The organism is Pelagicoccus albus (assembly GCF_014230145.1).
Taxonomy (GTDB): Bacteria; Verrucomicrobiota; Verrucomicrobiia; order Opitutales; family Opitutaceae; genus Pelagicoccus; species Pelagicoccus albus.
The window spans coordinates 518,718-634,060 of sequence record NZ_JACHVC010000006.1; the positions used below are offsets into that span (position 1 = coordinate 518,718).

The window sequence follows — 115,343 nt, forward strand, 5'->3', positions numbered from 1 at the left end:
GATGGGCTTTGGCAAAAGAAACGAGGTCATCATTCCCGAAATACTTAAATGGGCAACCGAACCAGATGAAGTTGCGAGGCTCGCCTTCCTAAAAGAAGAGACTTATCGGAGCATTGTTAAGAAATCAGGACTGCAGCCTCTCCCCGGGGTGGCCGCCTTTCTTAAGAGCCTTATCGATAACGGCCAAAGAAGAGTCGTCGGCTCGTCCACACCACGGGCTAATATCGAAGCTGTTACCGATATAATTGGCCTAGCAGGTTGTTTCGAGGGTGTCGTGGCGGCGGAGGACGTTTCGCGCGGCAAACCCGACCCGGAGGTTTTTCTCAAAGCTGCCGACCTGATCTCGATGAAGCCAGAGCGCTGCGTCGTATTTGAGGATTCGTTTTCGGGGATCGAGGCGGGGCTCGCCGCGGGTATGACCGTTGTGGGAATTGCTACTACAAATCCACTGGCATCACTCGTTGAAGCTGGCGTCGCTCTTGCTGTAGAAAGCTTCGAAGAACTTAATTTGGAGCGAGTTGCCTCTTTGATCGTCAATCAATAGAATTCAGCCGCTCAGCCCCGCAATATCTGACCTATGGACATCTCTAATTCAAAGTTAACGCGTAACATCCTCGTCGCCATGGTGGCTGGTTTCGTTCTTGGCATCGGGCTCAATCTTCTGGGACTGCAAGAGCAAGCCTTCGTCCGAGATCAGATTCTAAATGGAGCGCTCGGGGTGGTTGGCGATATCTTTATCCGCTCCTTGAAATTGCTAGTGGTTCCTCTGGTTTTTGTCTCGCTCGTTTGCGGAACAGCCGCAATGGACGATGTTCGAAAGCTGGGGAAAATCGGGGTGAAGACGGTCGCTCTTTATCTGCTTACCACCTGTATCGCTATTTCGATAGCGATGATCCTCGCCTTCGTATTCAAACCCGGTGTCGGGGTTGAGACGAGTGGAGCAGAAGATTACGTCGCGACTGAAGCTCCCACGATTTGGCAGGTCATAACGGATATGTTCCCGACCAATCCGGTGGAAGCGATGGCGGCGGGCAATATGCTGCAGATTATCGTGTTTTCTGTCTTATTTGGTTTAGCGATGGTTGTATCCGGCGAGCCAGGACAGCGTATTTTGCGCGTGTTTGAAGATCTGAACGAAATTGTCCTCAAGCTGGTTTCCATTTTGATGTTGATCGCTCCCTTCGGTGTATTCGCCAAGATTACGATCGTTTTCGCCAAAGAAGGTGGAGGAGCGATTGTAGAGCTCGGTAAGTATTTCCTTTTGGTTATCTTGGTTCTGATTGTCCATGCGGTGGTCGTATATCCGACTCTTTTGAAGCTGCTTAGCGGTCTTAGCCCTATCCAGTTTCTGAAGAATTTCTACAAGGTGCAGATATTCGCTTTCAGTACTGCGAGTAGTAATGCGACCTTGCCAATCACTCTCGAAACCATGGAGAAAAAGATGGGCGTGGATAATTCGGTCGCTTCGTTTACCATTCCTTTGGGAGCGACCATCAACATGGATGGAACCGCGATTATGCAAGGGGTTGCCACTGTTTTTATCGCTCAGATATCCGGGGTGGACTTGACGATTAGTCAGTTGCTGATGGTTGTTGTGACAGCGACTTTGGCTTCTATCGGTACGGCTGGGGTCCCTGGGGTGGGGCTTGTTATGCTCGCTATGGTCCTGAATCAAGTGGGATTGCCAGTGGAAAAGATAAGCCTGATCGTCGGGATTGACCGGATCCTGGATATGGTTCGCACGGCAGTTAACGTGACAGGCGACGCGGCAGTAACCTGTATTGTGGCGAAAAGCGAAAATCAGATGGATGTTGCAAGTTATGATGCCGATCCGAATTCGGTCGGCTGATTAGCGCTCAGCTAACATATGGGACTTTTCAAGCTCAACGCGGACTATCAGCCTACGGGGGATCAACCAGCCGCGATCGAGACGCTTGTCGAATCGATCAAGGATGGGAACAAATTTCAGACTTTGTTGGGAGTTACCGGTTCCGGGAAGACTTTTTCCATGGCAAATATAATCGCCGAGCTGGACCGGCCGGCCTTGATTATATCTCACAATAAAACGCTAGCTGCTCAGCTGTATTCGGAATTTAAGCGCTTTTTCCCTGAGAACGCGGTCGAATACTTTGTTAGCTATTACGACTATTATCAGCCGGAAGCCTATGTCCCGTCCTCTGATACTTTTATCGAAAAAGACTCGTCGATAAACGATGAGATAGACCGTCTTCGTATATCAACTACAAGTAGCTTGATCAGTCGTCGGGACGTTATCGTAGTCGCGAGTGTCTCCTGTATTTATGGCCTCGGTTCGCCGGAGGACTTCCAGGAGTTGATGATACCATTGAGGATCGGCGAGGAGCTGGGACGTGAGAATCTCTTGAATGGGCTCATTGAAATCCTTTACGAGCGTAATGATATCAGTCTGGAGCGAGGCCGTTTTAGGGTCCGCGGAGATGTCGTCGATGTGATGCCGGCTTATCTGGAGAAAGGACTGCGTATTGAGTTTTGGGGAGACGAAGTGGAGCGCTTATCCGAGTTTGACCCGCTTACTGGCAAAGTGATTCAGGAGTTGGATCAGTTTAATTTGTATCCAGCTAATCAATTCGTGACGACCCGTGAGAAAATGGAAGGGGCCGTCGAGCGAGTGAAGCAAGAGCTTAAGGAGCGTGTAGCGAAATTCGAATCCAAGGGGCAGCTTCTTGAGGCGCAGCGCATCAGCATGCGGACGAACTACGACCTGGAGATGATGCGGGAGGTTGGGTTTTGTAATGGCATTGAAAACTATTCGATGCACCTCTCTGGCCGCACCCCGGGGGAACGGCCATTTTGCCTGATAGATTTCTTCCAAAAGGACTTTCTCCTTTTTGTGGACGAAAGCCATGTGACCATTCCGCAAATCGGGGCTATGTACGCGGGAGATAGGTCTAGAAAGACGACTTTGGTGGAATATGGGTTCCGGTTACCCTCCGCCTTGGAAAACAGACCTATGAACTTTCAGGAGTTTATGGAGGTGACAGGGCAAACTGTTTACGTAACCGCGACGCCGGCTAAATTCGAAAAGGAGAAGAGTGCGGTGGTGGCGGAACAAATTATCCGACCCACCGGCTTACTCGATCCTGTTATTACCATTCGTCCCACGAAGGGTCAGGTCGAAGATCTCATCTCGGAAATCCGATTAGCCATCGAGGCGGGAGAGCGAGTTTTGGTGACCACTTTAACGAAGAGACTCAGCGAAGACATTACGGCCTTCTTGCGTGAGAAGGATATCAGCGTGGAATACCTGCATTCGGACATCGATGCGTTGGAGCGAGTCGAGATCCTTCGGCGTCTGAGAGCTGGGAAATTCGATGTATTGGTCGGGATCAATTTGCTGCGCGAGGGTTTGGATTTGCCCGAGGTCGCGTTGGTCGCGATTTTGGACGCCGACAAGGAAGGTTTCCTCCGTAGCGAAACCAGTCTGGTACAAACCGCTGGTCGGGCGGCGAGGCACGAGAAAGGCCGCGTCATCTTTTACGCCGATGTGGAAACTGATTCCATCAGGCGAACCATGGAGATCGCTGAGTACCGACGATCGAAGCAGATCGAGTACAACGAGGCTCATGGAATTATTCCAAGAAGCGTTAATCGTGGCGACCAGCAGAGCTTGCGAGAGCTCATGGAGGAAGAGGAAAAGGATATCGCCTCCATGGTGGGAGAGGATGACGATGTACAGGCCGTCATCGATGAACTGACCGTCGAAATGGATGAAGCTGCTGCGAAACTGGAATTTGAAAAGGCGGCTTTGTTGCGGGACCAGATCGAGTCCTTGAAATCTGGCGACGCGAGCGGTCCCTCGGGCAAGAAATCAGGCTACGGTCGTAAAGGCAGAAGACGCTAGGTTCTCTCGCTACGACACAAAAAAAGCGGAGGCCGAAGCCTCCGCTGAAATATTGACTAAGAACAAATTGATTTGGACCGACTAGAGTCCGAGCGATGCGATGTGGACCTTGCGAACCTGCTCGAGGTAGCGGCCAATGTGATCTTGTGGATCGATGACCTGTACGCGCTCGAGGAGTGGGATCGCCTTGTCGAAACGCTCGCGAGCAACGTAGGAACGTGCCCAAGAGATAAGAGCTCGGGTTTCGTACTTACGAACCTTGGTAGCTCTTTCGAAGTAAAGATCGGCACGAGAGTATCCGTCTACGTCGCCCTTGTTGGAGTTGAACTCGGCTAGGAGGAGCAGAGCCTGTCCATCCATAGGGTCGCGTTCGATAAGCTCTTCCAAGATCGGCATAACGCTGTCTCCTGCACCAGTCGCGAGAGCGATCTGAGCTTCGAGGCGAAGGATGGAGAGCTTATTGTCGTCATCCAGTTTGCTGTCGAAGTTGGAGCGGATGTCTTTGATGAACGAAGAAGCCTGATCGTAAGTACCACGAGCAGTCATTGTTTCTGCTACGTTGACGTAGACCTGTGGGTCTTGGTCGGCATCCATCTTGATCGCGCGCTCGAAGTAGGTGAGAGCGAGCTCGTTCAAGCTGCGGGACATGTAGATGTTGCCCATGAAAACGAGGGACTCTGGAGTGGACTTGCCGAGGCGGTCCACGATTTCCTGAATCGCAACAGCGGTTTCCGCATCTTCGAGACCGAGGTAAGCGTTTGCGGCGCTTGACCAGAGAATGTCATTTTCTGGATCGTCAACGAGGATTTGCTCGAGAACGGCGATACCTTCTTCGTATTTGCGCTGTTGGAGAAGGGACTTCGCTAGACCGACTTGCCAGTCCTTTACGGATGGATCCAGTAGGATCGCTTCGCGGTAAGCGGATTCTGCGGAGAAGTACTTTTCAGTATTCACGTAGCAAAGACCGAGTAGACCCATGGTAGTGGTGTCCTTGGCTCCGAGCTCGATTGCCTTAGTGAAGTCTGTGAGAGCTGCTTCGTAGCGGCCTTCTCTTACCTTCATGATTCCGGCATTGCGGAAGGCGCGAAGGAAGGAGTCGTACTTAGCGGTAGCCTTGTCGTAGTACTTGATTGCTTCCTTCATTTCGCCCTTTTCGGCGTAGAAGCCACCGGCAATGAAGTCGAGGGCTGCACTGGAAGAATCGGTAATGGCTTTCTCGATCATGGCCAAAGCCTGATCCTTGTCGCCGTTTTCTTTGAGAAGCTCGAGAACCTGCTTCACGATTACCTGTTCCTCTTCACTTAGCTCTGGCTCGGTATCGGCTAGGGGAACGTAGGAGTTTATGAAAGCCTTCTGGATCACAGGCTGGTTCCAGAATTCGGTATCTGTCTTGAATTGCGCTGACAGAGATGCAACCCCAGCTAGGGCGATTACGCCTGTCGCGGCTGCTTTGATTGTTTTGCTGCTAATCATTTTAACTGCTTTTCTTTGAAAGTTTAAGATGGGTCTATTCGGTTACTGTTTTCATGGTCACCTGCGGGGCTCCGCCGGATTCGCATTCGTCGATGACAGCGACAACGAGTCGCATTTGAGCCTCAGGCTCTACATTTACCGTGATAGGGTGCTCTTCCTGGCGCATGGCTGGAGCCACGATTCCACGAACTGCACCAATACCAACGTCGCGATCCTTGTACATCACCTGTCCGTTGCGTCGGACGAGGAAGCTTACTAGCTCCTTTTCCTCATCCTGGTTTTGCGGGTTGCTGGTCGGGTCTGGCGTATTGGCCGCCAAGCCGGACTCTTCAACGAAGACGGTGGTTACAATGAAGAAGATCAGGAGAATGAAGACCATGTCGATCAACGGGGAGATGTTGATGTCTGTAGTCTCGTCGTCCGAATTTAAGTTTTTACGGTTTCTCATGTCTTGCGGGTTAGTTCAGTGTTGAGACGTATATCTGGTTGGCTTTGGCCAACTTGCATTCGTCAACGAGACGTACGACCGTCCCGGCTTGTGCGTTCTGATCCGCTTGGATAATTACTGGGTAATTTTCGTTTCCGGCTAGAACTCGGCGTACTTGGGAGCGAATCCCTCCGAGTCCGTAGTCTCTTCCTCCGTAGAAGATGTTATTCTGGTCGGTGACCGCTATGAGAATAACGTTCTTGGGGAGGTCGAGTGAGTTGACGGCGCTAGGCTTTTGAATTTCCACGCCGGGCTCTTTCACGAAGACAGTAGTTACGATAAAGAAGATCAGAAGAATGAACACCATATCGATCAACGGGGAAATGTTGATGTCCCCGGCCGCTTCGCTGGAGGAAGCGGATTTCTTATTTTTCATCATGGTCGTTTAATTCCTTCTGTTTGGGGTTCTGCTTCATTGGGGCGGCAGCTAAGAGGCATGCCGCCCAAAGTTACGCAGGCCGTGTGATCTTCTATTTCTTGCCGTTCAGTCCGTTTACGAACGCTACGGATGCTTGCTCCATTTCGCCGAGCTTACCCTTAGCGATACGGCTGAGGAGAGCTTGGCAAAGGAGACATGGGATCGCGACGATCAAACCGTACTCGGTCGTGATAAGCGCTACAGAGATACCGTCGGAAAGAGTAGCTGGGTCACCAGTACCGAAAACGGTGATAGCCTTGAAGGTATCGATCATACCGGTAACCGTACCGAGTAGTCCCAAGAGTGGGGAAGCGGCAGCTGTCAAAGCGATGAAGGCGATGAAGCGTTCGAGCTTTGGCTGAGCAGCGAGCAAGCGCTCGTAGAGAACTTCTTCGAGGAGTTCCTTGTCTTGGTCCGCGTGTTCAACACCAGCGACGAGGAGATCTCCGAAAGGTCCGTCAACTGAGTTCGCAGCTTCCAGAGCTTGTTGCTTGTTGCCGGAATTGAGGCTGTCGAGGATGCGTTGAAGCGTACCTGCCTTCGGGCTCTTGACGGACTTGATTTCGAAGAACTTCAAGACAGAGAGAAGGATCGCTACGAAGAACATGCCGAGCAGAGGAACCATTACGATACCACCCTTTTTGATGTGCTCGATGAGTGATTCGCTAACCAAAGCGATCTTCAGTGCGTCACCTTCAGTTGGGTCGACTGGGAGGAAACCTTCTCCGTTAGCGGTGAGGCTAGAGATTGTTGCCACTACTGGCTCTGGAACGCCTCGGCTAACTACGAGCGGGAAACCGATGTTGGTGTGGTCACCTTCAGCGAAACCGATGTTTTCGCCACCGTCGCCGAAGTAGGCGAATGGGCCTGCGAGCACGAAAGTACCGGAAACCTGTAGACCGTTCTTTCCAAGAGCGTCGCCTTGGATGGTGGTGCCGCCCATGACGTTGCGGATGCGGCCAAGAGAAGCCTTGATGACTGCGAGCTGAGCGGTGAACTTTTCAGAGTCGCTTGCGGTCTCGTTTTCAGCGAGGTGTTCCGCTGTGTCTGCGATTTCCTTGTAGTCCTGCAGTTCCGCCGCGTGGATGCGGGTGGAGAATTGCTTAACGTAAGCCCCCATTGTGTTGCGGAGGTAGATATTTTCATCGCTACGAAGTTTAACCTTCTTGCGGAGGTCATCGAGGCGAAGGTCGCTGCTGTCGCGAGTAGATTTCATCTCGTCGCGTTCCTTACGGAATTCGAGCACCTGGCTTTCCAAACGAGTCAGTTCGTTGGAGAGTGGAATCTTTTCGTTGGCGATAGTTTCGCGTAGGTCAGCGAGTTCTTGCTCGGCCGCTACCAAGTCGGCCTTGGCCTCTTCAGCAACCTGGGCGAAAGTCTTCTGGGCGTTCGCGGTGCCGACTGCGAGTAGAGCGGCGAGGGCGATTGTGGTGAACTTTAAAGTCTTCATCTAAAATTGATCCTTTCGAATTGGGTCTCGAGTGGGTTATTCGACGTCGGTGATGGTGATTGGCAGGTCGACGAAGCGAACTGTTTCCTCACGCTTCTGCATAGCGACCGCGTCAGCGATGTCGTTGGCGAGCGTGTTGTCCTCGAATCGTGTCCATCCGTCCTTTGCTGGGATCATGTAGCCAGCTTCGCTACGGGTTCCGTCTACGTAGTAGGCAACTGCCAAACCGACGTAGAGGGTGTCGACGCGTACGCGCTCGCCCTTGATGTCGCGGATTTCGTTTACGACAGTGAGCTGGCTGTTGAACTTCTCAATTTCTGTGAGAACACCGATGATGTTCATGATGCGAACTGAAAGGGTCGAAGCGTCGATTTCGCGCTTAGTCTTTGGGATACGCTGGGTGATGATGGAAAGCTTTTCCTGAAGGTTAGTAGGAAGATACTTTACCAAATCCAAGGTTGTCGCTTCGAGGTCGACGATTTCGGATTTGATGATGGCGGAAGCTTGCTTGAGCTCCTCTTCCTCGTTCACGAGCTCGTCGCGGACTTTGTCAGCGTCGGTCGCTTCAGCTTCGTAGGATTCGATCGCCGCTTCGATTTTTTCGATTTCGTCTTCGAGGAGGTCGATTGATTCCTGGAGAGTCTGCTGTTCAACTGCCCACTTGTTTTTCTCTTCGGAGATAATCTTTTTGAGCTCTACCCATTCTTTCAAGGTGGAGCGAGTTTCCGAGAGGTGTGGAGCTGCATTGAGCACAGCAGCGCCTGCCAGGGCGAAGCCTGCGGCGATTAACATTACTACTTTGTTCTTAGTCATAGTACGGTCTACGTTTAGTCGTAAGGATTTTCTATAGCTATAGTCTTAAAACTTAGGTGGTGGGTTTGCCTTCAGAAACCAGCTTTTCGGGGCTGAGGATCGTGATTTTGGCAGGGATACTTGGGAAATTCTTATAACGAATAGATAATGGTCAGCATTGGGTTTATTGCCTGCTGGCCGTGGGGGATGGGTTCCGGTCGGTGACCTAGGGTTAAATCACCTAGTTGGCGACGGGGGATTTTTTTTCTGGGTTTTGTTTCTGGGAGCTTTTTGGGACGGTATTGGGGTTCAGATCTGGGAGAAGACGAAAAAGGGGATGCAGAGGGGGTACTGCAAGTCTTTAGCGCTCTCGTAAATCCTTCACTTGTAGGAGATGGTTGGGTTTGTCAATAAAGAGCTGATTATGTTGCGTAAGAATCGTTAATTTGTGTCGGATAAGGAGATTTGGCGGTTCCAGTTGTTGTCGGGCCTTCGCCTTTTGATCCTATCGGCGGGAGTTAAGATCTTGTTATGCTCTCTTCGAGCGGCAAGCAGGTCTACTTATGGCGCAAAACCGATGGTGAGGAGTGAACGCTCTACTTCAACTCGACGATGAGGCGAGTTTCGACCGCTGCATTCAAGGGTAGGCCATTTGAAGACAAAGCGACCCGTGTGTGTCTGCCGGATTCGCCGAATAGTTCCACAGCGAGGTCTGAGGCACCGTTTATGATTTTCGGGGCGTCTGTGAAACCGTCCACTCCGTTCACGAAGCCATCTATGTGGAGCAAGCGTCCGAAATCGTAGAAGTCGTTGGTAGCGACACGAATATGGGCCAAAGCGTTCAGCAAGCACCATCTCGCGGCGTCGTAACCCTGCTCTAAGCTCAAATCTCCGCCTACGCGTCCAGCGATTAGTTTTCCGTCTTGTATCGGGAGACTTCCCGAAACGGAGAGAAGCTTTCCGCTAATCGCGTACGGCAAGTAGTTGCCTTTGGCTTCGCCTGCGGGAGGCAGCGATAGGCCGAGGGCTTCAAGTTTCGAAAGGATTTGATCGATCATATTTGGGGAAGAAGCGGCTCGGCCGTAAATTTGCTAAATCAGATCTCAGCTTGCCTCTGCCCTGAGCTTGTCGACTCCAGTGAAGTGCGAGGACTGTTCGTCGGCGTGGTAGGATGAGCGGACAAGGGGGCCGGACTCTACCTTTGTGAACCCGATAGATTCACCGTAGGTTTTGAAGTCGGCGAACTCTTCGGGAGTGACCCAACGCTCTACGGGTAGGTGCTTGCTGGTGGGTTGAAGGTATTGTCCTAGAGTGAGAATCTTTACGTCGATCTCTCGCAGGTCACGCATCGCTTGTTGGACCTCTTCCTTTTCTTCGCCAAGTCCAAGCATCAAGCCTGATTTGGCGACAAAACCACGCTTCGCGGCATGGGCGAGGATTTTGAGGGAACGCTCGTAGCGAGCTTGTACGCGGACGGGCTTCTGGAGTCGCTCAACGGTCTCGACGTTATGGTTGAAGATGTCTGGCTCGGCATCGAGCACGATATCGAGTTGCTCAGTTTTTCCGCGGAAGTCGGGAGTGAGCACTTCGATCGCGGTGGAGGGGCATCTGTGGCGGATGGCACGTATAGTAGCAGCCCAGACGCTGGCTCCTCCGTCCTTCAACTCGTCACGTGTCACCGAAGTGATTACGCAGTGCTTCAAATTCATAGTCGCTACGGCCTCCGCAACTCGTGCCGGCTCGCCGATGTCGTATTCTGTGGGACGTCCGGTTTGGATCGCGCAAAAGTTGCACGACCGCGTGCAGACGTTTCCCAAAATCATGACTGTAGCGGTTCCTCGGGACCAGCATTCGCCCATGTTTGGGCACTGGGCGCTTTGGCAGACGGTGTGAAGTCCTTTATCATCTACGAGCTTGCGGACATCTCCGTATCCCTTGCCGCTTGGAAGTTTGGCTCTGAGCCAATCTGGCTTTCGCATAGTCATAAGCGATCATGAGAGTAGTCTAAGTGGGAAAAACTCAACCCTCAAATGTGGAGGGAAGGTACAATACTGCCCCTTATGCGCGGCCTGCAGGAGAAAGGCTTTGATCTTTTCCGATCCTGTTGCGTAATCCCTGCCTTTCCGATTATGAGTTCGAAACTTTCCGACATCTCCCACGACCAGTTCGCGGTGCGCCGCCAAAAGCTTGCCGATTTGCGCGACAAGGGCGTGGACCCATTTCGTACCGATTTCCAGCCCACCCATTTTTCCTCGGAGGCGGTAGCCGCTTTTGTGGAGGGAGCAGAACCGGAGGAGCAGCCGACCGTTAGCGTGGCGGGTCGTTTGATCGTCATCCGCAAGATGGGCAAAGCGCAGTTTGTCAAAATCCAAGACCAGGCTGGGATCATCCAGCTCTACGTTCGTTTGGATGGGATCGGAGCCGACGAGTACGCCGACTTCAAGAAGCTCGACCTTGGCGATATCATTGGAGTCGAGGGACAGCTCTTTCAGACCAAAACAGGCGAAATCAGCATTCGCGCTTCGAAGTACGCTCTCGTTTCAAAATCGCTCCGACCGCTTCCTGAGAAGTTCCATGGTTTGACCGATGCGGAGCAGAAGTATCGCCAGCGTCATTTGGATCTGATCATGAACAAGGAATCCCGCGAGCGCTTCTTTAACAGAAGCCGCATCGTGAGCGGAATCCGTCGATACCTCGAAGACCGGTCATTTCTAGAGGTTGAGACCCCCGTGTTTCAAAACATCGCCGGGGGTGCGGCGGCCAAGCCTTTCGTGACCCACCACAACACTTTGGATCGCGACTTCTTCATGCGAATCTCGCTTGAGCTTTACCTCAAGCGTCTGCTGGTAGGCGGATTCGACCGAGTTTTCGAGATTGGCCGCAATTTCCGCAACGAAGGCATTTCCCGTCGCCACAACCCGGAGTTCACCATGCTCGAAGTGTATCAGGCCTATTCTGATTACCGAGGTATGATGGAGCTTATCCAAGGACTGATTCGCCACCTCGTGACGGATGTGCTGGGCGGTAAGGAGATCAAAATGCCTGATGGCGAGGTGATCGACTTCATGGGCGAGTGGCGCGAAGCCAAGTACAAGGATCTCGTTTGCGAAAAGGTGGGCGATCCGGATTGGTTCTCCAAGAGCAAGGAAGAGAAGCTCGCGAAGGCCAAGGAGCTCGGCTTGGACTGCCAGGAAGACTGGGAAGACTACGAAGTTTCCAATGAAGTTTTTGGAAAGCTCATCGAGCCTAAGCTCATCCAGCCGACTTTCGTGACCCACTTGCCGAAGGAGCTTTGCCCCTTGGCCAAGATCACCAAGGACGACGATTCGACAATCGACGTTTTCGAACTCTGCATCGGTGGTATGGAAATCGCCCCGGCGTACTCGGAGCAAAATGATCCGGACGTTCAGCGTGAGATGTTCGAGAAGCAGGCCGGTGAGGAGACGCAAGATGTGGACGAGGACTTCCTCGAAACCCTTGAATACGGGATGCCGCCGGCCGGTGGTCTCGGTATGGGTATCGACCGAATCGTCATCCTTCTGACTGAAGCGGAGAACATTCGAGATGTCATTCTCTACCCTCAGCTGAGGTCGTAAGGGACAACCGAATACAGAGCCTTGATGTTATTTACGAGGACGGCACCTGCGGGAGCCGTCCTTTGTCTTTTCAGCGCTTAAACTGGCTTGCTTCCGTAGCCCGCTTACCAATCCTATCGGCCAGATGCCTTGGTACCTCTATATCGCGATTCGCCATACCTTTCCGAAAGGAAAGCGTTTGCCGTTTTTCACGATCATGTCGGTAACAGGCGTCGTCCTCGGAACCATGGCCCTGGTGGTCGTATTGAGCGTCTTCAACGGTTTTGGTCATGCTATTCGTGAGGTGGTGGCGGATACGACCGGCGACCTAAAGGTAATGAACGGCCGTATTTTCGACGATTACGACGAAAAGATCGATCTCCTGGAGTCATCAGAACTGGTGGAAGCTGCAGCGCCATCGGCCTTTGGGGTTGTCATGTTGCAGGCGGGTAATCGGCCCATTTTTCCGCAAGTGCAAGGTGTCGATATCGACAAGGAACGGCAGATTGTACCCCTTGATGATTACGTGAAGTACGGTTCGCTTGAGGAGTTGGACGACGACTCGATTTTGATTAGCTCAGGGATCGCAAACACCTTGAGGCTAAGAGTCGGCGAGGAGGTCGATGTCTATACGCCACTGATGATTGAGCGGCTGAAGCAAAACGAGGTTCTTTTGCCGCGCTTGATGAGGGTGGCTGGCATTTTCGAGACTGGCTTCGCCAAAATCGACGAAAATACGATTATCACCACTCTGCGAACAATGCAGGATCTCTATGGGCTCGAGGATGGTGTGCACGCCCTGAAGGTTAAGCTGAAAGCGGGCGTTGATGCGACTTATGCGGCCCAAGAATTGCAAACGCTTGTGGAACCGCCCTTCCGAGTATCCACTTGGCTCGAAAGCAACGCGGAGTATCTGGCTATTATCCAATTTGAGAAGCGTATGATGTTCTTTCTGCTGCTAATAATCGTAGTGGTAGCCTCGTTCTCGATCGCGACTTCACTCTTCACATCGGTAGTCAAGAAGACGCGTGAGATTGGGTTGTTTGCGTCCATGGGAGCTACGAGTCGACAGATCGTTGCTTGCTTTGTACTTCAAGGTTTCTCGGTCGGGCTGGTGGGAACAGTGATCGGCTTTGGCCTGAGCTTTGCGATCCTTAGTATGCGCGAAACCATTACAGATACTATTTTCGGAATGCTCGGTGGTAAGGAACAGACTATGCAGTTCTACTTTTTCTCCGAATTGCCGGTGCACTATGTTCCGTCTGACTTAGCTTTGATAGCGGTGCTGACTATTTCGATCGCCACGCTCGCTGGCCTGGTACCTGCGGTAAAAGCGGGGCGTCTCAAACCTGTGGAGGCTTTACGCAGTGAGTGAGTTCGCCATCAAAGCCGAAGGCGTCGCCAAGTCCTATCAAACAGGCGAAACCACACTGGAAGTTCTCAGAGAGGTTTCTTTGTCCGTGAAAAAAGGCGAGTTTATCAGCATCCAGGGCGAATCTGGATGCGGGAAAACGACCTTGTTAAATGTGCTGGCTGGCATCGAGTCACCCGGCAACGGTTTTGTAGAGTGGGGTGGTGAGCGAATTGATGCCTTCGGGCGTAATGCCCTTGCCGTTAAACGAGGGAGATACCTCGGAATCGTATTCCAATCCTATTACCTAGTGCCGGAAATCGACTCTCTTCAAAACGTCCTTATGAGCCGCAGAATTCTGGGTGGGCGAATCGGCAAGTCGGAAATCGATGAAGCTCGGAGAATGTTGGAAAAGGTGGGCCTTGGCGATAGATGTCACCAAATGCCAAATACGCTTTCGGGAGGAGAGCGACAGCGTGTCGCGATAGCGAGAGCATTGCTTGTTAATCCAAATGTCGTTCTGGCTGATGAGCCAACTGGAAATTTAGACGAGGGAACCGGAAACCGCGTAATGTCCCAGCTTCGCGAGCTTTGCGAAGAGTTGGGCACGGCACTGGTTCTCGTAACGCATAACGCTGAACACGCTGCACTCGCGGATCGCCAGCTTACTTTATCCCAGGGATCTATTTCCTGAATTATTCTGATGTCCCATCCCAACGACCCTGATTTCTCCTTCGCTAGCCCAAACACGCAAACCGTGGATGTCTTGGTTGTGGCAGGAGAGCACTCTGGCGACGAGCATGCCGCCCGCATGATTACAGCGGCAAAGGACAAGTCCCCAGAGCTGAATGTTTGCGCAGTGGGAGGTAGGCACTTGGAGGCGGCTGGCGCTCAACTGCTTTTTGACCTGACTGAGTATTCAGTAATTGGATTCGTGGAGGTGCTAAAACACTACAAGGAGCTGAAGCGATTGTTCGATGAAATCGTTTCCTGGATTACTGAATACAGACCCAAGGTTGTAGTCTTTGTCGATTACCCAGGTTTGAATCTTCGTATTGCCAAAAAGCTGACAGAGGAGGGGATATCCTGCAAAGGCGGCGGCTCGACACGTTTGCTCCACTACATAAGTCCGCAGGTTTGGGCTTGGAAGGCTAAGCGCAAATACGAGATGGCAAAGATTCTGGACTCTCTGGCTGTCATTTTCCCGTTCGAGGTCGACGTTTTTGACGACACGGGTTTGGAAGCGCGTTTCGTTGGACATCCTTTCCTGTCCTCCGACTATGATTTGCCGGTTAGCTTTGCCCCGGATGGGCCTATCCTGCTTTTGCCTGGAAGTCGAAGAGGAGCCATTTCCCGCATAGCCCCGATGTTGTTTTCGGCGTTTGCAGAATGCTTGAAAAGCAAATCGAAGCTGACGGCGGTTTGCATCTACGCTACAGATGACCTCAAGGACCTGTTAGTGGAGATCTTAAAGGACTACCCCAGTGTAGCCGAACGAATTGAACTTGTTCCCAATACTGAAAACGTTGAGGCGAGAGCGGTGCTGACAAGTTCCGGGACTATGTCTCTGAATTGCGCTTTGGCGAATATCCCTGGAGCGGTCGTTTACCGAACTCACCCGGTCACCTACGTGATGGCGAAGTTTTTGGTAAAAGTGAAATACATTGGCATCGCCAACCTGCTTCTAGATAAGCCGCTCTATCCTGAGTATATCCAAGGAGCGGCGACGAAGAAGCGCTTGTCGTCGGAGTTGATCGATTGCATCGAGAATGTGGAACGTCTGCGGCAGACTCGAAATTGGGCTGCAGAATTGCGGGATCACCTTGATCAGCCTGACAATGGCGGCGTATCCGGATGGCTTTTGGATTACGTAGAGCGCGATTCTTAAGCCTCCTGCTGCGGTTGGCCCTAGTATGGGTTGGCCATTTTGGAACTTGGCAGGCCTTGGCTAGTCCCACATTACGGTCAAGTTGACGTTACGATTGACCGATTACATAGGTAGGATAGTAGGTAACATCGACAATTCCCCCAACCCCAAAGATGAGAATCCTAGCAGTATCAATTTTTTCCCTCTTACTGGCTCTCGGAAAGAGCGTGGGTCAGCCGAGCATGCTCGAGCTGCCCAAACCACACTTTGTGTATCCGAAGGGATTTGAGGTCGTAAACGCCAAACAAGCGGCTGAGCTATTAGGCACTGAAACGCTTCCCATGATCACGACGGTTAGCGAAACGGGGGAAACGGTTATCACCTATGATTCCGAGTACCATCCAGACAAGGGATTGAAGCTGGAGAAGCTAAAGTCCGTATTGCCAGGACTGCTCAAAGAGCAATCGCCCAACATAAACTGGCTCGCCTACGATTATACGAAATTCGACGGAGATACTTGGATCTATGGAGAATTCAACTCCTCCAATCCAGAAGACAATCGCTACAATATCATCATGCAGACGGTGAAGAACGACATGCTCTTCAACGTGAATGTGGCCTCGACCCGGGAAGAGTTTGCTCGAATCGGCGAAGAGATTCGAGCCTGCCTAGCGGAGACGACGCTCAAAGTGCAGGCCATCAATCTCCAGCCATCTTTCGAAGAAAGCAGTCAATAGCCGCCTCTATCGACGGGGATTTGATTTGGCTAGTCGTCGCTGCAGCAGCTATCGCACGATTCGACGTAACAAGCGTCGCACAGCTTCAATGATCCGGTTTTCTCTTCGATAGAGGCGCCGCAACGTTCGCACTCAGGCTTTTGCTCGTCTTCGATTGTTTTCGCTTCCTTCATCAGAGAGATTGGTAACTAAAAAAAAGCCGCTTTCGTCATTGGGAAAGCGGCTTGGAATTAAAATTACTTCTCGAAGTGGTTGCGTCGTTTTTCGACTACGCGACTCATTTGGAGCTGCTGGCCGGATACCCAGGCCTTCTTCAAAACCTTGAGAACTTCCTTCGGCATGCCTTTGGGAAGGTCCACAGTGCTGTGGTCGTCGAAGATGTCGATTCGGCCAATGTATTTAGCCTCCAGACCGGCTTCGTTGGCAATAGCTCCCACGATGTTGCCAGGTTTGACTTGGTGGTTGTGGCCCACTTCGACTCGGAAACGCTCTACATCGGCAGACGGCGCGGGGGCATCGCTCTTGCGGTCGGGGCGTGCTCGAGGGGCATCTCCATCACGGACGGGACGCTCGCGACGTGGACCTCTGTCCCGTTCGCGGCCGAAATCGCGGTCCTGTCTGGATCCACGGGATTCGCGAGGTGAGCGTGACTCCCGGTTGTCTTGGAATGAGGGGCTGCTGGATGAAATGCCCGACGGCAGGCTTTTGCCGGCCTGCAACATCTTTAGGAGCACGGCGGCCAAAGTTTCGGCGTCAGTTTCCAGATTGGCAATGGCGTCTGTGATAGCGGTGCGCTCGCGATTGAATTTCCCCTCAGTGATTATGTCCCCGATTTTCTTCTCAAGTTTCGCCTGGCGAATCTCGGCTATGAGGGCGCGGGATGGAGGCGGCATCGGCTGCATTTGCTGACGAGTCGCATCTTCGATATTGCGGAGTTTACGGAAGTCGCGGCGGGTGAGAAGGAGAATGGCCTCTCCGCTACGTCCCGCTCTTCCGGCTCTACCGATTCGGTGAATGTAGGGCTCTGCGTCGTCGGGTATGTCGAAATTGAAAACGTGGGAAATTCGGTCCACATCCAATCCGCGGGCTGCCACATCGGTAGCGACCAGAATGTCGATTTTTCCCTCTTTAAGCAGAGCGACTGCCTTTTCGCGGCGGCCTTGGGAGATATCGCCGTGGATAGCTTCGACGGAATGACCGTTCTGAGCCAGTTCCTCCGCGACTTCGCTGGCGGCAGATTTGGTGCGGGTAAAGACGATCGCCGCGTCACGCTCTTCCGTTTCCAGCAAATCGCCGAGAACCTCGATCTTGTGCCGCATGCCGTTGCACTTGATGAAGCGCTGGCGGACTGTCGAAACTGTGGCGGTGCTTGCCTTGATCGCTACGGTGACTGGGTCCTTGAGCTGCTTTTTGGCGATTGCGGCGATGCGCGGAGGCATGGTTGCCGAGAAGAGGGCGGTTTGGCGTTCTGCGGGCGTATGCTCGAGAATCCACTCCACATCTTCGATAAAGCCCATGCGAAGCATTTCGTCGGCTTCGTCCAGGACCACGTGAGAAATGCGGGAGAGGTCTAGGCTACCACGACGAATGTGGTCCATGATGCGGCCCGGCGTCCCCACCACAATGGCAGGTTTGCGGTCGAGCTCGCGGAATTGGCGAGTGAAGTCGGTTCCGCCGTAGATTGCGGTCACGTGCAATCTTTTGACCATGCGACCATAGTTGGAGATCGATTCGGCAACTTGAAGCGCCAGTTCACGAGTAGGAGCCAAGATGATGGCTTTGGGCCCCTCATCCTTCGGGTCCAACATGGAGAGCAGTGGGAGCGCGAACGCAGCAGTTTTACCAGTACCGGTCTGGGCCTGTCCTATGAGGTCGCGTCCAGAGAGGACGACCGGGATGGCTTTGGCCTGGATAGGCGAGGGCGTTTCGTAACCGATTTCGACGAGGGCGTCTTGTACCGGTTGGCTTAGAGATAGGTCCGCGAAGCGGACAGAATTATTCTGTTCGTTATCTTGTTCAGACATGGTCTGCATTTTGGCTATTGGACCGTATTGCGAATCTTTCGCTCGATACGGTTCGAATTATAAGCCGGCAGCCTTCAATTGTCCCAACAAGTAGCCCCAGCTCACGATGTGAAGCTGCGGACCCGTGACAGGAAAGTAGGAAAGAGCAAGGTAAATGTTTGGAAATCTGCGTGTCTCAGCGCTTTGGGCCGATTTTAATTGTCGTCATTCCTGCCGGACCGCCATTTTCGAATTATGGGATTCGACTACGAAGAACTGGACTTTCAGCCGACCGAACTCGGTGACTTGATGCTGCGAAGAAGGCGGCTGCCCCAGTTGGGCGAGGTGGACATCTTCGAGGTGAAGCTCGGCGACTACTTTCTGATGTCTAGCCTTTATCACGAAGCGGAATGGCAGCTATCGAAACTCGGTCTGGCTGAAGCGGACGGGGAGGAATTGGATGTGGTGGTCGGCGGATTAGGCCTTGGGTACACGGCGGTATCTGCTTTGGAAGATCCGAGAGTGAAGTCCTTGGTGGTGGTGGATTATTTGGCTCCGGTTATCGAATGGCACAAGAAGGGTCTCGTTCCGATGGGGGAGTCATTGAACTTGGACGAACGCTGCCGTTTGGCCCACGGAGACTTCTTCGCTCTTTCGAGGGATACCAGCAAGAGTTTCGACCCTCGTGAGCCAGATAAGCTGCACGACGCGATCCTTCTGGATATCGACCACACCCCCACAAACGTTTTGCATCAGACTAACACTCGTTTCTACACCCAGGAGGGCTTGCTGGAACTTGCCGAACATCTGAAGCCTCACGGCGTTTTCGCTCTCTGGGCAGATGGCGAACCGGAAGCCGAATTCACGGCTCACTTGAAATCAGTTTTCCCGCATGCGGAGGCTCACAAAGTCGTTTTTCCAAATCCAGTGACGAAAACGGATTCTTGCGGAGCCGTGTACGTGGCCAAAAAAGCGTGAGGCTTGGTAGCGATTTTCTCGCCTCCTCCAAAATCTATTATTGCCGGTTTAAAAACGGAAACTAATTTCTTATCGATGACTGAGGAGCCAATATCGGAAAAGCGTGAAGTGCGATTGAGAGCTGAATTCGTGGAGCTCAACAAATTGTTGAAGTTTGAGAATGTAGTGATGAGTGGTGGAGAGGCCAAGGTCGCTATTAGCAATGGCCATGTGCTGGTAAATGGCGAAGTGGAATTACGGATACGGCGTAAGCTTGTCGCTGGAGATCGAGTATTTGTGGCCGGCACTGAATTTTCTATCCTCCCCTCTGCTTGAATGAGTTTCAAGCCACCAGGCTACTGCCCAAACTGTGGTGAGTACGTCGAGCAGGGGGCTGCCGCCTGTGAAAGCTGTGGGAGCTGCGAGGAGACTGGTTGGAATGAAGATGCGATTTACGGCGGCCTAGACTTACCTACCTATGATGAGGAATCGTCGACTGACCAATCATCCTCGAAGGTATGGGGAGCAATCGTGAGCCTCATCTTACTTTGTATGCTTATCTACGCTTTTGTCTTTCGGTAGGTGAGCTACCACTACAAACGAAAGGCAATGCGGAAAAATGCCTTATCGGATTCTGGATAGCTTTGAGTTGTTGTAAGCTCCAAAAGCGATTCGCTGTCGACGGATTTCGTAGTTGAGACTTCTGTCCAATTCTCCAGGTCATTCGATAGCTCGAGGGTTACGATGACGTCTGATAGGGCAAAACGTGGAATGGATGCGATGATTTGATCACCAGCATCTCTTCCAATGCTAGGAAGCTGCGGCACGGAGTTCGGATTGCTCGGATCGCTGCCCAGGGCATATTCCATAAAGTTGGTTGCCCAATCTCCATCTGGATTGTTGTCAGCACCTTGCTGTGTGCTGCTGGAAAAGTATCCAGATATCCACGATTCGTATTCGGATTCTGTCGCCGTGGAGAAAGGGGCGGACTGGACAATGAGGCCATTGTCTCCGATTGAGATAAATGTATTGGAGAAAAATATCCGGTCGTTGTATTCGTTTTCCGATTCCCCAGCTGGCTGCCAAGTTTGGCCGTCCGACGAAAGAAAATCTCTGGCTGATCTGCTGTCTTGTTCGTCGGGGCGGAAGTGGGCGGAATATACTCCATTGCCGTAGGCAAAGGCACTCGCCTCAAAATCTGAATTCGGCGAGTTGTTCGACCAGCTTTGCCCTGAGTCTTCAGAAAAAACTATGCCTGCCGCAAAGCCGGATCCAACGAGCTGTCCGTTTAGTAGCGAGAGGACATCTAGCCCATACCAGCCGAGCAAACCGCTATCGCTTGGATCAATTTTTGTCCAAGTTGTCCCATCGACGCTGGTCATGATTACCAAACGTTCGCTTAGGTCGGTTTGTGAGAAATCGTATCCACCCAATACGTACTGAGTGCCATCCCAAATGATGCTAGCGCCATCGGGTCCTCCTGAGGCGAAAGCGAGAGGATCCAAACCTATATCTTGGATTGTCCATGATCCTTGAGGGTCTCTTACACGCAGTTTACCATCGGATTGGATGGCGATAGCCGTTTCAGTAGCAGGGTTGTAGGCCACGCTAAGGATACCCCAGTTGGGAATCTCTTCGTCGGTTTGCAGCTCTTCGGTCCAAAACTCCCCAGTTTGAGAAGTTTGAACGGAGCCGACCCATCCTTCGATGCCCCAGTTGTAGTCCATACCCACCGCGAGGTATTCGCTACCAGTCCAGATCATTTCATGGATTTTCAGATTGCTGTTTAGACTACCTTGATCGGTCCAAGTGACTCCGTCTGCGGAACGCAAAAATACTCCATCATCTCCAGCTGCGACCACAAAACTCCCATCGGTGGCGAGGCTAGTCAGTCGGGCGGAGGTACCTGAGGTACGCGTCGTAGTTTCCGTTGTGGGATCGGATACTTCGATGGTCGCTTGTTGCGTGAAGGTTCCGCCTTTTTGGTCGGATACCGTTAATGTAAGGGTGTAACTTCCGCCAACAGGGAAGGAGTGATCTATCGACGCTTCGCTTAACTCGACCGTTCCATCGCCAAAATCCCAATGATAGCTCAGATCGTCTCCATCGGGATCGGACCCATTAAACGAAAAGGGGATCGGTGATCGTGCGGTTCCGGAGTTCGTGGCCGTTAGAGTTCCGCTCGGAGATTGGTTGGAGGGGAAGTCTCCGAAGTTGACGGATACGTCGATGTAGGCCCCGTATGAGTCGGTGCCGTATTCCAATGGAGTGATATGAACTCCCGCCAGCTCGTCCGAGTAAGTTTTTCCTATCGTTAGGCCAGCGTCTGTCTTGCCAGAGGCGGACAGCGGGGTGGTGTCGACGAGGTTGGTCTGGTTGTTGTAGGTACCGGGCTGCTGCCAGGTCAGGTAGGCTCCGCGGTTAAGATTGGCGATGCCTGGATATTCTTGCCGCAAACCTAGCCAGTAGTATCCGCCAGCTTCGGATTTTTTGATTCTGAGAGCCTGTAGTCCAGATGCTGATACGTTGTCGAAGGCGTATATTCTATAGGTTCCGTTGTCCGACTCTGAGCTTAGATCAGACCAGGATGAGCTATCTATCCAGTCTAGATACTCCTTGGCGGCCATATTGAAATGTCCGCTTTCCAGCCCACCGCTACCCATAATGTCGAAGATATCTCCATAGTCGATGCTTGAGCCAGAGGGGGACACTGGGTCGCTAGAGTTTCCGAAGTCCCAATAGAGAGCGTGCGACAGGCCATAGTTGTGTCCCAGTTCGTGTACTATCGTTTCCGCATCGACAGATCCTTGAAGCCATTGCTCCCTGCCACCTACACTCGCGAGTCCAGCCCATGAAAAGCCTATGTCTGGAAAGCTAATGGCCACATGGTCGTAAATCGTATTTGGATTCGGATTACCGTCAGCGATGTAAGCGGCAACCGCGTCATCGTAAAGGTCGTCGGAATCGGAGTAATTGGCGCTGTTTGAGAGTTGGTAGACTTTGTCAGTAACGGTGCCTGAAACTGTGGATTTATTGTAGGAGTAATAGGCCAGAGTAGGAGAGACGTGTGTGTCCAAAAGGTTCTGCAGGGAATCTTTCTCAAAAGGTGTCCCTTCGATGTTGGAGAATTCGACGCGGATGATTAGATAGTCCCTTGTCTCATCGGTTGAAACGCTTTGGGTGGCGATCGAGGATTCCATCTCAATCGGGTAGCCAACCGATTTTAGTCGGGCTTGATAGGCTGAGCTACCTGTTGTTAAACCGGGCCTCGTATCCTCGCTGGACAGTTTAGATTCCAATGATTGGAGTTGCTCGTAGTCGGAAAACTCGAAAAGGGAACCGCCTGAGATTGCGTAGATCGAGCGATCGTTTGGATCTTTGTTGGTGGCGATTGTGGCTTGAGTTAGCTTAGACTTGGCCCAGATCAGATCGGCATCCTCTACCACCTGGAAAACGTCTTTTCGGATCACCGCGATACCGTCGAGCTCGATGCCTTGGAGAGGAATTCCTTCTTTGCTCACAGGAAGGCGGTTATTTTGCGTGAGGACAACTTGGATACGGCGACCGGAGGAATCGACGATGAACCGCTCTACTTTACCTTGGTGAGATTTATGATCGCAAATGGCCCGAACTTGGTAGTCGACTATGTCGCTAAAGGGGCGTTCGACCATGCCTTTCACCAGGTCAGGTAAACTTTCAAATTCACCGTAAGAGAGAGCTTCTCGCAAGGCTTCTTCAGGCGAGTAAGAAATTAGCTCTTTCATGTGCCTGCGGCGCTCTAAGGCCCATGTCCTTAACTCCTTGTCCGAAAACTGATTTAGATCAGGCAGGCTGCTTGCCTCGTTTGCTTTTCCTTTTTCGCTCTGAATTGGATACACTCGAAGCGTTTCGTCTCGATCCAAAGTGGATTCAAAGTGTCCCCATTGGGAAACGAAAATGGCTGTGGCTAAAAATACGCCAACCAACGATATGGCTTTTCGGGGAGTTGGGTTCATGTGGTGGGCAAAATTGAGGCGTTCGTTGAGAGACTAGTCGGAGAGGAGGCGTTGATTGCTGGATTAGGAAGAGTCGGGTCTTTGACCTCTTGTTCATCGACTGCGAAGGAGGATGACCGAGTCAAAAAACTGATAATTTGGCTTCTTTGTGGTCGATCTAAGCGTAGGGTCTTCATTCATGGGGCCTGATGCTGCACTTATTAAGAAGACCTTCCGCTGGGATTGCCTGCGGGGCGGCATGTATGGAGTCGTTGAAACGGGGTGGGGCGGTTTCGCCTTGGTAATCGCGATAGGCTTCTTTCAGGCCCAAGATTGGGTAAAGGGGCTCGTTGCAGCGGCCACCCCTTTTGGTCTTTTGTTCAATCCCATAAGTTTGAGCTTTTTCGTTAAGTCGGGATGGCGAGCTGGCTCTATTGCTTCGGTCCTCGCTGTAGTTTCCGGAGCGTTAATGTTAGCGGGAAGCTTCGCGGACAGTCTTTGGGGCTTTCTGGTCCCCGTATGCCTTGCCTTTGCGGTTTCGGCTCAAACCATGCCCCTTTTGGTCCAGATTTGGACGAGCAACTATCCGTCTGACAAACGAGGTTCCTATCTCTCCATCAGTCTGATGGTGAGTATCTTTGCGGCTTTCGTGACCAGTGTGAGCGGTGGATGGCTACTGGACCGCGATATCTCCATGTACCGTTGGGTTCTGATCGCTCTGTCGTTTGGGTACTTTATGACCGGCGTTGCTCTGTCCCAAATTCCAACTACGCCATTAAGGCGTGGCGTAGCAGAAAACCCGCTCAGGAACTTCGGATATGTCGTGGAAGACAAGAAGTTCGGGCTAATGTTGTTGAGTTGGATGTTTTTGGGATTTGGTAACCTGATGGTCTTGCCTCTACGAGTGGAGTATCTGCTGCAACCCGAGTATGGAATCGAAGCGAGCAAGTTGGTCGTCATGATGGCGACGATAGGAGTGCCAGCCTTTTTCAGGTTTATAAGCTCTCGGATGTGGGGGTATCTTTTTGATCATATCGACTTCATGATTCTACGTGCGGTATTAAACGTTTTGATTATGATTTCGATCGGTCTATTTCTAACTACCAAAGACCTTTGGGTTATCTTTTCCGCTTCTGCGGTTCTCGGCACCGCCATGGCAGGGGCGAACATCTCGTGGAGTCTATGGGTGACTAAGTTCGCAACACCTGAACGAACGCCCGCCTACATGAGTATACACTCTTTCACTACGGGTGTGCGTGGAGTTTTGGCTCCCTTTCTTGGATTCTATCTTATATCCTATTTAGGAGCTACGGGGACAGCGGTCACGGGAGTGACCCTCGTATTCATATCTATCCTGATCGTTGCCGTCATGTATATCGGGCTACGCAAGAAAACTCGCCAGGTAGAAGACTCTTAATCCAGGAATGTACCTGAATTTGGATACGGAAAAGGCGTTTCCCGAAATCGGGAAACGCCTTTCGAAATTGGGTTTTCGGGAGTTTATCCTTTGAACTTGAAAGGTACGTTGATCTTGCAAGCGATCGCAGAGCCACCCTTTTTAGCTGGATTGAAGCGCCATTGCTTAACTGCGTCTAGCACTTGGGAATCGAGAGCGTTGTCGGTGGACTTGCTGATTTCAGCTCCTGTCACGAATCCCTTCTCGTCGATGTTGAGGGTCGCCATAACCATCCCGGTGATTTTCTGAGGATTTTCTGGAGCGACGCTCTTCTTCACGGATGGTTGCTCGTCCCAGTCCTCTGCGTTTACGGCAGGAAGCATGGTGAATGCGAGTGCGGCTAGCAAGAATGCGTGGATAGCTGACTTGATCTTCATGGTAGTTGTTTTCTTTGGATTACTTGGAATGGGAATTAGTGATTACAATGGAATGTTGTCCCTCCCTTGATCGGCAGCTTTTCCCTGAGGGAGTAGAGAAATCGTGCGTAGAACGCAAAATTCCCGAACAGTTTTGAATCTAATCACCAAACTTCCTGCTAATGCCCTAGCTCTATCGTGGAAGTTACTCATGGGGCGCCTTGGGTAGTGGCGCTCACTATGGCACAAAGCTCCATCTGAGCCTGTCGCTTGGCCGAGAACTTTTGTCCTAAACGTAAAGAAAGTTTTTGAAGCCAGCCTTTGTAAAATTTTGGGCGTGATTAATTTGTCCGCCTTGTAAGGATGGCCCGATGAATTTGCTAAGAGTGACCCTCCTTACATTGGTAGCTACATTCGTATTGGCCTGCTCGGCACAATCAGCGAAGCAGAAGTCGGGTCCACCGCTAGAGGTTTCGGGCAAATCAAGAATCGCTATTCCGGAGGCTGCCTTCGGTAAGGAATATCTGCTTTCAACCTCCTTGATACCACAATCGGGAGCTCCAACCAGCAGCGGTATGAATGGTCGAGTGGTTCTGTTTGAATTGTTCGAAGACGGGGTGGATCTCTACGAGACCACTACGGGGCAGGTGGTGACCGATGAGTTGCCGGCGAGGCGCTTGCTGACTACGTTTCCGATCGTCGAAAAGGATGGAGGCGACGTCGTAATAGACTTCAATGCAGGCATGAAGAGTCTCGCTCTTGGCGGTTGGTATTCGATCGGCGTGGAGGGATTCGACCCGAGGATTTTTGACCGTTCCGCTGAGCTATCTCAGTCTCGTGTTTTTGAGGTTCTCAAAAAAGGTTCTATTCTTAGTATTCGCCAATCGGTCAGGGCTCGTAGCAGAGAGAGCGATGCTGACTTGGAGTCGCGTTTCGAAGTTAAGTACTTCCTCTCTCCTTACACTCCCGGGGATTTCGTCCCACGTGAGATGCATCCAGACGAATCCAAATATGCCCGCTTTTTTACGGGGGCCAAGACCTTGGAACTGGACTCGGGCCGCGTGACTCAGAGCTTGAGTCGTTTCGAAATCGAAGACCCAATCGTATTCTACTACAGCGAAAACACTCCAGAGGAGCTAGAGGAGGCGGTGGTAGATGGTATCCTTTACTGGAACAAAGCTTTCGGAAAAACCTTGGTGGAGGCCAAAAAGGCTCCCGAGGGAGTTTCCGCTCCGGATCCGTCCATGAATATAATCCAATGGGTGCCTTGGGATCGCGCCGGTTTCGCTTACGCAGATGCTTTGGTGGATCCACTCACGGGCCAGACGATGCACGGCCAAGCATACTTGACGAGTGCCTTCGACTTTTTAGGCAAGGTCCGAGCTCGTCGCATGTTACGGAGCTTGCGTGCGATCGTAGACGAGGCCGAAGAAAAGCCGAAGGAGGAGACAGATGGGGAAGACCACCTTTTCTTCGCCCACACACTCTGCAGTCTCGATCCGGTCGCGATAGCGGCTGAGATGTCTGAAGGATTAGAAAAGCTCCTGGCTGATCCGGAACTTTCGGAAGAGGCCATCATCAAGATTGCCCAAGACTACGTCCGTGAAGTTACCGCTCACGAGGTTGGCCACATCCTTGGTTTGCGCCACAATTTCGCGGGCAGTCTATCCGCCGATATGACTCCGCAGGAGCTGGACCAATTTATGAAGGACTATCTCGCCGGTGAAGACTTGAGCGAGTACGAAAAAAAGACGGTGAGTACCAGCGTCATGGAGTATTCGATTTTCGACGCCGCTGTATTCGAAGGCTGGTTCATCAAAAACGCTCAAGAAGCACTGCCACATGACGCAGCGGCAATCCGGTGGGGTTATTTCGAAGACAAATCCGTAGTCGAAGAGGAGATGCTCTTTGGTTCGGAGGAAGAAACGGCAGGCTACGCAGACGTATTGCGTTTCGATTACGGAACAGGTCCGGTCGAGGCTTCTTACCGTGATATTTCCCAGAGCATAGACAATCTGCCTAACTCGATCATCGAGCGTTTTATATCCGCGAAAGCTCCGGAAGATCCTCGCGATCGGATGAAGCTAGAATCGGTTGAATTGAGCGTTGGACGATATGCATCTTTGATCTCTGGACCAACCTCCCAACTGCTGAAGTGGTTCAGCAAGGAAACGCGTTCGATCGAAGTTGAAAATGAATTCGATGTGATCGGTGACATCAACGAAGAGGAGCGTTTGGAAGCTCATTGGAAGTATCTTGAAGATCAATTGGAGAAGTTGGGCGGAGTGGACCAGGTCTTGTTCAGCTACCTCCCCGTGGAGTTTGGAGCTAAAGTTAAAGAGAAGCTTGAGGGGGTAGACGTAGCCGAACGAATCGATGCCGAGAAGCTACACAAGAAACTAAAGGAGCTGCTCGAGACGGAGGCATACAGCTCTTTTATTGGATTGGATGGCGAAAGCTACCAATGGTCGGATGAGGAAAAGGAGATCATTCTAAGTAGGAGCAAAACGCTTTTTGACAAATTGGAGTCTGAGGTCCTTCTCCATGTACTCAGTAACTACGAAAAAGCGCCTCGCGATCTGGGCCTCGCAGCCACAGGAAACCTATCTGACGAAGATTCCGTCGCTCGCCTCGAGACTTTGATAATAGACCTAGCCAAGAAGGTGATTCTGGAGCGGTCGAAAGACGACCGGATAAAAGGGAAGGTCGACAAGGCGTTCGTGGAGGTGCCTGATTTCAAATACGATTATGAGATCCGCCTTGCGGCTGCGAAAGCCCTCAACGACAAGACCGGTTCGTTCGAATCGTGGTCAAAGGAGGCCAAGCAGGAGCTTCATCAAGCGCTCAAAAAGGCGGTCGAGGACTCATTGAATATTGGACTATTCAAGGACTTTAGCGACAAGCTGCTCTCACGTTCATTGCGCGAGTGGTACATTCGTGAGCAGAATCTGCTCAAATTGTTGCCACCCGATCCCAAAAGCGGGAACTAGAACCAATAAGGCTCTGCGCCCAAAAGGAGTAGGACCGCGATTCCAGCCTCCACTTTTCCGGTACTAATCGTATCCATTATGTGGATTAATTAGTACTGCTCTCTTTTGTGCAAACGAGCCTCGTGGTGTGTCGACTGCTAAGGCGGAGCTGCCACCAAGCAGGTCGCAAGGGGTGGTTTAGCATCAAACTAGTTACGTAATGTCGAAAGAGAATGTAGAGAAACTATTGTTGGCTGGAGGATCGGATAAGAAGATCCGGGCCAAGTACAACACGATCGAAACGAAGGAGAAGTTCGTATCGATCGCCAAAGAAGACGGCTACGAGTTCACGATCCCGGAATTGGATGAGTTCCTCGATGAAGAAGGGTTGGACTTCGAATGCTCTGGGAACCCTCGTTCCCGCCAGGTTTGGCTCCGCTAGTTACTGATATTCCTATGGGACGGCTCATGTGGGCCGTCCCATTTTTTTTAGATTTTATTCAGAGATCTGGATCGCTCTTCTCTGGGCGTACGCATCTCTAACGGAAGCGTAGGGATCGATGGCCGACCGCTTCATTGAATCGTAAAGATTCATCAGACTGGGAAACTGGTTCACGACCTCTACGGTGCGAATCACCATCCGGTCCGTCGAATCGTCAATGACAGTATTGGGCGACGGGATAGGCTCGATCGCATCGTCGACAAAATCAGAAGCGAAATCGCGAAGGCTGCTAGGGCCCAGTATTGGAAGCACGATATAGAATCCGTGCTTAACGCCCCAGCTACCCAAAGCTTGTCCGAAGTCTTCTTTGTTCGTTTGCAAACTCGGGATTTTGTCGGAGACCCGGAAAATGCCACCGATTCCAACGGTTGTGTTTACCACGAATTGCCCGGTCTCTTTACTGGCTTCTCCGAAGCGTCCTTGGAGAACGTTTCCGACGAAGCGAGAGGGGAACTTCAGGTTTGTAAATACGTTCGTGATGCTGCGCTCGACCGGGTCGGGCATTACTCGGGCATATGCGTTTGCAAAAGGCCGACCGAAAGTGGCGTAGACCTCGTCGTTGAAATCGAATATCGCCCGATTTACCTTTTCGAAAGGATCGTGAATAGAGGGGGCTTCCTCCATTTCGAAATCCTCCTCGAACAAGTCGTCCAGCTGCAGACCCTCGTCATCTTGAGCAATGCTTAGGTGGGCTAGTCCTGTTGTGAAGAGTAGGGCTAGCGTACAAAGGGCTGAATTGCTTTTCATCGCCTTCTACTTGTCGTAAGCCGCTATCTTCTCTTTCAGCAGGTCGAGAAGGTCTTTGGCGGTCTTGGTCTGGAAGTGCTCGTCGAACTGTCTCCGGTAGTTTGCCACTAAGCTCGTACCTTCGATGAGGATATCATAGACCTGCCAACCGCGACCGCTGATATTTGCCAGCCTGTAGCTGACCGAAACTAGATTGTTTTTATAGCTTACCGTGGTGAAAATCTCGATCTTGTTGGATCCGAGCTCCTCTGTTTTTACGACGTTCACCTCGGGCTTTTTTGCTCCGGTCAATTCGTTCGTGTAGGCCTTAATCAACAGGTCGGTGATTAGGGTTGTTATCTGGTCTTGCTGGCCTTCGTTGAGAGCGGTCCAGTTTCTTCCGAGGGTTCTCCTAATAATGATGTCGAAGGAGAACTGTTTCTGCAGTGTGGACAATATCTGCTCGCCCTTGTCCTCAACGGAAACTTCGGGGCCCTGATGCAGGATATTTATTACGTCGTTAATGGTGTTTTCCAGCAGAACCTGCGGAGTCTCTTCAGCCTTTCCGACTGATTGAGAGGCTAGCGCTGTCCAGAGCAGAGCCAAAAAGGCGAGTGGTTTGATCGATTTCATCTAGAAGGTAGTTTGATTGGTTTGGTCAGACGAAAGTAAAGTAGCTGAGGGTTCCGCCTATTCTTCCGTTACGGAGCCAAAGGCGAATTTGCTGATAAGATTTTCAATGTCTAAGGCCGGTTCGGTATCCACAATCTTGTCACCGGCTTCCAGGGGAAAGCCTATGCCAGGAGTGCCCGGGTAGATGGAGATGTATTTGTCGCCGATAAGGCCGTTGGTCTTGATGGCTGCGGTCGCATCGTCGAATAGCTCAATGTCTCCGTTTATGCGGAGCTCAACTTCGGCTTTGAGGGTTTCGGAGTTAAGCGTAATAGGTCCCACAGTACCTATCTTAACGCCTGCGATCGTGATATTGCTGCCGGAACTTAGGCCTCCTATATTGGAAAATATGGCGGTAACGGTCTGGGAGTCTTTTCCGACCAACCGGCTGCTACCGATCTGGACTGCCATATAGACGATGGCACAGAGGCCAATTATCACGAAAAGTCCGACTGAAAAATCGATTTTCTTGCTGTTCATTTGAATAGGTTAGAAGGCCCTAGGCTGGGGATAAGGCAGGGTTAAGAAATGGTTTCAGGTCTTCGGGCGGATTCGCCATCAGTTGCTCAGGTTTGCCCCAATATTTTATGAGGCCTTGGTCGAGCCATGCTACATTGTCGGAGATCTCGAAGACTTCGGGCACATCGTGGCTGACCATGAGAACTGTGAAGCCGAAGTGCTTCCGGTAGTCGCGAATCATCTCAAACACGTTGTATTTGCGTTGAGGGTCCAGTCCCGTGGTGGGTTCGTCGAAAAGGATTATCTCAGGGCTAGTGATCAACGCTCGCGCCAGAGCGACACGCTTTTTCATACCTCCAGAAATCTCGGCTGGATATTTCTTCGCTGCAGCGAGCAGATCGATTTGGTCAAGTAATTTGCCGACTCGCTCTTTTATTTCGGCAGTGCCTGCTTTGCCTTTTTCACGCAAGGGCAAGGCAATGTTCTCTTCCACTGTCATCGAATCGAACAGGGCGTTTTGTTGAAACATGTAACTGCAGGCCGGAGCTCCTTTCGAATCCCCCGAGGATATTGTGCCAGAATCGGCAGCCAAAAGTCCGGAGATACATTTGAGCAGGACCGATTTTCCGGTGCCGCTTTTGCCGATCACTGTGGTGTGTTCGCCCAAGGGGATATCCAAGTCGATATCGTTAAGAATAACCTGAGGGCCAAAGGCCTTGCTTAGGCCGCGAAGCTTCAAGAATCGACCGTCGCTCATTGTCCCATTTGAAAAGAGGTTATGATGTAGTCGAACATCAGAATCGCGATACTCGAGAAGACGACTGCTCGGGTGGTTGTTTGGGAAACGCCTCTGGCTCCCGGAATGTCGGATTTCAAGTGAGTGTAGTAGCCCTGGAACGAGCAGATCATGGTGGTGACCGCTCCAAATATGAGTGCTTTGATCAAGCCGTTTACGATATTCTGGGTGCTGACGGCTTCGAATATGCGATTCCAGTACGCTCCCGAGTCCACTCCGAGCAATTCCACTCCGGTCAAATATCCACCCCAAATGCCCACAAGATCAAAGAAGGTCGTGAGAATTGGAAAGGCGATTACGGCGGCCCACAAGCGAGGCGAGACGAGAAATCCGATTGGATTAATCTGCATCGTGTGGAGAGCGTCTATCTGTTCGGCATTTCTTTGGATCCCAATCTCGGCGGAGAGGGCACTGCCTGCTTGTCCTACGATCATTATGGCGGTGAATACGGGGCCTATCTCAAGGATTATCGATAGAGCGACTGCTTGTCCCAACAGACTTTCAGAACCGAACTTGGTAAGCACGTAGTAGAGCTGCAACCCAAGTACCAACCCAGTGAATAATCCAACGATCAAGGTAATGGGCACGCAGCGAACACCTATTTCGAAAATCGCCCGGCTCAGCTTTTCAAAAATATGACGCTGTGAAGGCAACGAAGTAAGCGCCCGTGCGGAAAACGCCGCCAGCTCACCCGCTTCGCTTACGATTTTGATACTCTGCCTACCTAGTTTGCTGATCATTTCTCTGGAATATCTTTCCTGTACGAACCGGAACCTACTTCGATTCAGTATATTCGCTGAGTGGGAAAAAAAGGAATCCTCATAGACTGTCACTTACAATCTTTGTGCTCTAATAGTTACCATATTTTTGAATTAGTTGCGGTTCAGGTTTTAGGCGCTACTACTTAGGGAGGTCCGGTTTCCCCTGAGGCCACGTTCAGAACGCTCCGTTTTTGACTTCTGTGAGGTCATCATGCTCTATGCGGAACTTATGAAGAACCTACCGGTATTCGAATTGCTTTACCTTTCTCGCGCTTCCGCTAATACTTTTAGTACAAGTGCGTCGAGTGGCGTATCGGAGCTAGGTTCCGCTCTTTTCAGCAAAGCGAACGAATTTCCCACAGGAGCGGGCAAGCCTAGCTTGGCTTGGTTAATTTCTGTTTTTTACAACTTTTTTTGCACTAAGCTCGCAAGTGGGAGTCTTATTCGAGACTTCTCGTAGTCGTCCAAAGTCGGTCGCGAAACGTCATAGTTGCTATGAGCCCGAAACGAAAACCAAACATGTCGCTACTGAAAGGGGTGAGTTTTTCTCCTCCCAGCGATTACCAGACATGGATGTTCCTGGCTTCCGCCCTCAGCTTGATCGTAATTTCGATCTATTCCGTTCTTAGTGTCGTTGAGACGATCATCGAAGAGAAAGAGCAATATCGGCACGAGGAAATCGTGCATCTGCCGAACTTTGCTAGCATCGCTTCGACTCCGGAAAGAAAGAAAGCGTTTTTCAACTTTCTAGAACCTTTTGTCGTGGAAGCGAATCGAGAGATTTTGGAGGAACGTTCGCAGGTTGAGTCATTCAGAGACTACTTCGAAGAGAATGGGGAGCTAAGCGGAAAGCGTCTCGTCTTGTTTAACGTGCTCCGCGAATCTTACGGGCTTGAGATGGTGGAGACCGCTGGGCTCGAGGACATCGCCGAACTACTCAACCGAGTGGATGTGATTCCTGCTTCAATGGTGCTTGCTCAAGCAGCGATTGAGAGTGGCTGGGGTACTTCGAGGTTTGCGAGACAGGGGAACAATCTCTTTGGCATTTGGTGTTACGAGCCCGGTTGCGGAATTGTACCTCGCCGGCGGCCTGCTGGGGAAACCTACGAAGTGGCAGCCTACGATACGCCCAGAGACTCTTTTTTGGCTTACATTCGCAACCTGAACACGAGTCATCATTACGAGGCGTTGCGAGATATCCGAGCTGCGCACCGAGAGAATGGGATGGAGGTTACAGGAAAGGATCTCGCCGGGGGCCTCTCGAACTACTCGCAAGAGCGTTGGACCTACGTGAGAAAAGTGCGAGGGCTCATCGCATCGAATCGCTTGGAAGAGCGAAGCAAGATCCGCTAAATCACTGCGGGGCATCATCTTTCCTTGACGGTGCGGGCCGAGCGACTGCAAGTGTAGCAGCCTCGCCATGCCCGTAGACGAATCAATCAAATCAGCGCCCCGCAAGACGCGTATCATCGCCTTTCTTATACTAGCGGTGATCAAGGTGTTCAGCTACACCTATCGTTTGAGGGTCGTGGGACGAAGGGATGAATTCCTCGGACTGACCGAAAGAGACGACTCCATGGTAATTGCCTGCTGGCACAATCGGATGTTCTACTTCGCTACCTACATCTACCGTTACCTGTTCAGCGAGGGCTTCAAGTTAGCCATGATGTCCAGCGATTCAAAAGACGGCGAGATTGGCGCTACGATTGGAAAATACGCTGGGGCAAAAGTGGTGAGAGGCTCCTCTTCTCGCAGAGGAGCCAACGGCTTGCGTGGGCTCCTACGTGCCATCAAACGCGACAAACACTCCATCATTATTTTGCCGGATGGATCCAAAGGGCCCGTCTACAAAGCAAAAGTAGGTGTGGCTGCTCTCTCCAAAATGACTGGCAAGCCGATCCTGCCTGTTTCCTGCTGGGCAAGCGACTACTGGCGAATTCGCTCCTGGGATCGGATGATCTTTCCCAAGCCATTTGCCAGAGTTTTGATCACAGTGGGAGATCTCGTCGAGGTGCCGCGCTCATCGGACGACGAGGATCTCGACCGCTATCGGGTTCAGGTGGAAGGGGAATTGGATCGGTTGGGTATCGAGGCGACTCAGGCTTTCCCAAAATACCGGCCGGCAATATAGATTTAGTTCATTATGAAATTTCGTCCCTGCATCGATTTGCGAAACGGAAAAGTTGTCCAGATAGTTGGCGGCACATTGGCTGACGACGCTGACGCGAAGGTGGAAACCAATTTCGAATCCGAGATGGCTCCCGCTGACTTCGCCCGGATGTATGAACGAGACAATTTGACCGGGGGACACGTCATCGCCTTGGGCCCAGGTAACAAGGAGGCCGCCTTATCCGCGTTATCCGCTTATCCCGGTGGTTTGCAGTATGGAGGAGGGGTGACTGCTGAAAACGCTGCCGAGTATCTGGAGGCTGGGGCATCGCATGTGATTGTTACCTCTTACGTATTTCGAGAGGGTCGCGTGGACTTTGATCGCCTCGATAAGCTAAAATCTGAAACGGGGTGGGATCGACTCGTATTGGATCTAAGTTGCCGGTCCAGAAATGGTTCCTACTGGGTGGTCACAGACCGTTGGCAGAATTTCACGGAAACAAAGGTAGATGCGGAGACGTTAGACTTACTGGCTAGTTATTGCAGCGAGTTCCTCGTGCATGGGGTCGATGTTGAAGGACTCATGAGTGGTATCGAGACCGATCTAGTTCGAATGCTGGGCGCTAATTGCAGTATACCAATGACTTACGCAGGAGGAGCCCGTTCGTTAAGCGACCTTGATCTGGTTGAAGACTTTGGGGGTGGGAAAGTTGATCTGACCATCGGGAGCGCTTTGGACATATTCGGAGGGTCTGTTCCCTACGCTGACGTAATGGGATGGCATCGAGTTCGAAATCCGGTCTAACAACCTGATAACTGACTCTTGGGCGAGTTGCTCAGGGGCAACGTGTTGAGATGCCTACTGTAATTTAGGGGCTATCTCGTCTTCAGATGAGTTTTTTGGGGCCGATCCTAATGTTTGAACTTAGAGGATTCCAATATGACACTGCAGGCCCGACCCACTCGATTTTTCGAAAGACGCACCTTCCGATACCTTGCCATCGCTTTTGCGTGGGTTTCGGCATGGGCAGTTGTCCAAGCTGCTGACTACACCGACAAGCCAGTGGAGTTCCAGTTTAAGTCCGGATTGGACAGAGCAAATTTTGCCAAGGCATTCAAGGAGCTGAACGACCAAGGTTACCGCATCGTTGATATCGAGAGCTATCGAAGCGGACGTTCCACTACGGTTTCGACCATATGGAACAAGCTTAAGGAAGGGGACGGCTGGCAGATCGCTATGTCGCTACCGGTCGCTGAATTTGTTGACACCCATAACAAGCACCTCGAGGCAGGCTACTCGCTCGTAGAATTCGAGGTCGATCGCAACGGGGCGACTCTTCACTTTTCCGGAATCTGGAGACTCACCGAAGGCGGGATCGACACTGAATTCTACCTTGGGATGGAAAGCCTAGATTTTTCCAACCGTTACGGGGAAATGGCCGACCGCGGCTATCGCCTCATAGATTTCGAAGCCTATGGGGCGAATGGCAAGTATCGCCATGCAGGCCTTTGGTTGAAAAACGATGGGAAGGAAGTTCGCTTTTACAGGGCTATTTCCAAGAACAAGTTTGGCGAGCTAGCAGCCAATATGGAAAAGGCCGGCTTCCGTCTCCTTGATATTGAAGGCTACGACTATGAGGGGAAATTCGTTTTCGCTGGGGAATGGGTCAAAAATGAAGGGTGGCAAGAAAGCCATTACGCATTCGACCTCCTCCCAGACGAATTCTACAACAAGAATTCGATGTATCTGAATGACGGGTACAGAATAACTGAATTTGAAACCTACGAGGATAATGGTGTGGTCTACTACGCAGGCAGCTGGCTGAAAGGCAGCCCAGTCGGATACAAGCCTGAGGCAACCGTTAAGCCAGACGAACAGAAAAGCTCTCTCTCCTTGGAGGAGTTTCGCTCTACGGAAGACTAGTCTCGCCCGCGAGCTCTCCTAGGTTAGCTAATTCCCTTGAGCCAGTTTTCGAGGATCGTGTTGACTCTCAGAGTATCCGAAGGGCTCATACACGGTGCTTCTGGAGTCTTGCCGAGGACGAGTTGATGGAAGCAATCAGCTTCGATCCCGTACAGGCCTCTGGCTTCGTAGCCTGAAATGTGTTCTGCTTGCTCCTGGTCTTCACGTACAAGCGAAAGCGTCCACTCGCCACCATCAGGATTGACGACCCAAGGGTAGGGGACCTCGATCCAGCCTTTGGTACCGTGGATGCGAGCGGTATTGACCTGGCTTAGCAGGGTGCTGCAAGAGATCTGGGCTGCGATTCCGTTTTCGAATTCCAGATTGGCGATGGCAAGCGTGTCAGTCTTGCAGCGAGGATCAATAGTCCCCACGCAGCCTTTCAGCTCTACTGCGGTGTTGTTTTTTCCTGAAACCGCATCTGCCACCATGCAGGCGAAGGACGCCGGATACCCACCGACATCGAGTATACCACCACCACCTAGTTTTTTGGCGAATAGTCTGCCTTCTGGATCGAAAGGCGCGTGATACCCAAAAGTTGCCTGCACGAGTTTTACGTCCCCGATCTCACCGCTTTTTATGAGCTCCACCACTCTGGTCGATTGTGGGTGACATCGGTACATGTAGGCTTCCATCAAAGTAACCCGAGCCACTTTAGCGGCTGCCATGATTGTCTCCATTTCCTGGATATTCATGCCGATCGGCTTTTCGCAGAGAATGTGTTTCCCTGATTCTGCAGCGGCGACTGCAACTTGCATATGAAATGGGTGGGGCGTGGCGATGTAAACCGCATCCACATCGTCGTCATTCAGTAGTGCTGAATAGCTTCCGTACGCTTTAGGGCAGCCGTGTTCCTTAGCGAAGTTTTCGGCCCCGCTTAGAGTACGGCTCGATACTGCGACTAATTTTCCGGTGTTTGAGGTGCGCAGGCCTGTAGCAAACCTTCCTGCTATAAATCCGGTAGCGATAATGCCCCAACGCAATTTTTTCATTTGCCGGAGCATGTGGGGTGCGAGCTACTTGGCGAGAAAAGAGAGATTCTCACCTAAGAGGTTTTAAGTTGCCTTTCCGTTAAGCGGCTTCTCCCTTGCGGGTATGGATTTCGAGATGTGGCGATGGTGCTTGTTTGCGGTAGCCGCCCTGATCATTGGCATGAGCAAAAGTGGGGTGCCGGGTCTAGGAATCCTAAACGTAGCGATCTTTCAAATACTGCTCGATGCAAAAGACGCAGTGGGTTTCGGTTTGCCTTTGCTGGTGGCGGGAGACCTTTGCTCGCTACTGATTTATCGTCGTGATCCCGATTGGAAGCAAGTTTCCCGCCTAGTTCCATGGGCTGTCGTAGGCGTAATCCTCGGCTGGTTGGCATTGGGAGCCCTTGAGGGAAATTGGGCACGGGTCAGTATTAGTTTACTCATAGCGGCGATGCTGGGCTTGCACATCTTGCGGCAAAAGTACCCCAAGCTCATGAGCGACGCTTTGCCCCACCATTATGCCGCGGCTGCGACGATTGGAGTCATCGCTGCCTTTGTGTCTACTTTGGCCAATGCGGCAGGCCCCATCATGATCTTATACCTTCTTTCCATGAGGCTTCCAAAATTGGCCTTCATGGGTACAAGCGTGTACTTTTTCACCTTTCTCAATCTATTTAAACTACCGTTTCTTTACCACGAGGGCTTGGTGAATTTTGGTAGCTTGGAAGCAAACTTGAAGCTTTTGCCCTTCGTTTTGGCGGGTAGCGTAGCTGGCTTTTTGTTTGCGAAGAAAATTAGTCAGAATTGGTTCGAAAGAGTAGCATTTTGGCTGACCGCTGCCGCAGTCGTCTACATGCTCTATATTTCTTTTGTTTAGGGAATGGCTCGGAAAAACGTCAGACAACTTTGGAAAGACAAGGTCGCCGGTAAACCTGTATCCACCGTGAGTGGATTGCCGGCAGGCTTCATCAAGCGGAAATATGTCGGGACCATTCTGGGTATCGATCCTAGTTTAAGAGGTACAGGACTGGCCGTAATCGAATTTGGGGAAAAGGGGCGTCAAATCCTCCTCAGGAGCGAAACGCTGAAACAACGTAGCAGCAAGATTTCGATGCCTCAGTGCCTAGGCAACATATGCGCGAGGGTGCTCGAGATTTTGGATACGTATGAGATCGATATCGTTGCCCTGGAGCAAACTATCTACGTGCAGAATTTCCAGACGGCCCAAATCCTTGGAGCGGCCCGCGGTGCCGCCATTGCCGCTGCTGCAATGAGAGGCAAAGAGGTGTTCGAGTATCCGCCTCTTCGTGTGAAGCAGGCGGTAGTCGGAAACGGACGTGCCAGCAAGGAGCAGGTAGCCAAGACGATTCGTACCCTCCTAGGACACGGGGCAATGTTAGAGCTCGATGAGTCGGACGCCGCAGCAGTCGCTATGACGCACGCCTACACGGGAGCTCATGAAGTCTCCTAGGATCTAAGCTCTTATGATTGTTTCGAGGTGTCTAGCTGCACCGCAAGCGAACGAAGGCTTAACGAAATTTCCGAAAGCTTAGAAACGTGACTCGAAACGTGGGAGGAGATTTCGGTATTTTGCTTGGCCTTGCTTGCCACCGTATTGATGGCGTGCGTGATGTTTTGGGCTGCGGTGGCAACATCGTTCATGATACCTGAAATGGAGTGAGTCACGGTGCCTTGCTCTTCTGTGGCAGCGGCCACGGAAAGGGAAATCGAGTTGATTTCTTCGATCACGGTGTTGATCCGTTGTATCGCTTGCGAGGATTCATCCGCTTGGCGACGTATGGTCGCAACCTGTTGCGAAATTGTTTTCGCGTTGGTTTGGGATTCGGTGGCGAGTTTCTTCACTTCGCTAGCCACGACGGCGAATCCTTTTCCATTATCGCCGGCTCTCGCTGCCTCGATGCTAGCGTTGAGAGAGAGCAAATTGGTCTGGTGCGCGATGCCGTCGATCAGCGTGATGATTTTGCCGATTTGGTTACTCGAGCTCAGCAGTTCTTTGATCGTCCCAGCTGTTTGGGTGGCCATCGATACTGCGTCTCCGGTCACGGAATTCGCTTGCTGCATGCTGGCGCTGATCTCGTTGATGGCCTTGGCCAGCTCGGAACACGCGTTTGCGGCTTCATCGGTAAGCGTATTTGTCTCCTGCGAGCTTTTGTCGACGGATTCGGCGGACTCCAGGGTCTGATTGGAGTTTTGGTCGAGGTCGCGGGTGGTCTCCTCCATGTTTGTGACGGTGTCGTTCAACGCGGCGACCGTTTCTTGCAGCGTTTGGCTAACTTCGCGTTGTTGTTGCCGCTGTAGATCACTGTGGCGGAGGTTTCCGTTAAAAAGGCGGATGGACTCGAGGAAGGTATTTTCAAAGCCGCGTTCGTCAATCTGGCAGCCCGAGACGCCGTTACCGAAATCCTCCATCCTGCCAATCGCTTCGCGAAAATAGGTTTCTACCTTGTCGATGAGGTCGTTGATGTCGGAGCAGATTCCTGAAAATTCTCCGTATTGGCCGATGTTGGTGAAACGCAATTCAAGGTTGCCCGCAACCAGTTGCGATAGGACGTCCTGAATCTTGGCGATCGTTGCGCTTTGGTCTGCGGAAAGGGATTTTTCTGTGGGAGCGGTTTCCGTTTGGTTTTCCATGGTCGTGTAATCTCAGCTTCTTTCTTCGGCTATCATTGTGCGGTAAAGGGCGGCCGCGTCGTCGATTTGTTTTCGCGTCGGTTTGCGGCGCACTGACATGTAGCCAACGATCTTTCCGTCGACCATCGTGGGCGTTACGGTTGCGTCGACCCAGTAGAAGCCTCCGTCCTTGCGAAGGTTTTTCACGATGCCGTGCCACTCTTTGCCAGTTTCCACCGTGTCCCAAAGGTCTTTAAAAGCGGCCTTTGGCATATCGGGATGCCTCACGATGTTGTGGGGCTGTTTCAGTAGCTCCATCTCCGAGTATCCGCACATGTGGATAAACGTGGTGTTGGCGTAAGTGATGATCCCTCTCGGGTCCGTTTTCGAGACCAGAAAGGTATCATCGGAGAAGGTATGTTCGATATCGGTGGGCTGGACCTGTACTTTCATTCTCAATCTAGGGCTAGGGCTTGCCTCCCTAAAGTGGAGGCTTGGCGGAGCCTAGAATGAAAGCTGAAATGCAGGATTTAACAACTGCGAGGGCGGTTAAACGGCGGTAAAAGATGTTCCGGAGCGAACTCCTCCTAGACTTCGACCGCTTTCAAAGGCTCTGGATCGATAACTCGAACAGGATGGTCCGCGGCCTCGAGCTGTTGGCTAAACCAGTCTCTTGCCCCCGGGTCACCGTGGGTCAGGACAATGGACTTCGGCTCTGCAGCCAGGGCAAACTCCAATATCTCCTCCCGATCTGCGTGACCACTCATCTCGAATCGATCCACCTTGGCCAGAACGGGGCATTGATAATCCAATACGTCGAACAGAAAGGTCTGCCCCGGTTTCGTATCCAGCAACTTGCCACCGGGTGTATCGGGATCGCAATAGCCGACGAAGCAGATCGTATTTCTCGTACTGGCAAGCAACGTAGAAGCGACCATGTAGCTGGGAGTTCGCTCGACTAGCATGCCGCTACTCAAGACAAATACACCCGGCTCGCCTGGCTCTTTCCCCGGGGTGAGCTTGCGGGGGGGGCGTTTCAGACGCAGCTCCTTGGTTACCTTGCGTGTGTAGCTAATGAGCTGGGTCCGCTTGGCGATGTGGTCAAAATAGTCTGCGATGTCGAGGCCGAGGCCCGCTCCATAGACTGGGCACTTGGGAAGGCGGCCATCTTTGCGTGCGTCATTCAGTAAGGTGAGAAGCTCTTGCATCCGGCCAAGAGCAAATACTGGAATCAGCACTGAACCTCCGCCACGTATCGTCTCGCCAATCAACTTCAGGAGACGCTTGACCTCGCTCTCACGCGTCTTGCCCTCCGGTCGCTCGGTTTCGCCGCGGGTGGTTTCGATTACCATGGCGTCGAACTTTCGGGCTTTGGGGAAACGGGCTCCGTTCAGGACCCGTTGATCATCGAAGAGCACGTCTCCGGTGAAAAAGACTGTTTTGCCCCCGTGCTCGATTTGAAACCCTCCAGCCCCAGCCACATGGCCGGCCTGATACAACGTGATGGTCAACTCCTCGTCTGCCTTTTTCAGAACGAGGGGCTGTTTGTATTTCATAGCCTCGAAACGGCCTGAGATTCCCTCGATTTCCTCGTGGGTGAAGAGCGGGTATTCTGGGATCCGTTTTTCCTCCTTTTGCCGCTTCATTACGTTGCAGGAGTTGTGGAGCATACGTTCGACCAGCATTTGACTGGGCAAACTCATCAAAACGCGAGCTTTCGGGTGGCGCTTCAAGAGGACGGGGAGGGCTCCAATGTGGTCAAGGTGACAGTGGGTCACGATCACGAAATCGATGTTTCGATCACCGATGTGTTCGAAATCAGGCATAGCTGCCGCACCGGTCAGCTTCGGGTGTAGACCGGCGTCGACTATGAAATTATAGCCGCCGGCTTCCACTAGCAACGAGTTCGAGCCGATGCCGCTCTCTCTATTTAAATCGGTGATTTTCATGCCCTAAGGAGATGTCGGATGCAGAGGCAAAGGTGTTGGCCGGTCAAGGCATTTGCCCGTAGCCCGATAGCTGGAGCTATCCAGAGTCAGGTCGGAGGATTCGCATCTTGCTCCTGTTCCTCCGGACGACCGTAGGCGAGTCGCTTAAGAATTTCCGCCGCTGCGTAGAAGCCAAAGGTCCCAGTTAGGTGCGTTGCCGCTCCATATCCGCTGGAGCAATCAAGACGTACGCTTTGAGATTCACCTTCGATGTCGCAGGTTTCAGGATACATCGGCTCTTCGGGAGAAAAGACACAGTCGATGTGGAATTTCCGCCGCTTTTGACGAGGGAATCCGTGCTGTTGCCGCAATTGCTTGCGTACTCGTTTGAGCAATTGGTCGTTGATAGAGCGAGCCAAGTCGCAAATTTGGATTTGGGTCGGATCGATTCGCCCGCCGGCTCCTCCTATGGTGAGAACTGGGATATCGGCCTTTTTACAGGCTGCGATGATCGCCACCTTGTGGCTGGTGCTGTCGATCGCGTCGACGACGTAATCGAACCTCGGAGCCAATATCTCGTCCACGTTTTTCGAGGTAAGAAAGGTGTGGAGGCAATTAACCCGGCACTCTGGATTAATAGCCCGGCAACGCCCCGCCATGGTCTCTATCTTGGAGGTGCCGATCAATCCGTCCATCGCGTGAATCTGGCGGTTAATGTTGCTCTCGCAAATGTCGTCGAGATCGACCAAAGTGAGGGCTCCAATGCCGCTGCGAGCGAGCGCTTCGACTACCCAGGACCCGACTCCACCCACGCCCACTACGCATACGTGAGCCGTTCGGAAACGCTCGAGAGCCTGGGCTCCGTAGAGTCGACCGATACCGCCGAAACGAAAATCATAGTTTGCTTGAGGGCTTTCCATGGAAAATGGGCCCAGATGTGTGTGGACTTGAGAAGAGGAGGCAAGCCGGATCTGCGGGCAGGGCTAGGCTTATCGCCTCCAGCTAAAGGTCAGTAGAAACTCTCTTGGCTCATCGACGCTAACCAAACCGGCGGACGAGATTCCCACCACGTTTTCGGTGTCTAGCAGATTGCTCACGGTGAACGATAGACTTCTGCTGTTATCGATTTGATATCGGGCTCCGAGTGAGAGTTCGGAGCTCGTTCCGATTTTAATCTGGTTACCCAAATCCTCGAAAGAACGATCCGCCCAAATGTAACGACTCCAGAGTTGCAGGATCTCGCTCGGCTGCCAATCGAATCCAGCCACGATTCGCCATGGGGGAGACTGAGGGAATTCCATCCCTTCCAATTGAGTGTATTCGTCGGATTCGACTCTGGTTTGGGTATAGGTTGCAGCTAGATTAAATCGGAAAGTATCTGTGAAGTCTCTTGTGCTGTGTAATTCGAATCCCGATACGCTTGTTCGATTAAGATTGGCTCGAAGACTGCCAGATCCTCCCTCCGGGATGAATCCAAACCTTGGGTCGAATCCCGCCTCTGTGGTCACCCTTACGTTGGCTACCATGTCTTCGATTTCGTAGGCAAAGCCAGTGAATCGCAGTTCGTTGCGATTGCTTGGAGAATAGGAAATCGTATAGTCGATGCCTCGAACCGTTTCGTCGGTTAGGTTTGGGTTCGCTTCTGTTATGTCGTTGCGGACTCGATACGGTCGATAAAGCTCGTTTAATGTGGGAGCTCGAAAGCCGCTGAACAGGCTGAGTTGGCTAGAAGTCGTATCCGCGAATTGGTGGCGCCAGGATAGGTTTCCGCTTAGGGGATTGGACTTTCGGTCTTCGAAGGTTTCGTCCAAGAGGACTTCATTCGCAACGGTATCGGTTTCGATTCTGACTCCGTCGAATTGCTTAGCTTGGTCTAGGCGGAAGGTGGCGGATAAAGTATCTTTTTCGCTCAGGGTGAATTGCGATTTTATGAATCCTCCAGCGAAGAGTTGCTTCCCGCCCGCATGCCGGTCGCGAGTAAAGCCATCGCCTAGGTTTCGGAAGCGCTCGTTGATCGTCCCTTCGATGAATCTGTAGTCGACACCAAGGTCGAAGGACCAGGGAGAGACTGTGTCCTGCCGGTAAGCTATAGCGCCGCCGTAGGAACTTGCGGGCACGTCATATTGGTCGAGAGCGGGCCTCTCGGAAGCTCGGTCCTCCGCTACTGAGGTAAAGACGTTGCGGAATTGGCGGTCTTGAAAGTATAGGCTGATATTCAGTCGAGCATCGCTAGCGTCGAATCGGCGTTCCGATATGTAGGAAAGATCGAGCAAATCGGTCTCGTTTCGAGCTAGGGCAGTGCCGTTGCTCCGGCGCTCCTGCATACCTCTAACGATGAATTGCGAGTTCCAAAGGTGGCCCGAATCCCAGCTCAGGCGAATTTGTCCTGAGGTCGAATCGGAGTTGGCAGTTTCGTCGACCAGGCCTCGTTGATCTTCCCTAACAGTGCTAAAACCATCTGTGGAGAAACGGCGTAAGCCAAAATCAACTACGACTGAGTCGCTCAAGGATGTTGCGGAATTCGCCTGTAGTTCGTATCGATCCGCTGTACCTATGCTCGCTTGGATCTCCGATGAACCAGGTGCTGCTCCCTCTGCAAGCAAGGAGATGACGCCTCCCGCAGCCATGTTTCCCCACTGCTCTGCGCTTCCGCCTGGATAAATGGATACAAGCTCGATTTGCGAGAGGTCGAACTGGTGCCAGTAGACCCATGCTCCAAAGGGGTCGTTTTGCGGGACGCCATTGTAGACGACAAGAGCTCGGGAGGTGGCGTTGGCGGCGGTGTTTCGAAAGCGGACTCCTTGAGTCGATGGGTGGGCGGAGCTAGGCTGAGTACGACGGTAGGTGGCGATGCTGGGGGCGGAGCGAATGGCTTCGTTGATATCGCGATACTTCAAGCTCTCGAGTTCCTCGGGCCCGAATTGCGTCACGGATAGAGAAGCGTTCTCGTAGGATTCGATGCGGTTAGCATTTACCAGCAAAGGATCCAATTCGTGCACAGGGTCCTCCTCTGCAGAAAGGCTAAATGCGAGTAGGATTGGTAGAGCCCGTTTGAGAAGACCGGCCATAGGGAGTGAATCAGTTTCTAGTAGGGACCGCGAATGTGGTCGCGGACTTCGTGTTTGTAGAACGTACGAAGCGTTTGATGGAGTTCATCTCCAAGCTGGGGTAGGTCTGCGATCGCAGCGTTAGCCTTTGCTTGCTCAACTCGCGTTGCGCCAGGAATCACCACGGAAACGGCGTCATAGTCGAGAATCCAGCGTAACGCCATCTGGGCGAAGCTCATGCCTTCGGGGACTTCGGCTTTCAATTTGTCTGCGAGTTCGACTCCCTTTTCGTAAGGGAGGCCCGCAAAGGTTTCGCCTACATTGAAGGCGTTTCCGTCCTTGTTGTAATTCCGGTGGTCGGTCTCTTCGAAGCTTGTATCGATTGAAAATTTCCCGGTCAGCAAACCGCTGGCAAGCGGCACCCGGGCGATGATGCCGACCTGCTTCGCTTTGGCGGTATCGAACAGCTTGCGGATCGGTTTTTGGCGGAAGATGTTGAAGATGATCTGCAGAGAGGTGAGGGCGGGGGCTTTCTCGATACAAAGGAGTGCCTCTTCCATCGACTCCACGCTCGCTCCGAAACGGGCGATCTTTCCTTCGCTTACCAACGTTTCCAGGATTTCCCAAATTTCGTCCTGACGCATCACCTCGGTGGGGATACAGTGAAGCTGTACCAGATCCAGACAGTCGGTTTTCAAGCGGACAAGGGATTCTTCGACTCGCTCCCGAACGCCCGCCGCGGTGTAATTATCCGGATAAAGATCACCGAAACGACCCAGCTTCGTCGCAACGAAGATCTCGTCCTGCAGTTTGGATTCAGCCAGGAATTCGCCAATCAAGCTCTCCGAGCGTCCACCGCCATAGACGTCGGCGGTATCGAAAAAAGTGACTCCATTGTCCACGGAAGCTCCCAGAATCGCTTTCGCTACTGTGGGGTCGACCTCTCCCCAGTCGGCTCCTAGTTGCCAGCAGCCGAGCCCTACGCGAGATATCTTAACTTGGTCTTTTCCGAATGGGTTGTATAACATGGGTCGAAGGTTACGGGGGCGAGGTGAGGAGTAAACTCCTTTGCTAAATAGCCTTCTGTATTTGGCTGCTCTAACAGAATAGCGGAAAGCCATGTGGCTCAAGGGCCTTGACACCTCTGGGCGGAGGCGTTCTCTTGCTGCCCTCTCAAATGATTTCGAACGTCCAAATCGAGCTACGACTTAGCAAGCTAGACAGCCTCAACCTCCTGTAGAAAGAGGGGCTGTCGGGACGTGTATTTGGTATTGGGGCCTTGCTTAGGGCGAGGCGCGAAACGAAATTATCAGAAAATCGCCCGGCATTTTTGGGGTTGCCCCTCCCTGTTATTGGACTTCGTTTTCCTAACTGAAAAAATGCCATGCAAAAACCGCCAATCACTAAGTACCGACCCTTCTCGGTAATCGATCTGCCGGATCGCCAATGGCCAAGTCGTTCCATCGACAAGGCCCCTATCTGGTGCAGTGTAGACCTACGCGATGGAAATCAGGCTCTCGCCATTCCCATGAACGTAGAGGAGAAGGTGGAGCTATTCAAGACGCTGGTCAGCATCGGCTTCAAGGAAATCGAAGTCGGGTTTCCTTCCGCTTCGGATACGGAGTTCGCCTTTTTGCGCCGGCTCGTATCTGACAATTTGATACCGGACGACGTTACGATCCAGGTATTGGTACAATGCCGTGAGCATCTGATTCGCCGTACTTTCGAATCTCTGGAGGGCGTGAAGCGGGCCATCGTGCATATCTACAATTCGACGAATCCTTTGCAGCGCCGCGTCGTTTTTGGAGCGAGTAAAGAGGAGATCCGCCAGATCGCGATCGAAGGTGCTAAACTCGTCAAGGAGCTGGTTCCTACCTTACCAGACACAGAAATTGTCCTGCAGTATTCGCCGGAGAGCTTTTCCGATACGGAGCTCGAATTCTCGCTCGAATGTTGCGAGGCGGTTTGCGACGTCTGGGAGCCGACCCCGGACCGCAAGATGATCCTGAATCTGCCCAATACGGTGGAGCTCATGATGCCGAATGTGCACGCTGACCAGATCGAATGGTTTTGCCGCAATATCTCCCGTCGCGACAGCGTGATCATCAGCTTGCACACTCATAATGACCGCGGCACTGGCGTGGCGTCGACGGAGTTGGGTCTTTTAGCGGGTGCGGACCGCGTGGAAGGAACCTTGTTCGGAAACGGCGAGCGCACCGGAAACTTGGACATCGTAGTGGTAGCCTTGAACATGTACACTCAAGGACTCCATCCGCAGCTCGATTTCTCGAATCTGAACGATATCCGCGAAGTTTACGAGCGAGTGACTAAGATGGATGTGCATCCACGTTCGCCCTATGGCGGAGACCTCGTTTTCACCGCTTTCTCCGGCTCCCACCAGGATGCGATCAAGAAGGGGTTTGTGCAAATGCCCGACGACGATGCTGGAGCTCTCTGGCAAGTGCCGTACATGACGATCGATCCGAAGGACTTGGGCCGTAATTACCGTGCCATCATCCGCATCAACTCCCAATCTGGCAAAGGCGGCGTAGCTTACATCATGGAGAAGGAATACGGCTTTAACCTGCCCAAGGAAATGCACAAGGAGCTTGGCAAGGTGGTTAACGCGGAAGCGGATCGTACGGGCGACGAGATTACTCCAGAAGGCGTTTTTGAGTGTTTCAAAAACGAATACATACGAGTTCGTGAACCGCTGGACGTTCTCGAGTATAACTTTGAGCGAATCGATAAGAACACCGTGGAGGGCTGCGCGACCGTTACGCACAATGGGAAAGAGGAAACGATAAAGGGCACGGGCAATGGCCCTATCGCCGCGTTTGTGGACTCTGTCGCGTCATTGGGTTACAGCGACTTCGAGCTGCTTTCTTATAGCGAGCATTCGCTTGCCAAAGGAGCGCGTTCCGAGGCGGTATCCTATATCGAGCTCAAAGCTCCAAGCGGAGCTACGTGTTTCGGAGCGGGAATCGATACAAACATATCCATGGCTTCCATACGCGGCGTCGTGAGCGCTTTGAATCGTTTGGTTAACGCGTAGCGTTTTCATTCTCAACATTGCATTTAGTGACGGGGGCCGAGCTGTAACGCTCGGCCTTTTTCGTAGAGTCTGGACTGCCAGAATAGTTCGTTAGACGCTCATCTACGTATAAGGTTAGGTCGTTGGCCCCTATTTCTGTAAAGCCTTGTCCCTAGGTAATGTAGATATTGTTTAGTTTCGGTGGAAATAATCCCTAAGCGATGTAAAACTATCCGTTAAAAGGACTAGGCATGGCTTAGCTAACTGGCGGCGGATCCGTATATCCAAGGTATCGAAGGCGCGAAACCTCGATTTATACTAGCCAACCAGATTCAGGATGATTTCCCACAAAATCACACTTATACGACTCCGCCAGAAACTCCTTAGCGAGAAAAGAAGGGGAGAGGAACAGTCGAAATGACAAAACAGGAGGTTATTGATTTTCTGTTGAATGGCTTCGTTTTGTCGAACTTGCCGGATTCTTTTCTGCGCTTGCAGCGTATCGCGAACGACCCGCATTCCGATGTCGAGGATGTCGTAGCCGTGGTGCGGATGGACCCGGAGCTGGCGGCGAATCTTTTGAAGCTAGCCAACTCCTCTTGTTACAGCACGGGAACTCCCGTGAACTCTATCGAGGAAGCTGCCCAATTGCTGGGTATGCGAGCAGTGGTTCAGAGTTCACTTGCTCTCGGAATTATCAGCCAAATCGACATTCCACATGAGCATCTGGATTTGAGGTGCTTCTGGAAACGTTGCGTTTCTGTGGCTGTGATTTCGGAGAAATTGCACGCCAAAGCTCCCCAGTTCATTCGGCGAATCGTGGATTCGAATCAGCTCTACACGGCTGGCTTGCTCTACGACATCGGTATCCTGGCCCTCATCGAAGGATTTCCTTCAGAAATGGTGGGCATTATCGATGGAGCGGAGTTGATCGGTGAATCCATCCAGGAAGCGGAATCTCGTGTTATGGGATTCACTCATCAGGATGTCGGACGAATCTTGTTTAAGAAGTGGGGCTTGTCGGAGTCGCTTCAATGTGTGGCGGGCTACCATCACGACCCTCTTTCTCTGAAAAGGCGGATTCACTGCCCCATTGTCGATTTGGTTCATATCGCTGACTACATCTGCTGCAAACGAGATGAGGGGACGCCATCCTCGCTCAAACCACGAATGTTGGATCAGGTCTGGGAACGCTCGGGCATCAGCAGGACAGCTATCGAGGAGATTGAGCTGGAGGTGCCCCAAGTATTCACGGCTACAGAAGCTATCCTGTCGCTCTAATTGCTTAGCGACAGTTATCGCACAGCCCGTAAAGCTCCAGAACATGCGTGACCTCGGTGAACCCGAGTTTGGAGGCCAATTTTTCTAGCTTCTCGATTTCGCAATGATCGAGTCGCTCCGCCTTATGGCATTTTCTGCAAATGATGTGGTGGTGGTGATGCTCCTCGGCGTTGAGCTCGTAAAGGGATTTTCCAGATTCGGTAGGAATGCGTGTCGCGATCCCCGCTGATTCGAATGTCTCCAGATTTCGGTAAACGGTCACCAGATCGTAGTCCGAGGCTCCTAGCGCTTCGTGAGCTTCTTCAGCGCTCAGTGGCTTTTCGCTATCGATCAACAGGCGAAGCAAGGCTTTGCGTGGTTCCGTGATACGGTACCGTTCCTTTTTTAGGGAAGTGATCGCGACGTCGAACTTTTGCTCTGATTGGTCCATCGAAGTGACGTTAAGCTACTGTTCGAACTCCGCTCCTCAACTAAAATCTAGACGGTAGTGAGGGATTCAAAACCACAAGGCCCGATGCTGCGGGAATGTACAGAAGGTTCTCCAGCGAGTTTTTACTGTGGAGATTAGCTGCCGGAAGGGACTTGCTTCAGCCGCGCCTCTGGCAAATCTTCTCCTCCGCCTGAATCGAAGGCGAAAATCCCCCGACAAATTTTATAGCAGGAAATGTCAGAGAATCGAAATCCTTACCGTTTCGTATTGCCGATGCTTATATTCGCGGCAGCGGTTTTTACAGTGACTTACGTCGCTCGCTTGGCGTTAGGGGGCGACTCTGGAGTTGTTCTGCAAGTGGAAACGCCTGCCATACCCGCTGCAGGAGAGTTGCTGCCGGACGAGAGAAACACGATCGCGATCTTTCAGAAAGCCTCTCCGTCGGTGGTTTTCGTCTACAACATTCAAAGCCAATTTGACCCGAGAACTTTTAACGTGTCCGAAGTTCCACAAGGATCAGGCTCGGGCTTTCTCTGGGACAAATCGGGACACATCGTGACCAATTTCCACGTGGTGGCGAATGCTTCGCGTATCGCTGTCACCTTGATAGACGGAAAAACCTATGAAGCTGAGAAAATTGGCGAGGAGCCGAGCAAGGACCTCGCAGTGCTCAAAATCGATTTGCTAGGAACAAATGTGACTCCCTTGGGAGAAGTCGTTGCGGACTCCTCGAAAGTACTTGTGGGCCAAAAAAGCATCGCGATCGGCAACCCGTTTGGCTTGGACCACACGCTCACGGTGGGAACCATTTCGGCTATGGGGAGAAGCATGGCTTCGATCGTGAAAGACGTCACTATTCGCGATATGATCCAGACTGATGCGGCTATCAATCCGGGCAATTCTGGTGGTCCCTTGCTCAATAGCCACGGTGAGTTGATTGGGATGAATACTCTGATTCTTCGTAATTCAACTGGAATCGGCTTTGCCGTTCCCTCCAACACAATTTCCAGAATCGTAAGCCAAATTATCGAGTTTGGAGAGCCGGTTCGCTCAGGAATCGGAATCACCGTAGTCAGCGAGGGAAATCTCGTGCAACGCCTCGGTTTGACTGGAGTGATGATTCGCGTGGTGCAGCCGGATTCGCCCGCTGCTCAAGCCGGACTACGCGGTATGACCATCAGTCAAGCTGGAAGGATCGTAGTGGGAGACATAATACAGGCGATAGATGGGCAGCCGATCACCAACGTCGACGATCTTTATCACGCACTGGACTTGAAGCGAGAGGGCGAAGTCGTAAACGTCGTATTCTACCGAGAAGGACAACAATACTCCGCAGATATAGAGTTGGTGAGAATCCAGTAGGGAATGGGGGCGGTTTAGCCGACTTTCGCCCCTCTGTATTGTCTAACAGGTTGGCTACTCAATCCGCGGACGAAGGCTGGAATAGTGCCTTCGTGGCAAATTACGATTAGAGAATCTCCCGCATGGATCTGAGTGGAAAGGGCGGGCTTTACGAGCAGTTCACCACCTTCACGCCGAACTGCAACTATGATGAAAGCGCTCTTCCCGCGAGTCTCAAGTTTTTCCAAGGTTTGCCCGATTAGTTCGCTCTGGGAGTCGATCCGCACCTCGTCCACCTCCAGCCCGATCTCATTTAAGCTTTCCAAGAAAAACGTATCTCGAAGCTCCTGATCAAGGACCTCTCTGGCGCTGGGCTTTAGGATGAGCTGGGCCACACGTTCAGCTCCTATGTGTGATGGCATAACGACTCTGTTCGCGCCTGCCTGCAACAGCTTGGGCTCCGAGCTCGGTTGTACTCCTCTCGCAATTACATCCAGTCCTGGATTTAGCCCCTTGGCGCTGAGAACGATGAAAACGTTTGCCGCATCACTAGGGAGTAGGCTGGCGAGTGTATCCGCTCGTTGGATGCCGGCTCGTTCCAATACGCTCTCCTCGGTGGCATCTCCTTCTATGCAGAGCATGCCTGCTTCTTTAATCGTTTCTATGCGGGTGGCAGAGTTGTCGATAACCACAAAAGGGCGCCCAGCCTGCTTTAAGTGAGAGGCTACCATGACGCCAATTCGCCCGTATCCGCAAAGTATGACATGATTGCTAGTATGATTGATTTCGCTTTGCATTTTTCGTTTGCCGAGCAGGCGTTGGAGTTGTCCTTCGGTTAACCAGTTGATAAAGGCGCCGAGGATGTAGATGAGCGAGGTGCAGCCCGCTATGATGAAAAAGATCGTGAAGATTTTTAGCCCTGGCGTCATCTCGCCTGATTCGCCGTATCCGACTCCAAATACGGTGATGATGACCATGTAGGCCGCATCAAGTGTCTCCCACCCAGCGATTCGGAAACCAAGAAATCCGCCGATGACTACGATGAGAAAGAGCACAATGCCCAACAAGAGTTGTTTGGTGGGAACTAGCATGAGGCTAAAGGAAGGATCTGGAAACTACTGGAACGGAGTTTCGAGTCAATCAGCAGTCTCGTAAGGGCCGGAAATAGGAAACTGCCCGGTGATTGTAACCCAGATCTGTCGGTTTTGTTTGGCAAGCTCTCGGAATGAGATAATTGTATTTGAGTCGAGGAGCTTCGCCGCCAGGCATCGGCGACGGAGTGAATCACAGGTATGTTATGATGAAGGGGAAGAACGAAATCGTTGAAAATTGGTTGCCGCGTTACACGGGTATGGCTCTCGAGGACTTTGGTGACTATGTCTTGCTGTGTAATTTCCAACGCTATCTGGAGATTTTCGCCGAACGTTATGGCGTGCAAATTATGGGGATAGGAAAGCCGATGACCTCGGTAACTGCTGGCCGTATCACCATGATAAACTTCGGGATTGGTAGCCCATCTGCCGCTACGATTGTTGATCTCCTCACGGCCATCAAACCCAAGGCGATACTCTTTCTCGGCAAATGCGGTGGCGTGAAGCACATTGCCAACATCGGATCCTTAATCTTGCCGATTGCTGCGATTCGGGGGGACGGTACCAGCGACGACTACATGCCGAAGGAAGTGCCAGCCCTGCCGGCTTTCGCCTTGCAGAAGGCGATTTCCACGACGATCCGCGACAACGGCTTCGATTACTGGACGGGTACTGTCTATACGACCAACCGAAGGGTTTGGGAGCATGACGAGCGATTTAAGGAGTACTTACGCAAGACGCGAGCTATCGCGGTAGATATGGAAACCGCCACCATATTTACTACCAGCTTCGCGAACGAGATCCCAAGTGGAGCTCTCTTGTTAGTGTCGGATCAGCCCATGTTGCCCGAAGGTATAAAGACCGCTGAGAGTGACGAAAAAGTGGATCACAATTTCGTGGATCGCCATTTATCGATCGGTATCCAAGCTTTGGAACAATTGATAAATAACGGAGAGACGATCAAGCATCTGAAATTTTGAGGCAGACCACGAGGGAATTCGAATTATGAGTCTGAGTCTCGAGGAACTAGGTTGGAGTGAGGAGTTCGAACGGCATTTCGCTGCCGTTAATGATACAACCGTCGTTCCTGCTCGCGTGATTCGTGAAAATCGGGGCGAGTATATCATCCACACCGGTAAGGAGCGGGCTGTTGCTCGCTTGCCGGGGGTTGAGCGGATAGGCAAATCGGATTCGTCGGAGTATCCCACTGTTGGCGATTGGCTTGCTGTAGAAAAGGTGCCGCTAAGTGATGATTATCTGATTCGGGAGCTGCTGCCTCGCAAGAGCCTCTTTGAACGAAAGGTGGTTGGGGAAGCGACCCGCCATCAATCTATCGTGGCCAACTTCGATTCGCTTTTTCTCGTGACCGGACTTGATGCGGATTTTAATACCAGCCGTATTCAGCGTTACCTCAGTGTGGCTTGGAATAGTAGAGCCCAGCTTGTCGTGATATTGAACAAAGCTGATTTGATCGAGGAGCTAGATGAGGTGCTTGCCGCGGTGAAAGAGGTCGCCAAGGACGTTCCGGTTCATGCGGTCTCTGCTTTTGATCCGGCGAGCCTTGAATGCCTGAAGCAGTATCTTGGAACCGGTCGCACGGTGGCCCTTCTTGGTTCCTCAGGAGTTGGAAAATCGTCCCTGACCAATGCTTTTATAGGAGAGGATCGGCTCTTGACCCAACAGAACCGCGCTGCCGATGGCAAAGGCCGTCATACGACAACGTGGCGGGAACTCTCTCCGCTTCCGGGTGGTGGGATGTTGATTGATTTGCCGGGAATGCGGGAGCTCCAGTTGACCGGAGAAGGAGATGGGGTCGATAAGACTTTCAGCGACATCGAAGAGCTAATGACCCAATGCAAGTTCCGCAATTGTCGGCACGAGGGTGAACCCGGTTGCGCAATCGATAAGGCTATCGAAAGCGGTGATTTGGCGGTAAGTCGCTACAAACAGTACGTTAAGCTTCGCAACGAACAGATCGTCGCTCAGGAGCGCCGTGAGGCGAGGGATAAGATTATCGCCGGGCGCCGCCGCAAGATCGCGGTTAAGGAAGGCCCTGTTAAAAAGAAGATCGCCAAGAAACGTAAGCAGCTAAACACCTCGCGCAGCTACCTCGAAAATCTGGACGATTGAGAAGACGGGCGATTCCCCTAGCTTAGCCGTTTCGCTTTCGAATCGTAAAGCGTATCCACACCGCTTACAGCGGCAGCGATGATCCCGTAGGAGGGAGCGAGAAACCATCCGATTATTGGCACCAGCATCATAATCATGAAGCCGGCCCCATTTCCCATAGCATGCCACTTGTTTTGGTAGGAGTGGGAGAGGCTTTGACGAATTCCCATTCGACGGCGTTCAAGGACAGGATCCATGAAGCCGGCTCCTGCAAAGTAGGCCTGCAAAATTAGCATTCCGGCGAAATAAATTGCCGCCCCCGCTAGTGGTATCAGCCACAAAAGCCAGCATAACACAGTGAGAGCGAGTGAGATGGCCAAGGTGATGCCGCTGACCATTATGCCTCGATAGATGTCGTACATAAGCCCGCCGATGGAGAAAGCCGGCCCCTTCGTTCCATGATGCTTCTCCTCGGCTGTTTCAGAGATCATTCCAATGAACGGCGCGTAAATGACCATGACCACACTGCGATATAGCAGGAAAGCCAAGTATATGGAGAGGAGTCCGACAATAACGCTCAGTCCCCAAGCTGCCCAAGAGGCAACCTCGTTGGGTAGCCATTTCTCGCTGATGTGTGTGCTTAATTCCTGAACGCCAAAAAACGTTCCGCCAAAAAAAACTCCGATGACCACAGGAAAATAGAGCATGCTGATCAATCCTGGGATTATCAGATGCTTCCACATTCCCTCTTTCCACACCAGTCGATGGGCATCTCGGTAGGCATTTAGCCCTTTCATGAATGGTCTAAACATTGATTTGAGGTGACAGCTAGGGTACTTGTCTTGGTTTGTCCATGGTTTGTTATCAGACCTGACCTGTCGAAAGTTGCTCCCTGAGTTTAATATGGAAAAAATTCTTGTCCGGAAAACTGAATACGTTCCGAGTTATACCTTTTTCAAGGTGTCGTATGCAGGCATCCTGAGGCTCTTTACCAGCAATCGTAATTTGCGGGAATTCGTAATTCGAGGGTGGGCTCAGGGAAGCGGTAATCTTGCAACGTCCATGCTTTCACTAAGAGTTTATCAATAGATATGTTGGGTATGAAGTTCGGAAAGTTATTGGCTTCGTTTGTTGCGTGCTATGCGGTTTTGGCATTGGGGGCGGTCGCTTCCATTTCGGCGAGAAGCTACTACTCCTCGCTTGTTCAACCGGAGTGGGCTCCACCTGGCTGGTTGTTCGGGCCCGTTTGGACAACGCTCTACACTCTTATGGCGATATCCGTCTGGTTAGTGTGGCGTAGAAACGAAACGAAAGGCGTATCTCGGGAGCTTATCGTTTTTGGCGCTCAGCTAGTCTTCAACGGGCTATGGTCTTGGCTCTTTTTCAAATGGAATCTCGGGGCTGCCGCATTTTTAGACATTCTGCTGCTGCTTAGTCTGATTATTGCAAATGTATCCATGTTTTGGAAGCATAGCAAACTAGCAGCCGCACTGCTTATTCCTTACCTGACGTGGGTGGCTTTTGCGGCGGCCCTTTGCTACTCGGTTTGGCAGCTCAATCCAACGGAGCTGGGTTAGAGAGGTTGACCGCTTAAGTTGTATTAAGCCGTCTGGCGGATGACTCTGTTGATGTTGGTCATCAAGATCAAAGTCGTAGTGATGACTCCCGCGGCGAGCCAGCCGAGGCTTCCGTAGTGGAGCAGCGGGCCATTTGCACTCTGGGTGACTATGAGCCCAGCCACGATTGCTGCGATACCTCCTGCTGCTTGCTGAATCGCGGAGTGAATACTCATGTAGGTGCCTCTGTCTTGAGGAGCGGGAACCGCGGTTAGCAAAGCTTGGCCGGATATCATGCGAGTGGATACGCCGATATAGAGAATGGCATTGAGAACGATCACCAATGTAAGCGGGCTGACCCCGAGGTGAGTGTAGGTTAGGATGGCGCTCATCGCTATGACAGAACCCAAAAAGAACATAGGAAGCTTCCCGACTGAGTCGCTCAAACTACCCGCGATTGGTCCCGTCACGAGTGTGCAAAGCCCGGCCACCATGTAGACTAACGGTAACTTTTCGAGCGAGATGCCCAAGTTTTCGACTGCGAACGCGCTGGCGAATGGCATCAGCATGTATCCACCACTTGAGAGTAGGGTGACGGTGGCGAAACCCTGAAGGTAGCGTGGGTTCTTGAAGGTATCGACCAGCTTGTTGAATGGGTTCCGCGTCTCAACGTGTGACAGGTGTCCTACGATTGGTCTCATGAAAAAGACGATGCACAATCCTGTCAGAATACTGAGAACGACAATGCTCATGAAAGGAAAGTGCCAGCCGTAGTGAGTTGCTAGATACAATCCGAATGGAAGCCCCAGAATTTGGCTTGCGGAAAAAGCCATCTGTACGAATCCCATTACACGGCCGCGTTTTTCGGGTGGGAAGAGGTCGGTGACAATGGCGAAGCCTATGGAGCTCATAACCCCTCCGAAGAAGCCAGTTAACGTTCTCGCAACCAAAAGGGATTGGTAGTTTGGAGCCAGAGCGCAGAAGAGGGTTCCCAATATAAAGCCGCTGTAGAAGAAGATAAGCATCCTCTTGCGGTCGAACTTGTCTGCAAAACCTGCAGCCAGCAGGGCTGAGGCGCCTGCTGCGAATGCATAGCCGGATACGACGTGCCCAAATTGCACTGTGGTGATGTCGAGCTCCTTGAGCAAAATTGCCCCAAGCGGAGATAGCACCATGAAATCCAAAACGACGGTGAACTGGATGATCGCCAATAATGCTATGGCGAAAATTTGGTAGCGTGTGAATGGCTCGCCTTTTCTATTGATCTCTCTTTTCAAAATAAGTCCGGAATGAGGGCCCCGGGGCGAGAGCTCAAAGTCTAGTTAGGAGGAATGCCGCGTCTGATTAACTCAAACTTCGGCTCCACTGGAACGATTGAAGTTCCAAAATCGACTGCATGGAAGCTGAAAACTTATTCTTCCAGATTCAACTCAGAGTAGGGCAAATCGAACGCCTCTGCCACAGGCAGATAGGTGATCTCGCCTCGTACTATGTTAAGACCTTTGGCGATGGCCGCATTTTCTCGGGCGCTACGCTTCCAGCCTTTATTCGCTATCTGCAAAAGAAACGGGAGCGTTGCATTGGTAAGAGCCAGAGTGGAAGTGACTGGCATCGCTCCGGGCATGTTGGTGACGCAATAGTGGATGATACCCTCTTCGACGAAAATGGGGTTGCCGTGGCTTGTGGGGCGCGAAGTCTCGGTAGAGCCGCCTTGGTCAATCGCGACGTCCACGATAACGGCGCCTTTTCGCATCAGTGGCAAATGTTCGCGTTTCACGAGCTTGGGCGATTTGGCACCAGGAATTAACACGCTGGATACGACCACGTCTGCTTCCAGAAGAGCCTCTCGGATGTTGGCGGGATTGGACATGACCGATACCACATTAGGCGGCATTACATCGGAAAGATGCCGGAGCTTCTTCAGGTCGACATCTAGCACGTAAACGCGAGCCCCCAATCCGGCCGCCATCTTGGCGGCGTTGCATCCTACGACGCCGGCTCCGAGAATAACTACGTTTGCGGGAGGGACTCCAGGAACTCCGCCTATAAGGACTCCACGCCCGCCATGTTCTCTTTCTAAGTACTTAGCGGCTTGCTGTATGGCCATTCTGCCGGCTACTTCACTCATGGGCATGAGGAGCGGCAGGTATCCATTTTTTTCTTGGATTGTCTCGTAAGCTATCGCCACGCATCCGGATTGTTTTACCGCTAGAGTTAGCTCTTCAGAGGCCGCGAAATGGAAGTAAGTGAAGATTATTTGGTCCTTCCGCATGAGAGGGTACTCCTCGGGGAGGGGCTCTTTTACCTTCACAATCAAGTCAGCCGTCTCGAATACGGCTGCTTCAGTCTCCAGAATCTTGGCACCTGCCTCGCGATAGGACTCGTCGCTAAAATCACTGGCGGCTCCTGCTCCTGTCTCTACAAAAACCTGATGCCCATAAACCGCTAGGGCTTCCACACCTGATGGTATTAGCGCGACTCTATTTTCCTCGGACTTTTTCTCTCTGACGACACCTATTTTCATTAGCGAATAGTAGAATCTAGATTCTTTGGATACAAGCCGAGTCGCTTGAAAGCAGCTGATTTTTTATTGTGAAACTGCCTTGCTCTTTCACAAAGCAAATCAGCCTGCGCATTGCATGGATCATGGCAGTTTGCACGAATTCGGGACACCGTGGCGCGTATTGCTTATTTCTTTCCCAGCGAATTTTTAGCCGCACTTTTGGGAAGCCCATTGCGGCGTAATTGCTGGTAGTGGACAGGTTTCGAACAAGCCGAAATCGAGGAGGTTAGCGACAGGATCTGCTTAACTTTTCGAGTTCGGAACGGTTTATGCGACGTCTGTGGACGAGAACCCGGTGTCTAGCTGGGCTTCGCCAAAGATATATAATTATGCTTGATAAACTGATCCTTCCAATAGCCCAGGCAACTTCAGAAGAAGCTTCTGGGAATGCTCTAACGCTTGCTAGCGAGGCAGAAACCGCTGTGCACAAAGCCATCGAGACGATCGTAACATTCTTAACTCACTATGGGATGAGCGTGGTCGGTGCCATCGTTATCCTCATCTTGGGTAATATCGCTGCTAAGTTCGTATCCAAAAAGATAGAGAATTTGGTTCTCAAACGTTCTGAAGCTGAACCGTCCTTGGCTTCGATCTCGCGGCAGGTGTCTTACTCCGTAATCATGGTGATGGTTATTATCATCGTGCTGGGGAAGTTCGGCGTGGAGACCGCTAGTCTTATTGCTGTCTTGGGTACTGCCGGTTTGGCCGTTGGCTTAGCCTTACAAGGAACACTGAGCAACGTAGCTGCGGGCATCATGATTCTGTTCTTGAAACCGTTTCGTGCTGGCAACGCGGTAAAAATCGGTGGGGGAGAAGTTTATCTCGTGGACGAAATCGGACTCTTTGTAACGAGGGCCCACCAACCGGATTGCCCAAGAGTTATGATTCCGAATTCCGAAATTTGGGGTAGCGTGATCGTTAATTTCTCCGACACGGTTGAGAGTCAGCGTCGTTTCGACATCGCTTTCGGCATTTCTTACGACGATGATATCGACAAAGCCCTGCAGATACTCGAGGAATTGGCAGCCAATGATCCTCGCGTTCTCACCGACCCGGAGCCTTTCATCAAGGTAGACAGTCTCGGCGATTCTTCGGTCAATATTCTCTTCCGCGTCTACACCTTGGCTTCTGATTGGTGGCCTGCAAAACTTGACCTAACCAAGGCGGGTAAGGAAGCGCTTGAGGCGGGAGGCTGCACTATTCCATTCCCACAGCGCGACGTGCACCTCTTCGAGTCGAAGAGCGAATCCGCGAGCTGAGATTCTATCTAGTTCTCGGTCAGTCGCCCGACGAATTTCCTGGCTGACATGATTTTTGAGGTCGATGTCCTTTAGGGCATCGGCCCTTTTTACGTCCGTGGCTTGTCAGGGTCCTTGAAGGTGGAGTGTTCCCCGACAGGCCTAAGCTGACTGTATGAATAAAGATAAGTTTGTATTTTTTACCTTGAAGGAACTATTAACACTACTTATCTCAAAACTTCATCGAATCACGTCACGCTTACAATCGAATCAGGTGTCATGCGTCGTGATCGTTAATACGAATTTAACCCTGATCAGTTACGAAACTGGCAAATCTTATATCCCGACCGGTCGAAGGGCTAGGTCCTCAAACTGGTACAATGAATAACGCAATGAATAGGTACGTAGACTTCTTGAATAACATCAGCGGCAATGTGCTGCTCGGCTGCGACGGATTTGTCGACGAGGTTTATGAAATCGTCGATGTCAGAAAGAGCCTGACTGAGTTCACAGCTATCGATAATCTGAAAGAGTTCGGAGAGTTGATCGTTAAGCGAGCTGATGGTGGCGTGGGTCTAGAAATCGTTCCCAAGCGTCGCTGCTCTGGTGGATTCACTCCCAACACTGGTCGAGTGGCTGCTTTCCTAGGACTAAAACCTACGCTTGCCGGACTTTACGGTGAGAAGACGATCGATCCTGCGTTCGAAGAATTCACGGAAAACTGCAACTTGTTGTCCCTAGGCGATCCGGCCTTGACCTTGGTATTCGAATTTTCTGACGGCAAGATCCTGATGAGTGCCTTGAAGTCGGTTGCGAACCTGACATGGACCGAGTTCGTTGAATTCTTTGGAGAGGAGAAGGTTAAGGAGCTATTTGCCGATGTAGATATCCTTGGTCTCGGCTATTGGTCGCTTACTCCCGATTTCGACAAATTCCTCACTGGATTTATCTCGCAATACCAAGAGTCGAAACCGCCTCGCCGCATGTTCTTCGACTTCGCTGATATCAAGAAAAAGTCGAGCGAGTCTTTCCTTGAAAGCTTAGCTCTGATCAAGAAGTACAACGAGAAAGTTCCGATGACCATTAGCTTGAACGAGCACGAGGGCGCAGAGCTCTTTTCAAGGTTTGGTCTCGAATGGAAAGAAGAGCCACAGCAAGTGGCCTCCGGCTTAACTACACTCCGCGAAAAGATCGGGATTGACGAGCTAGTCGTTCACACCCCTCACTTCGGAGCGGCCTCTAGCGCTACTGACGGTGAAGGCTACGCAATGCAAGAGCTGCAGACTAAAGTTATCCGCACTGCCGGAGCGGGAGATACGTTCAACGGCGGCTACCTATGCGCCTCACTTGGGGATCTCTCTGTCAAAGAACGTTTGGTAATCGCGAATGCCGCGACTGCATTTTTCGTAACGCACGCGACTGCTCCCACCAAGGAAGAGATGATTGCCCAAATCGAAAAGGCATCAGATAAGTAGCGGATAATCCGGAGTCGGCGTTTTGGCTCCGGATCATTTCAAACCTTTCTTGTATTTAAATATGACTTACGTTCAGACGCTCCTTCACCCCGATGCAAATGGTCCTATGCCTTCGTTGGCATTAGATTCGAAAACGATTTCAGTAGGCAAAAAAACGCCTTGGTCGGTCCATTCCAAAACGCTCCGAGGTGGGACGCAGGAAGGGGTCGAATTGGTAGAGATTGATAACGGTAAACTCTCGTTTGCGGTACTTCCGACGCGTGGGATGGGGATTTGGAAAGGGAAGTGTGGAGAGCTCGAGCTCGGCTGGAATTCGCCCGTCAAGAATCCAGTACACCCAACTTATGTGAATGCCCTCGATAATGGAGGGATTGGATGGCTTCGCGGATTCAACGAATGGATCGTACGCTGTGGCCTCAGTAGCATGGGGGCACCTGGTAAGGATGTTATTGTGGACAATAACGGAAATGCCTTGGAGGCGTTTTTGCCTCTGCATGGGAACATTGCGAATCTGCCAGCTCACACGCTTTCTATCGAGATTACGGAGGAGGAGATAATCCTGCGGGGAACAGTGGACGAGACCATGATGTTTGGGCCAGCTTTGCGTCTTGAGACGGAAATCCGCACATCCTTTGGTTCGTCGTCGCTCTCTATTATCGATACCGTAACGAACCTCGGAGACAACCCGACCGAGCACGAGCTGCTCTACCATGTCAATTACGGCGCTCCATTGCTAGAACAGGACGCAAAGTTCAGTGCCCCATTCAAGCAACTCGCTCCGCGGGATCCTAGAGCAGCGGAAGGTATAGACGTTTACGATCATTTCGATGCCCCTCTACCTGGCTTTGTCGAGCAGGCGTACTTCTTCGAGTTGGCGGGTAAATCGGGCAGCAAAGAGACCTTGGCCATGCTCAAAAACGCGGCGGGAGATCAGGCCTCGCTAGTTCGTTTCTCTCTCAAAGACTTCCCATGTTTCACCCTTTGGAAAAATACAGCGGGCCAGAACGATGGATACGTGACAGGCTTGGAGCCTTCGACAAACTACCCGAATACTCGCCGATTCGAACGCGAGAAAGGGCGCATCATAACCCTAGCGGGAGGCGAGTCGCGAAAGACCACTCTCGTGGTGGAAGCTTTGGATACAAAGAAGGCCATCAAATCTGTAGAGGCCGAAATCAAGGCTCTACAAAAAGGGGCAAAGGGAAAAGTCCACAGCGAGGCGATAGAGCGTTTTTCGGATATCTGACTCTCATCCCTCTAACCATTGCTTTCTCACAAGCCCTCTCGTTAAGTTGAGAGGGCTGTTTTGTATCTAGTAATATGAAACTTTGAATACAAAAAGAGGGAGAGCATTTCGCTCTCCCTCTTCGACATACAAGTATCAAATTTTATAATCAGGTCTCTTCGTCGAGACGTTCGGTTAGGAGGTCGATTGCACTGACCAGAACCTCCTCAGTAAGTCCTGTGTCGTCGATGGTCGTGTAGCCTCTCCAGAGTAGAGCATCAGTGCCTTCGTCATACGCTTCTAGGAGGAAGAGACGCGAGTTGGCATCCATGTAGATGCTTTCATCGGAAGCTACGTCTACAGTCTTCACGGTCTTGGTTTCGATCGTAGTTCCGTCTGAAATACGGTTCGTCTCAGTGGTAATAATCTCCACTTCATCGTCTGCCGATGGGTTCAGGTAGCTCGGCTTCGTTGCTGCAAACGTTTTGAAGGTGAATGATATTTCCGGCTCACTTTCGCCAACATAGTTCAGCCCATCGGATTCGAGGTTGTATACGAGAGCCTCGCCCGCGAATTCTTGAGCATTGTCGCTAAAGGCGGTGTCGTATCTGCTCGTATCCACGACATTCAGGTCGAAACGATCTGTTTTGCTTAGATCCAAGGCGCTGGTTACTGCGGAGGAGCTTACCTGATGACTGGTGGCACATCCGGTAAGGAAGACGATGGCGATGGCGGAGGCGCTGAAGAGTATTGGTTTTTTCATTATCGTGTTTAGTTAAGTTCTTGGCGGTTGACCGGTTTACGCCTTTTCAGTGCCAATATCTCTTTTTCGAATACGAAAGAAATTATACGGTTTCTAAGGTGTTCTTTTTCAGGTTCTTAGCAAATTTTGCTTTTTTGTGCTAGCTTACTTGTAGTTGTAGAGAGCGTGCGAAGTGCATGCCTTGGCCGCCTTTTTGCAAGCCAAGCTGTAAGGGGAGGGGGTGGATGTATACGTTGTGATCGTTTGCCTGAAGCTGTGGTTCACTTCGCGAATCCTTGAACTTCCAATCATATATTCTCAGGCTCTAACTCATGTTAAACCCCCTTGCCGTTTTCTCTTTCGTATTTCTCGCTCTCTTAAGTTCCTCTCCGCTTTATGGAGATGAGCCGGACTTTGTTGTCGCTCTAGATGGCAGTGGCGATTTTACCAGCATCCAAGCTGCGATCGATGCGGTGCCGGAGTTCCGGAAACAGCGTACTATAATATATGTGAAGCCTGGTCTTTACGAGGAACGTCTTACCTTAGCGTCTACCAAGAATTTAGTTAGCTTGATAGGGGAGGATGCTAATTCGACGATCGTAGCGACAGAGATGCATGCGAAGACCTTGAATCGTTTTGGCGAAGAAGTGGGGACAACTGGTTCGTCTGGTTTTTTCGTATTCGGCAGTGGCTTTATCTGCAAAAATATGACCTTCGAAAATCGGGCGGGCCCTGTAGGGCAAGCCGTGGCAGTCAGGGTTGATGGCGATAGGGTGTTCTTTGAAAACTGTCGATTCATAGGGAATCAGGATACTTTGTATCCACATGGTCAGAACAGTCGGCAGTACTATAAAAACTGCTATATCGAGGGTACTGTGGATTTCATTTTTGGTTGGTCGACAGCGTACTTCGAAGATTGCGAGATCTTTTGTAAAACGAGTGGCTATGTCACAGCTGCGTCAACCGTAGAGAGCCAAGCGTATGGGTTTGTATTCAAAAACTGCAGGATCACTGGGAACGCTCCAAAAGGGAGCTTCTATCTTGGACGCCCTTGGCGACCCTTTGCTAAGACAGTTTTTATCGACTGCTACCTAAGCGAGGTGATCAAAGCGGAAGGTTGGCATAACTGGGGAAAGCCAGATGCCGAGCGTACTACATTCTATGCGGAGTACGGCAGTACAGGACCCGGTTTCGCCGGCTCTGATGCGAGAGAGGGGTGGTCTCATCAAATCCAGACTGAAGAGCTAAGCAATTACACGGCGGAAGCCGTTTTGGGAGACTGGGACTTGAGCAGCTTGTAGCTCAACGCTCCTTCGATTTGGTTGTCTTCAGGGCAGATGCTCTAGAATCGCCTCGGCGATAAGCTCGTGTCCCCGCTCGCTTGGATGTATTAGATCTAGGTAAGGTTTTTCTCCAGATTCGATCGCCTTTGCAAAGTACGGGCCAAGCTGTATCGGCAGAATGCTTAGCTCTTGGCAAATTAGGCCAATCTTTGTATTTCCCTCATCAGCGACTCCCCGCTCAACCTCGTCCAATTGCCAGTGTTGGAAGACAATGACTTGCGGGGTAGCTGTTAAGGCGAGTTGTAAGAACGCTTTTAGATCATCCCGGCATGCTCGCTCGTGATCCTGCCTTGTGAAGTTTTTGACCCGGTTGTTGTTGGGCCCGGTCGGGCTACTTTTCAAGGCTGGCAGGTAGCGGGGTAGATAACGGGTGATTATCTCCCCAATCGCCGAGCCAGGCTTTTCGGTTGGATATTTGCTTGTATCAATTGGAGCGAAGTTGGGCGTATCTATATAGTCATGACTTGATGCTATCATAATAACCACATTTGCATCAAAGAATCCGTATTCCTCTGCGTAAGCTCTCCAGTTTCCTGGGCCCCAGCTTCCAGCGGATATATTTCCAACTATAACTTCTCGTTCGGATTCATCGGAAATCCTTTTTTGGAGTATACTAGTCGCTAGGGTCTCGTGATCTGTTTGGCTATCTCCGTGAATGACTGAATCGCCAAACACCATGACGCGATACTCTCCAGAACCCTTTGGGCTGAAGGGCTCCGACCGCATTCCGTACTGATTTACCAAGATCCTGTTTCCGAGGCGTGTGAGGTCTTGGTTGGGCTTGGCCATGTATTCGATCGTTGGATGCTCCATTGTTAGGGGAGGATTGCCGAGCCCGATGGCTAACCTTGCAATGGCTTCGAAGGCTAAAACGAGGACAAGTGTTAGGAGGCCGAAGCGTACCAATTTTGACTTAAGCCATCTCATTTCCTGAAACTTCCGCTGGGTGGTGGTTTATTGCGGCCTGAAAGTCTCTCGATCAGGTTGCAGAGTCCAAACTCTTGTTACAGTGCGATTTCTACGCTAGCGGATGATCTCTTCGCTTTTTCGAGAGCCTTTTCGATGGTCTCTGCTCTGGCGAGGCAAACGCCCATGCGGCGCCTGCCATTTACTCCCGGCTTTCCGAATAGTCGAAGTTGGGTGTCCGCTTCGGAAAGGACGGTTCTCAAATTCCCGTAGCTTACCTTGTCCGATGTTCCCTCGACGAGTATCACGGAGCTCGCAGTTGGTCCGAATTGACGAATTGCTGGGATTGGCAACCCGAGCAGTGCCCGGGCGTGCAGGGCGAATTGCGAGAGGTCCTGCGAAGCCATGGTCACCATCCCCGTGTCGTGTGGGCGAGGGGAAACTTCGCTAAAATACACGAGGTCTCCTTTCACGAATAGCTCCACGCCGAAGATTCCGTGCCCACCCAAGGCATCTGTCACGGATTTCGCTATGTGTTTCGCATTCTCCAAAGCTTTTTCTGTCATGGCTTGGGGCTGCCAGGATTCTCGATAGTCTCCATCTTCTTGGCGGTGGCCGATCGGGTCGCAGAAACCCGTGCCGTCGGAGTGACGAACGGTGAGAAGGGTTATTTCGTAATCGAAATCTACAAAGCCCTCTACGATCACCTTACCCTTGCCGGCACGCCCTCCCTCTTGGGCGTATTTCCAAGCGCTCTCGATATCTTCAGCCGATTTCACGACGCTCTGGCCCTTTCCGGAAGAGCTCATGATCGGTTTGACCACACAAGGCATCCCTATCTCGTTAATTGCTTTTTCGAAATCATCGAATTCCTCTGCAAATTTATAGGGGGAGCACAGAAGACTTAATTCCTCGGCAGCGAGCCGGCGAATCCCTTCGCGGTTCATCGTCAATTGAGTGGCTCTAGCTGTAGGGGCTACCCGAACTAGACCAGCTTTTTCGAGTTCCGCCAAGGTGTCGGTCGCAATGGCTTCAACTTCTGGGACTACGAGATCGGGCCTTTCGGATTCGATCACTGACCGTAAGGCTTCTCCATCGAGCATTGATATTACATGGCAGCGATCCGCTACCTGCATGGCGGGCGCATTCTCGTATGCGTCTACGGCGATTACTTCAACGCCGTACCGCTGTAGTTCAATTGCCACTTCTTTGCCGAGTTCGCCGGAACCACAAAGCAGGATTTTTGTTGCGGTGGGACTAAATGGAGTGCCGATTTGGGTCATATCCGGCAGTCAATCGTTAGACTGCCTTAGGGCAACACTGTAGAAACAAGCTCGTCTCGATTCGCTTCTGTGGGTGTTAGTGCACCTATTCGAGCATATCGAGCTCAAGCGGAACGTGCTTTGCTTTTTAGGGAGCGGTGCGAGGCTCCTCATTACCCACCTGCGGTACACCTAGTGCTTTACCTGATAGAAAGAGAGTGTTCACCTCGATTAAAGCAGCTTGCTTTTACGACTCATGCAGACCCTAGCCCTTTTGGCAAATCTACCCCTACTATGGGTTAAATATACGCATTAGCCGAAATAAATCCTTCGATTAGGGCGCGGAATTCATAAGAAAAGGCTTTAAACATAGAGGTTACCACTTAGGTACGGCAACTGCTATACCCATCAAATTCCAAATAGTCACAAAAATCTGAAAAAAATTAGGGAACTTTCCCACGTAATATTTGCCTCCTCTTCCCTTTCTTCGAACGCAAATTTCAGGTTTAACTCTACATCTCTCTAATGTTTTCCCTTATTGATCTTTTAATGAAGGCGCGAACGACTAGGAGTCGTGCCTCTTTCTACACCGCTTTAACGCTGGTGGTATTTGCAGGCTTGTCATTGGCAACGACTGTGAGCTCCCGTGAGGTGACTCTCTCTGCCGACAGAGGTGACCGCGAGGTCCAAGACACTGGCTCTATGAGCTGGCACACCCCTGCAACTTATCGAGTTGGTGGAGTGGCTTATCGAAAGGATGGCGCTGCAGTGATGGCTTTTCAGCTTCCTTCTTTAGATGCAGGTGAGAGCGTTACCGGAGGTAGCTTTGCTGCAACCTTGTCAGGAATAGCGAACACCCCCTCTGGGACGGTAGATATATACGGCTTACTAAGTCGCTCTAGCGCGGCCATCTTGGCCACCGACTACGTAGAAGGAGCTTTCGCAGACAAATCTGGAGCTTGGGCTCTAGTGCAGAATTTTGCTTTGCCGAATACTGCCAGCGGACGTTTGACCAGCTCTTCTTCGGCGAGCGACGCGATCGCCGACTATATCAACGCTCAATACGCGGCGGGTGCCGAAGCGGGCGATTGGCTGATTCTTGTTTTAGCTCCCTCCAATAGTGATGAGAGCAATTACCGCTACTGGACATTCGTCTCGGCGGATGGATCGAGCGCGCCGACTCTCACATTGGAAATTGGCGAAGGGGAAACCGCCGAACCAAACACAGTGCCGGTAGCCTCTAGCCTTACATCGCAATCAGTTGAAGCTGGTTCCTCCTTTTCTTACACCTTTCCTGCCTTTACCGATGCGGACGATGAGGCTCTCAGTTACACTTTTTCGGGAGCTCCAACGTGGGTTTCCCTATCTGGCAGAACTTTTTCGGGTACGGCTCCTAGCTCTGCATCTGCTAGTTCATGGACTATCGTTTTGACTGGGACTGACCACGCGGGAGCAAGTGCGAGCGCCAGCTTCTCGCTTTCAGTTACAGAGGCTCCTGCTGAGCCTGTAGAGGAAACCACAACTCCACCAGTAACCGACACGGGCAGTTCCTCAGGAGGGGGAAGCTCTACGGCTGACCGCACCGTAAGTCTGAAGGCCAACGGGGCAGACCGTGAAGTGCAGCAGGGCGGTTCCATGAGTTGGTACACGCAGAAATTTTACCGAGTTGGTGGTGTATCCTACGGTAAAGATGGCGCTGCCGTTATACCGTTTCAGCTCCCGGAACTATCCGACGGAGAATCAGTAGTCAGCGCTACCTTTTCGGCACAACTAAACGGCATCGGAAATGTTCCGTCCGGGACTGTTGATGTCTATGGATTGTCCAGCCGCACTAGCTCCTCTGTTTTGAGCACAGATTACCTCGAAGGAACATTCCAGGACCGTACGGGAGCTTGGGCTCTTTCGGCCAGTTTCGCCATCCCGACTTCATCAACAGGGTCGATTTCGACTTCTTCTAGTTCGTCTACTGCAATTGCGGACTACATAAGTGCACAGTATGAATCGGGCGCGGAAGCCGGGGATTGGATCTTTATCGTGCTCGCCCCGTCCAAAGCGGACGAAAGTAACTATCGCTATTGGGAGTTTGCCTCCTCGGAGAGTGGAGCTGGACCTGTATTGAGTTTGGGTATCGGTTCGGGTATCAGCTCAGGTGGTTCTGCTACGACGAATTCTGCTCCGGTTGCTTCGACTTTGAGCGACTACACTCTGTCCGAAGGCGAAGCGCTAAGCTATACGTTCCCAGCCTTTACAGACCCTGATGGAGATACCGTTTCTTACGCCGTTTCTGGCTCACCATCATGGATTTCACGCTCAGGACGAACTTTCTCCGGCACAGCTCCGAGCGGATCTGGTGGCAACAGCTGGACCGTTACGGTAACGGGATCCGATCCAAGCGGCGCCAGCGCGTCTGCCTCTTTCACCATCACGGTTGAAACTCCAATCATTACAGAACCGGAAGAGACAGAAGATCCTGTAATCCCAGTTTCTAGCGAAGATACTTCTACCGAAGACTCAGGTAGTGGCAGCAGTTCTGGCGCAACGACGGAATCCCGCGAGATATTGCTCACTGGCAATACCTCAGACAGGGAAGTTCAGCAGGGGGGCACAACGAGCTGGCCGACTCAGAAAACTTTCCGAGTTGGTGGGGTCGCATACAACAAGGATGGTGCCGCAGTAATGGCATTCCAGCTGCCTACTCTAGAAGAAGGCGAAAGCGTCATTGGTGGCGAGTTCTCAGCTAAGTTGACGGGTATCGCTAACACGCCTGCGGGAACAGTCGATCTGCACGGCTTGTCCAGTCGCTCTTCTTCTACGGTGCTTGGCGGTGACTTTCTCGAAGGAGCTTTCGCTGACGGTAGCGGTTCCTGGGCACTATCCCAGAGTTTCGCGACTCCCAGCACCTCGGTTGGCGTTTTAACCACTGGCGAAGATGACAGCTCGCGTATTGCGACCTATATTACGGAGCAGTATGATTCCGGCGCCGTAGCGGGAGACTGGATCTTTCTGGTGCTTGCTCCATCGCACTCAGACGAGAGTAACTACCGTTATTGGACCTTCGCCTCTGCCGACGGTAGTCCAAAGCCTCAACTTTTGCTATCTATCGGCACAGCGGCGACAGCGGGAAGCACCAATTCGGCTCCGGTTGCGTCCTCGCTTACTGCTCAATCTGTTGAGGCGGGGAGCGCAGTATCTTATACAATCCCGGCTTTCTCCGACGCAGATGGCGATACCGTCACCTATTCTGCAACAGGTGGCCCATCTTGGCTTACTCTTTCGGGGCGCACATTCAGTGGCTCCGCCCCAAGTAGCGCTGCCGGTGGCGAATGGACCGTGACTGTGAAAGGGACTGATACCTCAGGCGCCTCTGATTCTGCGAGTTTTGCTCTCGAGGTTACTGAAGTAGCCACGTCTAGCTCGGATACGGAAAGTGAAGACAGTTCTAGCAGTGGAGGTGGATACACGCCGATTCCGGATGCTCCCGTCGAGGGATCCGCAGTTATTCAGCTCCAAGGAGAAATCGTGGACAACGCGCTGCTCAGCAATGGCGGTTCAATGTGGGTCGGTTCTACGTCGATTCGAATTGGAGGATCCAACAGCGGAATCGATAGTGCGGCAGTTTATGCTTTCCAGCTTCCAACCTTGCGAGACGGAGAGATCATCACCGATGTGAAGCTTTCCTTCTACATGAATGGGTATGGTCTGACTCCAGCTGGGTCAGTGGACCTTTACGCAGTAGATTATGGAAATGATCCATTTACCGATGGTGGTTTCTATTACTCTGGGGTGTACGGAGGGGATACGAATAGTGCCGTTTGGCCGATTCAGGATAACGTTTTCTCCAATAACCAAGGCACTGGATTGGTTTCCACCAACAGTGTAGGTTCCACCAACATGATCGCTTTCCTGGCGAACCAGTACCTGAATGGGGCTCTAGAGGGAGACATGATATACTTCCGTATGAATTCCGACCGGGCGAACGAGAGTGACTACCGCTATTGGGAGATCGCTTCCGCGAACGACACGTCCAAACGTCCGGTTCTTTCTATCGAAGTATCATACGATAGGGTGAATTCTGCTGGCTCTACTCCAATTGCGAAACCTGTGGAGCGTGAGGTGTATTACGAGGGTGAATACGTACCATTCTCTCTCGATGAAGATCTTTTCGATTCCGTTTTGGATCCTGAAGATGTAACTTGGATCTCCAATATCGACGGCTTCTTGGATAGAGGATTCTCGATTGCTACAGATGCTTTAAGCGTTGGTGTGCATAACGTATCCGCGATTTGGATTAGCAATGAAGGTTCTATCTTCCGCTACGACGTAACTGTTGAGATCGACCCTGTGAGTATGCTGCCAACTTCGGCGAGCTCACTGTCGAGTCGAGGCGTTACTTGGTATTTCGATAAGGCTTACCCAACAGGTCGCTTCATCAATGGTGACCACTACGTCGTTGCGCCTCAAGGTCTGACCTTGACCAAGATCACACCAGGCTGGGATGGCGTAAAGAATGGGGCTGAGATCAATCCGAAGGGAGCGGGTAGGTCCAATAACCACGGGTTTGATACTCGTGTCGAAACGACGACCTACGATGCGAGCCTTAATATCGCTGATGATCTGCCTATTCATGTGGCGACCAACTCTTCCGTTGTAAGTGCCCTAGGTAGTGCGGCAGAGACGTCTCTCGGCCTGTTCCTTGATGATGTCGCGGTTCTTACTATCCTGCCAACTCGGCCTGCGGATATGAGTTTCCGTCCTCCTTATGCGGGTGATGACAAAAGAATCATCGGTACCAAGGACGATTTGGATATGAGCTTCCTGCAGAATCTTCCGCATCCAACCAACATGCGTTATCCAAGCTACAAAGTAGGTAACGTCTTGCTCGATGTGATTTCAAATTGGACCAACAACTACCTGAAGACCCAAGCTGGTCAGCACAAGTATGGTAGACAAATCGCTTACGGTTTCGCGGATGCGGTGCTCTGGTTGAACTTGGACTATTACGATGCTCAAAAGCTGCCTGTACTTGAAAACGTGGTACAACGTGGTATCGACGCTTATGGTAGTGCCAAGTCTGGTGTTCAGTTCATTGCTGATGGCGGTATCAACGTAGGAAGAAAGCTGGTCGTTGTGGTCGCTGCGAAAGCTCTCAATGATCCGGAGATGCTGGAGTGGGCTGATGGCGAAAAACATCACCACTTCCAAGAAGATACGCAGCATCTGTACATCACGCAGGATATCATAAACTCGAATAGCAAGTTTAACCAATCCCACCTTGGAATGGCCGAATGGGCGTTCAACCATTGGGAAAAACCTGATTTGACCACGCCTGAGTGGAGTGCTCCTTATCGTAATGTAAATGGCTCTCCTAATATCGGCACTTATCTTGCAGTTGAGTTCATGGGTTTGCGCGAGCTCTGGAATCACGAGCCGTTCTTTGAATACCTCGAGAACCGCTACTGGCCGAGAGAAGAGGCAAACCGAGCCAATGGATTAAATTACATCTACAAGTTCTACGGCGAGCTTTGGGATACCTATATAGCCGAATAGCTACTTAGATACTTTTCTTTCGACGGAGCCTTTGCTTAGGGCTCCGTTAGGAGCCGGTTCGGCCTACCAATTATAAACAAGAAGCCTCTATCCTTTTCGGATAGAGGCTTCTTTTGTTTTTGAAGTTCTTTCTTTGTCTACGTGACTAGAGCGAAAAGGCGTCGATCGTCTTTTGCAGGTCAGCCACGTTGGCAGCTCCGCCCATAGCGAAGTCGGGCTTTCCTCCGCCGCGGCCGTTGAGTTTGGCGGTCGTTTCGCGGATGATGTCGCCAGCCTTGTATCCAGCGGCGATAGCTCCTTGGGAGGCGAAGGCAACGACGCTTACCTTGCCCTTGATTTCTGCGCCCAATAGCACGACACCTTCTTCGAGCTTGCCGATGACATTAGCTCCCAGTTGGCGTAGAGCATTGGGATCCGAGGCTTCGACTTTCGCGGCTACGAGCTTGAGGCCATTGGACTCCTTGGCCGCTTTGAGGAGATCGTCTGCCAAATTGCCGCTAGCTTTTTGCTTGAAGCTCTTGAGTTGCTTTTCGAGTTCAGCGTTGCGAGCCAGAACTACATCGATTTTCTTTAGCAACTCATTTGGAGCGGTAGACAAGCTTTTTGAAGCGATAGCAATTGTCGATTCGATGTCGTTGATGTGCGAATACAAGGAATCTCCAACGATGGCTTCGATACGTCGAGTTCCGGCAGAGATACCTGTTTCGCTGGTGATTTTGAGAAGGCCAATTTCGCCTGTGCCGCGAACGTGGGTGCCACCGCAAAGTTCTTTAGAGAATCCGCCAATATCGACTACGCGCACGACATCGCCGTACTTGTCGCCGAAGAAAGCCATTACTTCCTTTGGCTTTTGGTCAAAGGGTGTTTCGAACCATTCGACCTTGCAGTTGGCTAGCAATTGCTCATTGCAAAGGCGTTCAATCAGCGCGAGCTGTTCGGGCTTTATTGCCTCGAAGTGAGAAAAGTCGAAGCGGAGTCGCTGGTTGTCTACGAGAGAGCCGGCCTGGCGAACGTGAGTTCCGAGAACCTTGCGAAGCGCCCAGTGGAGAACGTGCGTGGCGGAGTGGTGCCGTTCGATCGATTTGCGACGATCGTGATCAACTATCAAGTTTGCTACCTGTCCCAGTGCGATTCCGGCCAGGTCGCCGGATACCTTGTGAAGATGTCTACCGTTTGGATCCTTGATGGTGTCGACTGCCTGGAAATGAGCGCCTTCGAATTCGATCGCTCCGGTGTCTCCCACTTGACCACCCATTTCTGCATAGAAAGGAGTTTGGTTGAAGACGAGGTAAGCTGCGTCATCGGCTTCAACGATGTCGATAAGCTCTGCCTCGTCCGCCATGGTGTCGAAGCCCACGAACTTGGTGGCTTCTAAAGCTGAGTCAGAGTCGGCGACTAGGATATCCGACTTTTTCTGTGAAGCTCGAGCCTTGGAGCGTTGTTTCTCCATTTCGACCTCAAAGCCCTTGGTGTCTACGGAAATGCCTTTCTGCTTGGCCATCAATTCTGTGAGGTCCAAGGGAAAGCCGTATGTGTCATACAGGGTGAACGCGTTTAGGCCGGAGATTTCGCCTTCGTCGGTGGCTATCTTATCGAATAACTGGATACCGCGATCCAAGGTTCGGCCGAAGGCGTCCTCTTCCGATTTGATAATCTTTTTGATGATTTCCTCTTGCTGGGCCAATTCAGGGAAGACGTGACCCAACTGATTTACCACCACCGGTACTAGATTCGCGAAGAATCCGTTCTCTAGGCCTAGCTTGCGACCGTACATGACAGCGCGGCGTAGGATGCGGCGGAGGACGTAGTTGCGATTTTCGTTACCAGGAAGAATTCCGTCCGCAATCGAACAGCTCAAGCAACGTATGTGGTCCGCCAATACGCGGAAGATGATGTCCTTCATCTCGACATCGGTTATGTTGTCGAGATCGGCGGGAAGCGTACGTTGGTAGCTGTGTCCAGAGAGCTTTTCGAACTCCTGAAACAGTGTATCAAACAAGTCGGAGTTGTAGTTGCTCGGTGGAGTCGAAAAATCAGTGAAGTTTTTGGAAGTCGCCATGATGCCGGCGACACGCTCGAATCCCATTCCCGTATCGACGTGCTGAGCCTTGAGCGGCACGTAGTCGCCCTCGGGGGTTGCGTTAAACTGGATAAATACGAGATTCCAGATTTCGATGCAGTAGGGGGAGTCGGCGTTGACCAGAGACCCCTTTGTGTCTCCATCGGGCGTCAGGTCCACGTGTAGTTCGGAGCACGGGCCGCATGGGCCGGTGTCGCCCATCATCCAGAAATTATCCTTTTTGTTTCCGAAGACGATATGGATTTCGGGATCAAGTCCTGCTTTTTCGAATACGGCTTTCCAGAAATCGTAGGCCTCTTGGTCGAATTCAGCTGGATCCCCTTCACCTGGTTTGTAGACAGAAGCGTAGAGGCGTTCCTTTGGGAATTTCCAGACTTCCGTAATTAGCTCCCACGCCCATTCGATCGCTTCCTTCTTGAAATAGTCTCCTATGGACCAGTTGCCCAGCATTTCGAAGAAGGTATGGTGGTAGGTGTCTAATCCAACGTCTTCCAAATCGTTGTGCTTACCTCCAGCTCGAATGCACTTCTGTGTATCCGCTATACGGGGATTTGCGGACTCGCGTTCTCCGAGGAAGTAGGGGACAAACTGGTTCATGCCCGCGTTCGTGAAAAGCAAGTTCGGAGCGTCCGGCATCAAGGAAGCGGAGGGCACGATGGCGTGCTGTTTCGAGGAGAAGAAGTCTAGGAACGACTGGCGTATTTCGTTGGACGTCATGTCTAAGTATGTTTGGGACCGAGTCTAGATGCTGTAGAACGCGATTGTTCTGGGGAGCTATGAGCTTTACGGCGATGAGGAGCGGCGTGAGTTCGAATAGGTCGCGCCGCGTCCGTTTGCTGTTTTAAGAAAGAGAGCGTTACAGTCTCTCGATAATGGCAGCCGCCATTTCCTTGGTGCCGATCGAAGGCTTGCCGAATGAAATGTCGCCGGTACGGAATCCGTCCATGACGGCTTGCTTGACGGCTTTTTCTATTTTCTCGGCAATTTCGTTTTCGCCGAAGCTGTAGCGAAGCATCAGAGCTGCTGATAGGATTTGGGCGCAGGGGTTGGCAATGCCTTTTCCCGCGATGTCCGGAGCTGTTCCGCCGGAAGGTTCGTAGAGTCCGAATGGGAGGTCGTACTTGTTTTTTCCAGTGCCCAAGGACGCGGAGGAAAGCATACCCAAGCTTCCGCACACGATGCCCATTTCGTCCGAAATGATATCCCCAAACATGTTTTCAGTGACGATGACGTCGAACTGATTTGGGTCGCGGGCCATTTGCATGGCCGCGTTGTCCACGTACATGTGGCTGAGCTCAATCTCTGGAGCGTGCTTGGCTACGTATTCAGTGGCGGTTTTTCGCCAGAGGACCGAGGTGGTCAATACGTTGGCCTTGTCGACTGAACAGATCTTGCCGGAACGAGCTTTCGCGGAGGCGATTGCGACATCGAGTATCCGCTCGATTTCACTCTTCTTGTAGACCATCTCGTCGGTGGCCTGGATATCGCCGTCTTCCAAAGTTTCAGTACGCTTCGGGCCAAAGTAGATGCCGCCAGTTAGCTCGCGAACGCAAACCATGTCGATTCCTTCGGGGATTCTCTCCGCCTTCAAAGGCGAAGCATCGGTGAGCTCTTGGTACAGGAGGCCAGGACGCAAGTTTGCGAACAGGTTGAAGTGCTTCCGGATAGGGAGCAGGGCCGCACGTTCCGGTTGCTCGGCTGGAGGCAGGTTTTCCCACTTTGGACCGCCGATAGAGCCGAACAAAATCGCATCTGCTTCTTCGCAAACCTTGATGGTCGAGTCGGGGAGAGCCTTGCCTTCGTTGTCGATTCCGGCGCCACCTACGTGGGCTTCGGTGTAGTCAAGCTTGATGCCGGCGGGCTCGGTAGCCGCTTTTAGGACATCGAGAGCGACCGACATTACTTCCGGGCCGATGTAGTCACCGGGGAGAACTGCGAATTTGAGCGTTTTCATGAAGGGGGGCAATTGAGGGGGAAAACGCGTCTTTTTAAAGCGTATTTTTAGGCTTAGCGGCTGTTCGGGGATAATTCTGGCTTTGATTCCGCTCGGCAAGCTCCAGCCGGACCTAGGCTTTGCCTCTCCTGCGGGCGGATGGAGCCTTCAAGTAGCGCGAGAGGATTTCCAGAAGTTGGTCGGGGCGGAAGGGTTTGGTCGAATGCTCGTCGACTTCTGCTTCGGTTGATTGTTGTGTTTGTTTTCAGGGCAATTATCTCCGGTATCCATGCCAGTAAATGTAAGGATTTTCCCAGCAGGATATATTCAGACCAATGCCTTTTTGCTTAGCGATCCCGAACGCGGGGAAGCTATCTTGATCGATGCTCCCCACGATTTAGTCGAACCCGTCGAAAAGGCATTGCAAGAAGACGGCTGCGAGCTGGTAGCCCTCTTGCTGACGCACGGACACTACGACCATATCGGAGACGTTGCGAAATTTTCGCGGAAAGGAGTGCCTGTCTATGGCCACGGCGCTGACAAGGTTCTGTTCGAGAATCCCCAATGTATGTCCTCCTACGCGTTTCCCGCTGACATCGTTTTGGAAGGCTTTGAGGTCGACCACTGGATATCGGACGGGGATATGCTTGAGTTTCTAGGGATGGAGTGCCAAGTCAGGCACGTGCCGGGGCACTGCCCTGGAAATGTCTTGTTTTACTTTCCTGCCGCGAGAGCGGCGTTTGTGGGAGATGCCTTATTCGCGGGGGGAATAGGCCGAACCGATCTACCAGGGGGAAGTTTTTCGGAGCTTGAAAATTCGATTCGAACCAAGATTTATACTTTGCCCCCGGAAACGGTTGTTTTACCCGGACATGGCCCCAATACCACAGTCGATGACGAACTGGCGCATAATCCGTATGTTTCTGCGGAATAGGGAATTGCGTGCCTCGCTAAAATACTTTCTATGGGTGCGACTTAGCCACTTTTGTCTTACATGACCCAGCCAGAAAAAGAGACTTACATGAAGGCTGCCCTTGAAGAAGCCCGTAAAGGGTGGGGCCGCACGCATCCGCAGCCTATGATAGGAGCGGTATTGGTAGAGAATAAGGAAATTGTCGCCACCGCATGCATGGAACAACCGAGTTCTACCGCCCTTGAGATCCGGCTTTTCGAAGGTCTCGGCAGGAAGCCTAAAAGCGATGCTGCCTTGTTTCTGACTCTTGAACCCGGGGCTAGCTCCAACCGTCTCGATGCAGGGGTTCGAGCAATTGTGGAGTCTGGCATTAAATACGTTCTCATAGGAGCCAGCGATCCTGTGGCGGAGAACGCGAATAAAGGCGCGGACGCTTTGAAGGAGGCTGGAGTTAAGGTAGAGCGTCGGATTTTGATCGAGGAATGCGAGGACCTGAATCTGGTATCTAATTTTTGGCTACAGAATAGAGTCCCTATCTTTGCCGCCAAATCCGCTACGACTTTGGACGGCAAGATCGCCTGCCGGACCGGCGAGTCGAAATGGATCACTGGAGAGCAGGCACGTCAGAACGTCATGAAGTGGAGGCGCCTCTTTCCCTCTATTGCCGTGGGCGCAGGAACTTTAGTGGACGATGATCCTCGTCTTACGGCGCGTATCGAGGGAGAGCCCGAGTGGTGCGGCGTGCGTTTCGTTTTCGATGGGTTGCTTCGGACGGCTATGGAACGCTATTTGCCGAGCATGTATACCGACGATTTTCGCGACAATACGATCGTGGTAACGACCGATGCGGCGGGAACCGGATATATCCGGAGACTGGAGACGGAAGGCGTAAATGTTTGGGTGTTGCCGGTTGAAAACATGAAAGTCCCTTTTCCTGTTTTCCGTAAGAAATGCGCGGATGTCGGCATAACCGGAGTCTATTTCGAAGGTGGCAGCCGCCTGGTGAGTGAGCTTCTGCACACGAGGGAGCTCAACTATCATTTCAACTACCGTGCTCCCATCCTCATGGGGGATGATAAAGCCAAATCCGTTTACCGTGGTTTGCGGACTGAAAAACTATCTCAAGCGATTCGTCTGGAGAAAGTTCGCCAAGAAATTTTTGGCGATGACCAGCTAATGAGGGGCTTCGTGAGCTACCCGGCTCGTCTGGATGTGGATGAAACTGTATTTAGCAACGGGTAACCTGCACAAGATTCAGGAATTGAGATCCATGCTGGCGAATGCCCGTTTGGATGTTGACGTTTTTGATCCGTCCGCAGTCGGCGGAATGCCTGAAGTGGTGGAGGATCAGGACACGTTTTCAGGGAACGCGCTCAAAAAGGCTCGTTGTCTGGCAGAGTTGCTACCCGACGATGGCTGGGCTTTGGCCGATGACAGCGGACTGAGCGTAGACTTTCTCGATGGTGCCCCGGGCGTCTACTCAGCTCGGTACGCAGGGGAAGGCGCTAGCGATTCGGAAAACCTGGAAAAGCTACTCAAGAAATTGCACTCGGTGCCTTCGGACCAAAGAGGTGGTGGTTTCCAGTGCCATTTGGCGTTGGTATCGCCTCAGGGTGAAGAATTCGTTTTTCGGGGAGAATGTCGGGGAATTATTTCCAAAGCTCGGACAGGAGAAGGTGGCTTTGGCTACGATCCTATATTCGTTCCGAAGGGTTTTTATCGGAGTTTTGCTGAGCTTTCCCGAGAAGAAAAAGCCAAGCTGAGTCACCGTGGCGAGGCAATGAGGGCTTTGATCGACTGGATCTCCCGAAGGCTGAGCGAGGCATAGGTCCTGCTTGGGAGCTTGCCTGATTTGGGGTGTTGACCTCGATGAGTATTAGGGCGCTTGAAGTTGAGCAGTCCTAAGGCGCCCCATATCGAGTAATTCCTCTAAGGAATTGCCTCAGTCCGACGTATTTATGGTTTCCGCATTCCCCCTTGGTCTTTGGGGAGGGTATCTATTTAGATAATTTGGAGTATAGCCATGAGTAAATTGACATTGCAGCAGCGATTAATGGGAGGGTTTTTGGCCGTAGCCGCGATCGGTTTGGTTATTGGTCTTGTTGGACTGAGTGGCCTGAGGGAGTCTCGCTTAGCAATTTCAGAGATCAGGGATCAAGTGTTTGAGAGGGGAAAATTTTTAGTCAGCGCCACAGATCTCGCTCGGTCTTCTCAGGTGAACTTTAAAATCCAGGTTCAGGAATGGAAGAATACTTTGATTCGCGGACACGATAAAGAGCAGTTCAACAAGTACTGGGGAAAATTCCAGGAAAGGGAGGCTATCGTCCAAAAGAATTTCCGGGACCTGGAGGCCCTTTTGAACAAGTACGAAGTGCCTAGCGAAGATATCGTCGAGGCAGCCGAGGAGCATTTAAAGCTGGGGCACGCCTACCGGGAGGCGATCAAGAGTTTCGATGCCGGCGATCTCAGGGCTCATCAAACGGTCGATAAGCTGGTAAAGGGAATCGATCGCGAACCGACCCGTAAGATCGATGACATCGTATCTCGGGTGAAGGCTTTCGAGGCAGATGCTGCTGCGAGCAGATCCGAAGAGTTCGAGGCAAGTTCCAAAGCGATCAGCCTAGCAACCACGATTGTAATGATACTCGGTGTCTCAATCGCAGTGGCTCTTGGACTCTGGATTGGCGGTTCGTTGACCAAAAAGATTAAGCAAATTACAACTTCACTGCAGGTAGGGTCGGAAGTTGTTGATAATGCATCGAGTGAAGTCTCACGTTACGGACAGGCTCTGGCTGACTCGACCAATCGAGAAGCAGCGTCCATGCAGCAAGCGAGCGCTTCTCTTGAAGTTTTAGCGAGCAACACTCGTCGTAACGCCGAAACGGCCAATGCCGCAAGCGACATCGCCAACCAGACACGTTCTGCGGTCAACAGTGGCAAAGGGCAGATGGATGAGATGCAGGCAGCTATGTTGGCGATACAGACTTCTAGCGACGGCATTTCCCAAATCTTGAAGTCGATAGATGAAATTGCGTTTCAGACCAATATTTTGGCCCTAAATGCTGCGGTAGAAGCGGCGCGTGCAGGGGAGGCTGGAGCAGGATTTGCAGTTGTAGCTGATGAAGTTAGGAACCTCGCTCAGAGAAGCGCTAAGGCGGCTCAGGAAACGTCTGAGCGTATCGAGGATTCTATTACAAAAAGTCGCCATGGTGTTGAGCTCAGCACCCGTGTGACAGTAAGTTTAGAAGACATTCTCCAAAAGGCGGCTGAGCTAGACGATCTTGTCGCAAGTATTGCCGAATCCGTAGCCCAGAACAAAGATGGCGTCGACCAAGTGAATACAGCGATTCGCAGTATGGAGAATTCATATCAGTCCAATGCCGCCTTGACTGAGGAAAGTGCCGCATCGGCCGCAGAGCTAAGTGAGCAGGCCTTGTCTCTCAATCGCTCCGTTGGAGAACTGGCTGGATTGTGCGGATTGCCGGTGTCTTCGCATCAAGAAGGCGTCGGTCGGAATCTACATACCTTGCCGCAAGCCGAGCGAGGTCGGCGCTTAGAATCATCTTTTGAGGCGAATCGGAAAGAATCTAGTCTTTGGAACTAGCGACGACGCTTTGCGTCGATAGGCTCTGAATAGGTGGTGCGGCGAATTTTTTGAAAGCTATCGGTGCGACGGATGTAAAGTCGTTAAAACTTTTAATAGACCATCAACCAAACTTGAAAATATTGCGTGAAAACGGATTTCTCCGATGGCAAAATCTGAAAAGTGGTTAAGTTTACAAGCAGAGAGAACGTTAATGGTATATAACCAGAGAGAAGTAAGGGTTAGCCCTTTTTTTCTGAATTGAACAACAGCAATTTCCAAACTTTGGACTGCGCGGAAACGCGCTTAGGTTCAGGATCAAGGCAACAATAAAGGGATAGCTGGCTTGGAGGGGGGCCTCCGAGCCAGCACTTTTTTTGCCTAGTGCCCAGAGTTTTCAGCGCATACGAAAAGGCCCACCGCGAACTTATCGCAGTGGGCCTCGAAATTAGTTTCAAACATTACCCCTGAGGGGGCTCTGTTTAGAAGCTTGTCGTGAAGGAAATGCCGCCCCAGAGGTTTCCGTCTGGAGAGTAGCCGAGGTCCTCGTCGTTTGCGCTGTAACGGAGACCAGCCGCTACGGAAGTGCTGTCGCTGATTTGGTACACGTAGTCAGCGGTTGCACTGTAGTAGAGGTAGTTGAAGCCAGCATCCTCGCGTGCGTAACCAACTGCGGCACCTAGTTCGATGCTAGACACGTCGTCGATAGCGATCGAGTGACCGATGGATGTCTCTAGAGTGAGAACTTCGAGGTCGAAGTCGTAGAAGACGTAAGCTCCTGGAGCCAAGGCTGTGTCTGCAGTTACTCCGACAAAAAGTTCGAAAGTTTCGTCACTCGCGTCTGGGTAGTGGTAAATAGTGCCGCCGAGATCGAGTTGTAGCGTGTCATTCAGAGCGTAGCCCCAGCCGCCGTAGAGATCTATTTCCGTCGAATCTTTACCGAAGCTGTCGATTGCTTCACTGCCCCACAGGCCGAAGTAGTAGTCGCCATAGGCGCCTTCGATTCCGCCTTGGAAGCTTTCGCTCGCCAATTCAACACCACGGAAGACGTACTCGGATTCGACACCGTAGTTTACTTCCCAAGTAAGTTCTTGAGCGTTCATGTTGGCTGCGCACACGAGGCCCGCAGCTGTCGCCAGAGTAGCGATAACTTTAGTATTCATTTTCTAGTTTGTAGTTTAGTTTGTTTGATCGGACTCCGAAGAGTCGGAAAGTTAGTTCCGCAAAAACTGAAATAGTTCCACGTTCTTACTGAACCGGGCGGAACATGCGGTAGATCGCCTGTTTGGAAAGTAAAAAATCAGGTTTTTAGACAAACCGTTGAGGCGTAAACTGAAGTTTACCCGAACATACTTAGGTGTCTAACCCTTACGTGATTCAAGGAATGAATCTAAGGACCACTTTCCTAGCTTGTAGTGGGGTAGCATTACACAGACCCCAAGGAGGCACAGGTTCTTGACGAAATTACTTCGTTGCATGGTGTCCCAAATCCATTGGTTTTGCAGATCAAGCTCAGGACTTTGGTATCCCTGTAGAGCTGGAGCATGTATCAGAGCAGTGACTACGATAAGAAATGTTCCCAGCATTACGGATGCGACCTTCAATCGATATCCGAGAGCGATCATGCCTCCTCCGGCCACAAGAAAGATTCCGCACGAAAAAGAGACCAATCTCGGTATCGGCATCCAACCGGGCATCATTTTTTGAATCAGCACATCTCGGAAAATATGCTCTCCGCCGAGTCCGATAAAGATAAGGCTGAACAAAAGTCTGAAAATGACATCTGAAGTGTCTTTTCCTACAAGAGCTTTCATCGATTTTTTGGCCCCCATTCTGAGATTTTTGGTAAGGTACGGTAGAGTAGCCTGTGGTAAAGAAAACGAGGTAAGGCTCGTCTCAGGTAGTAAAATATCCGAGCATCTGGTGTGCCCGTGGACCTCAAGGGAGGCCGTTTTCTGCGGGATATGGCGAATATGTGTTTTGCTACGTCTTTGGAGGTGCAAGGTGTACGAGTCATTATCTTCTCGACGAAAGATTTCATATTCTCGTAATGAGCCTTGTACTCCGAAGAGCTACGTCCTTCCTCTTTGGAGCGAGAGTAGAGGACCTTCTTAAATGCCAGCGAATTTATGAAACCTGGCTGTACTAAGCTTACCTTTATTCCCCAAGGCTTCATTTCGTACCAAAGCGCTTCAGTCGCTCCCTCCAAGGCGAATTTTGAAGCAGAATAGGAAGCCATGGTCGGCATCGCCATCATGCCGCTTACTGATGATACGTTGACGATCCTGCCGACTCTTCTCCTTCGCATTTGTGGTAGGCATTCTCGTATGAGGTGCATGGGACCCAAGTAATTGACCTGCATTTGCCTTTGCTCGTCCTCTTGGCTCATATCTTCCACGGTGGCGCGGTAGGAAATACCTGCATTGTTGATCAGGATATCTACAGGACCGAATTGGGTCTCTACCTTCTTCACTAGCTCTGAGGCAGCTTCATAGTCAGCCACGTCCAGTTCCTCGACCTGGATTCGCGAGCTTTTGGCGATGGTCTGTTCCCTCAGCTCCTGGGCGGAATGCGGCAGGGCGGTGGCAATAACGCAATAGGGATCTCGGTCGAAAAGCTGGATCAATTCGAATCCGATACCTGAGCTGCAGCCAGTAATTAGGACTATTTGGGGAGGGTGGGGCAAAGCAGTCAAAACGTGGCCTAAAACCGCCAAAACGCAAAAACTACTTTTCTGCCTCGATGTGTCGATTCGTCGGAGCTCTGAACTAAAACCTTACGTATCCAGTGAATTGAATACGCCCCGACTAGGTAAAACTAAGGCATTTTTTTTGCGCGAGGGTACGGTTGTGTAAAAGCTCTGCTAAGAGACCGTAAGTTATCTATCAATGTCTTTCAGGCTACTTGATGGAGGGGTGTTTTAGACGATTCTTCCGGGAACCGTCCGCCAAAATGAATATGAAGATAAGAGAAAAGCGCTGCTGGATATTGTTAACTATTTGTATCATTATTAGCAATACGCTTTGGAGCCAAAGCTCTGTCTATTGTATGCAGAACGGATCTTGGCTCCCGGTCTATGAGGTGAGGAATAACGCTCCCTATTGTTTTACGGGAGATAGCCTCGTTAAAGCTGATAGCCAATCGTTAACCATGCTGGCGAGCGAGTCTTTTGGACACGGCTTCGTAGAAGTAGAAATTTTGGAGAACAAGCGCTCAGGAGTTATCCAGAACGACCAAGGCCTGCGTTTCGTTACCGATAAAGGTCGTTTTGACTTTGTTGCCCGCGTTAAAGCGACTACAGACGTGGAAGACCTGTACTGCGTGATGCGATTCAATAAGTATGGTGACGCTAAATTCGTCTGCCACCGAATTGGGAGCCTGAAAAGAGGAGGAAGTAGCCTCATCACATTTTCTCTTCAGCTCAAATATGAGATGCCAGAGCAGATCCATTTTTACTCAGGCACCGAAGAGATCCGTTCGAATTTGGTTCCAGCTAGCTACGCCTATCAGTTCGGCGATTTCTTGCTAGCTTCCAACTGACCATGTGGACTCAGCCACGGGATAGAGCAAAGAAAAGGCGGACCGCCTACCCCTAAGCGATCCGCCACTAGTTTTCTTTGTTACCCCAAAAGTGAGAACGCTAAGCGTGTCTCATGCTTTCTAAGACGGCTCGAATGAACGATTGTTCAATTTTTTTGCCTCTTTTTCCGAAAAAGATTTAGGCTGAAAATTCAGGGAGTTGGTCAGGTGTCTCTTGTGGGAAGCCGTCGATTTTCATTACGCAAATGTAATGCAACCTGAGCTCCGGTTTTTCGTCTAAGTGAGCATAACAAAGTTAATGCTTTTTGAGATCAGACACATGAAGACGAAAATTTTTAAAATGGCTTTGAGCCTTGTTTTAGCCGGGCTCTCGAGCGCTGCGCTTCCTAGCGGCAGCCTATCGGCAAAACCGCAAGCTGAGGCGAGGCAGCAGACCGAGTCCAAATCGCAGCCCAAGTCCAAATCGCAGGCTCAGGCTGTTGCCCGCAAGGATTCTAAGACTCAGATTAACAAGCAACTTCCGAGAGGGGCAGTGCAAGTCGAGGTCGGCAAAGATCGATACCAGTATCATAATGGAACGTTTTACCGGAAGGGGAATGCAGGCTATGTGCGGACTCGAGCACCGCGCGGGGCCGTGGTATCAAGCCTTCCAAGAGGCTACGTGAGTATCGTTATCGGAGATACGATCTACTTTCGTTTTGGAGGAGTCTTCTACACTCGGTCTCCATTCGGCTATGTCGTAGTCGAGGCCCCGATTACACTTTCTCAAGGTTCCCAGACCGTTGTCTCCGATTCAGCGGATGTGGAAGTTGAATTTTCAGATGGGTACGAATCCATATGGATCGGAGAGCGCGAGTTGTTGTTCAAGGACGGGCAATTCTTTCGACGTTCAAGCGAGGGGCTTGTTTGGGTAGCGGCTCCGATGGGCGCGGTAGTTAGCAACCTTCCTACAGATGCAACTACAGTATGGTATGAGGATATCGAATACTTCGATTCCGACGGAACTTATTTTCGAAGAGCCCCGGACGGTTTTCGGGTGGTGGAAGCTCCCTGGGAGCAAATGACGGCTGCCGAATAGACTTTTTACAGGTAGGTTTAGACACAAATAGGTTGGGCGGTATCTGGAGACCTTTCTCTAGGTGCCGCCTTTTGGCGCACTCTCAAAGCGATCGTGCCTAGCTACTTTTTTATTAGCTCCACCCCGCCATCAACAAATTGAATGAGCCTTTGCTTGTAAAGGGAACCTAGGGCTTGCTTAAAAGCCTTTTTGCTGACGTCGAATGTTTCACGAATCTGTTCTGGCGGGGAACGATCGTCCAAGCCTAGGAATCCATCCCCATTTTTCAGTTCCTCGATAATTCGTTCCGCGAGTGGTCCGACTCTCGAATAACCGGAGGCGTCTCTCCTGAGGTCGATGGCTCCGTCCGGCCTAATCTTGTTGATGTATCCTTTAAACTGATCTCCCACATTTAGGGGTTCCGAGAGCTCGTTATCATAGAGCAGGCCGATATGAGAGCTGTTAATCAGTGCCTTGTAACCTAGTGGCGTTTCGCCGATCACGATGAGGTCGACTTGTTCCTGTGGTTTGTAGGCGGCTCGGTATTTACTGAGAAATCTCGCGTGTTTCTCGCTGGCAACGATTCTGCCGCTTGCTTCATCCACGTAGATTCTAACGACACGGGTGTCGCCAACCCGGACTCGGCCTTTCTGTTCGCGGAATGGTAGCAGCAAGTCTTTGCTCAGTCCCCAATCGAGGAAGGCGCCCATCTTATCGTGTACCTCTAGCACTTTTAGGGCAGCGAATTGGTCGACTTCCGCGAGCGGCGTCTCCGTGGTGGCAACGAGTCGATCCTCTGAGTCCAGATAAATGAAAACCGGGATTTTGGAATTGGGAGTCACGCCTTTGGGCACGTAGGCGTTTGGCAACAAGATATCTCCCAGCTCGCCACCGTCTAGGTAGAGCCCGTGCGGCGATTCGTTCAAAATCGAGAGTGTGTTTCTTTTTCCAAGTTCTGCCATGAGGTAATAGTTAGGAGCGGGGAAGCTGAGTGCGAAGGGCTTTCGCTGCAAGCTCTAGAATTTAGGAGCAGAAAAGCCCGCTTCACAATGAAGCGGGCCTTAGAAAATTGAGTAGTAAGCTGCCGACTTAGTTTGTAATGTCGAAAGTCGTGCTGTGGCTGCGAACTGGCAAGTAGGACTCGTACCACTTCTTCTGAGCGTCGCTACCTGCGTAGTCCTTCAGTGCTTGTTCACTCTTGAACTCCATGACAAATGCATGGGTACGGTCGCCTTGAGCTTTTATGGTTTTGATCCAAACCCGCTCGATTCCCTCATAGTCGTGGGCGAGTGTTACAACGCTTTCGAGGGCAGCCTTTATGCTGTCTTCAGTGGCGTCTTCTTTCCAGGAAACTGTTACGACATGGATGACGCTAGTCGGGGTGACGGCGTCTTCCTCGTGGTGGGCGGCTTTCAACACTGAAGTGCCGAAGGCGAGAAATGCTAGGGAGGTTAGGGCAAAAACTAGTTTTTTCATGAATGTGGGATCTATTGTTGGTTTCGGTTAGAGAGACGATTCGGAACCTTCTCCTCCGGGATTACGCTAAGGCAAACAACATGATTGCGGCAAAGCGTTGCTAGGCTGGCAGATCTTGGTCTGTGTATTCGCCGTCGACTAATCGCAGCAGTCCACTGATTGGGTTACGGTTTCTCAAAATAGGAGGAAGCCTATCTTCTCTGACGTTGTCGTAGCAGTGTAGGGCACTGAATCGAAGCATGCTGGCCGGGAAACCAACAGCGGTGAACCCTGGGTGCCCGGTTGCTGGATACGGTCCACCGTGGTTCATGGCCGGGCAAGGAGTTACGCCTGTGGGGACTTTGTCGTTCAGAAGCCTGCCTGCCTTGACACGCAGTGTGCGGGCAAGCGGTGCGTACGCTTTTTCGTTTTCGCCGCTCGATCCGGAAAAAATGCTCGCTGTGAGGTTTCCTTGCAAAGTTCGTGCAATCGCTCGCGTTTCATCAGGATTGGCGGCAATGACCACGAGAGCGACAGGTCCAAATGCTTCGCTTTGCAGAGGGGTGGGCCGTTTCAAAAACTCAGTCGCGCTTATGCGTAAAAGAGTTGGCAGATAACCGATATGTTTTGTCGGAGAGGGGCGGCCACCAGTCAGAACGGTCGCTCCGGCCTCCAGCATAGTTCCCACAGCTGCTGCGATCGCATCTTGTCCCGATTGAGATAGGAGCACTCCCGGGGCTGTCTTCGAAAAGAGTTCCTCGAGTTCGTCGGAAAACGCTAAGCCTGCTTCGGTCCCTTCTGCGACGATCAAGCCAGGCTTAGTGCAAAATTGCCCAGATTCGCTGGTGCAAGACAGATGAAGCGCTTCGGCAATTTCCGAGCTACGAGCCTTGAGCGCCTCCGACAAAACGAATACCGGATTGACGGAAGACATTTCCAGGTAGATCGGCTTGCCTGCTTCTTCAGCAGCTTTTTTAAGGGCCATTCCAGCCGGTCTGCTTCCGGTAAACCCGACGGCCCCTACTTGAGGATGCGAGACAAGCTTAAGGCCCGTTTCCCTTTTCGTCTCATAGAAAAACTGAACGGTCGCTCGAGGCAAGCCAACCGAATCGCAGGCCTTTTGGGCTATGATTGCCAGTCTTTGCGAAGTGTAGGGATGGGAAGGATGCCCTTTGGCGATGACCGGATTGCCAGCAGCGATGGCCGACGCAAAGTCGCCACCGGAAACGCCATTGTAAGCGAACGGAAAATTGTTGGGCCCCAAAACAACCACAGGCCCTCCTAGGGGACCTCGCATGGAACGAATGTTTGCCTGGCTGGCGATAGTCGGCTCTGTCCATCGAGCTGAGCTCGCGGATTTTGCGGCCTCGCGTAGTTGGAATATGGTCCGTGGCAGTTCTTTCTCGAGGAACCTCGATGTCGCTTCCAGTCCGGTTTCTTCTTGAGCTATCTTCGCGAGTTGCTGTGCCTCAGACTCTATCTGTGCGGCATATGTATCCAAAAAGTCCGCAATCAAAGCAGAAGGCACGTCTAGTAGCTCTTCCGCAGCCTGCGAGCCGGCTTGGATCATCTGCTCCAGTTCGTCCCAGGCGGAAACTGGAAAGGATCTCTCGGTGAGCGATTTATTCTCACGCGGATCAAAGGAATGAAAGGTTGATGAAGGAGAAACGGCATCTCGCCAGCTTCCGTCTAGCAGAATCTTTTGCATCTTACGGCCGTCGGTTTGGATTAAAGGCTAGTTTTCGACAGGATGGCTGGAATTCGTTACACGGCATCGAGCTTGTCGCGAAACTATTCTTGCGAAGCGTGTCGCGATCAAACGATTTTTGGTTGGCCTAGATCCGCAAATTCAGATCAAACCTAAGGGGTATGGAATACCGCAGATACGGACGCACCGAGATCAATATGCCAGTTATCACCTGTGGCGGAATGCGCTTTCAGCAAAGTTGGAGCGACATGCCGTTGGATAAAATCAAACCAGGAGGGCAGGCCAATTTGGAGGCGGCAATTCGCTTCTCCTTGGAAATGGGGGCGAATCATATCGAAACGGCACGTGGCTATGGTACCTCGGATATGCAGTTGGGCCAAGTTCTCCCGTCCTTTAATCGAGACGAGTTGATTGTGCAGACCAAGGTTTGTCCAGAGGAGGATCCAAAGCTGTTTCTTGAGAATTTCGAAAAATCTCTAGCGTATTTAAAACTAGACTACGTCGATCTCTTTTCAATTCACGGAATCAACGACGCGTCATTGTTAGACATAACCATGCGCGACGGAGGCTGTATGGAAGTCGCTCAAAAGCTCAAAGAGCAAGGTCGAGTTCGACATATTGGCTTCTCGACGCACGCCAGCAACGAAGTCATATGCCAAGCTAATGCCAGCAACCTGTTCGATTACGTTAATTTGCATTGGTATTTTGTGAACGAGTTGAATTGGGAGGCGGTTGAAATCGCTCACAAAAACGACATGGGCGTTTTTATCATTAGTCCAAATGACAAGGGAGGTAAGCTTTATGCCCCCCCTGAAAAGCTTACTGAACTGTGCGGGGATTTACATCCGATGCAGTGGAATGCACTTTTCTGCCTTTCCCGCCCAGAGGTGCACACTCTGAGCATGGGTATCAGTTGTCCTCAGGATTTTGATACACATTTGGAAATGCTTGAACATTACGAAAATGCTCAAGCCGTGATGGCTCCAATCGAAGTTAAGCTTCGCGCTGAAATGGAAAAGGCTTTGGGCAAAGAATGGTGTTCTGGATGGTGGAAGGGGATTCCTGAATGGGAAGAGCTTCCCAACGGTGTGAATGTGAAAGAAATCCTCAGACTGTTCACCTACGCCAAATCTTTAGATTTAGTTGATTGGGGCAAGATGCGTTACAATTTATTAGGGGCTGCGGGACACTGGTTCCCCGGGCAGAAGGTTAGCGACTATGACAAATCACAGATGCGCGAGAAACTGAGCGAAAGTCCTTTTGTCGACCAAATTCCAGATATCCTAACGGAAGCTCATGCATTGTTCAATGAGGGCCAGCTGAAGCGACTCAGCGAAAGTTGAATCTAGGGTCGCCACAACATAGCTGATACTTTGTGGCCCGTCGAAATCAGGAGGCCGAATAGGAAATGAATTTTCCTAGAGCCTCCATTACCGCTTCACGGGAAGTGGGCTTTCGGATGTATCCGTCGAAACCATACTTCATTATGTCTTCCTGCTCGCTGCTACTTGCGTAGGCGGTATATGCGAGAATGGGCATGCCTGGGAATTTGGTTTTGAGGATTTGGGTGGCGTCTTTTCCGTCCAGGATAGGCATTTTAATATCCATCAATACGAAATCGATTGGCCGGTCGGAAGTCTCGCAGATTTCGATCGCCTGTGCACCTGTTCGCGCTCTCACAAGTTCGATTGGCTGGTCGATTAGTATCTTTTCAATGAGGGTAAAATTCGAATCCTCGTCCTCTGCGACCAAGAGAAGGGGGTGCGTTTCTGCTGGGGGCTGAGTTAACAATTGTGGCTTCGGTTCATCCTCTTGCACTCTATTTTCGTTGCTTCCCTCGACCTGGGATTTGTGAAGAGGGAGCCAGAAGGTGAAGGTTGAACCCACACCTTCTTCCGACTTGACGGTGATCCCTCCACCTAGGCGGGTGACTAGGTTTTGGGTAATTGCAAGGCCCAGTCCTGTGCCTCGATAGAATTGCGAGGGGTCCTCTTCGATTTTTCTAAATGGATTCCAAATCGTAGGAAGGTTCCTTTTGCTAATCCCGATTCCGGTGTCTTCGACTTCAAAAACGACCCGATTTTCATTTTGATCAACCTGGAATTTCACTGAAACATATCCTTTGGATGTGAACTTCAGAGCATTGTTAACGAGATTCGTTATTATCTGGTTTAATCTATTACGGTCAGTGTAAATCTCAAAAGGACCTGTATTTACATTTTCTGACATTTTGAACTCAAAGTCTTCGCTTAGGTGGTCGGGTAACTGCGTCCTGAACATCTTGTCCATGTCGCGAAGCATCGTAGGAAGGTCGAAATAGTCTGGCCGGATGCGAAGCTGCCCGGCTTCGATGAGTGATATATCTAAAATGTCGTCGACCAAGTTATTCAGTGAAGAACAGTTTGATTTGATCAGTTTGGCATATTCCTGTCGGTTTTCATCGCTCTCTTGCGGGATACAAATCAGCTCTGAAAACCCGACGATGGCATTCATGGGTGTACGAATCTCGTGGGACATGTTTGCCAAGAAGGACGACTTCAGATGGTCCGATTCTTCCGCCTTTCTTTTGGCCATCTTGAGTTCATGGGTTCTCGCTTCGACTTTTTCCTCCAGGGTGTAGCGATGTGCTGAGAGTTCGTCGCTCTTGATCGCCAATTGGGTATTTGCCTCTTCCAAATCTAAAGTCCGCTCTTTCACGAGGCGCTCGAGCTCGAGTTTGTTACGTCTTTGTCGCCTAGTCAGGTATATGAACAAAGCGATGAGGATGAATATTATTAAGAGGATCGCCGCTATCCTGAATAATGGTTTTTCCCAAAATGGAGGCAGAATCTTGATTTCCACTGCGATTCCTCCACCTGTCCATTCTTCGGAAGGTACCCGTCCTTCTACGATAAATTGGTAGGTTCCGGGAGGAAGCGCAGTATAAGACATGTAGTTACGCCTTCCACTGTAAACCCATTCTTTATCCAAGCCCTCAAGGCGGTAGCGAAATTCGTTTTGTCCCAGAACACTATAGTCAGTGAGGGCGAAGGAGAAGGTTAAGTAGTTTTTGTTGTAGGGAAGGGTGAGCTCATTGCCAGTGTAGTTTTTCCTTTGTATAATATTATCGAATACGGAAACCGACGAAAGAATGATGTTCTTTTCCCTGTTCGTCGATTGGATCTCTAGCGGATCGAATTCGTTGAATCCACCATTCCCTCCGGCATAGATCTTACCTGTTTTTGCTTGATATAGGGCATTTGGTTCAAATGCATCTCCTTGGATTCCTTGTTTTGTACCGAAATTCTTAAGGTAGTTGTTTTTTGGATTAAACTGTATGATTCCGCGGTTCGTTGTGAGCCAAAGGTAGCCCCGGGTGTCTTCGGCTATTCCGAAAATCGAGTCGTTTCGTGAGTCGATCTCATTTTTAAAGTGCTTGAATCTGCCACTTTTCTCGTCGAATTGGTTCAGGCCATCTAACCGTGTGCCAATCCAAATCGAGCCTTCGGAATCTTCGTATATTGAACGAATGCGGTTTCCGCTGATAGAGGGAGCAGACGCATCCGATGACTGGTATCGCTTCAATGTTTGTTTACTGGGATCGTATAGGAATAGTCCGTCGTGATGAGATCCCACGTAAAGCAGCCCCGAGCTGGATTCGTACAGGACTTTAATCTCTGTATTCGAATCGGTGGAGATATCGATTCCGTCAAGCGTTGGAAAGTGCTCGAACTTGCCGGTGGAAGGGTCGAATAGTTCAAGACCGGAGAACGTAGCCACGTACAATTTCCCGGCAGGGGCTTGAGCTATATCTCGTACGACCATCGTCTCGTAGTTTAGGAACTCTCCCGAGGTTTTATCGAAGCGACTTAGGCCCTTTTCTGTTCCTAACCAGAGTATGCCGGACTCGTCTTCGAAGAGCGCCTCGACTCGGCTGTCCGCGAGGCTGCTTGGATCTCCTGGTATCTCAGTGTAATTTGAGAAAGTTTTTTCCGTTGGATCAAATGCGTTCAACCCGCCTCGTTTTGTGCCGATCCAAACTGTTCCATCTCTGTCTTCCAGTATCGAAAGGACATGTTTGCCAGTCATGCTTTCTGAAGCCGAGAGGTCGCCAGTCCAGCGAGTGAAGGTCTCAATCAAGGGGTCGTAGATTGATATGCCTTCGTATTTTGTTCCGATCCAGATGAGACCATTTCTGTCTTCGTAGATTTCTCTTATGTGATTGCTCTGGATACTCGATTTATTGCTAGGATCTTGTTTTGCGACTAGAATGGAATTGTCGCTTGGATCCAAAATTCGAATACCATCGAAGAAAGTCCCGATCCACAAGAATCCCCGCTGGTCCTTCAGTAGGCAGCTTATATTCGTGTCGTCGGTGGCTTCTGCATTGGAAGTTAATGGGATCTCCTCAAATGTCCCTTCTGTCGGACTGAATTTGGAAAGGCCATTCAGGTGCCCGAACCAAAAGTTCCCTTCGTTGTCCTCTGCGATTCCGAATACGATGCGGGGCAATTGGTCGGCCAAATTGCCAAGTATTATATCCGGGGATGTGAAGGTGTTTTTTAGTTCATCAAAAATGAATACACCGATCGACGATGTGAGCCAAATCCTGCCAGTGGTATCTTGGTAGACCGACTCGCCATTTAAGGAATAGGCGTCATGGAATTGATCTTCGAAGGCCACCAATGCCGGAGCCAAGGTGTCCGAACTGGGGTTCTGTAGATAGACGGCCGATTGTGTGGTGATCCAGATGCGGCCTTTTTTATCCTCAAAGATATCTCTCACCGATGGAGAGCCGGAAAGCCCCTCTGGGAGGATCAGCTCGACATTATCAATCTCGTTTGTGTCCTCTAGGTAGCAATTCAAGCCCTCTTCGGTGCCTACCCAAAGTCTACCTTCTCGGTCGAATAGAAGGGCGTTGATATAGTTGCTTGACGGGCCGAATGGATTACCGGGCTCTCGGAGGAAGGTCTTATATTCAGAACCGTTGTAGCTCGCAAACCCGCCACCTTCTGTCCCTATCCAGATGACTCCGCTATCATTTTGAGCGATTGCTCTAACGGTGTCCGTGGGCAACCCGTCCGAACGGCTAAGTTGCTTGAAGGAGAGTGTTTGCGGGAGATCCTTTTCTGCTGAGTTTCCATAAGACCAAATTAGCAAAAAAACGATTAGTAATGGGAATTTGAGTTTTTGCGCAATTTGCATCTCGGCTATGATCTCGCTCCAGATTTCTCAGCGTTGCGGGAGTGGAGAGTCCGCATTTGATCGACGCTAGCGAGTTCGAAACCATAACAGCGAGCTGTCTCGTTTCAATCTCGGGTTGCATTCTTTTTTACGTTTATCGTTCCAAGCTCCTCATTGACTGTTAGTTATACGGAGGCCGATAGGGAGAAGACCTGTGAGTGGGGACCGTTTGTTCGGCTTTTACGGCAAACGGTGACTGCTTGGCTAAATTGGATTAAGCCACTGTGGTTGTGCTGCGTCTTATGCTCTGAGGGGAGAGATTGAAGGCTCGTATGAAAGCGCGTCTCATTCGTTCCAGATCCCGGAATCCGGTGATTTCCGCTATGTCGGCCATCGATTCGCTTGGAAATGTCTCTACTCTTATTCTGGCCGCTTCGACCCTCAACTGCTCGATCGCTTTGGCTGGCGTTTGGCCAGTCTCGCTTTTGAAAACACGAGCGAATTGACGCGGGCTCAGGCAGGCGTGTTCTGCGAGAGATTCGATACTCAGGTCATCTTGTAGGTTTTCTCTGGCATAGGTGAGCGCCCGTCCGATTCGTTCAGATTGAGAGTCCACTTCGAGCAGAGCTGAATATTGAGACTGTCCTCCCGGACGGCGGTGAAAGACCACCAGGTCCTGAGCTACTTTTTTGGATACAGGGTCTCCGAAATCATTTCCGATGAGGGCAAGCGCTAGGTCTATTCCAGCGGTAATTCCGGCCGAAGACCAAAAATTGCCGTCCCTTATAAAAATCTTATCGGGGTCGACATTTACGGTTGGGTGTTTCCGCTGTAGCTCGGTTGCAAACCTCCAGTGCGTGGTCAGCTTCCTGCCGTCCGCTAGCCCGGTAGCGGCCAATAGGTACGCACCTGTGCATATGCTGGCAACGCGTCGTGCCTTACCGCCAGCAGTCCTTAGAAGCTCTAGGCTTTGTTCGCAAGAGCAGACGGAGGCGATTGCGTCGCTGCCGACGATAAAAAGCGTGTCGTTTTCTATGGAGTCAATCTTCTCTGAATGGATCGCGACTCCGCTTGAGCTCGCTATTTGCCCGCCATCTTTGGAAACGACGCGAAGCTGATAGGCCTCTGCTCCGTGGTACCTTTTTGCAATTTCGAAAGCGGCGAGGGGACCGGATAGATCGAGTAACTGGAAATCCGGGAAAATGAAGAAGGAGACATTCATGGCAGAAAAGGAGGGATTCCTGTCATTGTAGTCACTGTCGCTTGCTGCTATATTGCAAACTGTTTCCAGCGGACGGATACGCCAAGCACTTCTCCGCCTTTTCTGCAATGAACATCAAGCAATCGCTTCTTCTCTCCCTCATTCCCGTTTGCGTCTCCTTTGGGGAGGTTCAGATGTATGGTGAGGCACCTTGTCGGGTTAGCGTGGACACGGGTACCGTCGAACTGCGAGTTGGTGCCAGTAGTTTCAGCGTCGGGGTGGAGCGACTAGGAGTGCTGGAGAACCGTGTCCTCTGGGAGGTGCAGTTCACGGCAGATTTTGGCAGCCAAGATAAAGTGCATGAGTTTTCATTTCATGCGACTATCGACTTAGTAAGATACTTGTCCGCCCTTGGCGTAGAGGGCTCGTAGAATAAAAAAGGCTCGCCGTCTCGGGCGAGCCTTCAGGTGGAAACTACTTTTGTGGCGTAGCGGATTTTAGAAGGTATTCAAATGCGGACAATCCCGCTTTTGCCCCTTCTCCCATGGAGACTACTATCTGCTTGTATGGAACGGTCGTTACGTCTCCGGCGGCGAAAATACCCGCCTGATCGGTTTCGCAACGAGTGTTGACCACGATTTCTCCGAAACGGTTGGTCTCAACGGTGTCCTTGGCAAATCCGCTGTTCGGAGCCAGACCGATTTGAACGAACACTCCGTCTGTCTTGTGAAGTGTGACTTCGCCTGTTTCGCGATTTTTCAAGTTCATACCCGTGACTGATTTTCCGTCCGATACGATGCTTTCGGTCGCGGTTCCAGTAATGATGGATGCGTTCTGGGTGGCTTCCAGCTGCTCGACTAGAACTTGGTCGGCTTTTAGCGTATCCAGAAATTCCACCACTGTGACAGACTTCACGATGCCTGCGAGGTCGAGTGCTGCTTCGACTCCGGAATTACCGCCACCCACGACCACTACGTCCTTGCCCTTGAAGAAAGGACCGTCGCAGTGAGGACAGTAGGCAACGCCTTGCCCCACGTTTTCTTTCTCGCCCGGCACGCCCAGTTCTCTCCATTTCGCTCCGGTAGCGAGGATGACAGTTTTGCTGGAAATGGTTTCCTTGCTGTTGAGGGTGAGCGTCCAGTTTGAGGAATCTTTCGCGATCGAATCGACGCGAACTTCCTCGCGGATTTTTACGGGATAGGACTCTATGTGAGCTCGCAGGTTTTTGGCGAGTTCCGGTCCGGTTGTCTTGGTAGTCCCGATCAGGTTTTCGATACCCATCGTGTCGGTGACTTGTCCGCCAAATTTTTCGGCCAATACGAGGACGTTTAGCCCCTTTCTCGCTGTGTAAATGGCGGCTGCAGATGCGGCTGGACCACCACCTACCACGGTCACGTCGTAAAGAGTCTCGTCAGCGACTACCTCCACTGGCGCGACGGTGATGTGATCAGAGAGCTTGTCCAATATTTGGCTCGCGGTAATCTGTCCGTTGGAGAACGGCTTGCGGTTGAGGAAAACGGCGGGGACTCCCTGCACGTTTCGTTCTTCCGCAAACGACTTGTGGCAAGCTCCGTCGATCATCTCGCAGGATATCAGCGGGTTGATGATCGCGAACTGGTTAAGTGTCTGGACGACGTCGGGACAATTGTGGCAATCGAGCGATACGATCACTTCGAAGCTGAGCTCGGTGTCGATGGCCGCTACTTGGCGGATGACGGATTCGTCCAGCTTTACGGGGATGCCGCCCGACTGCAGGTAAGCGAGAACGAAGGAATTAAACTCGTGTCCGCCGGGGATCCCCGAGAAGCGGATTCCGGTTGGGTTGTTGTCAGCCTGGATTTCGAAAGTCAGGCCCTCGCGTACATTGAATCCAGTGTCGCTGTATATGAAGTCGACCTTATCGGATGTGGCAGAAACCTGACGAAGCATATCGATGAGTTCGGGACGCTTAGAGTGGTTTCCATCGAAAAGTTTAAGCTGCACCGAGCGGGTTAATTTCTCGGAGTAGGCCTTGAGGGTTTGGGTGATTTGTGGAGAGAGATTCATATCTTAAAATGAAATGGGTCTTCAGTCTACGGAAGCCCTAAAACTGAAGCAATGATGGTGACCGAAAAAAATCCCCCTCGCTTGGAGGCGAAGGGGACTGTGTCTAAAGTGTTTCGATGGCTTAGATTTTGCCGACGAGGTCGAGACTTGGAGTCAAGGTCTCTTCACCTGGCTGCCATTTAGCAGGGCAAACCTGACCGTCGTTGGCTGCAACGTACTGTGCGGCCTTCACCTTGCGAACGAGGTCGGCAGCCGAGCGGCCGATACCGAGATCGTGAATTTCCGCGACCTTGATCAATCCCTCAGGATTTACAACGAAGGTTCCACGGAGGGCGAGGCCTTCTTCTTCGATCATCACGTCGAAGCCGCGGGCGAGCACGCCAGTAGGGTCTCCAAGCATCGGGAACTTGATCTTGTTGATAGTCTCGGAAGAGTCGTGCCAAGCCTTGTGAACGAAGTGCGTGTCTGTGGAGACTGAGTATACTTCTACGCCTGCGGCCTGGAGTTCCTCGTAGTGGTCGGCCAAGTCGCCGAGCTCAGTTGGGCACACGAAAGTGAAGTCCGCTGGGTAAAAGCAGAAGACTGCCCACTTGCCCTTCAAGTCCTCTGAAGAGACTTCGATAAACTCGCCGTTATGGAAAGCCTGTACTTTGAATTCTGGGATGCTGGTATTGATTTTTGCCATAATTTGATTGGGAGAGGTGAAGCCTCTCAATTGGTTTGTCACGACGTTTCCGCCGTGGGGTTGGATCTTACGGGGCTTAAAGTACCAGACATCGAAAGATAGTTGAAATATATAATAGATATGGTTTCGATAAATCCAGTTTATGGAACTGCAGCAACTTCGCTATTTCACCTCCGTAGCCCGGCATCGCAATTTCACGCGAGCGGCTGAGGAGTGCCGTGTTTCCCAGCCTGCCCTGAGCATCCAGATCAAAAAATTGGAAGGGGAGCTGGGCGGTCCCTTGTTTCATAGGCAGGGGAGAACGATCGTTTTGACCAACGTCGGCAAACGACTGGAATCCAAAGCGGAGTCTTTGCTTCTAATGCACCAGAGTACCATCGAGGAACTCAAAGACACGGTTGCCTCTGGGGGAGAGGCCCATTTTGGGGCGACCCTCACCATCGCTCCTTACTTGATCCCTTTCATCGTCAGCCACGCGGAAAAGGAGGATATCCCTCCGTTTCAGATGCAGGAGAATTTTACCGAAGGGCTGTTGGCGAGCATCGTCGATGGTAGCCTCGATTTCGCTTTGATGTCCACGCCGGTCGATGTGCCGAAGTTGCTGGTTAAAATAGTCGGCCGGGAGCCTTTCGTCTTGGTCATGCCTTCCGACCATCGCTTGGCAAAGCTGAAGAAGATTTTGCCAAAGGATTTGCGAGATGAGCCCTTTTTGCCGCTCAGCCAGATTCATTGCGCAGGGCGGCAGATCAGCGAGTTCTACGAAAAGACCAAGGCCCGTCCCAAGGCTCGTTTCGAGAGCGCTCAGATCGACACTATCTTGAAGCTTGTCATGCAGGGGCAGGGAGTCTCCCTGCTGCCTAAGATGGCATTGCTGGGCGACTTGGATGCTTCTTTGTGCTATCGCGAGATTTCGGGAGTAGACCTAGGGCGTGAGATTTCGATGGTGCACCATCCTGACCGCTATCTCAGCGATTCGGTACGGAAATTGATGGCGCTCATCGAGGACGGCCTGAACAGCTTCGTTGGCTGAAACGAGTTGCTTGGTTTGAGTGGGTGATTCGGCAAGCGATCCGCGCCATTCCGCTAAGGTTCGCCCATCTTTCGTGTTGATGAAATTCCTTAAGCGGCGCAGCTTCCAAGAATCGAAGAGGGAAACAAAAGCCAAGCGAACCAGGTTCAACCGGAGAGATTCGTCGCAGCAGAGCTGGATGGGGCTCGTCTGGACAAAACGGTGAAGAACCACTTTCAATTGCCATGGGGTAAGGCCCGGTCGTGGATCGACACTGGGAAGGTCTTCATCGACGGAAATTGCGTCACGGATCAAGGGCAACCGGTCCGAGCGGGCCAACGTATCGAACTAAGGATGAGTGCCCCGAAAAAACGTCCGGCGCCTCGGATGTCCCCGAAATCGATCATCTATTTCGATGAAGAGCTTGTTGTTGTAAACAAGGCGGCTGGAGTCATGTCCGTACCGCATCCCGAGAGCGAGGAAGTCGATACCTTGGATCGGTTGACCTTGGAGTACTTGCGATACGTGGATCCGAAGGCCCGCAGCAACCGTTCGAGTCTAGGGGTCGTTCATCGGATTGATAAGGATACGAGTGGGTTGCTGGTTTTTGCCCGCAGTTACCCGGCACAGAAGGCACTTTCGGAGCAATTCCGTGCTCACAGCATCGAACGACGCTATTTGGCTCTAGTGCATGGATACCCAAAATCGCAGACTATTCAGACTCGCATCGCGCGGGACGCCGGCGAAGGCATTCGTGGATCTGTGCCAGAGGGGACTACCAATGCCATGGGAGAAGAGTTTGGGCGTGAAGCGATCACTCACGTCGAAGTCCTTGAGAAGCTGGAGGGCGCTAGCTTGGTGGCCTGTCGTATCGAAACGGGACGCACACATCAGATTCGCATCCACCTCAGTGAACTTGGCCATCCAATCATTGGCGATAAGGTTTACAGCCGTGGGTTCGAAGGTGAGCTCATCCCCGCCGGCCGAACAATGCTGCATGCGGAGCAGCTAGGTTTCCTTCACCCAAGGACGGGCGAGTCCTTGAAGTGGACTGAACAGCCTTCCAAGGATTTCCAGCGAATCTACAAAGGCCTGAAGCTAAGAAAGTTAGCCTGTTCGGGCAAAGCCTAGAAAAGGTCTAATCCTCGCAGTAGAGGGTCCTCAAAGTCGATATGAGGGTCGCTATCTCGGGAGAGTCTAGATGGTAGTAGATCGTCTGCTGGTCTCTCCGAGTGGAAACTAGCTTTTGCTCGCGAAGCTTGGCGAGATGCTGCGAAAGGGCGGACTGGCTGAGCTCTACTTCCTTGCAAAGATCGGTCACGCAGACTTCCCCTTCGCCGAGTCTGCACAAGATTGCGAGTCGCTTAGGGTTGGCCATCGCTTTTAGTGTATCTACTGCCTCTAATAGGGAGGCTAACTGTTTGGGGTCTGGCATGGCGTTTTCCACAATCTGCATATGTTGAGTTTGAATCTGCTCAACATAATTTAGCAAGAATTAAAATTAGAACTTGCTAAATTAGAAAATACTAACTTAAAACAAGGCCATGAACATTGATCGTATCGTACTGGCATTTGCGGGGCTTATGGTCCTCACCGGCGTTTCACTTGGAATTTGGGTCAACCAATATTGGTTCATCCTTCCTGCTTTTGTGGGTTTGAACATGGCGCAGGCTGCCTTCACAGGTTTCTGCCCGCTGGCCATCATCCTCAAAAAACTCGGCAAAAAGCCCGGGCCCGCCTTTAAATAAAACACACTCTGTCCGGATCCGATGAAGCACCTGGTTCTTGATTTTGCAATAAAGCGTCCGAAGAGCGTCTTCGCTGTATCGATCGGTCTAGCCGCCATCATGTTGGCTTTGGTTGTCTGGCCTTCGGTATATCCTGAACGCAGTTTTGGGTTAAACGCGGTCCAAGTGGACACGGATCCGGAAAACATGCTGCCAGCCGATGAGCCGGCACGTGTGACGCACAACCGCTTGAAGGAGGAGTTTGGTCTCAAGGACATGCTCGTAGTGGGAGTGACCGCCGACCAGGAAGAGAATGGTGTCTTCAATCCGAGAACCCTCAAAGACGTAGACACGCTAGTCTCTGCGGGGGAGAACATGTATTGGGAAAAGGGGGACGGCCATATTGGCGTTATACGGGCTGATATTATTGCTCCCTCGACCGTGGATACCATTGAGCAAGCTGGGCTTGGGTCGGTCAGTTTTCGTTGGATGATGCCCGAGCCTCCTACGACGGATGCGGATGCGTTAGCCATCGCGAAGGCTGCCGCGAATCTTCCCATGTACGATGGTTCTATGGTTTCAGAGGATCAAAAGGCTTTGGCTCTTTATTTTCCCCTCACTGAAAAGGGAGCATCCTACAAGGTCGCTACCGAGCTAAAGAAGGTCATCGCTGAGTTTGATGGAGAGGACAGCTACTATATCGCAGGTTTGCCTGTTGCTCAGGATCAATTTGGCAAGGAGATGTTTGTGCAGATGGCGATATCTGCCCCTGCTGCCATGGCCTTGATTTTCGTTTTGATGTGGCTGTTTTTCAGAAACTTGAAGCTGATCGTTTCGCCCATGATCGTGGCCATGCTGGCGGTCATCATTTCCATGGGCCTCTTGGTCGCGACAGGCAACACGATCCACATCATGAGCTCCATGATTCCGATCTTCATTATGCCGATCGCAGTTTTGGATGCGGTTCACATTTTATCGGATTTCTTTGACAAGTATCCAATCCACCATGACCGGAAACGGACCATTCGCGAGGTAATGGCTGAATTGTGGAGCCCAATGCTCTTCACCTCCATCACCACTAGCGTTGGTTTTGCTTCGCTGGCTCTTACTCCCATTCCGCCGGTTCAGACTTTTGGTATTTTCGTAGCGGTAGGCACTTTCCTCGCTTGGTTTTTTACAGTGCTTTTGATGCCTGCCTACATCATGCTCTTGCCGTCCGGATCTCTGGAAGGATTTGGCTCGAGCGAAGCCAAGGCGGATAACGAAGAAGGTTGGATGTCGTCTATGCTTAGAGCTAGCGGCCGCATCGCGTTTGGCCGGGCAAAGCTTATACTGTTGGCCGCCGTTGGTTTGATCGTCTTTTCAGCATTCGGTATCTCGAAAATCGTAATCAATGATAACCCGGTCAAATGGTTTGAAGCGAAGCACGAGATCCGAGTCGCGGACGAAGTCATGAACGAACGTTTGGCGGGCACCTACATGGCTTACCTCGCTTTTGAGGCACCCGCTTTGGACGCAAAGAGTTTTGGCGCTCCGATTGAAGCTGCCGCAACGGATTTGCCAGCCGAGAGCAGGCAGGAACTTGCCGATAAACTATCAGCAATCGATTACGGCTCGTTTGACGAAAAGGCTTTTCTCGCTCTGCAGGATTGGGTTGTCGATTCGCAAGATAATGCTGAGTCCGATGCACTGTGGGATGCTTGGGACAAAGTCGTGATCTCCATGGAGGATGCCTGGGCGGCGGGCGCGTACTTCAAGAACCCTGCAGCCCTACGAGAGTTGGAAACTATGGAAGCCTTCATTTTGAAGCAGGATCACGTAGGGAAGGTTGTTGGTTTGCCAGAGGTGGCTAAAACTTTGCATCGCGAACTATTTGAGGGAGACCCAGAGCGTTACCGCATCCAAGATACGGCAAGTGGAGTCGCCCAAAGTTTGATGACCTACGAGAGCAGCCATCGCCCTCAAGATCTTTGGCATTTTGTCACCCCTGATTATCGTAAGGTCGTTTTGTGGATACAATTGAGCAGCGGCGATAATCGCGACATGAGCCACCTCGTAACGAACGTGGACAAGTACTTGTCGGAGTCCGAATTTGGAAGCGAGGTCAAGGCTGAATGGTTCGGCCTGACTTACATCAACGTCATTTGGCAGGAACAAATGGTAGCCGGTATGATGAACGCTTTCTTGGGCAGCTTTGTCACTGTATTGATCCTGATGATACTGCTTTTCCGTTCCTTCTGGTGGGGCGTCCTCTCAATGGTGCCTTTGGCCCTTACAATCGCGGTCATGTATGGAATCATCGGCTGGATTGGAAAAGCCTACGACATGCCTGTAGCAGTGCTATCTTCATTGAGCCTTGGGTTGGCGGTCGATTACGCGATTCACTTTATCGCGAGATCTCGGGAATCCTTCCACAAGCACGGAAACTGGAGCGATGCTATGGCGGAAGCGTTTGGAGATCCGGCTCGCGCTATTACCCGAAATATCATCGTAATCGGTTTGGGTTTCTCACCCTTGCTGCTTGCTCCATTAGTACCGTATCAGACGGTCGGCATCCTCATCTCTTCAATTCTTATCTTGGCTGGATTGACTACATTGATTCTTTTGCCAGCCTTGATTAGTGTCATCCCTTGGATCGGAAAATCCAAGAATGTCGTTAAAAATTAATTACAGGAACACTCAGTATGAAATTAGTAAAATTTGCATGGATAGGCTTGGTCGCTTCACTCTTGGCCAGTTCGGTGAATGCGATCGAAGTGGACGAGATTGTCGAAAAGGCCAGTCGGGCTGCTTACTATCAAGGTAAGGATGGAAAAGCGAAATTGAGCATGACGATAACCGATGCTCAAGGACGCGAACGCCAGAGAGAGCTTACTATACTCCGTCGCAACGATGATGGAGACACCGGTAAACAAAAGTTCTTTGTCTACTTCGAGCGTCCCAGCGACGTGAAAGGAACCACGTTCCTCGTTTGGAAAAATCCAGGCGCGGATGACGAGCGCTGGTTATACTTGCCCGCTTTGGACCTTGTTAAAAGAATCGCTGCTTCGGATGACCGTACTAGTTTCGTGGGCTCGCATTACTTCTATGAGGACGTTTCGGGACGTGACCCTGCTATGGACGAGCATAAGCTTGTTGAAGAAACAGCCGATTATTACGTGCTTGAGTCTACTCCCAAAGACAAGTCGACCGCGGAATTTGCCTCCTACAAGTCTTGGGTGCACAAGGCCACTTTCTTGGCAGTTAAGACGGAGTACCTGGGAGAAGATGGTGAAGCGTACAGAGTTTATGAAGCCCTGGACGTTAAAGAAGTCGATGGTTATTACACGGTAGTGGCGGGTCGCATGACCGACACGCGTATTGGAGGGTACACTACAATAATTAATAAAGGCGTGGAATATGATATCGATCTGGAGGAGAGTTTGTTCGAAGAGAGAAGCTTACGTAATCCTCCTCGTCGTCAGCTTCGTTAGCTTATCGTTTAGATGAAAGCCGTGATCCGCACTCTTTTTGCAATCTCGTCCTTTGCTGCTGCACACTTTGCTTTGGCAGGAGACCCGCCTCCGCTTCCAGGAGGTCTGGGCGGTCTGCCGAGTGGTTTGCCGTCTCTTCCATCTGGACTTGGCGGTAGCGAATCCAAAGGGTTTGGTGAAGAGGAGGAGCAGATCTCTTGGCTGAGTGAATTGAATGGTTTTGCCGAGGTTCGCTTAGGCTATCGAGCGGGTGGCGCAACTGGCTACTCTGAGGAAAGCCTAGCTGAAGCGCGTGTTCAGATTCGCACCGAAAAAGCCCTTGGTGCGGCACTACTCGATGTTTCTTTTGACCTGCTGGCCGATGGAGCCGTCAGCGATCATGGATACGATTGGGAAACTGGCCGAGGCGTATTAGATGTCCGTTCTCTGAACTTATCTTTCAGTCCGCTTGACTCTGTGGATGTAAAGCTCGGAAGGCAGGTGGCTACCTGGGGAGTGGGGGATCTCGTCTTCATCAATGACCTTTTCCCTAAGGACTGGAATTCCTTTTTCCTAGGGCGAGATGTGGAGTATCTCAAGGCCCCGCAAGACTCCGTGCGTCTCGCGTTTTACAACGATATTGCCAATGTAGAATTACTCTACTCTCCACGCTTCGAGTCGGATCGCTACATAGACGGAGACCGGCTCGCGTATTGGGATACAATGTCGGGAGGATTGACCGAAGAGTCGTCTCCATTCGCGGTGCAGTCTCCTGGCGATGCCTTTAGCGCCGATGAACTGCATTTGCGCGCACAACGCATGTTGGGACGCTACGAATTGGCTGCGTATGGATACAACGGATACTGGAAGAGCCCAGCGGGGATGGATTACATGACTGGAGAATCCATTTTTCCGGAACTCAACGTGTTTGGAGCTTCTGTGCGTGGACCTCTCGGCAAAGGCTTGGTCAGCTCCGAGTTTGGCTTCTATGATAGCGCGGAGGATCCGACCGGGTCGGATCCCTTTGTGCGCAATGACGAATTTCGGTTTTTGCTTGGGTATGAGCAAGAGATCGGCAACGAACTGACTGGTAGTGTCCAATATTATGTGGAGCGTACCAGAGATTATGCAGCTAGCTCTGCGATTGCAGATAGGGATCGCGATCTTGTTACGGTGCGACTCACTAAACGACTATGGCAGCAGACGCTGACTTTGAGCGGATTTGCGTTTTACAGCCCGTCCCAGAATGATCACTACGCGAGGCTTTCCGCAAGCTGGAATGCGAGTGACGAGTGGCGTTGGGATGTGGGAGCCAACCTTTTTGGGGGTGACTATAGCAGCTTTTTCGGCCAGTTCGGAGGAAACGATAATATTTACCTCAGCCTAAGGCGTATCTTCTAGCCCAAGGAAATGTGTCAGTCGCAAACTAGGGGTTCAGTCGCTTTGCCTGTTGTGAAAAATAGTTCCGACAGCGACACCAATTGAGGCGCCGATAGCGATACCGACAGCTATGATGCCGAGTGCTGTACCAATCGCGACGCCTACACCCGTGCCGATTGCGATGCAAATTCCCAAGTTTAACTCCGAGGGCTTATTCTTACGAACTTTACTTTTCATTTTGTGGGGGAGTGATCGTCTGGAAGTATAACTACCGACCGGCCTGCTCAATATTCTTTTTTGGAATCCAACCCTCGCCGCTCTGATTCGAGCAGAGTAGCCAATCCCCGTATTCCAAGATTTGGTTCACAATCTCTCCGGTTGAAGCGTTAAGTTCTCTAGCGTCGTAATCTAGGAGGGCAAAAGCGAACTGACTGGTGGTTTCTCGGTAAAACCAGTCTCTGGGAAAATAGCCCTTGGTGCCGTCCTGTGCGGTACCTGAGAACCAGGCCGAGTTGTTTGGGTCAATCTCCTTGAAGATAACCTTCTCGCCTTTCTTTACCTGGGGAAATTCAGAAAAGGAAGCTTTGTGATCTTCTATAACCTTATAACGTTTTGAGGGTAGGGTGTTGGCTAAGCTGAAGGCGGAGTTTAGGTATCTCAGCGAAACTTCGCTTTGATTTGTACCGGTCAGACGCATTCCGGGTAACCAGATTATATCACTGAAACTTCCTGCAATACCTATCGAAATCTGCGCATCTGGCATTGGCTTCTCTTTGGTTTCTGAATGGCTCAGCTCGATTAAGAAGGGGACTTCAGGCCTGCACATCCAAACCGTTTGACGTTTCATTGTCTCCATCGAAATCGGATGAAGGAGCATACCCCACCGAGCGAAGTATTTAACCGCTTCATCCAATTCATCAGTAATGTAGCCGAAGTGATGTAGACCAGGGCCTCGTTTGGCCATGGTCCTAGAATAAGGTCCGACTCCTGTCGCTTCGATCAAAAGTAGCTTGGTCCCCATGCGATCAGAGAGCTCAATGTATTGTTCTCTAGTGCCTTCTGATTCAAAGCTCTCTATTGGAAATCGCGTCAAAGAGCTCGGAAGCGAATCCGCGGTAACTTCTACCGAGTCGGTGAGAATTGCGATATGATCGAGGTAAAGTTGCATAGGACGGCTAACTTGCTGACTACAGAGTTTCGATTTTACTCATAGGATTTATGGTAGCGGTGGAAAATGCAGGTGGGGCAGTTTAATTTTGATACTATAAATGGCGAGGCTGCAGCTTCTACCGATTTTCGTACTCTTCGCTCTTTTTCTCGTAATATCTTTTCACTACATCGAAGGCTTGTTTCTGGGCTCCCTGGTCCCCGATTAGCCCTTTCCGATTCCAGCCGTCCTGTATGCCGTGCAGGGCGCGGCGAGGGGAGCGGAAGTCGACGAGTATCCATGGACTCATTCCGCTTAGGCCTTCGATCCGTTCCAACATCGGCAGCGTCTCTTCGTAGAGCCAAGCTTGGTATTCCTCCGTGAAACGTGTGGTCTTTGGACCATGGAAGCCTGAAAGCGCCCCGCCTCCGAATTCGCTTATGAAAACAGGCTTTTCGGATAGGATCTTCCATTTTACGTCGGTGAGCTGATCAGGAGTGGCAGGCCCGTACCAACCTTGGTATTGGTTAAAGCTGACTATGTCGGTGAATGCGCCGAAAGGGTCATTCATCACAGTATAACCCGGGTATTGGGGGTCGCCGTGGACTTCGAGTGCGGCGGAAATCAGGCGAGTGTCATCAAGCTCCCTAGCTTGATCGACTAAGGTCCTTAGGAAGCGAGTACGTTGTTCGGATGGTGGCGTTTCATTTGCTACCGACCAGACTATGACGCTGGCTCGGTTTTTATCTCGCTCGATTAGCTCGGTAAGTTGCTGGCGGGCGTTAGCAAGCGTGTCGGCGTTTTCCCAGTCGATGGTCCAGTAGACTGGGATTTCCTCCCAGAGCAGAATGCCCATTTCGTCCGCGAGTCGTGCCATATGCTCATTGTGCGGGTAATGGGCTAGTCTGGCGAAATTGCAGCCCAGCTCTTTAGCCCAAGCTAGTAATAGGCGGGCATCTTCCTCGATCGCAGCCCGTCCGCCGCGGAGTGGGTTCTCCTCGTGTATACAAATGCCACGCAGGAAAATAGGCTGGCCGTTGAGGAGGATCTCACGGCCTCGCGTTTCGATTGAACGAAACCCAATACGTGGCTTCAGGTGCTCGGAGCCTACTTTCAGCCCGACGCTGTAGAGGCGAGGTTTGTCTGGTGTCCAGCGTTCTAGATTTGAAGGGCTGAAACGGGCAGTGGCGAATCCGTCTTGATCAGTCTGCAGAACCGTTTCGATGTTCAGCTCAGGAATGGAAACGCTAACTTCCTGCTGGGGTTGAGAGCCGTCCAAATCGATGCTGAATTCGAGATCGTCGGATGTGCTGGACGCCAGTTGGATCGAATAGTCAGCGATGTAGGTTTCGGGGAGTTCCAGCAGACGAACTTCGCGGGTAATTCCGCCGTAATTCCACCAGTCTGTGTTCACGGTGGGGACGCCTTCTTTCAGGCGCTTGTTGTTGACGCGAATGACTAAGGTATTGGAGCCTTCGTGCAGTCGATTGGTGACATCGAATTGAAAGGGTGTGAAACCGCCTATGTGGCGGCCAAGTTTACGGCTATTGAGGTAGACATCGGTTTCGTAGTTAGCCCCTCCAAAATGCAGTAAAAAGCGTTTACCAGCACGGTCTGTTGGGGCTTCAAACGTTTTCTGGTACCAGACCGTTCCTTCGTAATAGAAGAGCTCCGGCTTTTGGCTGTTCCAGTCTGCAGGGACGTTCAGGGAATGCGCATCCACGAAAGAATACTCGATGAGTTCCGACGCGTTTTCCTCCGTCCACTTTCGGTCTTGGGCATAGCCTCCCGCGACAGGGTCCATCCTATCGAATGCCCGTAGGCGATAGTCGAAGAAACCATTGTCGTAAGGGTCGACGATGTAGGCCCATTTACCGTTCAGGCTTAAACCTTCCCGTTGCAAAGGATCGACAACGTTCTTCGGGAGGGGCGTTCACTCAAGTGCCAAGAAAAGGCTCGGTACAAGGGCTAGAATAGAAATAGGAATACGGATTTTCATGGGGCTCGTGGGGTGGGGGGTAGGAGCCAAATTAAAGGGGCTTGGCTCGACAGGTCGGAAAAAGTCTGCATCCGCCATCTTTGAATGCGGTGTAAGATAGCGTACCATGTGGGCATAAAAAAAGCCCTCTGGCGAGGGCGTTTAAGATTGGAGGCGTGGGCCGGAATCGAAGCTGTCAGAAATATAAGGTTAAGAAGCAGAAGATCAGGAAGATAAAGAAATAGTGAATTAATATAGTACAAAAAAGTACGACAATCTTGATCGCTATTCGCCGCAATCGAAGTTGAAGTTGAGCTTTCCAAATTCGTTCTCGGTGAAACAGGCGTGTATCGCGGTAAGTTTAGGTCAGTCAACTAAGGCCCGATAGTTTTTAAGCTGATGTGATTCGCTAATTTCTCCGCGGTACCTAATTAAATTACCTTTTTGTAATTAAAACCTTTCACTAGGTAGCATTCCGCACATAAGGTAAGTACCTTATGTCAATTGCGCGCCAACTCGATAGGATGGAGAGGGAGTTGGAGGGAATCGTCAGTCCTCAAGGGAAGCAGATTTATCTGTTGCAGCAGATGTTGCCTCTTTGTGGGTCGGACTTTTCAGCATTCAATTTGATGGATGAACAGCTTCGTGTAGTGGGCGGGGTCGCCTGGCCAATTACCGAAGATCGGGCAAAGCAAATGCAACTGCTAAACCCAGTTCTAGGCGCTTTGCTTTGGAGCAGTCCGATTGGCGAGGTCCTGCGATTTTGCCCAGAGCGAAAGGCGGCAATCGTGGATGACGAACGAATCAAGAATTCGCTCATTTACAGCGAAGTCTATCGCCCCATGGGTATGCACCATTTGGGTACTTTTAGATTTCCATCCAGAGGTGGGAATTTCGTGGCCGTTGGTATCTCATCGTCGAACGCTCCGTTTACGCGATCTGCAGCGATAAATCTTGAGAGGATGTGCAATCGCTTCGAGTCGCTGATAGTGATGGATCTGCCCAGTATGGGCTCCGTATTGGGTTTGCCGCTAGCTGGCGATTGGCGGATTCCTCTGGATGCTTCACTCCAGCCGGAGGCCTTGACTGATTATCTTATGGGGCTTTTCGCATTTTTCTTTGGCGATTTGCGAACCTGGTTGCCGGATCGAAAACTTCCTCCCGAGCTCCTAGCTCAGCTCAGGCAAGGACTTGAAGCCGGCAGATCCAGCGTGGTCCCAGGCGACAAAAGTCTGTATTCATTTTCTAAGGTCAGAGAAGGACGTCGGCTAAATATACTCCTAGAGCAGACTAAACAGGGGCATTATCTTCTCACTTGTGTTGAGGATTCGCTAGCTCTCAAAGGTGTGCAAACTCTGAGTGAGCATTGCCAATCTCTCAAGCGAGACTCCTATGCGATCTACCGTTGTTGCCTAGCTATGCTCGACGGTAAACGCTCGTATGAAGATGTGCTTAGATCAGCCTCTCTAGTGAATCTAAAAGAAGCGTCGGCCAAACGTCTCATAAGCAGGGCTAGGGCTATTTTGTATGAAATTGGTTTAGGCATTTAAACAGAACCAAGGAATCCCATGAACTTACAGAGGTCTCTGCAAAAGCTAAGAGTTGAAATAGAAGCCCAAGAGGCACCTCCGGCCCGCCAGCTTGCGTTTCTATCGGGCTTGAATGTTCTGACGGGTGCGAGCTTTTCTGCTATCAACTTATGCGATGCTTCCGGGCGATTGAAAAACGCGATCGTTTGGCCCATAAGCGAGGAAATCCAGAAGGCCATGGAGCACTTTTCGCCGAAGCTCAGCGCCTTGATCGGTATGGAGGTGAATCAGCGGTTCTTTGAGGAATCTGGATTTGGCAAAGCCATCGTCATGCCGGATGGCATGTACCGAAATTCAGCTTTGTACCGGGAGGTTTACCAGCATCTTGGAATGGAGTATGTAGCTTGGTATTTCTATCCGTCTTTAAAATCTGGAGACGTATTGATTGTTGGAATTTCCTCTGCGTCTCGCGCTTTTTCTCACGCCGAGTTGAGACGTCTGGAAAAAGCATGCTCTGAATTCGAGAGTGTGGTTATGCTGCCAGACTCTGGTGATCGCTTACCGCTGTCATCCACTTCACCTCACGATCATTTCGCTACTCTCGATGAGAGCTTTGTTCCTACTGCCTCTTTACCCGAATACCTTTTTGGAGCATTCCTGTTTTTCTATGGATCCGGTTTACCCGTTGCGGACCCAAATAAATTGCCAGAGACTTTAACAAGAGACATTCAAAGAGTGCTCGAATGGTCGGACCAGGCAAGGGTTTGGGGATCAGGTAAAGGGTCCTTCGCATGGTCTCGCAAACGTCAAGGTAGACAGCTGAATTTGCATATAGACAGGTTGGAAAGCGGACTTCGCCTATCCGCCCACGAAGATCTGTCGGTACTGCGAAGGTTATCAGAAATCAAATCAGCATGCTTCGCCTTGGACAGGGATGGAGCTTCGATATTCTCAGCCTGTACGGCCATACTCGATGGAGTGTATGAAGCCAACGAGGTGTTGCGACTAGCTGGTCTAGGAGCTCTCAAAGAAAGCTCAGCAAGAAGGATCGTAAGCAAGGCTAATTCGGTTCTGAAGTCTTACTAAGTATGGCTGCTTACCCTGTGCTCCATTTTGGAGCAAAAAGCGTAAAACTACGTATATGGCGTTGAGTTGTAAAAGCTTTGCTAAATCATTGGGCCGATTCAAACAGCAACTAGTACCGGCTCAACTCAATCCCTCTTTTCAGGCAAGTAATTCGTCGTATGTATATTCGAACGCTTTTTACTGAATTTTGCCGAAACCTCACTGTGACTTGATTATGAAATACCTAGCCTTTGTTTACCTGGCTTCTTTGTTAACTGCTTTTTCTTGGTCTACTGGTAGTATTAAGCGCGTAAAAGTTAATTACTCAGATGACGGGGAGAGAGTTTACTCCAATTGGTATTACACAGATTTCGAGATTTCACGAGATAGCGGTACGAGGCTTTCTATAATTGTCGAAACTTATGAGTCTTTAGTTGAGGTGGCCACGGCTACGCACGTGGATACATTGGGTAATACCCAAAACGTAAACTCCGCTTCGTTCGATGAAGATTTTGGATACTATTACTATTTTTTATATGGTGTAGCCTCTGACGAGCCTGCTGGGAAGACTACCGTAACTGTAAAACCAAATGGAGCAGTTGGATACGAATCCGAATCTTTAACGATAACGGTCAAAGACAAAAGGCCATCGGCTCCAAACTTGGAGATAGCTGATTTTGAGTTAAATAATTCAGCAACTGTGCCAGAAGAATTAAATGTTGGCGATCGCGTACGCTTATCGTGCAGGGTGGAAAATTCCGGCTCTTCTGATTCTTCATCTTCTGTATTAGAGTATTACATTTCAGAACGTGCCGGGAATACCTCTCAAACATTTTCTGATTACATTGGTGATGATTCTGTGTCGGCCTTATCTAGTGGTGAGAAATCTTCCAGGGAAAGTATATATTACACTGTCACTTCGAAGGATGTTGGAGACCGTTATTTTATTTTAGCAATTGATCCTGACAATGAGATAGCAGAAACCAATGACGATGACAATGAGTTTACAACTGCCAAAATAAAGATAGTTCCCAATGTGCCAACCCCTCCTGATGAGCCGATCCTGTTGGCACCTGGGGATGGCGAAATTGCAGTTGATCTTGAGGCGCAAAGACTGACTTGGCGTACTGCCGATCTTGCTGAAAACTATGATGTTTACTTCGGTGTCAGTCCTGACATCGACGTGGTGGGTTCCAATGTTACCGTGAACTACTGGGACTTGCCTGCTCTGCAAGGCGATACCTTGTACGGTTGGAAGGTTGTTGCCAAAAATGACGACGGAGAAGCGGCGAGCGAGACTTGGGAGTTTAGGACTGTCAAAGGAGAGTCTGCAACACCAACCTTAGTTCCGGCCGGTCTAAGTCTGTCGAGTGTTAATTTTTATCCTGGTGAAACAATAACAGTAAATTATGGTATAGATAATCCTGGACCGGAAAGGGAAATTGGTTTAGGGTTTAGTCTCCAATACGTTGACTCGGATGTTTTGTTGAATGATTCATCGAATGATACTACGGTAACGGTGCCCGGTTATGCTTCCTCCGTAGTGAGCCGAATCTTTGTAGTACCTGAAGACGCTGAGTCCGGTGATTTGATGGGCGTCTGGGGCCTATGGTCAGATACGCCGGGAAATGGGCAACAATTTGGTATTCTAAGCCACGGCAGGTATACTGTCGGTGACAGGAAGGAGGGCTTGGTTTTTATCATCAAAGATGGAAACGGGGAGGATTATGGGTTCTATGCGAGTGTAAAAGATCCGTACCGATTGGCAGATCTCAATTTTGAAGGAAATGAATTTTATGATATTATAAAAAGCTTTTATCTTACACGTGATCCGCTTGATCCTGAAGATGTCATTTCGAAAGAAGATTATGTAGCAAATGGATTAGACGAGCTTTTGTATTCCATCACTAGAAAGTATGAAAATACGGTTTGGTTTCCTTATGAGGGTAATCGAGTAGAGTATGCTGGGGGGCTTTCTTTAACTCCAGCTAGCTATTATAAGGTTCTCTTTGATTTGAGGTGGAAGGATGATTCCTTTCGAAGGAGGTCCTATATTGATTCTCTACGAACTATTTTGGCTTTTGATGGAATGCCGGCAGGAACTGAGGTAATAGAAATACGAGGCGAGAACGACGGAGAAGGCATTATGTTACCAGAGGTTTCGCCAGGGCTTCGGGATGGTGTATCATCTGCGTATAATGCATGTTTGGATTTGCTTGAGTCGGAAGGTATTGATCCCAGTTCATTTCTGGGGTTTGATGTAAATTATGGTTTATTACCGATAACTGAAGGTGGAGTAGAGCTGACTAAGGTTTTTTACTCTATTAATAAGGTTATAACTAATTTGCCGAAAGCAGCCGAGAAGTTAAAGTTATATAAGATAAAAAATTGGGATAAGATAAAGAGATTTTCTGGTCTATATGAAATTGTGGGAACTGCGTTTAAATTAGGAAATGTAAGTGCTCGTATTAGGTCGGAGCTTATACTTCGGTCGTATTTGCTAACATCAGAAGACGCTGAACGTCGTTTGAGTATTTTGAAAACGGCATATTATTACTGTAAGGGTAACGCGGATCAGTATGACCCTGTTTTGCTGGAAGCTATTCAGGCTGTAGAACTGGAATTACAGGATTCAAGTTTAGATTTGTACGATCATGTTAAAGTTATATTAGCCGAAGTCTTGTTGAATGGGTCTGGAGATTCTTTGGATCTGCTTATGGATGGTATGCTCAACAAAAAGATGTTAGGTTATGTATCTGGGTTTTTAAACGGAGCGACAGGAGACTTTTTCAAAAACATATTTGAAAAGGTATCCAGGCGAAGGGTAGTGTCTTATCTAGAGACGGTAAAGGATGGTGTCGTTTTTTATCAAAAAGAAACTGGAGTTAGGACGAGACTCGCGTCGTATATGACAATTTTTTCCATGATGACTGAATACGAAAAGAGTTTCGGTTATTATGCACCCTCTGGTAGTGATCTTGTTTATGATGTTGAACGGATTGAGCTAGTGGATTCGGTTAGCCGCATGTTAGGGTATTTGGATTATTCGCTTTTAATGCAATATCTGGAGTATTATAAAGTTATTGCGAGTGACTGGATGGCTCATGGTGTTGATTTGTTTTTCGGAATAATGAAATATCATACAGACGGAGGAGCTGGTGTTGTAATGCCGATTGTGGATATCGCTTGGGATGCGTTGAAAGTAGGCGTGTATCGGCTTAATGAATCTATTTTTGTGCAGATGAGGGATATGGTCTCAGTTAGATTGGCATACTTGTCTGGGAGATTTAGTGATCTATCTGTTGTGAAAAAATTCTATGAAGAGAGATATCTGGATTCGAGCGACGCAAATCCAGATATAGTGGGAAATGTAATGACCGATCTGGTTTTGTACCCAATGCCTGATGTTTCGGTGGTAGCACCTGGTTTGGTTAGGCTCCCCATGATTGTTGGCGGTATTGACTCAGGTGCGCCGTTGTTGTTCACATCGAATTCCGACTATATCACCTTTGAAGGGCGAGAGTTGGTGTTGGAAATTCCTGAATCAGTCGATGTCGGGACTATTAGTGTGACCATTACGGCAACTGGTGACGATGGGATGCAAGCAAGTGTATTTTGGGAAGTAAATGTAATTGAAGAGATAACCAATAGTGCACCATCTTTTGAAGATATAGATATTGGACTATTGACAGTCGGAGAGTCTTATAGTTTTGAGATTGATTATTGGGATGAGGATCCTGTTGGAGTTGAAATAGACGTTATCACAGAAGTTACATGGATTTCAGTAGATGCTAGTGATAGGTTGGTTATAATGCCTCCTGTAGATGCAGATGAAGGGTTTTATAAAGCTATTATTCAAGCGGTCGATAATGAAGGTCTGGAGTCGAATATGATCCTGAACTTTTATGTAAAAACTGTTAGTAAACCTTATGTTGTTATATCGACAGATGGGCAAGTGACGGATAGGGATGGAGATGGTTACGAGAGAGTGCTATTCGATGGTAGCCAATCTTATGATCTTGATGGGGAGATAGTATCCTACAAATGGACCGTGAATAATAATGAAGAGATTTTTGGAATAGAAGTTGAGTTGAATCTGCAACTAGGTGTTAATAATGTAGTTTTAACAGTTACAGATGATGACGGAAATACCGGCACAGATACAGTGACGATAACCGTTGAAGAGATAGAGAATCAGAGTCCGGTTTTTGTTGGAATTGATGTGTACAACGTGGGCGATGATGATGGGGATGGATACGAGACAATCGTTTTTGACGTAGCTGACTCCTACGATCCAGAAGGCGGGGAGCTAGAATTTTATTGGGAAATAGATGGCGAAACGTTTACTGGACCTTCTGCGTCTTGGACCTTCCCGGTTGGATCGGGGCTAGTTATTCTGACACTTCGCGATAAAAGCGGAGCTACGGCTATACAGGATTTAGCGATTGAGGTTCATCCTTCAACGACTGAGGTAGCAGAACACTACCCGCTAGACGGAAACGGGTTGACTGAGGATTCAACGGCTAGAAACCTTATTGAATACGACATCGTCCCGTCGAATGGCCTTGATGGGTTGGAAGGTAACGGAGTGTATTTCAATGGTTCGTCTTCCTATCTTGAATTGAGCGATCCCATCCTATTGCCTACTGATCCCTACAGCGTATCTGTGTGGATAAAGATAGATGAAGGTGTCGATTTGCAGAACGCTCGATTCTCTATTTTCAATCAGGGCGGTGCTGCCGGAGAGGGGGCTCGCAGTCCTGGACTTGAATATTACGACGGTTTGTGGCGGTTTCACCACTATGACACCGAGGTACGAATGATTCAAGCAGATGCTTCCGCAGTGGTTGCAGGTGAGTGGATGCATCTGCTAGCGACCTGGAACGAAGAAGGCTACTTGGAGCTTTTTGTCGATGGAGCTCGCGTTGCAAAATCGGAGGAGCCCGTCTCTTTTGGTCAGGAGCTTCCTAACTTTTATCTAGGAGGTAACGTGGCTTACGGTAGGGAGTTCTTTAAGGGCACTATGGATGAGCTGAGAATATACAATCGCGAGTTGAGTCTTGGAGAAATACATGGCCTTGCGGGACTAAAGAAAGGATTGGTCGAAATCTATGCCTTGGATGGCAATGGCTTGGCCACGGTGTCGGGAACGCGTGATCTAGTTGGGACAGCGATTTCATCTACTGAAGACCGCCATGGTGTCGCAGGCGGTGCGGTGAGTTTCAATGGTTCGAGCTCA

95 protein-coding genes (2 of these 95 cut by a window edge) are annotated in these 115,343 nt (G+C 51.0%); 48 read left to right on the forward strand and 47 right to left on the reverse strand.

The genetic code is table 11. The features are described 5' to 3' along the window. The 3 genes in view from H5P27_RS05635 to uvrB are tightly spaced (at most 33 nt apart) and all read left to right on the forward strand, a layout consistent with a single transcriptional unit that may run on beyond the window. Nucleotides 1-544, forward strand: the 3' portion of a protein-coding gene (locus H5P27_RS05635; protein WP_185659394.1) for an HAD family hydrolase. 128 nt of this gene lie to the left of the window's left edge; the window shows 544 of its 672 coding nt (coding positions 129-672); its start codon lies off the left edge, out of view; it ends in the stop codon at nucleotides 542-544. Nucleotides 545-577: 33 nt separating this feature from the next. Next, a complete protein-coding gene (locus H5P27_RS05640; protein WP_185659395.1) occupies nucleotides 578-1,849 on the forward strand; it encodes a dicarboxylate/amino acid:cation symporter in 1,272 nt (423 codons plus the stop codon). Nucleotides 1,850-1,867: 18 nt separating this feature from the next. Next, nucleotides 1,868-3,880 carry an excinuclease ABC subunit UvrB gene (gene uvrB, locus H5P27_RS05645; RefSeq protein ID WP_185659396.1) on the forward strand — a complete coding sequence of 671 codons (2,013 nt, stop codon included), beginning with the start codon at nucleotides 1,868-1,870 and terminating at the stop codon, nucleotides 3,878-3,880. Between the two features lie 81 nt (nucleotides 3,881-3,961). Here the strand turns inward: uvrB and H5P27_RS05650 are convergent, their stop codons facing one another. From H5P27_RS05650 to lipA, 7 genes are all read right to left on the reverse strand, one after another. Next, nucleotides 3,962-5,353, reverse strand: a complete 1,392-nt coding sequence (locus H5P27_RS05650; protein ID WP_185659397.1) for a tetratricopeptide repeat protein — start codon at nucleotides 5,351-5,353, stop codon at nucleotides 3,962-3,964. Nucleotides 5,354-5,387: 34 nt separating this feature from the next. After that, a complete protein-coding gene (locus H5P27_RS05655) occupies nucleotides 5,388-5,801 on the reverse strand; it encodes an ExbD/TolR family protein (RefSeq protein ID WP_185659398.1) in 414 nt (137 codons plus the stop codon). A gap of 10 nt (nucleotides 5,802-5,811) precedes the next feature. Continuing rightward, entirely contained in the window at nucleotides 5,812-6,219 is a 408-nt protein-coding gene (locus H5P27_RS05660; RefSeq protein WP_185659399.1) for an ExbD/TolR family protein, read from the reverse strand. 91 nt (nucleotides 6,220-6,310) lie between these two features. After that, nucleotides 6,311-7,708, reverse strand: coding sequence for a MotA/TolQ/ExbB proton channel family protein (locus H5P27_RS05665; RefSeq protein WP_185659400.1), 1,398 nt, complete (start codon nucleotides 7,706-7,708; stop codon nucleotides 6,311-6,313). 36 nt (nucleotides 7,709-7,744) lie between these two features. Further along, the gene (locus tag H5P27_RS05670; RefSeq protein ID WP_185659401.1) at nucleotides 7,745-8,521 is read right to left on the reverse strand and encodes a DUF3450 family protein; all 777 of its coding nucleotides are present in this window, start codon (nucleotides 8,519-8,521) and stop codon (nucleotides 7,745-7,747) included. A 575-nt stretch (nucleotides 8,522-9,096) separates the two neighbouring features. Beyond that, entirely contained in the window at nucleotides 9,097-9,558 is a 462-nt protein-coding gene (locus H5P27_RS05675) for a RidA family protein (protein WP_185659402.1), read from the reverse strand. A 45-nt stretch (nucleotides 9,559-9,603) separates the two neighbouring features. Continuing rightward, complete coding sequence (gene lipA, locus H5P27_RS05680; protein WP_185659634.1) at nucleotides 9,604-10,479, reverse strand: lipoyl synthase; 876 nt, start codon at nucleotides 10,477-10,479, stop codon at nucleotides 9,604-9,606. Between the two features lie 150 nt (nucleotides 10,480-10,629). On the opposite strand from lipA, the gene lysS reads away from it, so the two are divergent. From lysS to H5P27_RS05705, 5 genes are all read left to right on the forward strand, one after another. Beyond that, the gene (gene lysS, locus H5P27_RS05685; protein WP_185659403.1) at nucleotides 10,630-12,096 is read left to right on the forward strand and encodes a lysine--tRNA ligase; all 1,467 of its coding nucleotides are present in this window, start codon (nucleotides 10,630-10,632) and stop codon (nucleotides 12,094-12,096) included. 124 nt (nucleotides 12,097-12,220) lie between these two features. Continuing rightward, the gene (locus H5P27_RS05690) at nucleotides 12,221-13,450 is read left to right on the forward strand and encodes an ABC transporter permease (protein WP_185659404.1); all 1,230 of its coding nucleotides are present in this window, start codon (nucleotides 12,221-12,223) and stop codon (nucleotides 13,448-13,450) included. Beyond that, nucleotides 13,443-14,120, forward strand: a complete 678-nt coding sequence (locus H5P27_RS05695; RefSeq protein ID WP_185659405.1) for an ATP-binding cassette domain-containing protein — start codon at nucleotides 13,443-13,445, stop codon at nucleotides 14,118-14,120. The genes H5P27_RS05690 and H5P27_RS05695 overlap by 8 nt, the downstream gene beginning before the upstream one ends. Before the next feature lie 9 nt (nucleotides 14,121-14,129). Continuing rightward, nucleotides 14,130-15,314, forward strand: coding sequence for a lipid-A-disaccharide synthase (lpxB, locus tag H5P27_RS05700; RefSeq protein WP_185659406.1), 1,185 nt, complete (start codon nucleotides 14,130-14,132; stop codon nucleotides 15,312-15,314). 152 nt (nucleotides 15,315-15,466) lie between these two features. Continuing rightward, on the forward strand, nucleotides 15,467-16,030 hold the full coding sequence (locus H5P27_RS05705; RefSeq protein WP_185659407.1) for a hypothetical protein: 564 nt from the start codon (nucleotides 15,467-15,469) through the stop codon (nucleotides 16,028-16,030). A gap of 29 nt (nucleotides 16,031-16,059) precedes the next feature. Here the strand turns inward: H5P27_RS05705 and H5P27_RS05710 are convergent, their stop codons facing one another. Next, a complete protein-coding gene (locus tag H5P27_RS05710; RefSeq protein ID WP_185659408.1) occupies nucleotides 16,060-16,203 on the reverse strand; it encodes a hypothetical protein in 144 nt (47 codons plus the stop codon). Between the two features lie 63 nt (nucleotides 16,204-16,266). Beyond that, the gene (locus tag H5P27_RS05715) at nucleotides 16,267-18,054 is read right to left on the reverse strand and encodes a DEAD/DEAH box helicase (RefSeq protein WP_185659409.1); all 1,788 of its coding nucleotides are present in this window, start codon (nucleotides 18,052-18,054) and stop codon (nucleotides 16,267-16,269) included. Between the two features lie 234 nt (nucleotides 18,055-18,288). Between H5P27_RS05715 and H5P27_RS05720 the strand changes: the two genes are divergently transcribed. The 3 genes from H5P27_RS05720 to H5P27_RS05730 all read left to right on the forward strand — a co-directional run bounded on the left by H5P27_RS05720 (nucleotide 18,289) and on the right by H5P27_RS05730 (nucleotide 19,572). Then, nucleotides 18,289-19,011 (forward strand): spermidine synthase family protein, encoded by a 723-nt coding sequence (locus H5P27_RS05720; protein ID WP_185659410.1) that lies wholly within the window; start codon nucleotides 18,289-18,291, stop codon nucleotides 19,009-19,011. Nucleotides 19,012-19,086: 75 nt separating this feature from the next. Beyond that, nucleotides 19,087-19,326 carry an RNA-binding S4 domain-containing protein gene (locus H5P27_RS05725; protein ID WP_185659411.1) on the forward strand — a complete coding sequence of 80 codons (240 nt, stop codon included), beginning with the start codon at nucleotides 19,087-19,089 and terminating at the stop codon, nucleotides 19,324-19,326. Beyond that, nucleotides 19,327-19,572 carry a zinc ribbon domain-containing protein gene (locus H5P27_RS05730; RefSeq protein WP_185659412.1) on the forward strand — a complete coding sequence of 82 codons (246 nt, stop codon included), beginning with the start codon at nucleotides 19,327-19,329 and terminating at the stop codon, nucleotides 19,570-19,572. A gap of 11 nt (nucleotides 19,573-19,583) precedes the next feature. Here the strand turns inward: H5P27_RS05730 and H5P27_RS05735 are convergent, their stop codons facing one another. Next, entirely contained in the window at nucleotides 19,584-22,985 is a 3,402-nt protein-coding gene (locus H5P27_RS05735; protein ID WP_185659413.1) for a PKD domain-containing protein, read from the reverse strand. Between the two features lie 148 nt (nucleotides 22,986-23,133). Between H5P27_RS05735 and H5P27_RS05740 the strand changes: the two genes are divergently transcribed. Continuing rightward, nucleotides 23,134-24,381: an MFS transporter gene (locus H5P27_RS05740; protein WP_185659414.1), complete on the forward strand. Its 1,248-nt coding sequence runs from the start codon at nucleotides 23,134-23,136 to the stop codon at nucleotides 24,379-24,381. Nucleotides 24,382-24,464: 83 nt separating this feature from the next. Here the strand turns inward: H5P27_RS05740 and H5P27_RS05745 are convergent, their stop codons facing one another. After that, nucleotides 24,465-24,797, reverse strand: a complete 333-nt coding sequence (locus H5P27_RS05745) for an energy transducer TonB family protein (protein ID WP_185659415.1) — start codon at nucleotides 24,795-24,797, stop codon at nucleotides 24,465-24,467. Nucleotides 24,798-25,147: 350 nt separating this feature from the next. On the opposite strand from H5P27_RS05745, the gene H5P27_RS05750 reads away from it, so the two are divergent. Together H5P27_RS05750 and H5P27_RS05755 are read left to right on the forward strand one after the other, a co-directional pair. Further along, entirely contained in the window at nucleotides 25,148-27,766 is a 2,619-nt protein-coding gene (locus tag H5P27_RS05750; protein WP_185659416.1) for a zinc-dependent metalloprotease, read from the forward strand. Between the two features lie 199 nt (nucleotides 27,767-27,965). Continuing rightward, nucleotides 27,966-28,187, forward strand: a complete 222-nt coding sequence (locus tag H5P27_RS05755) for a Nif11-like leader peptide family natural product precursor (RefSeq protein ID WP_185659417.1) — start codon at nucleotides 27,966-27,968, stop codon at nucleotides 28,185-28,187. Nucleotides 28,188-28,241: 54 nt separating this feature from the next. Here H5P27_RS05755 and H5P27_RS05760 read toward each other — a convergent pair whose 3' ends face one another. Genes H5P27_RS05760 through H5P27_RS05780 form a run of 5 tightly spaced genes read right to left on the reverse strand, consistent with a single transcriptional unit; the run spans nucleotide 28,242 to nucleotide 31,640 of the window. Continuing rightward, nucleotides 28,242-28,994 (reverse strand): MlaA family lipoprotein, encoded by a 753-nt coding sequence (locus H5P27_RS05760; protein WP_185659418.1) that lies wholly within the window; start codon nucleotides 28,992-28,994, stop codon nucleotides 28,242-28,244. Between the two features lie 6 nt (nucleotides 28,995-29,000). Further along, on the reverse strand, nucleotides 29,001-29,606 hold the full coding sequence (locus tag H5P27_RS05765) for an MlaC/ttg2D family ABC transporter substrate-binding protein (protein WP_185659419.1): 606 nt from the start codon (nucleotides 29,604-29,606) through the stop codon (nucleotides 29,001-29,003). A 57-nt stretch (nucleotides 29,607-29,663) separates the two neighbouring features. Further along, nucleotides 29,664-30,125: an outer membrane lipid asymmetry maintenance protein MlaD gene (gene mlaD / locus H5P27_RS05770; RefSeq protein WP_185659420.1), complete on the reverse strand. Its 462-nt coding sequence runs from the start codon at nucleotides 30,123-30,125 to the stop codon at nucleotides 29,664-29,666. 19 nt (nucleotides 30,126-30,144) lie between these two features. Continuing rightward, complete coding sequence (locus tag H5P27_RS05775) at nucleotides 30,145-30,861, reverse strand: ABC transporter ATP-binding protein (protein ID WP_185659421.1); 717 nt, start codon at nucleotides 30,859-30,861, stop codon at nucleotides 30,145-30,147. Further along, nucleotides 30,858-31,640: an MlaE family ABC transporter permease gene (locus tag H5P27_RS05780; RefSeq protein ID WP_185659422.1), complete on the reverse strand. Its 783-nt coding sequence runs from the start codon at nucleotides 31,638-31,640 to the stop codon at nucleotides 30,858-30,860. The genes H5P27_RS05775 and H5P27_RS05780 overlap by 4 nt, the downstream gene beginning before the upstream one ends. Before the next feature lie 516 nt (nucleotides 31,641-32,156). On the opposite strand from H5P27_RS05780, the gene H5P27_RS05785 reads away from it, so the two are divergent. The 4 genes from H5P27_RS05785 to H5P27_RS05800 all read left to right on the forward strand — a co-directional run bounded on the left by H5P27_RS05785 (nucleotide 32,157) and on the right by H5P27_RS05800 (nucleotide 35,694). Then, nucleotides 32,157-33,014 carry a glucosaminidase domain-containing protein gene (locus H5P27_RS05785; RefSeq protein WP_221774616.1) on the forward strand — a complete coding sequence of 286 codons (858 nt, stop codon included), beginning with the start codon at nucleotides 32,157-32,159 and terminating at the stop codon, nucleotides 33,012-33,014. A gap of 67 nt (nucleotides 33,015-33,081) precedes the next feature. Next, nucleotides 33,082-33,792, forward strand: coding sequence for a lysophospholipid acyltransferase family protein (locus tag H5P27_RS05790; protein ID WP_185659424.1), 711 nt, complete (start codon nucleotides 33,082-33,084; stop codon nucleotides 33,790-33,792). A 12-nt stretch (nucleotides 33,793-33,804) separates the two neighbouring features. After that, nucleotides 33,805-34,575 (forward strand): phosphoribosylformimino-5-aminoimidazole carboxamide ribotide isomerase, encoded by a 771-nt coding sequence (gene hisA / locus H5P27_RS05795; RefSeq protein ID WP_185659425.1) that lies wholly within the window; start codon nucleotides 33,805-33,807, stop codon nucleotides 34,573-34,575. 135 nt (nucleotides 34,576-34,710) lie between these two features. After that, nucleotides 34,711-35,694, forward strand: a complete 984-nt coding sequence (locus H5P27_RS05800; protein WP_185659426.1) for a hypothetical protein — start codon at nucleotides 34,711-34,713, stop codon at nucleotides 35,692-35,694. Nucleotides 35,695-35,717: 23 nt separating this feature from the next. Here the strand turns inward: H5P27_RS05800 and H5P27_RS05805 are convergent, their stop codons facing one another. Then, nucleotides 35,718-36,725, reverse strand: a complete 1,008-nt coding sequence (locus H5P27_RS05805; protein WP_185659427.1) for a Gfo/Idh/MocA family protein — start codon at nucleotides 36,723-36,725, stop codon at nucleotides 35,718-35,720. Between the two features lie 103 nt (nucleotides 36,726-36,828). Between H5P27_RS05805 and H5P27_RS05810 the strand changes: the two genes are divergently transcribed. Both H5P27_RS05810 and ruvC read left to right on the forward strand, forming a co-directional pair. After that, the gene (locus H5P27_RS05810) at nucleotides 36,829-37,581 is read left to right on the forward strand and encodes a sulfite exporter TauE/SafE family protein (RefSeq protein WP_185659428.1); all 753 of its coding nucleotides are present in this window, start codon (nucleotides 36,829-36,831) and stop codon (nucleotides 37,579-37,581) included. A 3-nt stretch (nucleotides 37,582-37,584) separates the two neighbouring features. Then, nucleotides 37,585-38,175, forward strand: coding sequence for a crossover junction endodeoxyribonuclease RuvC (gene ruvC / locus H5P27_RS05815; protein WP_185659429.1), 591 nt, complete (start codon nucleotides 37,585-37,587; stop codon nucleotides 38,173-38,175). Between the two features lie 11 nt (nucleotides 38,176-38,186). Here ruvC and H5P27_RS05820 read toward each other — a convergent pair whose 3' ends face one another. The 6 genes from H5P27_RS05820 to H5P27_RS05845 form a co-directional block, all read right to left on the reverse strand. Beyond that, complete coding sequence (locus H5P27_RS05820) at nucleotides 38,187-39,356, reverse strand: methyl-accepting chemotaxis protein (protein WP_185659430.1); 1,170 nt, start codon at nucleotides 39,354-39,356, stop codon at nucleotides 38,187-38,189. Nucleotides 39,357-39,368: 12 nt separating this feature from the next. Next, complete coding sequence (locus H5P27_RS05825) at nucleotides 39,369-39,788, reverse strand: PAS domain-containing protein (protein ID WP_185659431.1); 420 nt, start codon at nucleotides 39,786-39,788, stop codon at nucleotides 39,369-39,371. Nucleotides 39,789-39,922: 134 nt separating this feature from the next. Beyond that, a complete protein-coding gene (locus H5P27_RS05830; protein ID WP_185659432.1) occupies nucleotides 39,923-41,284 on the reverse strand; it encodes an MBL fold metallo-hydrolase in 1,362 nt (453 codons plus the stop codon). A gap of 86 nt (nucleotides 41,285-41,370) precedes the next feature. Next, nucleotides 41,371-42,183, reverse strand: a complete 813-nt coding sequence (tcdA, locus tag H5P27_RS05835) for a tRNA cyclic N6-threonylcarbamoyladenosine(37) synthase TcdA (protein ID WP_185659433.1) — start codon at nucleotides 42,181-42,183, stop codon at nucleotides 41,371-41,373. A 69-nt stretch (nucleotides 42,184-42,252) separates the two neighbouring features. Further along, entirely contained in the window at nucleotides 42,253-44,331 is a 2,079-nt protein-coding gene (locus tag H5P27_RS05840) for a TonB-dependent receptor (RefSeq protein WP_185659434.1), read from the reverse strand. Between the two features lie 17 nt (nucleotides 44,332-44,348). Continuing rightward, nucleotides 44,349-45,338, reverse strand: a complete 990-nt coding sequence (locus tag H5P27_RS05845; protein ID WP_185659435.1) for an aldo/keto reductase — start codon at nucleotides 45,336-45,338, stop codon at nucleotides 44,349-44,351. Nucleotides 45,339-45,694: 356 nt separating this feature from the next. Here H5P27_RS05845 and leuA point away from each other — a divergent pair, with 356 nt between their 5' ends. After that, a complete protein-coding gene (leuA, locus tag H5P27_RS05850) occupies nucleotides 45,695-47,365 on the forward strand; it encodes a 2-isopropylmalate synthase (protein WP_185659436.1) in 1,671 nt (556 codons plus the stop codon). Nucleotides 47,366-47,761: 396 nt separating this feature from the next. Then, nucleotides 47,762-48,625 carry an HDOD domain-containing protein gene (locus H5P27_RS05855; RefSeq protein WP_185659437.1) on the forward strand — a complete coding sequence of 288 codons (864 nt, stop codon included), beginning with the start codon at nucleotides 47,762-47,764 and terminating at the stop codon, nucleotides 48,623-48,625. 4 nt (nucleotides 48,626-48,629) lie between these two features. Here H5P27_RS05855 and H5P27_RS05860 read toward each other — a convergent pair whose 3' ends face one another. Beyond that, entirely contained in the window at nucleotides 48,630-49,055 is a 426-nt protein-coding gene (locus H5P27_RS05860; RefSeq protein WP_185659438.1) for a Fur family transcriptional regulator, read from the reverse strand. A 234-nt stretch (nucleotides 49,056-49,289) separates the two neighbouring features. On the opposite strand from H5P27_RS05860, the gene H5P27_RS05865 reads away from it, so the two are divergent. Then, nucleotides 49,290-50,417 carry a S1C family serine protease gene (locus H5P27_RS05865; RefSeq protein WP_185659439.1) on the forward strand — a complete coding sequence of 376 codons (1,128 nt, stop codon included), beginning with the start codon at nucleotides 49,290-49,292 and terminating at the stop codon, nucleotides 50,415-50,417. A gap of 14 nt (nucleotides 50,418-50,431) precedes the next feature. On the opposite strand, the gene H5P27_RS05870 is transcribed toward H5P27_RS05865, so the two are convergent. Beyond that, nucleotides 50,432-51,487, reverse strand: coding sequence for a potassium channel family protein (locus H5P27_RS05870; protein WP_185659440.1), 1,056 nt, complete (start codon nucleotides 51,485-51,487; stop codon nucleotides 50,432-50,434). A gap of 209 nt (nucleotides 51,488-51,696) precedes the next feature. On the opposite strand from H5P27_RS05870, the gene H5P27_RS05875 reads away from it, so the two are divergent. Both H5P27_RS05875 and rsgA read left to right on the forward strand, forming a co-directional pair. Then, the gene (locus H5P27_RS05875) at nucleotides 51,697-52,467 is read left to right on the forward strand and encodes an AMP nucleosidase (protein WP_185659635.1); all 771 of its coding nucleotides are present in this window, start codon (nucleotides 51,697-51,699) and stop codon (nucleotides 52,465-52,467) included. Between the two features lie 25 nt (nucleotides 52,468-52,492). Then, entirely contained in the window at nucleotides 52,493-53,617 is a 1,125-nt protein-coding gene (gene rsgA, locus H5P27_RS05880; RefSeq protein ID WP_185659441.1) for a ribosome small subunit-dependent GTPase A, read from the forward strand. A 17-nt stretch (nucleotides 53,618-53,634) separates the two neighbouring features. On the opposite strand, the gene H5P27_RS05885 is transcribed toward rsgA, so the two are convergent. Next, nucleotides 53,635-54,408 carry an EI24 domain-containing protein gene (locus tag H5P27_RS05885; RefSeq protein ID WP_185659442.1) on the reverse strand — a complete coding sequence of 258 codons (774 nt, stop codon included), beginning with the start codon at nucleotides 54,406-54,408 and terminating at the stop codon, nucleotides 53,635-53,637. Between the two features lie 288 nt (nucleotides 54,409-54,696). Here H5P27_RS05885 and H5P27_RS05890 point away from each other — a divergent pair, with 288 nt between their 5' ends. Then, a complete protein-coding gene (locus H5P27_RS05890) occupies nucleotides 54,697-55,173 on the forward strand; it encodes a TspO/MBR family protein (protein ID WP_221774618.1) in 477 nt (158 codons plus the stop codon). A 23-nt stretch (nucleotides 55,174-55,196) separates the two neighbouring features. Here the strand turns inward: H5P27_RS05890 and H5P27_RS05895 are convergent, their stop codons facing one another. Continuing rightward, nucleotides 55,197-56,429 (reverse strand): MFS transporter, encoded by a 1,233-nt coding sequence (locus tag H5P27_RS05895; RefSeq protein WP_221774619.1) that lies wholly within the window; start codon nucleotides 56,427-56,429, stop codon nucleotides 55,197-55,199. A 134-nt stretch (nucleotides 56,430-56,563) separates the two neighbouring features. After that, the gene (gene ald, locus H5P27_RS05900) at nucleotides 56,564-57,676 is read right to left on the reverse strand and encodes an alanine dehydrogenase (RefSeq protein ID WP_185659444.1); all 1,113 of its coding nucleotides are present in this window, start codon (nucleotides 57,674-57,676) and stop codon (nucleotides 56,564-56,566) included. Between the two features lie 368 nt (nucleotides 57,677-58,044). Between ald and H5P27_RS05905 the strand changes: the two genes are divergently transcribed. The 3 genes from H5P27_RS05905 to H5P27_RS05915 all read left to right on the forward strand — a co-directional run bounded on the left by H5P27_RS05905 (nucleotide 58,045) and on the right by H5P27_RS05915 (nucleotide 61,674). Then, nucleotides 58,045-58,974: a mechanosensitive ion channel family protein gene (locus H5P27_RS05905; protein ID WP_185659445.1), complete on the forward strand. Its 930-nt coding sequence runs from the start codon at nucleotides 58,045-58,047 to the stop codon at nucleotides 58,972-58,974. Between the two features lie 371 nt (nucleotides 58,975-59,345). After that, nucleotides 59,346-60,428 (forward strand): carbohydrate kinase family protein, encoded by a 1,083-nt coding sequence (locus tag H5P27_RS05910; RefSeq protein ID WP_185659446.1) that lies wholly within the window; start codon nucleotides 59,346-59,348, stop codon nucleotides 60,426-60,428. Nucleotides 60,429-60,534: 106 nt separating this feature from the next. Beyond that, nucleotides 60,535-61,674, forward strand: a complete 1,140-nt coding sequence (locus H5P27_RS05915; protein WP_185659447.1) for an aldose 1-epimerase family protein — start codon at nucleotides 60,535-60,537, stop codon at nucleotides 61,672-61,674. Between the two features lie 148 nt (nucleotides 61,675-61,822). On the opposite strand, the gene H5P27_RS05920 is transcribed toward H5P27_RS05915, so the two are convergent. Next, nucleotides 61,823-62,416 (reverse strand): hypothetical protein, encoded by a 594-nt coding sequence (locus H5P27_RS05920; protein WP_185659448.1) that lies wholly within the window; start codon nucleotides 62,414-62,416, stop codon nucleotides 61,823-61,825. Nucleotides 62,417-62,727: 311 nt separating this feature from the next. Between H5P27_RS05920 and H5P27_RS05925 the strand changes: the two genes are divergently transcribed. Continuing rightward, nucleotides 62,728-63,696 (forward strand): pectinesterase family protein, encoded by a 969-nt coding sequence (locus tag H5P27_RS05925; RefSeq protein WP_185659449.1) that lies wholly within the window; start codon nucleotides 62,728-62,730, stop codon nucleotides 63,694-63,696. Nucleotides 63,697-63,723: 27 nt separating this feature from the next. Here H5P27_RS05925 and H5P27_RS05930 read toward each other — a convergent pair whose 3' ends face one another. Then, entirely contained in the window at nucleotides 63,724-64,551 is an 828-nt protein-coding gene (locus H5P27_RS05930; RefSeq protein ID WP_185659450.1) for an SGNH/GDSL hydrolase family protein, read from the reverse strand. A gap of 191 nt (nucleotides 64,552-64,742) precedes the next feature. Further along, nucleotides 64,743-65,927, reverse strand: a complete 1,185-nt coding sequence (gene purT / locus H5P27_RS05935) for a formate-dependent phosphoribosylglycinamide formyltransferase (RefSeq protein ID WP_185659451.1) — start codon at nucleotides 65,925-65,927, stop codon at nucleotides 64,743-64,745. Between the two features lie 504 nt (nucleotides 65,928-66,431). Between purT and H5P27_RS05940 the strand changes: the two genes are divergently transcribed. Beyond that, nucleotides 66,432-71,453: a putative Ig domain-containing protein gene (locus H5P27_RS05940; protein ID WP_185659452.1), complete on the forward strand. Its 5,022-nt coding sequence runs from the start codon at nucleotides 66,432-66,434 to the stop codon at nucleotides 71,451-71,453. 145 nt (nucleotides 71,454-71,598) lie between these two features. Here H5P27_RS05940 and alaS read toward each other — a convergent pair whose 3' ends face one another. Beyond that, nucleotides 71,599-74,250 carry an alanine--tRNA ligase gene (gene alaS / locus H5P27_RS05945; RefSeq protein WP_185659453.1) on the reverse strand — a complete coding sequence of 884 codons (2,652 nt, stop codon included), beginning with the start codon at nucleotides 74,248-74,250 and terminating at the stop codon, nucleotides 71,599-71,601. A gap of 139 nt (nucleotides 74,251-74,389) precedes the next feature. After that, on the reverse strand, nucleotides 74,390-75,487 hold the full coding sequence (gene leuB, locus H5P27_RS05950) for a 3-isopropylmalate dehydrogenase (RefSeq protein ID WP_185659454.1): 1,098 nt from the start codon (nucleotides 75,485-75,487) through the stop codon (nucleotides 74,390-74,392). A 268-nt stretch (nucleotides 75,488-75,755) separates the two neighbouring features. On the opposite strand from leuB, the gene H5P27_RS05955 reads away from it, so the two are divergent. From H5P27_RS05955 to H5P27_RS05970, 4 genes are all read left to right on the forward strand, one after another. After that, nucleotides 75,756-76,400, forward strand: coding sequence for an MBL fold metallo-hydrolase (locus H5P27_RS05955; protein WP_185659455.1), 645 nt, complete (start codon nucleotides 75,756-75,758; stop codon nucleotides 76,398-76,400). Nucleotides 76,401-76,460: 60 nt separating this feature from the next. Then, nucleotides 76,461-77,621 (forward strand): bifunctional diaminohydroxyphosphoribosylaminopyrimidine deaminase/5-amino-6-(5-phosphoribosylamino)uracil reductase RibD, encoded by a 1,161-nt coding sequence (gene ribD, locus H5P27_RS05960; protein ID WP_221774620.1) that lies wholly within the window; start codon nucleotides 76,461-76,463, stop codon nucleotides 77,619-77,621. Further along, entirely contained in the window at nucleotides 77,596-78,207 is a 612-nt protein-coding gene (rdgB, locus tag H5P27_RS05965; protein WP_185659456.1) for an RdgB/HAM1 family non-canonical purine NTP pyrophosphatase, read from the forward strand. The genes ribD and rdgB overlap by 26 nt, the downstream gene beginning before the upstream one ends. 195 nt (nucleotides 78,208-78,402) lie before the next feature. Further along, nucleotides 78,403-79,983: a methyl-accepting chemotaxis protein gene (locus tag H5P27_RS05970; protein WP_185659457.1), complete on the forward strand. Its 1,581-nt coding sequence runs from the start codon at nucleotides 78,403-78,405 to the stop codon at nucleotides 79,981-79,983. A gap of 461 nt (nucleotides 79,984-80,444) precedes the next feature. Here the strand turns inward: H5P27_RS05970 and H5P27_RS05975 are convergent, their stop codons facing one another. The 3 genes from H5P27_RS05975 to H5P27_RS05985 all read right to left on the reverse strand — a co-directional run bounded on the left by H5P27_RS05975 (nucleotide 80,445) and on the right by H5P27_RS05985 (nucleotide 82,648). Next, nucleotides 80,445-81,125, reverse strand: coding sequence for a TorF family putative porin (locus H5P27_RS05975; protein ID WP_185659458.1), 681 nt, complete (start codon nucleotides 81,123-81,125; stop codon nucleotides 80,445-80,447). A 198-nt stretch (nucleotides 81,126-81,323) separates the two neighbouring features. Beyond that, the gene (locus tag H5P27_RS05980) at nucleotides 81,324-81,776 is read right to left on the reverse strand and encodes a DoxX family protein (RefSeq protein ID WP_185659459.1); all 453 of its coding nucleotides are present in this window, start codon (nucleotides 81,774-81,776) and stop codon (nucleotides 81,324-81,326) included. Further along, the gene (locus tag H5P27_RS05985) at nucleotides 81,773-82,648 is read right to left on the reverse strand and encodes an SDR family oxidoreductase (protein ID WP_185659460.1); all 876 of its coding nucleotides are present in this window, start codon (nucleotides 82,646-82,648) and stop codon (nucleotides 81,773-81,775) included. The genes H5P27_RS05980 and H5P27_RS05985 overlap by 4 nt, the downstream gene beginning before the upstream one ends. 266 nt (nucleotides 82,649-82,914) lie before the next feature. Between H5P27_RS05985 and H5P27_RS05990 the strand changes: the two genes are divergently transcribed. Together H5P27_RS05990 and H5P27_RS05995 are read left to right on the forward strand one after the other, a co-directional pair. Then, nucleotides 82,915-83,502, forward strand: coding sequence for a hypothetical protein (locus H5P27_RS05990; protein WP_185659461.1), 588 nt, complete (start codon nucleotides 82,915-82,917; stop codon nucleotides 83,500-83,502). A 319-nt stretch (nucleotides 83,503-83,821) separates the two neighbouring features. After that, a complete protein-coding gene (locus tag H5P27_RS05995; protein WP_185659462.1) occupies nucleotides 83,822-84,580 on the forward strand; it encodes a DUF6515 family protein in 759 nt (252 codons plus the stop codon). Nucleotides 84,581-84,681: 101 nt separating this feature from the next. Here H5P27_RS05995 and H5P27_RS06000 read toward each other — a convergent pair whose 3' ends face one another. The 3 genes from H5P27_RS06000 to H5P27_RS06010 form a co-directional block, all read right to left on the reverse strand. Next, on the reverse strand, nucleotides 84,682-85,521 hold the full coding sequence (locus H5P27_RS06000; RefSeq protein ID WP_185659463.1) for a CvfB family protein: 840 nt from the start codon (nucleotides 85,519-85,521) through the stop codon (nucleotides 84,682-84,684). A gap of 127 nt (nucleotides 85,522-85,648) precedes the next feature. Next, nucleotides 85,649-86,035 carry a Dabb family protein gene (locus H5P27_RS06005; protein ID WP_185659464.1) on the reverse strand — a complete coding sequence of 129 codons (387 nt, stop codon included), beginning with the start codon at nucleotides 86,033-86,035 and terminating at the stop codon, nucleotides 85,649-85,651. Between the two features lie 100 nt (nucleotides 86,036-86,135). Next, on the reverse strand, nucleotides 86,136-87,722 hold the full coding sequence (locus H5P27_RS06010) for an aldehyde dehydrogenase family protein (protein WP_185659465.1): 1,587 nt from the start codon (nucleotides 87,720-87,722) through the stop codon (nucleotides 86,136-86,138). A 161-nt stretch (nucleotides 87,723-87,883) separates the two neighbouring features. Here H5P27_RS06010 and H5P27_RS06015 point away from each other — a divergent pair, with 161 nt between their 5' ends. Further along, nucleotides 87,884-89,065, forward strand: coding sequence for an aldo/keto reductase (locus H5P27_RS06015; RefSeq protein WP_185659466.1), 1,182 nt, complete (start codon nucleotides 87,884-87,886; stop codon nucleotides 89,063-89,065). Nucleotides 89,066-89,111: 46 nt separating this feature from the next. Here the strand turns inward: H5P27_RS06015 and H5P27_RS06020 are convergent, their stop codons facing one another. Together H5P27_RS06020 and H5P27_RS06025 are read right to left on the reverse strand one after the other, a co-directional pair. Further along, nucleotides 89,112-92,906, reverse strand: a complete 3,795-nt coding sequence (locus H5P27_RS06020; protein WP_185659467.1) for a hybrid sensor histidine kinase/response regulator — start codon at nucleotides 92,904-92,906, stop codon at nucleotides 89,112-89,114. A gap of 253 nt (nucleotides 92,907-93,159) precedes the next feature. After that, nucleotides 93,160-94,107 (reverse strand): GlxA family transcriptional regulator, encoded by a 948-nt coding sequence (locus tag H5P27_RS06025; protein ID WP_185659468.1) that lies wholly within the window; start codon nucleotides 94,105-94,107, stop codon nucleotides 93,160-93,162. Between the two features lie 107 nt (nucleotides 94,108-94,214). Here H5P27_RS06025 and H5P27_RS06030 point away from each other — a divergent pair, with 107 nt between their 5' ends. Then, on the forward strand, nucleotides 94,215-94,517 hold the full coding sequence (locus tag H5P27_RS06030; RefSeq protein WP_185659469.1) for a hypothetical protein: 303 nt from the start codon (nucleotides 94,215-94,217) through the stop codon (nucleotides 94,515-94,517). A gap of 43 nt (nucleotides 94,518-94,560) precedes the next feature. On the opposite strand, the gene ahpF is transcribed toward H5P27_RS06030, so the two are convergent. Next, nucleotides 94,561-96,132 (reverse strand): alkyl hydroperoxide reductase subunit F, encoded by a 1,572-nt coding sequence (ahpF, locus tag H5P27_RS06035; protein ID WP_185659470.1) that lies wholly within the window; start codon nucleotides 96,130-96,132, stop codon nucleotides 94,561-94,563. 121 nt (nucleotides 96,133-96,253) lie between these two features. Beyond that, a complete protein-coding gene (ahpC, locus tag H5P27_RS06040) occupies nucleotides 96,254-96,817 on the reverse strand; it encodes an alkyl hydroperoxide reductase subunit C (protein WP_185659471.1) in 564 nt (187 codons plus the stop codon). 142 nt (nucleotides 96,818-96,959) lie between these two features. Here ahpC and H5P27_RS06045 point away from each other — a divergent pair, with 142 nt between their 5' ends. Continuing rightward, nucleotides 96,960-97,847: a LysR family transcriptional regulator gene (locus H5P27_RS06045; RefSeq protein WP_185659472.1), complete on the forward strand. Its 888-nt coding sequence runs from the start codon at nucleotides 96,960-96,962 to the stop codon at nucleotides 97,845-97,847. A 174-nt stretch (nucleotides 97,848-98,021) separates the two neighbouring features. Then, a complete protein-coding gene (locus H5P27_RS06050; protein WP_281384229.1) occupies nucleotides 98,022-98,957 on the forward strand; it encodes an RluA family pseudouridine synthase in 936 nt (311 codons plus the stop codon). Between the two features lie 7 nt (nucleotides 98,958-98,964). Here H5P27_RS06050 and H5P27_RS06055 read toward each other — a convergent pair whose 3' ends face one another. Beyond that, nucleotides 98,965-99,282: an ArsR/SmtB family transcription factor gene (locus H5P27_RS06055; protein ID WP_221774621.1), complete on the reverse strand. Its 318-nt coding sequence runs from the start codon at nucleotides 99,280-99,282 to the stop codon at nucleotides 98,965-98,967. 88 nt (nucleotides 99,283-99,370) lie between these two features. Between H5P27_RS06055 and H5P27_RS06060 the strand changes: the two genes are divergently transcribed. Genes H5P27_RS06060 through H5P27_RS06075 form a run of 4 tightly spaced genes read left to right on the forward strand, consistent with a single transcriptional unit; the run spans nucleotide 99,371 to nucleotide 104,406 of the window. Further along, nucleotides 99,371-99,574, forward strand: coding sequence for a YgaP family membrane protein (locus tag H5P27_RS06060; RefSeq protein WP_185659474.1), 204 nt, complete (start codon nucleotides 99,371-99,373; stop codon nucleotides 99,572-99,574). A gap of 21 nt (nucleotides 99,575-99,595) precedes the next feature. Continuing rightward, nucleotides 99,596-102,220 (forward strand): efflux RND transporter permease subunit, encoded by a 2,625-nt coding sequence (locus H5P27_RS06065; protein WP_185659475.1) that lies wholly within the window; start codon nucleotides 99,596-99,598, stop codon nucleotides 102,218-102,220. Between the two features lie 17 nt (nucleotides 102,221-102,237). Beyond that, nucleotides 102,238-103,026: an outer membrane lipoprotein-sorting protein gene (locus tag H5P27_RS06070; RefSeq protein ID WP_185659476.1), complete on the forward strand. Its 789-nt coding sequence runs from the start codon at nucleotides 102,238-102,240 to the stop codon at nucleotides 103,024-103,026. A 12-nt stretch (nucleotides 103,027-103,038) separates the two neighbouring features. Beyond that, nucleotides 103,039-104,406, forward strand: a complete 1,368-nt coding sequence (locus tag H5P27_RS06075) for a hypothetical protein (protein WP_185659477.1) — start codon at nucleotides 103,039-103,041, stop codon at nucleotides 104,404-104,406. Nucleotides 104,407-104,439: 33 nt separating this feature from the next. Here H5P27_RS06075 and H5P27_RS06080 read toward each other — a convergent pair whose 3' ends face one another. The 3 genes from H5P27_RS06080 to H5P27_RS06090 form a co-directional block, all read right to left on the reverse strand. After that, nucleotides 104,440-104,622 (reverse strand): hypothetical protein, encoded by a 183-nt coding sequence (locus tag H5P27_RS06080; RefSeq protein ID WP_185659643.1) that lies wholly within the window; start codon nucleotides 104,620-104,622, stop codon nucleotides 104,440-104,442. A gap of 31 nt (nucleotides 104,623-104,653) precedes the next feature. Further along, entirely contained in the window at nucleotides 104,654-105,553 is a 900-nt protein-coding gene (locus tag H5P27_RS06085) for a hypothetical protein (RefSeq protein ID WP_185659478.1), read from the reverse strand. Between the two features lie 118 nt (nucleotides 105,554-105,671). After that, on the reverse strand, nucleotides 105,672-107,435 hold the full coding sequence (locus H5P27_RS06090) for a glycoside hydrolase family 2 TIM barrel-domain containing protein (protein ID WP_221774622.1): 1,764 nt from the start codon (nucleotides 107,433-107,435) through the stop codon (nucleotides 105,672-105,674). A gap of 572 nt (nucleotides 107,436-108,007) precedes the next feature. On the opposite strand from H5P27_RS06090, the gene H5P27_RS06095 reads away from it, so the two are divergent. From H5P27_RS06095 to H5P27_RS06105, 3 genes are all read left to right on the forward strand, one after another. Further along, nucleotides 108,008-109,060, forward strand: a complete 1,053-nt coding sequence (locus H5P27_RS06095) for a hypothetical protein (RefSeq protein WP_185659479.1) — start codon at nucleotides 108,008-108,010, stop codon at nucleotides 109,058-109,060. Between the two features lie 18 nt (nucleotides 109,061-109,078). Further along, nucleotides 109,079-110,125: a hypothetical protein gene (locus H5P27_RS06100; protein WP_185659480.1), complete on the forward strand. Its 1,047-nt coding sequence runs from the start codon at nucleotides 109,079-109,081 to the stop codon at nucleotides 110,123-110,125. Between the two features lie 214 nt (nucleotides 110,126-110,339). Further along, nucleotides 110,340-115,343 carry the 5' portion of a LamG-like jellyroll fold domain-containing protein gene (locus H5P27_RS06105; RefSeq protein ID WP_185659481.1) on the forward strand. 2,520 nt of this gene lie beyond the right edge of the window, so only the first 5,004 of its 7,524 coding nucleotides appear in the window; it begins with the start codon at nucleotides 110,340-110,342; its stop codon lies beyond the right edge, outside the window.

Coding starts and splice junctions, on each gene's coding strand:
- leuB (WP_185659454.1), bottom strand. CDS start 75,487: ATGAAAACGCTCAAATTCGCAGTTCTCCCCGGTGACTACATCGGCCCG.
- H5P27_RS05885 (WP_185659442.1), bottom strand. CDS start 54,408: ATGTTTAGACCATTCATGAAAGGGCTAAATGCCTACCGAGATGCCCAT.
- rsgA (WP_185659441.1), top strand. CDS start 52,493: ATGAGTCTGAGTCTCGAGGAACTAGGTTGGAGTGAGGAGTTCGAACGG.
- H5P27_RS05780 (WP_185659422.1), bottom strand. CDS start 31,640: ATGATCAGCAAACTAGGTAGGCAGAGTATCAAAATCGTAAGCGAAGCG.
- H5P27_RS06060 (WP_185659474.1), top strand. CDS start 99,371: ATGAACATTGATCGTATCGTACTGGCATTTGCGGGGCTTATGGTCCTC.
- H5P27_RS05875 (WP_185659635.1), top strand. CDS start 51,697: ATGAAGGGGAAGAACGAAATCGTTGAAAATTGGTTGCCGCGTTACACG.
- H5P27_RS06020 (WP_185659467.1), bottom strand. CDS start 92,906: ATGCAAATTGCGCAAAAACTCAAATTCCCATTACTAATCGTTTTTTTG.
- leuA (WP_185659436.1), top strand. CDS start 45,695: ATGCAAAAACCGCCAATCACTAAGTACCGACCCTTCTCGGTAATCGAT.
- H5P27_RS06015 (WP_185659466.1), top strand. CDS start 87,884: ATGGAATACCGCAGATACGGACGCACCGAGATCAATATGCCAGTTATC.
- H5P27_RS05925 (WP_185659449.1), top strand. CDS start 62,728: ATGTTAAACCCCCTTGCCGTTTTCTCTTTCGTATTTCTCGCTCTCTTA.
- H5P27_RS05970 (WP_185659457.1), top strand. CDS start 78,403: ATGAGTAAATTGACATTGCAGCAGCGATTAATGGGAGGGTTTTTGGCC.
- H5P27_RS05955 (WP_185659455.1), top strand. CDS start 75,756: ATGCCAGTAAATGTAAGGATTTTCCCAGCAGGATATATTCAGACCAAT.
- H5P27_RS06005 (WP_185659464.1), bottom strand. CDS start 86,035: ATGAAAAAACTAGTTTTTGCCCTAACCTCCCTAGCATTTCTCGCCTTC.
- H5P27_RS05910 (WP_185659446.1), top strand. CDS start 59,346: ATGAATAGGTACGTAGACTTCTTGAATAACATCAGCGGCAATGTGCTG.
- H5P27_RS05755 (WP_185659417.1), top strand. CDS start 27,966: ATGTCGAAAGAGAATGTAGAGAAACTATTGTTGGCTGGAGGATCGGAT.
- H5P27_RS05720 (WP_185659410.1), top strand. CDS start 18,289: ATGGGATTCGACTACGAAGAACTGGACTTTCAGCCGACCGAACTCGGT.
- H5P27_RS06045 (WP_185659472.1), top strand. CDS start 96,960: ATGGAACTGCAGCAACTTCGCTATTTCACCTCCGTAGCCCGGCATCGC.
- ald (WP_185659444.1), bottom strand. CDS start 57,676: ATGAAAATAGGTGTCGTCAGAGAGAAAAAGTCCGAGGAAAATAGAGTC.
- rdgB (WP_185659456.1), top strand. CDS start 77,596: ATGAAACTGTATTTAGCAACGGGTAACCTGCACAAGATTCAGGAATTG.
- H5P27_RS05995 (WP_185659462.1), top strand. CDS start 83,822: ATGAAGACGAAAATTTTTAAAATGGCTTTGAGCCTTGTTTTAGCCGGG.
- H5P27_RS05665 (WP_185659400.1), bottom strand. CDS start 7,708: ATGAAGACTTTAAAGTTCACCACAATCGCCCTCGCCGCTCTACTCGCA.
- H5P27_RS05860 (WP_185659438.1), bottom strand. CDS start 49,055: ATGGACCAATCAGAGCAAAAGTTCGACGTCGCGATCACTTCCCTAAAA.
- H5P27_RS05675 (WP_185659402.1), bottom strand. CDS start 9,558: ATGATCGATCAAATCCTTTCGAAACTTGAAGCCCTCGGCCTATCGCTG.
- H5P27_RS05820 (WP_185659430.1), bottom strand. CDS start 39,356: ATGGAAAACCAAACGGAAACCGCTCCCACAGAAAAATCCCTTTCCGCA.
- H5P27_RS05710 (WP_185659408.1), bottom strand. CDS start 16,203: ATGAAGGAAGCGAAAACAATCGAAGACGAGCAAAAGCCTGAGTGCGAA.
- H5P27_RS05905 (WP_185659445.1), top strand. CDS start 58,045: ATGCTTGATAAACTGATCCTTCCAATAGCCCAGGCAACTTCAGAAGAA.
- H5P27_RS05800 (WP_185659426.1), top strand. CDS start 34,711: ATGACACTGCAGGCCCGACCCACTCGATTTTTCGAAAGACGCACCTTC.
- uvrB (WP_185659396.1), top strand. CDS start 1,868: ATGGGACTTTTCAAGCTCAACGCGGACTATCAGCCTACGGGGGATCAA.
- H5P27_RS05660 (WP_185659399.1), bottom strand. CDS start 6,219: ATGATGAAAAATAAGAAATCCGCTTCCTCCAGCGAAGCGGCCGGGGAC.
- H5P27_RS06070 (WP_185659476.1), top strand. CDS start 102,238: ATGAAATTAGTAAAATTTGCATGGATAGGCTTGGTCGCTTCACTCTTG.
- lipA (WP_185659634.1), bottom strand. CDS start 10,479: ATGCGAAAGCCAGATTGGCTCAGAGCCAAACTTCCAAGCGGCAAGGGA.
- H5P27_RS05980 (WP_185659459.1), bottom strand. CDS start 81,776: ATGAAAGCTCTTGTAGGAAAAGACACTTCAGATGTCATTTTCAGACTT.
- H5P27_RS06075 (WP_185659477.1), top strand. CDS start 103,039: ATGAAAGCCGTGATCCGCACTCTTTTTGCAATCTCGTCCTTTGCTGCT.
- H5P27_RS05760 (WP_185659418.1), bottom strand. CDS start 28,994: ATGAAAAGCAATTCAGCCCTTTGTACGCTAGCCCTACTCTTCACAACA.
- H5P27_RS06065 (WP_185659475.1), top strand. CDS start 99,596: ATGAAGCACCTGGTTCTTGATTTTGCAATAAAGCGTCCGAAGAGCGTC.
- H5P27_RS05890 (WP_221774618.1), top strand. CDS start 54,697: ATGAAGTTCGGAAAGTTATTGGCTTCGTTTGTTGCGTGCTATGCGGTT.
- H5P27_RS05870 (WP_185659440.1), bottom strand. CDS start 51,487: ATGCTAGTTCCCACCAAACAACTCTTGTTGGGCATTGTGCTCTTTCTC.
- H5P27_RS06080 (WP_185659643.1), bottom strand. CDS start 104,622: ATGAAAAGTAAAGTTCGTAAGAATAAGCCCTCGGAGTTAAACTTGGGA.
- alaS (WP_185659453.1), bottom strand. CDS start 74,250: ATGACGTCCAACGAAATACGCCAGTCGTTCCTAGACTTCTTCTCCTCG.
- H5P27_RS05855 (WP_185659437.1), top strand. CDS start 47,762: ATGACAAAACAGGAGGTTATTGATTTTCTGTTGAATGGCTTCGTTTTG.
- H5P27_RS05790 (WP_185659424.1), top strand. CDS start 33,082: ATGCCCGTAGACGAATCAATCAAATCAGCGCCCCGCAAGACGCGTATC.
- H5P27_RS05775 (WP_185659421.1), bottom strand. CDS start 30,861: ATGAGCGACGGTCGATTCTTGAAGCTTCGCGGCCTAAGCAAGGCCTTT.
- hisA (WP_185659425.1), top strand. CDS start 33,805: ATGAAATTTCGTCCCTGCATCGATTTGCGAAACGGAAAAGTTGTCCAG.
- H5P27_RS05845 (WP_185659435.1), bottom strand. CDS start 45,338: ATGTTATACAACCCATTCGGAAAAGACCAAGTTAAGATATCTCGCGTA.
- ribD (WP_221774620.1), top strand. CDS start 76,461: ATGACCCAGCCAGAAAAAGAGACTTACATGAAGGCTGCCCTTGAAGAA.
- lpxB (WP_185659406.1), top strand. CDS start 14,130: ATGTCCCATCCCAACGACCCTGATTTCTCCTTCGCTAGCCCAAACACG.
- H5P27_RS05785 (WP_221774616.1), top strand. CDS start 32,157: ATGAGCCCGAAACGAAAACCAAACATGTCGCTACTGAAAGGGGTGAGT.
- H5P27_RS05725 (WP_185659411.1), top strand. CDS start 19,087: ATGACTGAGGAGCCAATATCGGAAAAGCGTGAAGTGCGATTGAGAGCT.
- H5P27_RS05825 (WP_185659431.1), bottom strand. CDS start 39,788: ATGAAAGTACAGGTCCAGCCCACCGATATCGAACATACCTTCTCCGAT.
- H5P27_RS05920 (WP_185659448.1), bottom strand. CDS start 62,416: ATGAAAAAACCAATACTCTTCAGCGCCTCCGCCATCGCCATCGTCTTC.
- H5P27_RS05990 (WP_185659461.1), top strand. CDS start 82,915: ATGAATATGAAGATAAGAGAAAAGCGCTGCTGGATATTGTTAACTATT.
- H5P27_RS05765 (WP_185659419.1), bottom strand. CDS start 29,606: ATGAAATCGATCAAACCACTCGCCTTTTTGGCTCTGCTCTGGACAGCG.
- H5P27_RS05865 (WP_185659439.1), top strand. CDS start 49,290: ATGTCAGAGAATCGAAATCCTTACCGTTTCGTATTGCCGATGCTTATA.
- H5P27_RS06025 (WP_185659468.1), bottom strand. CDS start 94,107: ATGAATGTCTCCTTCTTCATTTTCCCGGATTTCCAGTTACTCGATCTA.
- H5P27_RS06030 (WP_185659469.1), top strand. CDS start 94,215: ATGAACATCAAGCAATCGCTTCTTCTCTCCCTCATTCCCGTTTGCGTC.
- purT (WP_185659451.1), bottom strand. CDS start 65,927: ATGACCCAAATCGGCACTCCATTTAGTCCCACCGCAACAAAAATCCTG.
- H5P27_RS05705 (WP_185659407.1), top strand. CDS start 15,467: ATGAGAATCCTAGCAGTATCAATTTTTTCCCTCTTACTGGCTCTCGGA.
- H5P27_RS05830 (WP_185659432.1), bottom strand. CDS start 41,284: ATGAAAATCACCGATTTAAATAGAGAGAGCGGCATCGGCTCGAACTCG.
- ahpC (WP_185659471.1), bottom strand. CDS start 96,817: ATGGCAAAAATCAATACCAGCATCCCAGAATTCAAAGTACAGGCTTTC.
- H5P27_RS05730 (WP_185659412.1), top strand. CDS start 19,327: ATGAGTTTCAAGCCACCAGGCTACTGCCCAAACTGTGGTGAGTACGTC.
- H5P27_RS05715 (WP_185659409.1), bottom strand. CDS start 18,054: ATGTCTGAACAAGATAACGAACAGAATAATTCTGTCCGCTTCGCGGAC.
- H5P27_RS06055 (WP_221774621.1), bottom strand. CDS start 99,282: ATGCAGATTGTGGAAAACGCCATGCCAGACCCCAAACAGTTAGCCTCC.
- mlaD (WP_185659420.1), bottom strand. CDS start 30,125: ATGAACAGCAAGAAAATCGATTTTTCAGTCGGACTTTTCGTGATAATT.
- H5P27_RS05655 (WP_185659398.1), bottom strand. CDS start 5,801: ATGAGAAACCGTAAAAACTTAAATTCGGACGACGAGACTACAGACATC.
- H5P27_RS05640 (WP_185659395.1), top strand. CDS start 578: ATGGACATCTCTAATTCAAAGTTAACGCGTAACATCCTCGTCGCCATG.
- H5P27_RS05735 (WP_185659413.1), bottom strand. CDS start 22,985: ATGAACCCAACTCCCCGAAAAGCCATATCGTTGGTTGGCGTATTTTTA.
- tcdA (WP_185659433.1), bottom strand. CDS start 42,183: ATGGAAAGCCCTCAAGCAAACTATGATTTTCGTTTCGGCGGTATCGGT.
- H5P27_RS05805 (WP_185659427.1), bottom strand. CDS start 36,725: ATGAAAAAATTGCGTTGGGGCATTATCGCTACCGGATTTATAGCAGGA.
- H5P27_RS05745 (WP_185659415.1), bottom strand. CDS start 24,797: ATGAAGATCAAGTCAGCTATCCACGCATTCTTGCTAGCCGCACTCGCA.
- H5P27_RS05750 (WP_185659416.1), top strand. CDS start 25,148: ATGAATTTGCTAAGAGTGACCCTCCTTACATTGGTAGCTACATTCGTA.
- ruvC (WP_185659429.1), top strand. CDS start 37,585: ATGGCTCGGAAAAACGTCAGACAACTTTGGAAAGACAAGGTCGCCGGT.
- H5P27_RS05670 (WP_185659401.1), bottom strand. CDS start 8,521: ATGACTAAGAACAAAGTAGTAATGTTAATCGCCGCAGGCTTCGCCCTG.
- lysS (WP_185659403.1), top strand. CDS start 10,630: ATGAGTTCGAAACTTTCCGACATCTCCCACGACCAGTTCGCGGTGCGC.
- H5P27_RS05840 (WP_185659434.1), bottom strand. CDS start 44,331: ATGGCCGGTCTTCTCAAACGGGCTCTACCAATCCTACTCGCATTTAGC.
- H5P27_RS06010 (WP_185659465.1), bottom strand. CDS start 87,722: ATGCAAAAGATTCTGCTAGACGGAAGCTGGCGAGATGCCGTTTCTCCT.
- H5P27_RS06000 (WP_185659463.1), bottom strand. CDS start 85,521: ATGGCAGAACTTGGAAAAAGAAACACACTCTCGATTTTGAACGAATCG.
- H5P27_RS06100 (WP_185659480.1), top strand. CDS start 109,079: ATGAACTTACAGAGGTCTCTGCAAAAGCTAAGAGTTGAAATAGAAGCC.
- H5P27_RS06085 (WP_185659478.1), bottom strand. CDS start 105,553: ATGCAACTTTACCTCGATCATATCGCAATTCTCACCGACTCGGTAGAA.
- ahpF (WP_185659470.1), bottom strand. CDS start 96,132: ATGAATCTCTCTCCACAAATCACCCAAACCCTCAAGGCCTACTCCGAG.
- H5P27_RS05975 (WP_185659458.1), bottom strand. CDS start 81,125: ATGAATACTAAAGTTATCGCTACTCTGGCGACAGCTGCGGGCCTCGTG.
- H5P27_RS05915 (WP_185659447.1), top strand. CDS start 60,535: ATGCCTTCGTTGGCATTAGATTCGAAAACGATTTCAGTAGGCAAAAAA.
- H5P27_RS05650 (WP_185659397.1), bottom strand. CDS start 5,353: ATGATTAGCAGCAAAACAATCAAAGCAGCCGCGACAGGCGTAATCGCC.
- H5P27_RS05930 (WP_185659450.1), bottom strand. CDS start 64,551: ATGGAGCATCCAACGATCGAATACATGGCCAAGCCCAACCAAGACCTC.
- H5P27_RS05940 (WP_185659452.1), top strand. CDS start 66,432: ATGTTTTCCCTTATTGATCTTTTAATGAAGGCGCGAACGACTAGGAGT.
- H5P27_RS05690 (WP_185659404.1), top strand. CDS start 12,221: ATGCCTTGGTACCTCTATATCGCGATTCGCCATACCTTTCCGAAAGGA.
- H5P27_RS06095 (WP_185659479.1), top strand. CDS start 108,008: ATGTCAATTGCGCGCCAACTCGATAGGATGGAGAGGGAGTTGGAGGGA.
- H5P27_RS05810 (WP_185659428.1), top strand. CDS start 36,829: ATGGATTTCGAGATGTGGCGATGGTGCTTGTTTGCGGTAGCCGCCCTG.